Here is an 84730-nt window from a genome sequence, read left to right on the forward strand (position 1 = left end):
GGCTTGATTGGTTTGGACTGGCATAAGGTTTTTGGTTGGAGGCATGGCCCGCCAGTTTGAGAAACTGACGCAGGCGGAGGCGATCTCCTCGTGCTTACGCCGTCCGCGTCGACTTGGATGCAATCCGCCGAAAAAATAGTCATGGCTGCTCTTGCGAGAGCGCCTTGAGCCTGGGAATTGCTTTGGCCCAAGTCGCTCAGGCTAGAAGACTGAGGTTCAGGCTGCGCTCCAACAGCCACAGCAAGGCCAGGCTGCCGATCAGCGCCGAACCGGGGCGTACCAAGACTTGGCCATACAGCGGCTTCTTGCGCAGCGCAATGGCCAGCGGCAAGATCAGCACGACCAGCAGCAGCTGCGCCAATTCAACGCCCAGATTGAATCCCAGCAGGGGCAGCGCCAGATTGCCGCGCTGCAGGCCCAAAGCTTGCAGCGGCCCGGCAAAACCGAAGCCATGAACCAGGCCGAACACGGCCACCATCAGCCAACGCGGTCCACGCACAAAGGGGCGCAGATTGTCGAGGGCGGCGACCAGCACGCTGGCCGCAATCAAGGACTCGACCCAGCGCGAGGGCGGAGCCAAGACGCCGGCTGCTGCGAAGCCCAAGGTCAGGGAATGCGCCAAGGTGAAGGCGGTCACCAGCTTGAAGGCCTCGCGCCACGCCGAGCTGCTGCTGGACCTGGCCACCCAGGCAGCCCCGTCACGGCGCCAAACGGCCACCATCAGCAGACTGACCAGGAACAAGATGTGGTCCATCCCGACCGAGATGTGGTGCATGCCTTCGATCACGAAGCCGCCCAGCCGGCGCAGCTCATCTTGCGCATCGGTATGGAACTCGAAGGTCTTGAGGCCTAGGGCCGGCACCAGCACGGCGCTTTGCTCGTTCGAGGGCGACAAGACCCGCGCAATACCGCGATGCTTGGCATCACTGCCGGCAAACAGCCGGTAGTCCACGCCCAAGTTCTGTACCGGAGCCGCGCATTGCAGGGTCTGTTGCAAGACCGCATAGCTGCCATCGCTGTGTTGATCGAGTTGCGGTGCTGAGCTTTTGGCGATCTTGCAGATGTGGCCGTCGGCACTCACCTTGATGCTGTCGGCCACCAGGCGCTCTAACTCCGGCCAGCGCTTGCGCAATTCGCCCCAGCTGAGGCGTTTGTCGTCGTCGGTATCCAGGTCGAGGTCGCGATCCAGATCTTGCAGGGCGATGTCAACGCGCTGCGAAATCGTGTGGCCGCTCACCTGAAATGTCAGGTAGGCGTCGCTTGACTTGTGCGCTTGTGCGGGCCCGGCCAGGGCCAAGCCCAGGGCAAGCGAGATCGAGATGATGCGCATCATGGTTGTCTGCCTGTTAGGTTGGCTGCCCAACGCACATCCACCCAGCCCGCTCGAGCGAGCCCTTGGAGCTCCTGCGCGGCGACAGCGGGCTGACCGGCGGCCAGCGCGGCGCGTTGCAGCAGCAAGGCGTCGGCGGGCTCTTTCTGGTGCGCCCAGTTGCGCAGTGCCAGCTGCAAGGCAGGCTGGGCTTGCCCCATCACTTCAAGCGCCAAGCGCGCCTCTTCGCGGGCATGGTAGTTCTCGCCGCGCAGGCGAGCGGCTTCGAAGCGGGCCGTCAGGCTCGCCACGATCGCGGGCAGCAAAGGGCTTTCCAGGCGTTTCAAGGCAATCGCGCGGCGCAAGAGCAGGGCATCCGACTCGGCGTCGGCGCCTTCAACCACGCGCAGCGCTTCGGCGGGGCGGCCCTGCTCGAGCAGGTAGTCGGCATAGGCGCCGCGGGTGTAGATGTCGCCGCCTGAGCTGGCCGCCAGGGCCTCGCGGTAGCGTGAGCCGGCGCTGACGCTGTCGCCCATGCGCTGAGCGAGTTCAGCTCTCAACAAGGACAGCCAGGCATCATCCGGCGACTGCTTGGCCAGTGCGGCAAGTTCAGCAGCCGCTTGCTTGGGTTCACCCGACAGGCTGCGCAGCTCGGCCAGGCAGGCCTGCGCCGGCAGAGCCAAGGCGGCCCCGAGGCTGGCGAAGCGGGCTTCAGTCAAACTCTCACAAGCCTGCCGAGCCATGGCCAATTGGCCGGTCACCTGCAAGACCGAGGCGCGGATCAAGCCGGCCTGTGCCTGTACTTGCAGCGGCAGCTGGCTGGCTTGGGCAAGCAGTCGGTCGAGGTCGCGCAGCGAGCCGGCAAAGTCATGCTGGCTCTGGCGCACGCTGGCGCGCAGCAAGCGCACCTGCGGCGGCGCGTTTTCCTGCCCCCACCAAGGCGCAAGCGCGGCTTCGGCCACACCCAGCTCGCGTGGGTCGCCATGGCTGCGGGCTCGGCCGATGGCCGCTTGCGCTGTGGCCAGAGCCAAACTCAGCTGCTGCGGGCGGCGCGCCAATTCTTGGCGCTGAGCACGAGCGCTGGCAGGGAGCCGATTGGGCAGCTCCTGCACGATTTCTTGATCATGGGCCGGCGTGTAGAGGGCGGCCTTAGCGGGCTGCTGCAGGAGCAGGGCGCTCAACAGGCCCAAGAGGCTCAACAGACGCGGCATGAGTTGGGTCTTCAACTTGAATCCTTGATGGGGCCGCCGCTGCGCAGATGCACAAGGGCGGCCCCTGGGTCAGACTTGCTTCAGATGTCGGCCGGCTCACTCGTCTCGGACAGCGGCGCCTCGGTGACTTTGTCCAAGCCCAGCGGCTCGGCGACTTCGCTCAGGGCCAGGCCGGCGACGTAGCTTCGATACGCTTCGACCGAGACGATGGCCGAGCTCGGCACGTCCGTCGCCGGCTCCGGCGGCTGAACGACGGGAGGCGGGGTGGTGGGCGGGGCGTCGTCGTCCCCACCACTGCCGCAGGCCGTGAGGCCCATGGCAGCGAGCAGAACGCTGCACAGCAAGAGTTGCTTGTTCATGGTGTGTGGTCTCGCTGTTTACTTGGTGCCAGGAACCGGCGTGTTCAGGTAGGGGAAGCCGCTCAGCAAGGGCACGGTCGCCTGGTCAACGGCGTCATGCAGCTTGAATGAGGTGGCGCCCAGCGGCACAGCGGAAGGCTTGCAAGTGGCGCCGAAACCGAGCTTGTCGGTGTCGCCATTGGCCATGCACAGGCCGCCCATCACGGCCACCAGAGAGATGTCGACCACATCGTCCTTGGGCCGGCGGCCGTTCGGGTAGCCGGCGTTGTCATTGCCTCCGGCGAGGATGTTGCCGACGATGCCGAGACGGTTCTGCTGTGCAAACGCGACCGGCGGGATGGCGGTGTTGAGTCGCAGCATCTCGGATGCGACCACGTTCTTGGGTTGGTTGACGCCCTTGATCCCGGTCAGGAAGGTGGTGACCAGATCGCCACGCGGGAAATTGGTCGGTGCCGTGTTGGGCAGGGCCAGGGCAATTTCCAGCAGCGCCGGCAAGGTCGGGTGGGTCACGTAATCGGCAAACTGAGCGTCTGCACTGGGCTTGGACGCGTTGAACTTGTCCTTGTCCTTGAGGCCGATGACGACCTCATTGACCAGAGGCATGCCCAGGCGCGAGACCTGGACCCAGGCACCGCCGGCTTTCTCGCTGGCCTGATGGCCGGAGCCCGGCTTGCCGTTCAGCAGGCGTGCTTGGCGCATGCTGGCCGTGGTCCAGCCGCCGATCACGTCGTCGCTGCCATTGGTCAAGCAGCTCTTGTGCACTTCCAGGCCCAGGGTGGTGACGTTCTTGTCGTCGATGGTGTTGGGCGCAGCGCCGATCAGGCTGGGGTCGGTAATGACGCCGACGGGTGCGTTCACCAGGTCAAAGATCGTGCCCAGGTTGACTGCGAAAGCATCCTTGCGCTGGCCGACGAACAGCTTGGCCGGCATATTGCAGCCAGGGATATTGACCGTGTAGATGTGCTTGGCCGCATAGCCGGCGTAGTCGGCAATCGTCTTCTTGCCGATGTTGTCGACCGGCTTGTCGAAGGTTGCGCTGCCGCTGCTGGCATTGGTGACTGCCTGCGCGGTGCCGCTGCGGCGGTCACCGCGCACCACGGTGACGCTGTAGGTCTCGGCCAATTGCAGATTGGTGTCCTTGACATTGCCGACGCCGCCGAACTGCACCAGCGGGATGTTCACCATCTTGCCGCCCACATTGAGCGCTTGGCCGCTGCCGCCGTTCGACAGGGTGTTCTTGAAGCGGAACTGGAAGGTCAGGTCTTCTTTGGCGTCGCCGTTGTTGTCGATATGAATTTCGTACAGGGCGTTCGGGTCGAGGGCGAAGTAGTTCGGGCCGCCGTAGCCGTCTTGCAGCGGCAAGTAGTTGGCCAGCAGGGTCACATAGTCGCTGCGATTGGCCTCGTAGCTGCGAAACATATAGAAATCGGAACCGTCGACCTTGGGCACGGTGGTGATGAACGGTGCTTCACGATGGCTGGAGGCAAAGGCGGGCGCTGCGGTCAAGCTGGCCAAGGCCAATGAAACGGCCAGGGTCAGGGCACTGAATTTGACTGGGGAGATTGAATGCTTCACGCGAGGACTCCTTGGGGCGATGTGGGGATGGGGCGGCACAGGGATTTGTGTCGTCGTGCCCATCCATACGGCGGACCCGGAGGCCTGGATGCACAAGGCCGCAAAAAATATCGCCTCGCTTCTACGGCGACCGGCGCTGCGCGTGAGCTCAGGGAGCGACAGGCCCTCCATTGCTGATGCTCAGCGCTGGTTTTCTCGTCTAAGCGGCTGCTGTCCTTTCGTCCTCGACCGGCAGGAACTGCAGGATGCCGAACAGCAGCTCAATGGCCGTGAAGGCAAGCACGATCGCGCCGGCGCCGTTCAGGACCGCGTTGATTTGCCAAGTGGCGAACAGCAAGCGCGCCACGCCGTCCAGGCGGCCCAGGCGCACCGCCGGCGACAGGATGCGAGCCAGGGACCAGACGAGCACGACCGAGCCCATGAGGTTGCCGAACAGCACACTGGTGGCATTCAAAGGGGGCAGGGTGCCGGGCAGCCCGAGCGCTTCTGAGAGCGCGCTCAAGCCGCTGTAGAGAAGGGCCAAGGTCCAAGGGGTGGCGAAGGGCCAGGTGACGACGAGGTCGTACCAGGCGCTGGTCTTCATGAGTCTGAGATATCGGGCTTGTTTCACTGGGGTCATCTGAAAAGTTGCTGTGAATGTCAGTGTCAAGCTTGGGCTTAGCTCCAAGGTCAAGCACAATTTCAAGCACCATGCGAATAGGCCAACTTGCAAGCGCCACCGGCGTCAGCCGCGACACCCTGAGGTTTTACGAAGAGCAGGGGCTCATCCGTTCGCGCCGCTTGGACAACGGCTACCGTGACTATCCTGATGAGGTTCAAGCGCTCGTCAGCTACATCAAGACCGCGCAAAAGCTCGGCTTCACCTTGGCCGAAGTCGGCAACAAGCTGCCCGCCATCTGGAACGCCCCAGAGCCTGGTCCGGCGATCACCCAGCTGCTCGCGGAGAAGCTTCAGGACATCGACGAACGCATCGAGGGTCTGCGCGCCCTGCGAGAGCAGTTGGCCGCTCGCATCGCTCTGACCTGCCCCTTGGTGGCCGGAACACCGGCTCAAGTCTGAGGCGCTTGCGGCTTGAGCCTGCTCATGGCTCGCCGCGTCTCACCGGTGTCGGCTCGAGCTGCGCCTGCAACAGGATCTGCTCGCTGCAGAACGCTGTGACGGCCTCCAGCCACTGCTGCGTGGCGGCTTGCGCTGCGACAGCGCCGGCCACCGGGTCGTCGCGGGCGGCTGGCACCACGATGTCGAATTCACGCTGGGCCAGGGCTTGGCGCGTGGTGCCGTCCAGCAGCAGCACGCGCACGCTCAGGCGGACCCGGCTGGGCCGCTGGGTGAAATCCTGATGCAAGCGCAGCAGTTCGGTCTGCAGCCGCCAGCGGGTCGGCGCGGCCGCCGCGGCGGCCAGCACGATGCGAAAGCTGCCGCCTTGCTGCAAGGTGCGCAGCAGCAAAGGGCTCAGCATCTGAGCGGGCGGCGCCACCCATTCATGGAAGGAGAACGCCTCCAGCTCCAGCGGTCGGCGCAGATAGAGCATGCGCGTGCTGTCGTAGCCAGGTGCGGCGCGCGGCAGGTCGACCGTGAGGTCCGCGGCGCCCGGGGCGGCTCTGTGGGCGGTGGCCGCCGCTGAACCGCCGTCCAGGCTGAAGCGTGCCGGCAGTGGATCGGGCTTGGGCAGCAGGCTGCCGGAGCAGGCTGGCAAGAGGAGGGATGCGGTGGCGAGCAAGGCCCATAGGCCGCAGCGAGGCCGCCACAGACTCCCTGCCGTCTCGACCGCGGCCAAGCTGTTCTCGAACTTGCGCTGCTGTGTATTCACGGTGCCTGTTCTCCCGGGCCCGGCTGTGGTTTGGGCTTGCCCATCAGCAGGCTGTTGGGGCTGACGGCGGTCTGCTCGCTGAGCTGGCGCAGGGCGCCGGCCAGCTGCTGCAGCTCCGCCATCAGCCGGGCCAGCTCGGGCAAGGTCTGCCCGTCGATCTGGCGTAAACCTAGGGTGGCGGCCTCGGCCGTCTCGCCGGCGCGGGCGCTGGCCGAAGCGGCCAGATCGGCCATGCGTTCGACGGCTTGCGCGCTGCTGGCGATGCGGTCCAGCACCGGCTGCAGCTGCTCGCCAGCGCGGGCCGTCAGCGCCGCCGTGCGCGCGGCATCGGCCAGCGCCGCCTTGATCACCGCCTGCTGGCTGGCCAGCGTGTGCGCCAGCGCGGCGACATCGACCAGGGTCGACTTCAGTGCCGCCCGGTTCTCGGCATCGAACAGTGCGTTGAGATTGTTCGACACGCGGTCGACATTGTTCAGCACCGAGCTCAGCACATTCTCCAAGCGCGCGCTCAGCGAGGGCTTGAAAGGGATCATGGGCGCCAGGCCGTCGGCGCCGGCGCGCAATGCCGGTGAAGCGGCGCTGCCGCCGCTGAGTTCGACGTAGGCGATGCCGGTCAGGCCCTGGGTCTTCAGCACGGCCACGCTGTCGCGCTTGACCGGCGTGCCATGGTGGACCAGGAAGTGCAGGCGCACCAGCTCCGAGTTGTGCGGATCGATGCCGATGCGATCGACCTTGCCCACGTCCACGCCCAGATATTTGACCGGCGCGTCGATGCTCAGGCCGGCCACAGATTCCGCGATCACCGCCTGGTAGGGGTCCATCTTCTCGCGTGTGCCCAGGCCCGAGGCCAGCCACAGCACGGCGGCCACCAGCAGCGCGCCCAGCAGCAGCACAAAGGCACCGACGCGTGCGTAGTTGAGCTTGTCATCCATGGCGGCGCTTCATGGGGCCTCCTCGGACGTGGCCGAGTTCTTCTGCGCGGCCGCGTTTTGAGCGTCTGAGCGCCGGTCGTCGAAATAGGCCGCGACGATGGGTAAGGGGCTCCGCGAAAGCTCGTCCATGCTGCCCAGGGCCAGCACCCGGCCCTCGCCGAGCACGGCCACCCGGTCGCAGACCTGCCAGAGCAGGTCCAGATCGTGGCTGACGATGACCACGGTCGGGCCGAACAAGGCCTGGGTGCGCAGGATCAAGTCGTTCACGCCGCTGGTGCTTTCCGGGTCCAGGCCGGAGGTGGGCTCGTCGAGGAAGAGCAGTTCGGGGTCCAGGGCGATGGCGCGGGCCAGCGCGGCGCGCTTGAGCATGCCGCCGCTGAGCTCGCTCGGCCGCTTCGCTCCGGCGTCGTCCGGCAGGCCGGTCAGTGCAAGTTTCCAATTGGCGATGCGGGCTATCAGCGCGGGATCGAGCGCCGAGTGCTCCCGCAAGGGCAGGGCCACGTTCTCATGCACTGTCAGCGCGCCGAAGAGCCCACCGCGCTGGAACATCATGCCCCAGCGTTTGCGCAAGGCCAGGCCTTGCGCCGCATCGAGGCCGGCGAGCTCCTGGCCGAACACCCGCACCTGTCCTGCGCTGGGCTGCTGCAGGCCGATCATCTCGCGCAAGAGCACGGACTTGCCGGAGCCGCTGCCCCCGGCCAGACCGAGGACCTCGCCGCGCCGCACGCTCAGGTCCAGGCCCTGGTGCACGCTGTGGCTGCCGAAGCGGGTGCTGATCTGCTTGAGTTCGATCACGGGGGCGTCAGCGGCGGCCGTCGTCATCATCACAGCTCCAGCATATTGAAGAGCACCGAGAACAAGGCATCGGCGACGATGACCAGAAAGATCGCCTGGACCACGGCCAGCGTGGTTTGCCGCCCCACACTGTCGGCGCTGCCCTGGGTGCGAAAGCCTTGGAAGCAGCCGATCGCGGCAATGATCAGGGCAAAGACCAGGGACTTGCCCAGGCCCAGCAGCAGGGCTGAGCCCTGCATCACTCGGCTGAACCGTTCAGCAAACTCGCCGTAGCCGATGTCCAGGCGCCAACGCGCCATGACCATGCCGCCGAACACGCCGGTGAAATCTGCAAACACGGTCAGCAAGGGCAGGGCCAGGCTCAGGGCGAGGATCTTGGGCAGCACCAGGCGCTGCAGGGGGTCGATGCCCAGGGTGCGCAGGGCATCGACCTCTTCGGCCACCACCATGGTGCCGATCTGCGCGGCATAGGCGGAGCCGGAGCGTCCGGCAATGATGATGGCGCTGATCAGCGGTGCGAATTCGCGCAGCATGGCGTAGCCGACCAGCTCGACGACAAAGACGCTGGCGCCGTAATGCCGCAGCTGATCGGCGCCCTGGTAGGCCACGACCACGCCGAGCAGAAAGGAGGTCAGGCCGATGATGGGCAGGGCGTCGTAGCCGCCAATCTCGACCTCATGGCCGATGGCGCGCAGGCGCCAGAGCCGCCGGTGGGGCAGGGCGCGGCAGGCCGCGTGACTGAGCTCGCCAACAAAGTGCAGGAAGGCCTGTGCCTGCCGGCCCATGGCGACCGCGGCCTTGCCCACGCGCTGCAGCCGGCTGCCGTCCGGTGGGCTGGCGAGCTGCGCTTGCTCGCGCGCCAGGACTTCCTTCATCAAGGCCAAGGCTTGTGGCTGCCAGCCCTGCAAGGCGGGCTTTGCGCTGCCCAACCAAGCGCGTAGTACCCAGGCACCGGCCGAGTCCAGGGCACGCAGGGCGGTGGCATCGAGCACTCGCGCCGGGCCGCTGGCTTCGGGCAGGGCCTGGGTCGGCAAGCGCAGGCCCAGGCCGGCCAGGGTCCAGTGGCCGCTCAGCGCCCAGCTGTCGGCCGAGCCTGCCACCAGCGCCAGATCGGGTCGCAGCAGCGCCGGGTCCGTGTCGCTGACGCTCGGCTGGGTCTCCGCCGGGGCGGGCGGTTTGCTTGCATCCATATCAGGTGGGCATGACGCGGCAGCCCGTCGCTCGCAGTGGCCGGAGAGTTCGCCTTGTCGCGCTGGGGCAGGCCGGGCGCAGCGGCGCAGTCGTGTTCATGCAGAGCCCTGAAGTTTGAGGTTCCGCCTCACGGTAGAGCCGGCGCGCTGCCGGGTCTGTGCGCTATCGGACCGATCCGGCAGGCCGCTGTGCTGCGGCTAGACTGAGCGCCGCCACGATCGATCACCTGGGAGGGTGGGGAATGACGAAGAACGCAAGCGCGTCCACGCAGCGCAGGTTTGCCACACATCAACTCGGCTTCGGGCTGGCCCTCGGCCTGGCGCTGTGGACGCCGCTGGCGCAGGCAGCCACGGTCACGGTGTCGCCGAGCGGCGAGGTGCCGGAGTTTCGGCAGTTGCGCCTGAGCTTTTCCGAGGCCGTCGTGCCGGCCGGCGACCCACGCTTGCCTGCGCCCGTGAGCCTGAGCTGTGGCGGCAAGACCCTCAGCACCGAAGACGGCCGCTGGAACAACGCGCGGGAATGGGTCTGGCAGGCCAGCGGTCCGGCCTTGGGGCCCAAGCAGCGCTGCGAGGTTCAACTGCTGGAAAGCTTCAAACCCTTGGGCGGGCCCATCGTCGGGCCGCAGAGTTTCAGCTTCCAGACCGGGCCGGTGCGCTTGCAGCAGGTGCAGCCCTGGCCGGGCAGCGAGATCGAGGAAGACCAGCATTTCCTGCTGCGCTTCAACGGCGCCCTCAGCGAGGCGCAGCTGCGTCAGCGGGCCTGGTGCGAGGTCGATGGCCTCGGAGAACGCATTCCTGTGCAGCTCGTGCAGGGCGAAGCGCTGGCCGCGGTGCTCAAGTCGCACGGCCGCAGCCAGGCCGCGGCCAAGCTGCCGGGCAGCCACTGGCTGCTGCACTGCCAACGGCCCCTGCCGCAAGACGCCAAGATGCGCCTGATCTGGTCCAAGGCCGAGGGTGACAAACCCGTCCAGGCGCGGCGCGACACCGAAACGCACGCCTATCACGTGCGCCGCCCCTTCAGCGCCGAGTTTTCCTGCGAGCGCGAGCGCGCCAACGTGCCCTGCATGCCGGTGCGGCCGATGCGGGTCTTGTTCAGTGCGCCCGTGGCCCGCGAACAGGCGCTGCAACTGACTTTGAAATCCGCCTCGGGCCAGCTTCTCAAACCGCTCAAGCCCAAGGGCGAGGACACGGCCGAGCTCTCCATGCTGGAGTTTCCTTATCCCCTGGCCGAGAACGCGCAGTTCACCCTGCAGATGCCGGCCGGGCTCAAGGACAACAGCGGCCGCGCCTTGGCCAACGCTGCGAGCTTTCCTCTCAAGGTGGCCACGGGCGCCTCGCCGCCGCTGGCCAAGTTTGCCGCCGCGCCCTTTGGCGTGATCGAGCGTGAGGCGGGCGGCAAGGAGCCGTCCCTGCTGCCCATCACCATGCGCCATGTGCAGAGCGACTGGGGCGCTCCAGGTGCCACAGCAAACGCTGCGGCCGCGCCGGCGGCCCCTGGCGAGATCCGCGTCAAGCGCCTGAGCAGCGCGGCCGATGTGCTGGCCTGGTACGCGCGGGTACGGCGTTATCACGAGAGCGTGTTCAATGCCCGAGAGGCCGGCCTGCCGGAGAGCCAGTGGTACGAATCGGTCGCCGACACCGATTCGCGGGGTCAGGCGATCTTTCGCAAGCAGATGCGCCAGGTCGGCACGCGAGAGCTGTCTTTGCTGGACAAAGACCCGGAAGCCCGCAGCCTCAAGCTGCCGCCGCCGGCCACCCCGCCTCAGGGCGCTGAGCCACGGCCTTTTGAGGTCATCGGCCTGCCCTTGGCCGAGCCGGGTTATCACGTGGTGGAACTGCGCTCGCCGCGTCTGGGCCAGGCATTGCTGGACAAGACCGCGCCGATGTTTGTGCGCACCGGCGTGTTGGTCACCAACCTCGGTGTGCATTTCAAATGGTCGCGTGAGAACAGCCTGGTCTGGGTGACCAGCCTGGACCGCGGCCTGCCTGTGGCCGATGCTGAGGTGGTGGTGCATGACTGCGCCGGCAAGCCGCTCTGGGGCGGCCGCACCGATGCCCAGGGTCGCGCCCTGGTGCAGCAGGCCCTGGAGCCCCCGAGCTGGGACGACAGGCGCTGTGTCGCCGAGCGCGGCTTCTTCGTCACCGCTCACAAGGCCGATGCGGCCAGCGGCGCCACCGACATGGCTTTTGTCTTCAGCAACTGGAACCGCGGCATCGAGCCCTGGCGCTTCAATCTGCCGACGCTGTACGGCGCCGGCGGCGCCGAGGTGCGCGCCCACACGGTGCTGGACCGCAGCCTGCTGCGCGCCGGCGAGACCGTGTCCATGAAGCATTTCTTCCGCCTGGAAACCCGCCAAGGCCTGAAGCTGGCGGCGCCCGAGCAGCTGCCCACCAAGCTCAAGCTGACCCATCAGGGCAGCGGCAGCGAAGTGGAGATACCGATCTCTTGGCCCAGCCCGCGCAGCGCCAGCTCGCAGTGGCAGATTCCAGCGGGCGCCAAATTGGGCAGCTACAGCATCGAACTGGTTCGCGAGGGCCAGGCCGCCAGCTGGACGACGGGCAGCTTCCATGTCGAAGAGTTCCGCGTGCCCCTGATCAGCGCCACCTTGAGCGCGCCCAAGGCGGTGCAGGTGGCGCCCAAGGAACTGCGCCTGGGCGCGCAGCTTAATTACCAGGCCGGTGGCCCCATGGCCCAGGCGCCGCTCAAGTTCAGCGCCTTGCTGCGCCCGCGCAGCCTGCGTTTTCCGGGCTATGAGGAGTTCAGCTTCGAGCCGCCGCGCGGCCTCGGTGAGGCCGAACGCTTCCAGGATGAAGGCGAGGGCGAGGAGGGCGCCGGCCCGGCGCGTGACACCCGTCTGGTGCTGGACAAACAGCCCGCCGTCACCGACCGCCAGGGCGCGGCCGAAACCGTCATCAAGAACCTGCCCGCCCTGAGCCGGCCCAGCGAACTGCTGGCCGAACTCAGCTACAGCGACCCGAATGGCGAGGTGCGCAGCGTCAACCAGACCGTGGCGCTGTGGCCTTCCAAGCTGGTGTTGGGGCTGCGCACGCGCAGCTGGTCCAACAACCGCGGCAGCCTGGCCTTCAGCGCCCTGGCCCTGGACACGGCCGGCAAACCGGTGGCCGGCCAGCGCCTGGAGGTCAAGGCGCAGCTGCGCCAGACCCTCAGCAGCCGCAAGCGCATGGTGGGTGGCTTTTATGCCTACGACAACCGCACCGAACTCAAGGACCTGGGCACGGTCTGCAGCGGCAGCAGCGATGCTCAGGGCTTGCTGACTTGCGAGGCCAAGCTCGATGTGTCGGGCGAGGTGGAGCTGGTGGTCAGTGCCAAGGACAGCGAAGGTCGGCCCAGCCAAGCCGCGGCCAGCGCCTGGATGAGCCAGGAGGGTGAACTCTGGTTTGCGCAGGACAACGACGACCGCATCGATGTGCTCGCCGAAAAGAAGCGTTATGAACCGGGCCAGACTGCACGCTTCCAGGTGCGCATGCCGTTTCGTGAGGCCACGGCCCTGGTGGCGATCGAGCGCGAGGGCGTGATCGACACCCGCGTCGTCAAACTGACCGGCCGCGACCCCAGCTTCGAGCTCAAGATCGAGCGCGCCTGGGCGCCCAATGTCTACGTCAGTGTGCTGGCCTTGCGTGGGCGCATCCAGCAGGTGCCTTGGTACTCCTTCTTCAGCTGGGGCTGGCGCGAGCCGCTCAATTGGTGGGCCGCCTGGCGCGAGGGGCGCAACACCCCGGCGCCCACGGCCATGGTGGACCTGGCCAAGCCCTCCTTCAAACTCGGCGTGGCCGCCGTGCAAGTGGGCCTGGCCGAGCATCAGCTGCAAGTCAAGGTCAGCCCGGAGCGGAGCCAGTACGGCGTGCGCGAGACCGTACGCACCCGTGTGCAGGTGACGCAGGATGGCCGCCCGGTGCCCGGGGCCGAGCTGGCATTTGCCGCCGTGGACGAAGGCCTGCTGGCCCTGCGTGGCAACAGCAGCTGGGAGCTGCTGCCGGCCATGATCCAGCAGCGCAGCTGGGGTGTGGACACGGCCACGGCGCAGAGCGAAATCATCGGCCGGCGCCACTACGGCCGCAAGGCGGTGGCGGCCGGCGGCGGCGGGGGGCGCGCTCCCACCCGTGAGCTCTTCGACACGCTTTTGCTCTGGCGCAGCACGGTCAAGCTCGATGCGCGCGGCGAAGCGCTGATCGAGGTGCCGCTCAACGATTCGCTGACCAGCTTCCGCCTGGTCGCCGTAGCCGATGCCGGCAGCCACCAGTTCGGCACGGGTCAGGCCACGGTGCGGGTGACGCAGGATCTGCAAGTGCTGTCCGGCCTGCCGCCGCTGGTGCGCGAGGGCGATGAGTTCCAGGCCAATCTGACCCTGCGCAACAGCAGCGGCAGGGCGATGAATCTGCGGGCCGAGTTGCAGGCGCAGCCGCAAGCGGCGGATGGTGCCGCTCCTGCTCTGCCGGTGCTGCAGCTGCCAGCCCAGAGCTTGAAACTGGCGGCCGGCGAAGCGCGTGAGCTGAGCTGGACGCTCAAGGTGCCCGAGGGCGCGCAGGCCTTGCAGTGGCAAGCCACGGCGACGGAGCAGGGCGCGGCCAGCCCCGGCCCTGCTCTGGCGCGCGACCAGCTGCGCGTCAGCCAGCGGGTGCTGCCCGCCGTGCCGGTGCAGGTCTGGCAGGCCAGCCTGAGCCAGCTCGATGGCCGCATGAGTCTGCCCGTGGCGCCGCCTGCCGGCGCCTGGCCTGAAGCTGGTGCCAAGCGCGGCGGTGTGCAGCTGGTGCTGCAGCGCCGCCTGGCCGGCGATCTGCCGGGGCCGCGGCGCTTCTTCGAGACCTACCCCTACAGCTGCCTGGAGCAGCAAACCTCCAAGGCCCTGGGCCTGCATGATGCGGCGCTGTGGCAGTCGGTGCTGGCGGCCATGCCGTCCTACCTGGATCGCGATGGTCTGGCCCACTACTTCCCGCCGCGGCCGGATGAGGCCTCGCGTGGCAGCGAGCGCCTGACCGCCTACCTGCTGGCCGCCGCACACGAGGCCGGGCGCGACATCCCGGTGGCCCTGCGCGAGAAGATGCTGCAAGGCCTGACGGCCTATATCGACGGACGCATCAGCCGCCCCAGCTGGTCGCCGCGCAGCGTCGAGCTGGACGCCGATGTGCGCCGCCTGGCGGTGCTGGAGGCCTTGTCGCGCTACGGCCGAGCCACGCCCGCGGGGCTCAGCACCGTCAACGCCAAGGCCCTGGGGGCATGGCCGACGGCCGCCGTGATCGACTGGCTCAACATCCACAAGCGCATGGCGCAGGCGCCGCAGCGAGCCCAGCGCCTGGCCGAGGCCCAGGCCTTGCTGCGCAGCCGCCTGAGCTACCAGGGCACGGTGCTGCGTTTCAGCACCGAGGAGAGCGATGCCTGGTGGTGGCTGATGGACAACGCCGATGCCAACGCCTCGCGCCTGATGCTGGCCGTGCTGGATGAAGCCGGCTGGGCCGAGGAACTGCCGCGTCTGCTGCAGGGCAGCTTGGGCCGCCAGCAGCGCGGCGCCTGGAGCAGCACCACGGCCAATCTCTGGGGCGTGCTGGCGCTGGACAAGTTCGCGGCCCGTTTCGAAGGCGTCAAGCCCGCAGGCAAGACCGAGGCAACGCTGAGCCCGGCGCCGCAGCAAACCCTGGATTGGACGCGCCAGCCCGAAGGCGGCAAGCTCTTGCTGCCCTGGAGCAGCGGCACCCTGAGCGTGGAGCACAAGGGCGCGGGCAAGCCCTGGCTGACTGTGCAATCGCTGGCGGCCGTGCCGCTCAAGCAAGCGGCCAGCGCGGGCTACCGCCTGCAACGCACCGTGCAGGCCGTGGAGCAGAAGGTCGCTGGGCGCTGGAGTCGTGGCGATGTGCTGCGCGTGCGTTTGGAGCTGGAGGCGGGCAGCGATATGGCCTGGGTGGTGCTGGCCGATCCGCTGCCGGCGGGTGGCGCCATCCTGGGCGCGGAGCGCGTGGCCGAGCTCAGTCGTAGCAATGATGCGGCCGACGATGCACGCGTGCGCCCCAGCTTTGAGGAGCGCAGCCACGAGGCCTGGCGCGCCTACTTCGAGCGCCTGCCGCGCGGCAAACATGTGCTGGAGTACACCGTGCGCCTGAACAACGCCGGTCGCTTCCAGCTGCCCGGCACCCGGGTCGAGGCCATGTACGCGCCCGAGAACTTTGCCGAGCTGCCGCAGGCGGCGCTGGAGGTGGCGCCTTGAGGAGAGGCACTCGCGGGGCATGGCTGCTGGCCGGCCTGCTCGCCGCGAGTGCGCCGTCCTGGGCCCAGCCCAGCTTCCAGGAGCTGAAGGCCGCGCACCGCGTGTCGGACTACACCTTGCTGGACCGCCGTGGCGAGCCGCTGCAGACCCTGCGCCTCGATCCTCAGCGGCGCGCGCTGGACTGGCTGCCTTTGAGCCAGCTCTCGCCGGCCTTGCTGCAGGCGATTTTGCTGGGCGAGGACCGGCGCTTCTACGAGCACAGCGGCGTCGATTGGGGCGCCGTGGCCAGCAGCGCCTGGGCCAATCTCTGGAACCAGCGCACGCGCGGTGCGTCAACGGTGACCATGCAGCTGGCCGGCTTGATCGACGCCGGCCTGGCCCGCCCGGCCGGCGGCCGCAGCGCGGGGCAGAAGCTGGGCCAGGTCTGGCTGGCGGCCCAGCTGGAGCGGCGCTGGACCAAGGCGCAGATCCTGGAGGCCTATGTCAACAGCGTGCCATTTCGCGGCGAGCTGGTCGGCATCCATGCGCTCTCGCAAGTGCTGTTCGGCAAGCATCCGGCTGGCTTGACGGCGGTGGAGGGCGCCCTGGCCGCCGCTTTGCTGCGCGCGCCCAATGCCAGCGCGGCCGCCTGGAGCCAGCGCGCCTGCGGCCTGCTCAAGCTGCAAGGCCTGGGCTGCGAGGCCGTGGCCGGCCAGGCTGAAGCGGCCTTGCTGCGCCCGGCCAGCATGCCGCTGGGCGAGCAACTGGCGCCGCATATCGCCCGCCAGCTGCTGCGCCCTGAGGGCCCGGCGCGCCAGCGCAGCAGTCTGGACGCTCATCTGCAGCGTTATGCCGCCCAGCTGCTCAAGAACCAGCTGGCCGAGCTGAACGGCCGCAATGTCGAGGACGGTGCGGTGATCGTGCTCGACAACGCCAGCGGCCAAGTGCGCGCCTGGGTGGGCAGCAGCGGCGCGTTCTCGGCCGCCGCCCAGGTGGACGGCGTGCTGGCGCGGCGCCAGCCGGGCTCCACGCTCAAACCCTTCATTTACCAGCTGGCGCTGGAGCGGCGCCTGATCACGGCCGCCAGCCTGCTGGAGGATTCACCGGCGCAGATCAACACCCCTGCGGGTCTGTACGTGCCGCAGAACTACGACCGCCAGTTCAAGGGTTTCGTCTCCGCGCGCAGCGCCCTGGGCAGCAGCCTCAATGTGCCGGCCGTGCGCCTGATGGCCATGCTGGGCAGCGATGCGGTGTTCGAGCGCCTGAACCAGCTCGGACTGCTGCTGGGCGAGACGGCGGGCTTTTACGGCCTCTCGCTGGCCCTGGGCAGCGCCGATGTGTCTTTGCTGAACCTGACCAATGCCTACCGCAGCCTGGCCAATGGGGGTGTGCTGGGGCCGGTGCAGTTTCTGGCGCAGGTGCCCCAAGCGCAGTCGGGCCGCCGCCGTGTGGCCGACGCCGGTGCCAGCTTCATCGTCGCGGACATGCTGGCCGACAACAACGCCCGCGCCATCGGTTTCGGCCTGGACAGCCCGCTGGCCCTGGCCAGCTATGCGGCTGTCAAGACAGGCACCAGCAAGGACATGCGCGACAACTGGTGCCTGGGTTTCAGTGATCGTTACACCGTGGGCGTCTGGGTCGGCAATGCCAGCGGCGCGCCCATGCACGGGGTCAGTGGCATCAGCGGCGCGGCGCCAGTCTGGGCCGGGCTGATGCGCTATCTCCACCAAGGCCGGCCTTCGCGTGCACCGGCGGCGCCGGCCACGGTCCAGCCGCTGACGGTTCAGTTCGACGGCGTGGCCGAACCGGCGCGGCGCGAGTGGTTTGTGCGCGGCACCGAGCAGGCGCGCTGGGGCGCGGGCAGCCAGTTGCAGGGCCAGGCTTCAGCCCTGGGCATCGTCAGCCCGGTGGACGGCAGCCTGTTTGCGCTCGACCCCGACATGCCCCCGCAGGCGCAGAAGATCCGCTTCGAGGGGCAGGACGGCCAATGGGAGCTGGACGGCAAGATCCTCGGCCGCGGGCGCCAGCTGAACTGGGCGCCCTGGCCGGGGCGGCACCAGCTGCGCCTGCTGGACGGCCGCGGCCGCGAGCTGCAGCGCATCAGTTTCGAGGTGCGCGGCGCCCGCCTGAAGCCTGGCGCGCCGCCGTCTTCTCGCGCAGCGCTTGTGCCTTCGCCGGCAGGCCCTCGTTGATCCAGGCCTCCAGCAAGGTGTAGGTCACGGCCAGCACCACCGGGCCAATGAACAGGCCCACCAGGCCGAAGGCCAACAAGCCGCCGATCACACCGGCGAAGATCAGCAGCAAGGGCAGGTCGGCGCCTTTCTTGATCAGCCAGGGGCGCAGGAAGTTGTCCAGCGTGGTCACCAACAGGGTCCAGATCAGCAGCACCGTGGCCCAACCGTTGTCGCCACTCCAGTACAGCCAGGCCACGGCCGGCGCCAGCACCAGGGCCGGGCCGATCTGGGCCAGGCAGGCCATCAGCATCACGGCGCTGAGCAGGCCGGCGAAGGGCACGCCGCTGATCCACAGGCCCAGGCCGCCGAGCGCGGTCTGCACCAGGGCGGTGACCACAATGCCCAGGGCCACGCCGCGGATGGCCTGGCCGGCCAGGGTGACGACGGCGTCGCCTTGCTCCCCGGCCAAGCGGCGGACGAAACGGCGCACATGCTGGACGGCGTTCTCGCCCTCGCTGTAGAGGATGGCCGCGATGGCCACGGTCAGCAGGAACTGCAGGCCGACCATGCCCAGATTGCCCGCTTGCGCAGCCGTCCATTTGAGACTGCTGCCAACATAGGGCTTGATCATGGCCAGCAGCGAGCTCAAGCCCTCTTGCGCCACCTTGTGCCAGAAAGCTGCCAGGTTTTCACCGATCACGGGCAGGCTGGCCAACCAAGCGGGCGGCTCGGGGATCTCCGCATCGAGCAGCTTGGGCGCCCAACTCATCACCTGGTCGGCATGCGACACAACGGTGGACAGCGCAATCGACAGCGGCACAAAAAGCAGCAGCAGCAGACCCAGCACCATCACGCCCGTGGCCAGACCACGCCGGCCCCAGAGCCGAGCTTGCAAGCTTTCCATCAAGGGCCAGGTGGCCACCACCACCATGGTGGCCCAGACGGTGGCGCCCAGAAAGGGTTGCAGGACCCAAAGCGAGGCAAAGATCAGCAGGGCCACGGCCAGCACGGCCAGCAGGATGCGGGTGATGTCCTGGCGCGGTGCGTCAGGCTGGGGCAGGTCAGGCTTCATGAACCATGGCGGCGCGCGGGCCGGTTGCAAGATTGGCCCCGATTCTCGGGCCAGAACCGAGAGATTCAGCAGAGCGGCATGTTGCAGGGGCGAAAACGCGAACAGGCCTGCTGCGCGGGAAGCGCATGCAGGCCCGCAAGGGAAGTTCAGAAGCGCCACCGTCCCAGCTGTCGCTGTCACTCTTGGTGCTTGTCCATGCGGTGCTGTTGTTGGGGCGCCAGTCGATCATGTGCGAGGCGGTCAACAGGTGGCGCGTGAGCACCATCACGCCGCTGCCTGAGCCCAAGGCGTTGTCGACGCGGCCGTTGCAGCGCCAAGGATTGGCGGTGCTGTAGAACGCGCGCCAGCGATTGTCACCAGATCAGCAGCTTTTCGGCCAGGCCTGCCGGTAGCTTGGTGCAGGCCTTGCGGGGTTTGCGCTTGTGGACATCGTCATACAGGCTGGGACTGGGGAATTCAGGACTCAGTTCCAGCTCTGTTTCCATGGGATGCTCCTCGAGTGGCTTGACCGGGGCGGTCGAACCATGGGGTTGATGCGGGTGTTGGATGCGCGCATGACGCTGAATACAGGCGGCATGGGCTGCCAGTCCTGAGTGACGCATTGCTTCGTTCGTATGCCTGTGCCCGCCTGCCCGCAGCCTGGTCACCCTTGTACGGTGAAGGCGCAGCCGGCGCCGTTTGTGCTTCAGCGAGGGCATCGTGCAGCGCGACCTTGGCTTGGCTCCTCTGCCTGCTATTGATGTCAACTGGCCCTAGCTTGTGGCTTGCGAGCCCGTCCTTGCTGGTGGGTGCCGGTCTTGGGTGAAAATTACCCGCATGACCAAGAAGAATGCCCACGTCAGCGAGACGCCCGCGACCCAGTTCCTGAAACAGCAGGAGATCCCGTTCAGCGAGCATGTGTACGACTATGTTGAACACGGCGGTACCGCTGAGAGTTCACGTCAGCTTGGCGTGCCCGAGCATCAGGTGGTCAAGACTCTGGTCATGCAGGACGAGCGCGCCCAGCCTTTGATCGTGCTGATGCATGGCGACCAGAAGGTCAGCCTCAAGGAGTTGGCACGTCAGATCCCCTGCAAAAAGGTCGAGCCCTGCAAGCCCGAAGTGGCTCAGCGTCACAGCGGCTATCTGGTCGGCGGTACCTCGCCTTTCGGCACGCGCAAGGCCATGCCGGTGTACGTCGAGGCCAGTATCCTGGCGCTGGAGCGCATCTGCATCAACGGTGGTCGGCGTGGCTATCTGGTCGGCCTGGACCCGCGGGTTCTGCCGGAGCTGCTGCAAGCGCGGGCGGTGCAGTGCGCCAGTGCAGAATAGCGCCCCATGCAAGATACTCTTTTTCCACTTCTGGCCGCGTTCGTCGGCTACCTGATCGGTTCGCTGTCCTTTGCCGTGATCGTCAGCCGTGTCATGGGCTTATCCGACCCGCGCAGCTACGGCTCGGGCAACCCCGGTGCCACCAATGTGCTGCGCTCAGGGAACAAGGCTGCAGCCATCCTGACCCTGGTTTTCGATGCTCTGAAAGGCTATGTACCAGTCTTGCTGGTGCTGCACCTCGGCGCTCGCTTTGGTCTGGGCGAGGGCACGGCGGCCCTGGTCGGCCTGGCCGCTTTCCTCGGCCATCTGTGGCCTGTGTTCTTCCGCTTCGAAGGTGGCAAGGGCGTGGCCACCGCTGCCGGTGTGATCTTGGCGCTGAACCCGGTGCTGGGTGCCGCCACGCTGCTGACCTGGGCGGCGATCGCTTACTTCACCCGCTATTCTTCGCTGGCCGCCATCGTTTCGGCCGCCTTTGCGCCCATCTACGAGATGTTCGGTTGGGGCACCGGCCCCAATGTCGGCGTGCTGGTTCTCATGGGTTTGCTGCTGGTCTGGCGCCACAGCGCCAACATCAAGAAGCTGATGAACGGCACCGAGAGTCGCTTGGGCCAGAAGGCCGCCGCAACGCCGCCGGCCGGCAGCAGCAAGAAACACCCGCATGACCCCGAAGCAGCACAGGCTCACGGTCATTCGCACAAGCATCCCAAGAAGAAGGAAAGGCAAGGAACGAAATGACGATCCAACGTTTTGATGTCGGCGCCCGCATGTCCGAGATGGCCGTGCACAACGATGTGGTGTATCTGGCCGGCCAGGTTCCCGAAGACTCCAGCCAGGACATCACCGGCCAAACGGCCCAGGTGCTGGCCATGATCGACGCCTTGCTGGCCCGCGCCGGCAGCGACAAGAGCAAGATCTTGCGCGCCCAGATCTATATCGCCGATCTGGCCGACTTTCCCGGCATGAACATCGCCTGGGATGCTTGGGTGGTGCCGGGCCACACGCCGCCGCGCGCTACGGTCGAGGCCAAGCTGGCCCGGCCGGAGTGGAAGGTCGAAATCGTCGTGACGGCTGCGGTCTGAGCCGCGGATTTCGAGACATACCAAGGGCGGCGCCGAGATGAATCATCGACGCCGCCCTTTTCTTTGTTTCGGAGCCATCTCTTGGCGAGAGCTGGGTTCCTTGGCGTTGATTGTGGCCGTGGTCTGGGGTCTGAGTACTTGGGCACGCCAAGGATCTCACGAGACTCAGGCGCACAGCCTTCGGGAGACGGCCAAACCGGGCGATATCGTGATGCTGTCCAGCCTCAGCTGTGTCTACTGCACGCAGGCGCGCCAGTGGTTTGAAGCGGAGCGCATTCCCTACGCCGAGTGCTTCATCGAGAGCAATGCGCAGTGCGCGCAGCGTTACCGCGAGACCCTGGCGCAGGGCACGCCCACGTTTCTAGTCCGGGGTCAGGTCATATTGGGCCTGGACCGGGCGCGGATGGTGGTGTTGTTGGAGCAGACGAAGGCGGTGCAACCCTAGGAGCGCGGGCCGTGCGCGGGTGCAGCTTTCAGCCCACCTCTCAGGTTCATGTGCGCGAACTCAGTGTGCCCGCAAGCATGCGTGCCGTCCTGAGCGTGGATGAGCAAAGCCGCGCAGGCGGCTTTGCTCATCCACGCTCAGCCCCCGCGCTTGCAAGCGCGGGGGCCTGAATGAGGCACAAAAGGCCGCGCAGGCGGCCTTTTGTGTCCACATTCAGTCCTCGCTGCTGAAGACGAGTTTGACTTCGTGGGTCTGCTTTTCGCCGTTGCCTTCGAAGCGCCATTCCATCAAGGCGTCCGTCACGGCACGATCGAAGATGCGCGGCGGTTCGGCTTCGAGGATTTGCACATCAATCACCTTGCCGTCCGGTCCAATATTCATGCGGGCTTTGACCGAACCGGTCTTGATGTTCTTCTTGGTTGCTGCCGCCGGGAACTCGGGCGGGACCTTCTTCAGGACCTTGGGCGAAGCCATGGCGCTGGTCGCGATCAGCAGGGCACCGAGAAGGCCTACCGAGGCGCGCAGCATGTTGGCGCGCATTGAGGGTCGTTTGGAAGGGGTCATGTCTGTCCTCTGTCGGGGTTTGTCAGCGAAAAGGGCTGGGAGTTGGAAATTCAGGCTTGGGTGCGGAAGAAGCCCACGGCTTGCAACAGGCGTGAAGAACTGCTGGTCAGCGCCTCGGTGGAATGGCTGAGCTCACTGACCAGGCTGGCGTTCTGCTGCGTGCTGCGATCCAGCTCGTTCATGGCATTGTTGACGATGCCGACACCGGTCGCCTGCTCCTGCGCGGAGTGCGAGATCTCTTCGATCAGCTGACCCATGTCATTGACTTCGTTGACCACGCTGCTGATGGTCACGCCGGCGTTGTTGACCAGGTCGGTGCCGGTTTCCACTTTGACCGTGGATTCCTGAATCAGCACCTTGATTTCCTTGGCGGCCGAGGCGGCCCGAGAGGCCAGGGCGCGCACTTCCGAGGCCACCACCGCAAAGCCGCGGCCGTGTTCACCGGCGCGCGCAGCTTCCACGGCGGCATTCAGCGCCAGGATGTTGGTTTGGAAAGCGATGCCGTCGATGACGCCGATGATGTCGCCGATCTTGCGCGAGCTGGCGCTGATCTCTTCCATCGTCGCCACCACCTGGGCCACGGCCTTGCCGCCAGCACTGGCCGAGTTGCGGGCCTTGCTGGCGATGCCGGCGGCCTTGCGGGTCAGCTCGCTGGCACCGCTGAGGTTGGCAGCGATCTGTTCCACCGAGGCGGCTGTTGTTTGCAGGCTGGACGCCGAGCGTGCCGTCCGGTCGGACAGGTCGTTGTTGCCGCTGGCAATCTGGCTGGAACTCTGCGCCACATCCGCAGCGGCTGCGCTGACGCTGCTGACGACGCCAGACAGCGCTTCCTGCATGCCTTGCATGACGTCGAGCATCTGGCCCAGCTCGTCACTGCCCGATACGCCGAAGGTGTGGGTCAGGTCACCATTGCGGATCGCATCGGCCGCGGCTTGCGCCTGCTTGACCGGGTTGACGATGGAGCGCGAAATGGCCAGGCCGCCAGCCCCGCCGATCACCACGGCGACGATCACCAGGACCACGGTGACCAGCACCGAGTTGCGGGCCAGTTCACCGCCGGCCACCGCCAGGTCGTGGGCGTTCTCGAACTGCATATCGACCAAGCCTTTGAGACCGTCCTGGTAGGCCTGCTGGGCCGGGCGCACGTCGGTGATCAGGCTCTCGCGGGCCTCGTCTGGGCTGCCGTCCTGCTGCACCTTGCGGAACTTTTCCACCGAGGCGAAGAACTTGGCCTGGGCTTCCTTGACCTTGCCGACCAGCTCATTCTCGGCGCTGCTGTCCAGCGTAGCGACCAAGCTGCTCAGTTGCTTGTCACTTTCCTGCACAGCGCCGTCGATAGCCGCCTTTTGCTTCTTGATCTGGCGCGCTTCATCGAGCAGCAGCAGATCCCGAGATGCGCGGGCAATGACATTGACATTGCCCTCCAGTGAATTGGCGGCGGCGATCTTGACCAGGCTTTGGTTGGCCGTGCGGTCAAGGTCCTTGGCCAGGCGGTTGGCGCTGTACGCCCCGTAGCTGCCAATGATGATCAACAGCACGATCAGCACGGCATAGCTCAAGCCCAAGCGCTGGCTGATACGCAATTTTGAGAGAAGACTCATGGCGGGCGCTTTCTTCCTAATGACAACAAACATCCACGGCTGACGCTGCCACCCTGTTTTATTGTGTGTGCAGCCTACCCGTGGATCATCGGCAAGCTGCTTGAAGACTTGAGGATCATCGCAAAGCGGTTCCGGTGGTCAAGTTAAAAAAGCCCCAGACTGGCTGCATTTCCGCGACCCTGGCGAATCAGTTCCGGTGTTTCATGGCTCAGGTCGATGATGGTCGTCGGTTCGCGTGCGCAAGCCCCGGCGTCCAGAATGGCTTGCAGTTGCTTGTCCAAGCGTGCGGAAATTTCCTGGGCATCGTTCAGAGGCTCGCTGTCGCCGGGTGCAATCAAGGTGGTCGCCAGCAGGGGCTGGCCGAACACGGCGAGCAAATCCTGGGTGACCCGGTGGTCGGGCACCCGCAGGCCTATGGTGCGCCGCGATGGGTGAGACAGGCGCCGCGGCACTTCCTTGGTCGCCTCCAAGATGAAGGTGAAGGGGCCGGGCGTGGCCATTTTGAGCAGGCGGTACTGGCGGTTGTCCACGCGGGCATAACTGGCCAGTTCACTGAGGTCGCGGCAGAGCAGGGTCAGGTGGTGCTTGTCATCGACGCCGCGGATGCGTCGCAGCGCTTCGGCCGCGGCCTTGTCGTCCAGATGGCAGACCAAGGCGTAGCTGGAGTCGGTCGGGATGGCCGCGATGCCACCGCCATGAAGGATCTGCGCCACCTGCTTCAGGAAGCGCGGCTGGGGGTTGTCCGGGTGGACTTCGAAGAACTGAGCCATGGGCCATTGTGGCGCTGGCTTTTGTGCGCGTGCGCGCGGCGGTGCGAAAAAGACACGCGCGCCGCCGCGGCAACTTCACTGGGGCGGATGAACGCGATCGGCCAGTGCCATCCAGACCGGCTGCAAACGCCCGGACAGAGCGTCCAGACGGCCCAGGTCGATGCGGCTTTCATCCGGTGAGTGAAAGTCGGAGCCGCGCGAAGCCAGCAAGCCAAACTCCAGCGCGGTTTCGGTGTACTTGACAGCCTCGGCGGCGCTGTGACTGCCAGTCACGACCTCGACGCCACGGCCGCCGTGGGCGATGAACTCGGTGAACAGGGCGTATTCCTCGGTCGGCGTGAAGGCGTAGCGCGCCGGGTGGGCGATCACGGCCAAGCCACCGGCTTCGCGCAGCCATCGCACGGCGTCGCCCAGGCTCGCCCAGCGGTGCTCGACATAACCGGGCTTGCCCTCGGTGAGGAAACGGCGGAACACCTCGCTGATGTCGCTGCAATGGCCGGCCTCGACCAGGAAGCGAGCGAAATGGGTGCGCGAGATCAGTTCCGGGTTGCCCACGTACTGCAGTGCGCCTTCGAAGGCGCCCTGGATGCCCACCGCCGCCAGGCCTGCTGCCATTTCGCGGGCGCGCGGCTCGCGGCCGCCGCGGGTGGCGCGCAGGCCCTGGATCAAGGCCTCGTTGCGGTGGTCAAAACCCAGGCCGACGATGTGCACCACGCGGCCTGCGAAGCTGACCGAGATTTCCACCCCAGTCAGGTAAGCCAAGCCTTGGGCCTGGGCGGCCTCCAGGGCGCGCTGCTGGCCGCCCACCTCATCATGGTCCGTCAGGGCCCAGAGTTCGACGCCATTGGCCTTGGCGCGTGCGGCCAGTTCCTCGGGCTGCAAAGTGCCGTCGGACACCCGCGAATGGCAATGCAGATCGGCATTGCTGAGGTGGTGGAGGGCGAAGGGGCTGGTGGCGTTTGGATTCACCGGGCCATTTTAGGCGCCGGCCTCCTCCGCCATCGCCTCGACGATCATCTGCACCCGTTGCTGACCCTGGTATTCGTCCAAGCTCAGTCGGTAAGCGAGCAAGCCGCGTTCGGGCACCGGTTCGATGTGGCCGAACCAGATTGCGTCGCGTAAAGTGCCACCCTGGCGCAGGCGCAGCTTGAGATGGCGCTCACCGACGATGCGCTGGGAGACGATTTCCACCCGGTCGCAGAACAGCGGCGCTTCGAAGGCCTGACCCCAGACCTGGGCGTCCAGGCTGCGCACGGTCTCGGCGGTGAACAGCTCCGGGGCGAGCGGCCCGTCCGTGCGCAGGGTGCGGGTCAGGGCCGCGGCGTCCAGCCATTCGGCCGCCACGGCTTGCAAAGCCTGGTCGAATCGCTCAAAGCCATCGTCGGCCAAGGTGCAACCCGCCGCCATGGCGTGGCCGCCGAACTTTTTGAGGAGCTCGGGGTGGCGCTTGCTGACCAGGTCCAGGGCATCGCGCAGATGAAAGCCGGGGATGGAGCGGCCCGAGCCCTTGAGCTGGCCGTCGGCGCCGCGGGCGAAGACAAAGGTGGGCCGGTGTATGCGGTCCTTGAGGCGCGAGGCAATGATGCCGACCACGCCTTCGTGGAACTCGGGCTCGAACAGAGCCAGGGCGGCCGGTGGCTCACCCTTGAGGCGCGGGTCCTGCATCAGTTCGTCGAGTTTGAACTCGGCTTGCTCGCGCATATCGGCCTCGATTTCGCGCCGCTCCCGGTTGATGGCGTCGAGCTGGCGCGCCAGCTCCAGGGCGCGCGCCGGGTCATCGCTGAGCAAGCATTCAATGCCCAGAGTCATGTCCGAGAGCCTGCCCGCGGCATTGATGCGAGGGCCCAGTGCAAAGCCCAGGTCGAAAGCGTTGGCACGGCTGCAGTCGCGGCCGGCGGCAGTGAACAGGGCGGCGATGCCCGGCTGCACCCGGCCGGCGCGCATGCGCTTGAGCCCCTGCGCCACCAAGCGGCGGTTGTTGGCGTCCAGCTTGACCACATCGGCCACCGTGCCCAAGGCCACCAGGTCCAGCAGGCCGTCGAGCTTGGGCTGTGGCGTGTTTTCGTAGCGGCCGCGTTGGCGCAACTCGCTGCGCAGGGCCAGCAGCACGTAAAAGGCCACGCCCACGCCGGCCAGGTTCTTGCTCGCAAAGGCGCAGCCGGGCTGGCTGGGGTTGACCAGGGCGTCGGCCGCGGGCAGCTCGACCTGGCCATCGACGAGCGCCGGCAGGTGGTGATCGGTCACCAGCACCTTCAGGCCCAGGGCTTTGGCATGGGCCACGCCGGCCATGCTGGCGATGCCGTTGTCCACCGTCATCAAAAGCTGCGGCCGCAGCGGCAGGGCCAGCTCGACGATGGCCGGGGTCAGGCCATAACCATGGATGGCGCGGTCGGGCACGACGTAACAAAGCTGCTCGGGGCCTGCGCCCAACAAGGCCAGGCCGCGCAAGGCCACGCTGCAGGCGGTGGCGCCGTCACAGTCGTAGTCGGCCACCAGGCAGATGCGCTCGCGCTGCTCGATGCAGTCGGCCAGCAAGCGTGCAGCCTCTTGGATGCCTTTCAGGTCTTCGGGCGGCAGCAAGCGGGCCAGGCCGTCATCCAACTCCTCGGCCGAGCTGACACCACGCGCTGCGAACAATCGCGCCAACAGCGGCTCGACACCGGCTTGCTCCAGGGCCCAGGCGGTCCGTGGCGGCACTTCACGGCTCAGCAGGCGGGGCGCGTTCACAGTGCCCCCAGCACGGCGGCGGTGTTGGCGCGCGGCGGGCGTATACGCTGCCACAGGTTTTGCATTGCGCTGCTGGGGACCGAGGCATAGCTTTGCGCCAATCGTTCGCCGCACAGGGTCAGGCAGACCGGGCGTCCAGCGCGAGCCAGGTCCAGGCCGCGCGCCACCGGGCCGGCGTCCAGCGCCACCCAGGCCTCGGCCCAGGCGGCCCAGTCGCCAGTCAGCAGCGGCGCGCGCAGGCGCTCGTCCACTTGCAGCGCTGCCGGCAGCGCGCCACCGTCATGGCGGCCGCAGCCGCTGATCCAGACGGAATTGACCGGCAGCAAGCCGCGTTGTTCGCGAGCTTCGTTCAGGGGGTGCTCGTGCAGCAGCATCTGGATCTCGTTTTGCAGGCGTCGCAGCAGGCGGGCCTCGGGCATCCAGGCCGCGACATTGCGGGCCAATACCCGGTCCAGGCTGGCGCAGGCCAGGCCTTGCAGGCTGGCGTGGCCGATCAGCCAGCACTGTGCGTCCACCCAGTGGGCGGCCCAGCTTTCGCTGCTGGGCCAGAGCTCGGCCAAGGCCTCGAACAGCGCACGCGAGTCGAACTCGCTCAGTTGCAGCTCTTCCGGGTTGCGGGCGGTGATGTGGTCGCTGCCCACGGCCAGGTGCAGCGGTGTCAGGCGCGCCCAGGCCAGGCTGGCATCCAGGCCCAGGCTGTCGGCCAACCAGGCGGCGGTGGGCAACGCTCCCGGGGCTGCTGTGTTGCCGCGCAGCTGGGCCAGGGCCAGCTCCTGCGGGGTGTTGAGGCTGTACTCGTCGCCGCCGATGGCCGCGCCATCTGAACTCAGTCGGCCCAGCAGCTCACTCAAATGGGGCAGGTTCAGTTCGCCAAGACTGTGCTGGCAGGCGTCGCCCAGGGCGCTGGCGTGGGGAATCATCAGATGCATGGGGCGATTATCGAGGCCAGCCTTGATGGCTGCTTGCGTCACACAAGCGTCACAGCCTTGCCATGGCAGCGACACGGCTGCGGTCGAGACTGCCGGTCATGCAGCACGACCCCGCCATCACACGCGCCGCCTTGGCCAGCGCTGTCAGCGCCGCAGCAAGTGACGAGAGCGTGAACGAGATCCCCAGCCGCAGCTATCGCACGGTCTGGATCTCGGACCTGCACCTCGGCACGCCGGGTTGCCAGGCTGCGGCTTTGCTGGAATTCCTGCGCGAAGTGGAATGCGAGCAGCTGTTCTTGGTCGGCGACATCATCGACGGTTGGCAGCTGCGCCGTAGCTGGTACTGGCCGCAGGCCCACAACGATGTGGTGCAGAAACTGCTGCGCAAGGCGCGCAAGGGCTGCCGGGTGATTTTCATTCCCGGCAACCACGACGAATTCGCACGCAAATACCTGGGCCACAACTTCGGCGGCATTGAAGTCGCCAAGGAGTGGGTGCACGAGACGGCCGACGGCCGCAAGCTCTGGATCACCCATGGGGATCTGTTCGACGGGGTGATTCAGTGCGCCAAGTGGTTGGCCCATGTCGGCGACACCTTGTACGAGCTGACGCTCAAGCTCAACCGCCATCTCAACAGCCTGCGCGCCCGCCTGGGTCTTCCGTACTGGAGCTTGTCCAAGTACCTGAAGCTCAAGGTCAAGCGGGCGGTCAGTTTCATTTCCGATTTCGAGGTGGCGGTGGCGCGCGAGGCGCGCAAGCGCGGCGTGCATGGGGTCGTCTGCGGTCATATCCACCATGCCGAGCTGCGTGAAATCGACGGCATCCTCTACGCCAATGACGGCGACTGGGTGGAGAGCCTGACCGCCCTGGTCGAGCACGCCGACGGTCAGTTGGAAATCTTGGACTGGAGTGCCCACAGCAGCCTGCTGGCCGGGCGCACGCTGGCGCTGCCGCGGCCGGCCATGGCGTCGGAGGCGGGGCGTACGCTGGCATGAGCCGAATGGCTTTTGTGATTGTCATATTTGGTCCATAGAATGACCCGATGACCGTATCTCAAGCGCCCGTGGTGCTGCTCAACCGTGAGCAGGCAATTCTCGAATTCAATCGGCGTGTGCTGGCTCAGGCTCAGCGCCCTGACGTGCCGCTGCTCGAACGGCTGCGCTACATCTGCATCGTGTCCTCCAACCTCGATGAGTTCTTCGAGGTTCGCTTTGCCGACATGCTGGATGCCGCGCGCGATCCGGAGAGCCTGGTCAATAACCGCGATGTCGAACGGGTCGGGCGCGCCGCCCATGCATTGATCGACGAGCAGTACTCGATCTTCAACGACCATGTGATGCCGGCCCTGCGTGCCGAGCGCATCGTCGTGCTCAACCATGCTGACCGCAACGAGGCGCAGCGCCAATGGGTGGCCAAGTTCTTCGAGCGCGAGGTGAGGCCTTTGCTGGTGCCGGTGGGGCTGGATCCGGCTCATCCTTTCCCTCAGGTGGCGAACAAGTCCCTGCATTTCATCGCACGGCTGTCGGGCAAGGACGCCTTCGGCCGCGACAACCGCATTGCCATCGTCAAGGTGCCGCGTGTCTTGCCTCGCGTGATCAAGCTGCCGGCCTCGGTCAGCGACGGACAGCAGGTGTTTGTCTTGCTGACCAGCGTGATCCGCGCCCATCTGGAGGATTTGTTCTCCGGCCGCAAGGTCGAGGCCTTCTCGCAGTTCCGCGTCACCCGCGATTCCGACCTGGAGGTCGATGAGGAGGAGGTCGCCAATCTGCGCCATGCTCTGCGCTCGGGTCTGACCACCCGTCACTTCGGCCGTGCCGTGCGCCTGGAGGTGGTCAACACCTGCCCGGCCGAGTTGTCTCAGTTCCTGCTGGAGCAGTTCGCGCTGCCGGTGGCGGCCTTGTACCGGGTCAACGGCCCGGTCAATCTGGTGCGTTTGAACGAGCTGATCGACCAGACCGAAGCGCCGCAACTGCGCTTTCCTGACCATGAGCCGGTCTGGCCGCAAGGCCGGCTGCCGCGCCAGAAGTCCATGTTTGACCGTCTGCGCAAGGGCGATGTGCTGCTGCACCACCCCTTCGAGAGCTTTGATCCGGTGGTGGAGTTCCTGCGCCAGGCGGTCGAAGACCCCGATGTGCTGGCCATCAAGCAGACCATTTACCGCACCGGCGCCAAGTCGGCGCTGATGGACTTGCTGATCGAGGCGGCGCGGCGCGGCAAGGAAGTGATGGCCGTGGTGGAACTGAAGGCGCGCTTCGACGAGGAGGCGAATATCAACTGGGCCGAGCGTCTGGAAGCCGTGGGCGCGCAGGTGGTGTACGGCATCGTCGGCTACAAGACGCACGCCAAGCTGCTTCTGGTGACGCGCCGGGAGGGCGCCAAGTTCCGGCGTTATGCCCATCTGTCCACCGGCAACTACAACCCGCGCACGGCCCGCTTCTACACCGATCTCGGTTACCTGACAGCCGATCCGGAACTGACCTCGGATGCCGACGCGGTGTTTCGCCAGCTGGCTTCGTTGGGCAAGATCAAGCCGCCCAAGCGCCTGCTGCTGGCGCCCTTCAATATGCACAGCCGCATGATGGAGTACCTGGCTCAGGTCGAACAGGCGGCGCTGGCCGGGCGGCCGGCGCGCGTGGTGTTGAAGATCAATGCCTTGACCGATCTGGAACTGATCCAGGCCTTGTTGCGGGTTTCGCAGGCCGGCGTGAAGATCGATCTGATCGTGCGCGGCGCCTGCATGCTGCCTCCGGGCCTGCCTGGCATCAGCGACAACATCGTCGTGCGTTCGGTGGTGGGGCGTTTTCTCGAACACACCCGCATTTGTTACTTCCGCTGGGGACCCGGCGAGGGCGACGAGGCGCTCTACCTGTCCAGCGCGGACTGGATGAGTCGCAATATGTTCCGCCGCATCGAGGTAGCTTGGCCGGTGCTGGACGAGCGCTTGCGCCAACGCGTCATCGATGAAGCCTTGCTGCCCTATCTGCATGACAGCCTGGATGCCTGGCAGCTGGGTCCGGACGGGCGCTCCAGCCGAGTTTCTGACCAGGGTCGCAGTGCCCAGCAGGCCTTGATGCGCCGCTATCAAGCCGACCATTGAGCCGCCGGATATGGACCTGATCCTGTGGCGCCATGCCGAAGCCGAACTCTTGGCAGAGGGCGGCACTGACATGGCGCGTCGCTTGACAGTCAAAGGCGAGCGCCAGGCACAGCGCATGGCCGCCTGGTTGAATGAACGATTGCCCGACGATTGTCTGGTGCTCAGCAGCCCGGCTGCGCGCACCCATGCCACCGCCTTGGCACTCGGTCGGGACCTGCACTTGCTGCCGGCCTTGGTGCCCGATGCCGAGCCGCAGGCCTTGTTGGATGCGGCAGGCTGGCCAGAGTCGACCCAGCAAACCGTGCTGCTGGTGGGGCATCAGCCGACGCTGGGGCGTTTGGCTGCGCGCTTGCTGGCCGGTCAGGACCAGGCCTGGGCGGTGAAAAAAGGCGCAGTCTGGTGGCTGCGAGCGCGCGAGCGCGCCGGTCGACGTGAACTGACCCTGGTGGCGGTGCAGGGGCCGGATCAGCTCTGAGCTGCACTCGCTGCGCTCAAGCGCTCAATTGCAGCGCCAGCACCTCGGAGCGAGCCCAGGCCTGGGCTTCTTCCTGTAGCAGATAGAGCGCGCGCGGCTGTGTGTCGGGCAGGGCCTTGGGCAGGTTCAACACGATCTGACGGCCGTTGCGGCGCAAGGTCAGGGCCTTGGGTTCGGTCACGCCGCGTGCATGGCAGGCGATCACGGCCAGGCGCAGACTCAGCAACTGCCAGAGCAGGCTTTCGTCGCTCATCTGGGTTTCCAGCTTGCGCAGGCCGCCGCGTTGACCCAGAGCCAGATCGGCCAGACGACGCAGCTGGTCTTGCGAGAAGCCGGCCGCGTCGACATGCGAGAGCAGGTAGGCGCTGTGGCGATGGTGGTCGTGGTGCGAGACCATCATGCCGATTTCATGCAAGGCGGCGGCCCAGGCCAGCTCGCGCTGCAAGGCCCGGCTGGCACGCGGCGCCAGCTGCTTGTACAGGCGTAGAGCCAACTCTTGCACGCGCGCGGCCTGCGCCAGGTCGACGCTGAAGCGTTTCTGCAGCGCGGCCACCGAAGCTTCGCGCATGTCCAGCACGGTGGCGCCATCGCCGGCGCGCTCGGTTTCCAGACGTTCCACCAGATCGAAGATCACGCCCTGGCGCAAAGCGCCTTTGGCGGGCAGCAGCTCAGGGATGCCGAACTGGGTCAGCAAGGTGTAGAGGATGCAGAGGCCGCCGCCGACCACGGCACGGCGGTCTTCCTTCAAGCCGGGCAGGCTGAGCTGCTCCATGCTGCCGGCTTCCAGGGCGCGTTCGATGCACCAGCGCAGCGCCTCCGGTGTGATACGGCCATCGGTCTGGCCGCTGGCGGCAAGAATCTGCGCGACCGCGCCGACCGTTCCGGAGGAACCCAGGGCTTCCTGCCACATCGAGGGTTTGAACAAGGCAAAGGCCTCTTCCAGTTCAGCGCCCGCCGCCACTTGTGCGGCACGGAAGGCCTCGGCGGTGAACTGGCCGTCGGGGAAAAAGCGCAGTGACAGGCTGACGCTGCCGACCTGGAAGGATTCGGCCGTGATCGGCTTGCGGCCGCGGCCCAGAATCATCTCGGTCGAGCGGCCGCCGATGTCGATCACCAGGCGCGGCAAGGCTGAGGGCTGCAGACGGGCGACACCGGCGAAGATCAGGCGTGCTTCTTCGCGGCCGGAGATGACCTCGATCGGGTAGCCCAGCGCTTCTTTGGCGCGGGCCAGAAAGGCATTGCGGTTGCGCGCTTCGCGCAGGGTCTGGGTGGCCACGGCGCGCACGCGTGCGGCCGGGAAGCCTTCCAGGCGGCTGGCAAAGCGGCGCAGGCAGTCCAGACCGCGCTGCATGGCGGCTTCGGTCAGCATGCCTTCACCGTCCAGTCCGGCGCCCAGGCGCACGGTTTCTTTCAGGTATTCCAGGCGCTTGTACTGGCCGCGTGGCAGGTGGGCGATCTCCAGTCTGAAGCTGTTGGAGCCCATGTCGATGGCGGCAAGCGGGGCGGTGGCCGGCACGGAGAGCTCGGCGGCGCGGGAGGCGGCAGGCAAATTCATGGCGGCATTGTCGTGGCAAACCGATGGCATCTCTGTGTCGGAGTCGCGCGGTCGCTCGCTTGACAGGCTTGCTAAGATGAAGAAGAAAGTCAATGCTGGGTGCCAGATGCACCGCCGCTTGGCTGCAGGGAGGCTGGTTCAGCCTCCCCTTGTTTTTGTGACCGGCACTTTTGGGGCCGGTGTGGGCGCCACGAGGCGCTCGCCACCTGGAATGACATGACTCTGTTTTATATCGTGCTGGCCACCTTCAGCGGCGGCCTGCTCTCGGTGCTGATTGCCGCCAGCGTCACCGTCAGCCTGCTCGGGCGGGTGGTCAAGCACCTGGTTGGCCTGTCCACCGGGGTGCTGCTGGGCACGGCCTTGCTCCATGTGCTGCCCGAGGCCTTTGAAAGCCAGGCCAGCCCGCATGCCCTGTTCATGACCTTGCTGGGCGGCCTGATGTTCTTCTTCCTGCTGGAGAAGGCCGAGCTCTACCGTCACACCCACCACCACGAAGGTGATGGCCATCACCATCACCACCATTTCGATGTCGAGCAGGCGGGCCGGGGCGGCTTGAGCGTGCTGGTCGGTGACAGCATCCACAATTTCTGCGACGGCATCATCATCGCGGCCGCTTTTTTGGCCGATCCGCATCTGGGCTTGGTCACCTCGCTGGCCATCATTGCCCATGAGATTCCGCAAGAGGTCGGTGACTACATCGTGCTGCTCAATGCCGGCTTCTCGCGTGGCAAGGCCTTGCTCTTCAACGCCATTTCGGGTTTGGCCGCGGTGGTCGGTGGGGTGCTTGGTTACTTCGTGGTCGGCCCCTGGGAGAGCCTGTTCCCGTTTCTGTTGGTGGCTGCCAGCAGCAGCTTCATTTATGTGGCCGTGGCCGACTTGATCCCACAGTTGCAGCGCCGTTTGCCCCTGCGCGAGACCTGGCTGCAACTGCTCTGGCTGACCGCTGGCCTGGCCATTCCCCTGGTCGTGGTGGCGCTGTCAGGCAAGCATTGAGCTGAGTCGAGCCAGCGAGCTCGTAAAAAAGGGCCGGCGCTGCGTTCTTGCAGCCCGGCCCTTTGTCTTGTGTGCGCTGAGTTTCAGCGCACGACGAGCACCGGCACCTTGCAGTGGGTCAGCACCTTCTGGGTCTCGCTGCCCAGCAAGAGGGCTTGCACGCCGCGTCGGCCGTGCGAGGCCATGACGACCAGGTCGCAGTCGTTCTTGGCGGCGTACTCGATGATGGCTTCCCAGGCATGGAGGGCTTCGAGCGTGTGGCCTTCATGGGGCACTTCGGCCGCTTCGCACAAGGCGAGCACGGCCTTGACGCGCGCGCTGGCAATGCGCTCCTGCGCGTCGAAGAATTCCTGCGGTGGGGTCGGCTGCATTTCCGACACGGCGCTGTAGGGAAAGGGCTCCTTGACGCTCAGGGCATAGACCTTGGCGCCATGGAGCTTGGCCATGGCGATGGCGGTGTGGATGGCCTTGGTGGAAATGTCTGAACCGTCAGTGGGCACCAGAATGCGCTTGAACATGGCGAACCTCCGTTGTTGTGGACTTCAGTTTCGTAGCGGCAGAGCTCGCCCATCTTGCGCTAGGTCAAGTGAAATGCCCAGCAAATGCTTTCAGCCCTTGGCCACTGGCCGGCTCGGGTCGGACGACCACTCGCTCCAGGAGCCGGGGTAGAGGCGAGAACCGGGGAGCCCTGCGTGCTCCATGGCCAGCAGGTTGTGGCAGGCCGTGACTCCTGAGCCGCACTGATGCACCACGTCCTCGGGGCGGTAGGGGGCGAGCAATGCGCTGAACTCACGGTGTAGCTGCTCGGACGACTTGAAGCGGCCATCCTCTTGCAGATTGTTCTTGAACAAGCGATTGCTGGCACCGGGAATATGGCCGGCCTGTGCGTCCAGGGGCTCGACCTCGCCGCGGAAGCGCTCGGGCGCACGCGCGTCGATCAGGCGCACGCGCCCCAGCTCCGCTCGCAACTGTTCGGCGTCGAGGCTGCGGACCTGGCTGTCTTGCAAGACCGGACGGGCGGCCTGGCCCAGGGCCGGGGCATGGCTGAGCGCGCCGCCGCTGGCCAGCCAAGCTGCGTGGCCGCCATCCAGCACCGCCACTTCGGCGTGGCCGATCCAACGCAGCATCCACCAGAGCCGCGCTGCATACATGCCGCCTTGGCCGTCGTAGACCACGGCTTGCAAGCCCGGGCGCAGGCCGATGGCCGCCATGCGTGCGGCGAAGTCAGCGCGGTCCGGCAAGGGGTGGCGGCCACGGAACACGCCGTCCGGTCCGGTCTGCGCTGCGCTGAGGTCGCGGTCCAGATGCAGATAGTGAGCGCCGGGGATGTGGCCCAGGGCATGGTCACGCTCACCGGCTCCGGGGTCTGCCAGGTCGAAGCTGGTGTTGACCAGGAGCAAGGGCTGGCCGGCGGCCAGGGCTTGCTGCAACTGGGCGGCGGAAATCAAGGTTTGATAGTGGCTGTGACTCATGGGCGGCTTTGGTCTTGGGGTGGCGACGCCGGCGATTGTCTACCGGCTTGCGCCCAGCTGGCGCCGACGCCGGCCGCCACAATCAGGGCCATGCCGGCCAGGGTGCCGGCATCCACGGCCTCGCCGAAAAACAGCAGGGCGTAGCCGACCGAGAAGACGATGCCGAGGTACTGCAATGCGGCGTTGACCAGAGCTTTGCCGCGGCCATAGGCGCGCGTCATCATCAGCTGGGCTGCGGTGGCCAGCAGGCCCACGGCCAGCAGCAGCGCCAGGCCTTCCGGGCTGTGTCCGTGCAGCCCTTGCGTCAGGCCCAGTTGCAGCAGGCCTGCGGTGATCAATGCGCCGGCCAGCACGCCGCCCAGCGAGAAGTAGAAGACCACACGGTATTCGGGCTCGCCGGCCCGGCCCAGGCCGGCCACTTGCAAATAGGCCAGGGCCGAGAGCATGCCGGCGACCAGGCCGATCAGGCCGGCGCTGATTTGGTCTTGCGCCAGGGTTGGGCGCAGCACCAGGGCCACGCCGACAAAGCCCAGCAGCACGGCCGCCACCAGGCGTGGCCGCACCGGCGCCGTCTTGAACAGCAGGGCGCCCAGAATCATGAACACTGCCATCCAGACCGAGGACATGTAACTCAGCGTCATGGCCGTGCTCAAAGGCAGCTGGCCGATCGAGTAGAACCACAGCGACAGGGCCAGCACCCCGGCCAGGCTGCGACCGAAATGCTTGAGCGGCACTTGGGTGCGCAGGCTCTTGCCCTGGAAGGCTGCCATGCCGGCCACGATCAGCACGCCGATCAGGCTGCGGTACATGACGATTTCGCTGGCGTCGTAGTGGCGCGAGGCCAGCTTGACGCAGACGCCCATGCTGGCGAACAAGAAGGTGGCGGCGACGATCAGCAGGGAAGCGGACATGGAGGGCAGGGCAAGCTTGGGCGTGGACTCAGAAAAGACAACGCCCCGGCAGGCTTGCTGCGCAGGGCGTCGAAGGAGGTTTTGTCGGGCTGGGCGCTCAGCGGTCCAGCTTCATCTCACGCCGGTACCACTGGTGGAAGTGGCGCATGCCGTCTTCCATTGGGCTTTGGTAGGGGCCGACTTCGTTGTCGCCGCGTTCCATCAGCGCGCGTCGGCCTTGGTCCATGCGCAGGGCGATCTCATCGTCCTCCACACAGGTTTCCATATAGGCGGCTTGATGAGCTTCGACGAAGTCGCGCTCGAAGGCGGCGATTTCCTCTGGGTAGTAGAACTCGACGATGTTGGCGGTCTTCTGTGGGCCCTGGGGGAACAGGGTGGACACCACCAGCACATGCGGGTACCACTCGACCATGATGTGCGGGTAGTAGGTCAGCCAGATCGCACCGGACTCGGGCGGGCGGCCTTCGCGGTACTTGAGCAATTGCGCGTGCCAGCGCTGGTAGACGGGCGAGCCGGGCTTGGCCAGATCCTTGTGGATTCCGACCGTCTGCACCGAATGGTGTTCACCAAATTCCCAGGACAGGTCGTCGCAGGTGACGAACTGCCCCAAGCCAGGGTGGAAGGGGCCGACGTGGTAGTCCTCGAGGTAGACCTCGATGAAGGTCTTCCAGTTGTAGGCGCACTCGTGCACATGGACCTTGTCCAGCACATAGCCCGAAAAATCGAGTTGGGCAGCTGCCCCTAGATTTTTCAGCGAGGCGGCGACGTCGTGACCGTTGTCCTCGAACAGCAGGCCATTCCACTCGCGCAGCGGGTAGTTGTTCAGGTTCAGGCAGGGATCGTGGTCGAAATGCGGCGCACCGATCAGCTCGCCCTGGAGGCTGTAGGTCCAGCGGTGCAAAGGGCAGACGATGTTGCTGCGGGTGTTGCCGCGGCCGCGCAGCATCACGGCTTGGCGGTGGCGGCAGACATTGGAGATCAGCTCCAGACCCTGCGGCGTGCGCACCAGGGCGCGCCCTTCGTTTTCCTGTGGCAGGGCGTAGTGATCACCCACCTCCGGCACGGCCAGGGCGTGGCCGATATAACGCGGGCCGGCCTTGAAGATCAGCTCTTGCTCGCGCTGGTACAGCTCCGGGTCGAAATAGGCGGGGACAGGCAGCTGGCTGGCTGCACTGGGTGCTGCGGTCGATGCTGCATGGGCAGCCGTGCCGGAGCTTTGTGGTGTTTCAATCAATGAGAGGTCGATGCTCAGGTCGGACATGATCCAAGTGGGTCTCCTAGAAACCGGGGTGTCGGCCTGTGCCGATGTAGCCCTTGGCGGGGCTCGATGGGAAAATTGGGTGAGGCGACGGGCGCCTGGGCCCCAGCCCCAGCAGGGGGCGAGCCGTATGCGCTCTGCCCGGCACGTGACCATCGGGCCGCGAGCAGGCAAAGAGGCGGGATTGTACCCAGGCCAGGCGAAATGCGCTGTCTCATGGCGTGACAGATGGCCGGCGCTGCGTGGCAAGCTTGTTACAGATCAAAAAAGTCGTGCTGAGCGGACTGACTACAATCGAGGTTTGCTTGAACGAACAATGACCCGATCCAGCAGTGCCTCCAAGGCCTCGACGAAGTCTGTCTCGACCGAGGCAGCTGCGTCCGAGGTTTCTCACCTCAGCTACGAGCAGGCGCTCGTTGAGTTGGAGCGCTTGCTTTCCGATATGGAGGGCGGCCAATTGCCTCTGGATCAATTGCTGGAAAGCTACCGGCGGGGCGCAGGCCTGTTGGGGCTGTGCCGTTCGCGCCTGCAGGCCGTAGAACAACAAGTCAAGGTGCTGGAGGTCGAAGGGTTGAAACAATGGGGAGAGTCCTGAGCGTGGATGCCGGTGTGTTTGAACAATGGATGCAGCGATCGCTCGCTGCTTGTGAAGTCGCGCTGGACGGTTTTGTCCCTGCCGATGCCCCGGTCGGCCTCGGCGAAGCGATGCGTTACGCCGTACTCGACGGCGGCAAACGCTTGCGCCCGCTGCTGGTGCTGGCCACTTGCGAAGCGGTGGTGGGGAACGGCGCAGCCGCCATGCGCGCGGCCTGTGCCGTGGAGCTGATTCATGCCTATTCCCTGGTGCATGACGACATGCCCTGCATGGATGACGATGTGCTGCGCCGCGGCAAGCCCACTGTGCATGTCAAGTTCGGCGAGGCTCAGGCCATGTTGGCCGGCGATGCGATGCAAGCCCTGGCTTTCGAGGTGTTGACGCCGGACCCGTCCGAATCGAGCGTGACTCCAGAGTTGCAGGCCCGTTTGTGCGGCTTGCTCGCCCGCTCGGCCGGTCATGCCGGCATGGCCGGTGGTCAGGCCATTGATTTGGCCAGTGTGGGCAAACAACTGGACGAATGCACCCTGCGTGATATGCACCGCCGCAAGACCGGCGTGCTCCTGCAAGCCAGTGTGATGATGGGGGCGGCTTGTGGCGACATCAGCCCGATGGCCCGTCAATGCCTGTCGGACTACGGCGCGGCCCTGGGCCTGGCCTTCCAAGTGGTCGATGACATCCTTGATGTGACCCAGGATTCTGCGGTGCTGGGCAAGACCGCCGGCAAGGACCAGGATGCCAACAAACCGACCTACGTGTCGGTGCTGGGCCTGGAGCCGGCTCGCAATCTGGCGCGCCAGCTGCGCGATGACGCACACCGCGCCCTGGCGGCCAGCGGCCTGAGCAACACCGCTTGGCTTGGCCTGTTGGCCGATATGGTCGTGGAACGAGACAACTGAGAAGCCGCGGCACCATCCATGAGTGACTCCCTGCTGCATACGATCAACAGCCCGGCCGATCTGCGCCGGCTGCCGCGCACCGACCTGCCCAAGCTGGCCGGCGAGTTGCGTGCCTATGTGCTGGACACCCTGTCCAATTCGCGCATCGGCGGCCATCTGGGCTCCAACCTGGGTACGGTCGAGCTGACCGTGGCTCTGCACTATGTGTTCAACACCCCGCATGACCGCCTGGTCTGGGATGTCGGCCACCAGACCTACCCGCACAAGGTCCTGACCGGCCGCCGCGAGGCGCTCAGCACCATCCGCCATATGGGTGGCATCAGCGGCTTTCCGCGGCGCGACGAAAGCGAGTACGACACCTTCGGTACCGGCCACTCGAGCACCTCCATCTCGGCGGCCCACGGCATGGCCATGGCCGCCAAGATCAAGGGTGAGGACCGCAAGGCCGTGGCCATCATCGGCGACGGCGCGATGACGGCCGGCATGGCTTTCGAAGCGCTGAACAACGCCGGCGTCGCCCATGGCGGCGTGCTCGGCGATGTGCTGGTCATCCTGAACGACAACGACATGTCGATTAGCCCGCCGGTGGGTGCGCTGAACAAATACCTGGCCCGGTTGATGAGCGGCAGTTTCTACACCACGGCCCGTGAAGGCGCCAAGTCGGTGCTCAAGAACACGCCGCTGTATGAATTCGCCAAACGCTTCGAGGAGCACACCAAGGGCATGGTCGTGCCCGGCACCATCTTCGAGGAGTTCGGTTTCAACTATGTCGGCCCGATCGATGGCCACGACCTCGATTCCCTGATTCCGACGCTGGAGAATCTGCGCAGCAAGAAGGGCCCGCAGTTCCTCCATGTGGTCACCAAAAAAGGCCAGGGCTACAAGCTGGCCGAGGCGGACCCGGTCAAGTACCACGCGGCGCCGGGCAAGTTCGACCCTTCGGTCGGCTTCGTCAAGTCGGCCACACCGGCCAAGACCAGCTTCACCCAAGTCTTCGGCGACTGGCTCTGCGATATGGCCGAGGTCGACAGCCGCCTGATCGGCATCACGCCGGCCATGCGCGAGGGCTCGGGCATGGTCGAGTTCCACAAGCGTTTCCCGACCCGGTATCACGATGTCGGCATTGCCGAGCAGCATGCGGTGACGGTGGCCGGCGGCATGGCCTGCGAGGGCATGAAGCCGGTGGTGGCGATCTATTCCACCTTCCTGCAGCGTGCGTATGACCAATTGATCCACGACGTGGCCCTGCAGAACCTGCCGGTGCTGTTCGCGCTGGACCGCGCAGGACTGGTTGGTGCCGATGGCGCCACCCACGCCGGCAATTACGACATCGCCTTCACCCGCTGCATCCCAAACATGGCGGTGCTGACTCCGGCCGATGAAAACGAGTGCCGCCAAGCGCTCTACACCGGCTACCAACACAGCGGCCCGGTGACGGTGCGCTACCCGCGCGGCGCCGGTGTCGGCACCGAGATCCAGAAGACCATGAGCCTCTTGCCCTGGGGCAAGGGTGAGTTGCGCCGGCAATCGAGCAAGCCGCAGCTTTCGGGCGCTGCCGGTGCGCCGCGCATCGCCATCCTGGCTTTCGGTACCTTGCTCTACCCGGCCCTGGAAGCGGCTGAGCAACTCGATGCAACCGTGGCCAATATGCGGTTTGTGAAGCCGCTCGATGTCGAGCTGGTCACCGAACTGGCGCGCAGTCATGACGCCCTGGTCACCGTGGAAGACGGTTGCCTGATGGGCGGTGCCGGTTCGGCGGTGATGGAGGCTTTGCAGGCGGCTGGCCTCAATCCGCCGGTGCTGGTGCTGGGCCTGCCCGATGAATTCATCGAGCATGGCGAGGTGCCCAAGCTGATGGCAGCTTGCGGCCTGGACGCCAGCGGCATCGAACAAGCCATCCTCAAGCGCTTCGGCGCTCGGCCCAGCTTGCTGCGTCCCGCGGCCAATCAGTGAGCGTTTTGCGAAGACCTTGCCTCGGCAAGGTCGGTCGCTTGCTGGCAAGCTGAGGCTCTCAGGGTTATCCCGATATTTCAGCGGCCGCATTGCCGGGCTGCGCACCAGATTGCATGAACCAAGTCACCAGCGCCCTCCACATTCCCGACACCCAGAGCGAGCGCGATGAGCGCCACCTCGTCATCCAGCGCGTCGGCGTCAAGGATGTGCGCTACCCGCTGCAGATCCAGATCGGCACGCAGGCGCAGCCCACCGTGGGCACCTGGACGCTGGACGTCAGCCTGCCCGCCGAGAAGAAGGGCACGCACATGTCCCGCTTCGTCGCCTGGCTCGACGCCTTGCAAGCGCCGCTGGATGCAGGCTCCTTGCGTGAACTGCATGGCCAGATGCTGGCCAAGTTGGAGGCGGTCGAAGGGCGCATCGAAGTGGCGTTCAGCTTCTTCATCCGCAAGCGCGCGCCGGTCTCGGGCATCGAAAGCCTGTTGGACTACCAAGGCCGCCTGATTTCAGAAACCCGTGCTGGCCAGACGACGGTCTGGGCCGAGGTGGCCGTGCCGGTCAAGAGCCTGTGCCCTTGCTCCAAAGAGATCTCCGACTACGGCGCCCACAACCAGCGCTCGCTGGTGACCGTGCGTGCCGAAATCGGCGCTCAGCCGGTCAGCTGGCAAGAGCTGGTGCGTTTCGCCGAAGAAAGCGCCTCCAGCGAAATCTGGCCTCTGCTCAAGCGCAGCGACGAGAAGTGGATCACCGAGCACGCCTACGAGAACCCCAAGTTCGTCGAGGACTTGGTGCGTGATGTGGCTCTGCGTTTGAACGCTGATCCGCGCATCGGCCGCTACACCGTCGACGTGGAGAACTTCGAGTCCATCCACAACCATTCGGCTTACGCGCGCATCGAGCGGCTCTGACAGATTCAGCGGAGCGCTTGCTCCAAGGCGCGGCTCATGCGCTCAGCCTGAGCCTGCAGCGACTGCAAAAAGCTCTGTGCCAGCGGCTGCGCCGGCCGGTACAGCGGCAGCAGGGCCGAGACCTGAAAAGGCACGGATACGCTGAATCGGCGTAGCTGCAGCCCAGAGCCGGCCAGGGCCAGCGCCGTCAAGGGATTGACGATGGCCAGGCCTAAGCCTTGCTGCACCATCGCGCACACGGCCACGGCGCTGTGGGTTTCCACGCGCAGACGGCGCTGTACGCCGGCATCAGTGAACAAGGCATCCAGCTGAAGCCGGTAGGGGTCCTCGGCCGAGAGGCTGATGAAGTCCTGGCCTTCAAAGTCGGCCGGCTGCAGGACCTTTCGCTCCAGGAGCGGGTGGCCCGCGGGCAACACACACACCTCATCCAGGGTCAGCACCGGCACTCGCTGTGTGCCCTCGGCGCTGTGCGCCTGCTGCTCGCTCAGGCCCAGGTCGAAGCGCTGGGCGGCCATCCATTCCTCCAGCAGTGGAGATTCCTGCGGCGTGATGGACAGCTGGGCCGCCGGGTGGGCGGACAGAAAGTCGGCGCAGGCGGCGGGTAGCAGGGCATGGCTGAGCGCCGGCAGGCAGAGCACGGCCAGCTGCACCTGTTCGTCTCGACCCAGCTGAGCCGCGCGGCTGCGGATGCGGTCCAGTCCCTGGTAGCTGCGCTGCACTTCCTCGAACAGGGCCAGGCCCCGCGCCGTGGCGCGCAGGCGGCCGCGTTGACGCTCGAACAAGGCATAGCCCAGCAGTTGTTCCAAGCGGGCCAGCTCGCGACTCAGCGTCGGCTGCGAGCTCCGCAGCAGCAAGGCCGCCTCGGTGACGCTGCCGGCCGTCATGACGGCGCGGAACACTTCGATGTGGCGCAGGCTGATGTCAGGGCTCATGCCGACAGCATATCCAAAGTGAATGAGCTGTAGACAATTCAATATTTGAATGAATGACGTGGCGCTGGCATTCTTCGCTCATTCCCTGAACCCCGCCCGCGAGAGACTGCCCATGCCTGCTGCCACCCTGACCCCCACCCGCTTGCAAAACCTGGCTCAGACCTTAGGCACGCCTTTATGGGTCTACGACGCCGGCACCATCCGTGAGCGCATCGCCGCGCTGCGGGCGTTCGATGCCATCCGCTTTGCGCAAAAAGCCTGTTCCAACACCCACATCCTGCGGCTGATGCGCGAGCAGGGCGTCAAGGTCGATGCCGTTTCGCGCGGCGAGGTGCTGCGTGCCTTGGCGGCCGGTTACCGCGCCGATGGCTCGGTGCATTCGGACATCGTCTTCACGGCCGACCTGCTGGACCGCGAGACCCTGGCGACCGTGATCGAGCACCAGGTGCCGGTCAATGCCGGCTCCATCGACATGCTGCACCAGCTGGGCGCGGCCTCACCGGGCCACGGCGTCTGGCTGCGCATCAACCCCGGCTTTGGCCACGGCCACAGCAACAAGACCAACACCGGTGGCGAGCACAGCAAGCATGGCATCTGGCACGCCGACCTGCCGGCCGCCCTGGAGGCGGTGCAGGCGCACGGCTTGCGCCTGATCGGCCTGCACATGCACATCGGCTCGGGCGTGGACTACCGCCATCTGTCCGAAGTCTGCGGCGCCATGGTGGACTTGGTGCGCCAGGTGCAGGCCGCGGACATGGACCTGCAGGCAATCTCGGCCGGCGGCGGCTTGTCCATTCCTTACCGTGAAGGTGAGCCGGTCATCGACACGGCGCACTACTTCGGCCTCTGGGACCAAGCTCGCCAGCAGGCGCAAACCCTGCTGGGCCACGCGCTGCAGCTGGAGATCGAGCCGGGCCGCTACCTGGTGGCCGAGAGCGGCGTGCTGCTGGCCGAGGTGCGCGCCAGCAAGGACGTGGGCCGCAACCATTTCGTGCTGGTCGACGCCGGCTTCAACGAGCTGATGCGCCCGGCCATGTACGGTGCCTTCCATGCCATGAGCCTGCTGCCCGTCGATGGCAAAGAGGCGCGCGCCGAGCGGCCCACGGTGGTCGCCGGCCCGCTCTGCGAGTCGGGTGATGTGTTCACGCAAGTGGACGGTGGCGTGGTCGAGCCGCGCCTGCTGCCGGCTGCCCAGGTCGGTGATGTGCTGGTCATTCACGACACTGGGGCCTACGGCGCCTCCATGTCCAGCAACTACAACAGCCGGCCGCTGGCGGCCGAAGTGCTGGTCGACGGAGAACAGCAGCGCTTGATCCGCCGCCGGCAGACCGTGGAAGAGCTGCTGACGCTGGAATCCTTCTGAGAGCTTGAGAGTTTTCTACTGCGCGGCCGCCATGCGTCGTTGGTCCGGTGTTGGCTCCGACATCACATTCGCTTCGCGAATATGAGTCTCGCCGCAACTGCGTTGTCGGAATCCTCACGTACAGGAAGTACGTTCCGGTTCCTGTGCTCCGTCCGCCTAGCCTGACGGCCGCTCACTACGAAAACTCACAAGCTTTGCGCGCATGACGGTGGCATGACGTTCCGACATGGTCCCCGATAGTCCGGCTCAATAGGCACAAGCAATGACAGTGATTTGATTAATCAAACCAGCAAGCCGGGGCTTGCTTTTATGATTCGTCCATCGCAGGTTTTCGAGCTTGTCCTGTTCTTTCTGCTCTGTTCCGTTCTGTCTTTCAACCCAAAGGAAACGTCATGTCCCTGATCAACACCCAAGTCCAGCCCTTCAAGACTGAAGCCTTCCACAACGGCAAGTTCATCACCGTCAGCGATGAAAGCCTGAAGGGCAAGTGGTCTGTGCTGATCTTCATGCCGGCTGCCTTCACCTTCAACTGCCCGACCGAAGTGGAAGACGCGGCCGACAGCTACGCTGAGTTCCAAAAGGCTGGTGCCGAGGTCTATATCGTCACCACCGACACCCACTTCTCGCACAAGGTCTGGCACGAAACTTCGCCGGCCGTGGGCAAGGCCAAGTTCCCCCTGGTCGGCGACCCGACCCACAAGCTGACCCGCGCTTTCGGCGTGCACATTGAAGAAGAAGGCCTGGCTCTGCGCGGCACCTTCGTGATCAACCCGGACGGCATCATCAAGACCGCCGAAGTGCACTCCAACGAAATCGCCCGCGACGTGTCGGAAACCCTGCGCAAGCTGAAGGCCGCCCAGTACACCGCCGCCAACCCCGGCCAAGTGTGCCCGGCCAAGTGGAAGGAAGGCGCCAAGACCATCGCTCCTTCGCTGGACCTGGTCGGCAAGATCTAAGTAGTCGTCTGACCTTGATCTGATCGAATGAAGATTGAATTCGCAGGCCCGGGAGGGCTTGCGAATCCCCCAGCGCAAGGCTTGATGTCAAAGCAACGCTGAAAGCGTCCCGGCCTCCGCCAGGGTGTTTTCAGAGTGGCTTTGTAGCGCCACGCCTGAACAACACCTAGGAGAGTCACCATGTTGGACGCCGCCCTGAAGTCCCAGCTCAAGTCTTACCTTGAGCGCGTCACCCAGCCTTTCGAGATCATTGCCAGCCTGGACCAGCGCGAGGCCTCGAGCGAATTGCTCGGCCTGCTGCAGGACATCGCGGCCATGTCCGACAAGATCATCCTCAAGACCGACGGCCAAGCCGAACGCCGCCCGTCCTTCGCGCTGAACCGCGTCGGTTCGGACATGAAGCTGAGCTTCGCCGCCATTCCGCTCGGCCATGAGTTCACCTCCCTGGTGCTGGCCCTGCTGTGGGTGGGCGGCCACCCGCCCAAGGTCGAGCCGGAAGTGCTGGAGCAGATCCGCGGCCTGGACGGCGACTACAGCTTCGAGGTGTACATGTCCCTGAGCTGCCACAACTGCCCGGACGTGGTGCAGGCGCTCAGCCTGATGGCCGTGCAGAACCCGCGCATCCAAACCGTCATCATCGACGGCGGCCTGTTCCAGGACGAGGTCAATGCCCGTGAGGTCATGGCCGTGCCCAGCATCTACCTGAACGGCCAGGTCTTCGGCTCCGGCCGCATGACGGTGGAAGAAATCGTCGCCAAGCTCGACAGCAGCACCGCTGGCAAGGATGCGGCCAAGCTCTCGGCCAAAGAGGCGTTCGATGTGCTGGTGGTCGGCGGTGGCCCGGCCGGCGCGGCCGCCGCGGTTTATGCGGCGCGAAAGGGCATTCGCACCGGCATCGCCGCCGAGCGCTTCGGTGGGCAGGTCAACGACACCTTGGCGATCGAGAACTACATCTCGGTGCTGGAAACCGATGGTCCCAAGTTCGCCATGGGCTTGGAAGCCCATGTCAAAGCCTATGGCGTCGATGTGATGAATCTGCAGCGCGGGGACAGCTTGATCCCGGCCGCTGAACCCGGCGGTCTGGTCGAGATCAAGATGGCCAATGGCGGCTCGCTGAAATCCAAGACCGTGATCCTGAGCACCGGCGCGCGCTGGCGCAATGTCAATGTGCCCGGCGAGCAGCAGTACAAGAACAAGGGCGTGGCCTACTGCCCCCATTGCGACGGCCCGCTGTTCAAGGGCAAGCGCGTGGCGGTGATCGGCGGCGGCAACTCCGGCGTCGAAGCCGCGATCGACCTGGCCGGCCTGGTCGCTCATGTCACCTTGATCGAATTCGGTGAGGCCTTGCGGGCCGACGCGGTGCTGGTCAGCAAGCTCAAGAGCCTGCCCAACGTCAGCATCCACACCCAGGCGCAGACCACCGAGCTGACCGGCGACGGCCACAAGCTCAACGGCCTCAGCTACACCGACCGTGCCACGGGCGAGGCGCGGCACATCGAGCTGGACGGCGTGTTCGTGCAGATCGGCCTGGTGCCCAACACCGAGTGGCTCAAGGGCGTGGTCGAGCTGAGCAAGCATGGCGAGATCGTTGTCGACGCCAAGGGCCAGACCTCGGTGCCGGGCGTGTTCGCGGCCGGTGACGCCACCACCGTGCCTTACAAGCAGATCATCATCGCTGCCGGTGATGGCGCCAAGTCGGCCTTGAGCGCCTTCGATTACCTGATGCGGCAGCCGGCGCTCTGAGCGTGGCGCTGCTGCGGCGCTGGATTGGCGCCTGGGCTCCTCTTTCAGTTCAGCCGGCTCCTAGGCTGCGCCAAACCGGGCTCAGGCCCCAGGCCCAGGCCGCTGCAGCCAGCGCTGCGGTGTAGAGGCAGGCCAGCAGGCCGGCGCCCAGCGCGTACAGCACCAAGAGGCCGTCGCGCAAGGCCAGAGCCAGGCCCAGCAGCGCCAAGCAGAGGGCCGGCAGCACATTGCCCAAGGGCAAGGGCAGGAAGATCAGCGCGCCCATCAAGGCCACCAGCGCCGCCATCCCTGGCTGCGGGCCGGGCTGCGGCAGCAGGCCCGGCAGGCGCTGCGGGCGCGCGAAACGGCCCGCTTGGCCGTAGAGCCAGGCCATCAGCAGCAAGGCCCGGCGTGCCCAGCGGGCCGGCATCTGAAAACCTGCCACCCGCTGCGGCAATGCGCCCAGGCGCTCTCCTCGCCACAAGGGCAGGGCCAACATCATGAGCGCCAGGCCCATGACATTGCCCACCCCCGGCACAGGCAGCACGCAAGGTGCCGCGAGGAGCAGCAAGAGCGAGCCCAAGGCAGCAGAGCCCTGCCAGGCGGCCAGCTGAGCCAGGGTGACAGGTGCTGTCGTCAGACCCTCGGCCGCAGCGCGCAGGCGCTGTTGCGGTGAATGTGGCGGCGGCTCCTCCGTCGCTGGCAGTGGGTGAGCTGCTGGGTCGGTCGACATAGGGATCCAAGTGTCCCTGGCGCATGTGACGGCCGTGTGCGGCGCTGCTGTGACAGCGCAGGCGCGGCTTCATGACAGCGTCACGGCTTCTTCATCAAGCCTGCCTAGACTCGCCAGCCATTGGTCGACCCGGCCGCTTCTTCGACCACACCCATGATGGCCCGACTCCTCGGTCTGCTCTTGCTGGCCAGCCTGCTCAGCGCTTGTTCACCACGCCTGCTCCTGGTGCGCGGCGTGGCCGATGAGTTGGCCGGTCAGGGGCAGGCGGAGGAGGAAGACCTGGGCCTGGCGCGCGAGTCCGGCGCCTTTTACCTGAAGCTGTCGGAATCGTTGCTGCGCCAGACCCCGGACCATCTCGCCCTGGCCGAATCGGTGGCCGGCGGCTTCACGCAGTACAGCTATGCCTTTGTGGCTTTCGAGGCTGAGCGCCTGGACGGCCGCGATGCCCGCGCCGCGCAGCTGCTGCGCCAGCGCGCCGCACGCCTGTACCAACGCGCCCAGCGCCACGCCATGACGGCGCTGGAGCTGCATCACGGCGGCACCCTGCTCAAGGCCTTGCAGGGCGGGCAGTCACTGCCGGCGCTGCCGCCCGAACAAGTGGGCCTGGCCTACTGGGCCGCGGCTTCTTGGGGCGCCGCCATTTCTCTGTCCAAGGACCGCCCCGAAGCCGTGGCTGATCTGCCCATGGTGCAGCGCCTGGCCGAGCTGGCCTGGGCGACCCGGCCCGAGCATGGCGATGGCGCGCTGGCCGGCTTGCTGGGCACGCTGGAGTCGGCCCGTCCGGGCGGCAGCAGCGCTCGCGCCGAAGCCCTGTTCGCGCAGGCCATCGCCGCCGGCGGCGGCCGCAATGCCGGTGTCTACGTCGGCAAGGCCGAGTCCCTGGCCCAGCCGGCCGGCGACCGCGCGGCCTTCGAAGCCTTGCTGCGCCAGGCCTTGGCCGTGCCCGGCAACAGCCTGGGCAACCAGGTGATGCGCGTGCGCGCGCAATGGCTGCTCGACAGCGCCGACGATTTGTTCTGAGGCCGGCGCGGCCTCTTGAGCCCCTTCCTCTCACACCGCCGAACTGCGAATCCACCATGACACGATTGAACCGCCGCCACGCCGCCGCCCTCTTGGCGGCCCTGTTCACCGCTGCCACCTCCTGGGCGCAAGCGCCGGTGCAGCTGCGCATCGGCAGCCTGGTGCCCAAGAATTCGCAGTACCACCAGCAGCTGATGGAGATGGGCGAGGGCTGGCGGGCGGCCCAGGGCGGCAATGCTCGCTTTGTGGTGTTCACCGATGGCAGCCAGGGCGGCGAGGCCGAGCTGGCGCGGCGCATGCGCATTGGCCAGTTGCAAGGCGCGCTGATGTCGGTGGTGGGCTTGCGCGAGATCGAGCCGACGGTGGCCGCCTTGCAGAACCTGCCCCTGCTGTTCCGCAGCTGGGAGGAGGTCGACCATGTGCGCGAGAAGATGCGCCCGGCCATGGAGCAGCGCTTTCTCGAGCGCGGCTTTGTGGTGGTGGCCTGGGGCGATGCCGGCTGGGTGCGCTTCTTCTCCAAGGAGCCGGCGTCGCGGCCCGATGACTTCAAGCGCATGAAGTTCTTTGCCTGGGGTTCAGAGCCCGAGCAACAGGCCATCATGAAGAACCTCGGCTACACGCCGGTGCCGCTGGAAACGGCCGACATCCTGCCGGCCATGCAGACCGGCATGATCAGCGTGGTGCCATCGACGCCGTATTTCGCCCTGGCCAGCCAGATCTACAACACCGCCTCGAACATGCTGGACATCAACTGGGCGCCCATCGTCGGCGCCCTGGTGGTCACCAAGAAAGCCTGGGACGCCATGACCCCGGCGGCCCAGCAGGCGCTCAAGAGTGGCGGCGAGAAGGCCGGCTTGGCGATGCGCCAGCAGGCGCGCCGCGAGGTGGACGAAGCGGTGGAGGCCATGAAGAAGCGCGGCCTCAAGGTCAACAAACCTTCGCCCGAGCAGATGCGTGAATGGAACGAGCTGGCCGAGCGCCTCTACCCGCGCATCCGCGGCAGCATGGTGCCGGCCGAGACCTTTGACGAGGTGTTCCTGCACCTGAAGGCTTACCGCGCCGGCAAGGGGCAGTGAGCATGCTCTTGGAAACGACGTCGGACCCCTCCAGCACATCAGCGCCCAGCAGCTTGGCTCAGAAGCTAGGCCGGTTTGACGAAGGCCTGGCTTCACTGGCCCTGGCCCTGATGGTGCTGCTGCCTCTGGCCGAGATCGCGCTGCGCCCGCTGATGGGCCGAGGTATCGAGAACGCCTCCGTGCTGGTCCAGCATCTGGGCCTGCTGCTGGCCATGTTCGGTGCCGTCGCGGCCGAGCGTCATGGCCATCTCAGCACCTTGGGCAGCGGCTTGGGGCAGCGTGGCAGTGAGCGCAGCCGGGCCCTGGTGCAGGCGGCGGCCAAGGGCAGCGCCGCGCTGCTCTGCGGCATGCTGGCCTGGGCCAGTTGGAGTTTTGTCGCCAGCGAGCTGGAGACGGCGCATCCGCTCGCCTACGGCCTGCCGACCTGGTGGGTTCAGGCGGCCATGCCGCTTGGTTTTGCCCTGCTGGGGCTGAGGCTTGCCAGCCGTTGCGCTCAGGGCTTGTGGCTTCGCTTGGCCCTGTGTTTGGCCCTGCCGCTGGCCGGCTGGCTGTTGGCCGCAGCCGCTGATGGTCAAGGTGGCCCGCTCTGGCCGGCGCTGACCCTGCTCCTGCTGGCGCTGCTGGCCGGTGCGCCGGTGTTCGCGGTGCTGGGCGGCTTGGCGCTGGCCTTGTTCTGGAGCGATGGCCTGCCGCTGGCCTCCATCGCGCTGTCGCATTACCAGATCACGGTCAACCCTTCGCTGCCGGCCTTGCCGCTCTTCACCCTGGCCGGCCTGGTGATGGCGCGCACCGGCGCGGCGCAGCGCCTGGGAGCCTTGTTTGTGGCCTTGTTTGGCGGCGGCGCGCGCGGCACAGTGTTGGCGGCGGCGGTGCTGTGTTCGGCCTTCACCGCCTTCACCGGCGGCAGCGGCGTGACGATTCTGGCGCTTGGCGGCCTGCTGCTGCCCTTGCTGCGCAATGCCGGCTACCCGGAGCAGCGCGGCATCGGCCTGGTCACCAGTGCCAGCGCCCTGGGTGTGCTGCTGGCGCCCTCGGTGCCGCTGATCATGTATGCCGTGATCGCCCGCGTGCCCATCATGGACATGTTCCTGGCGGGCCTGCTGCCGGCCCTGGTGATGGTGGCGTGTCTGCTGCTGTTCGGTGGCTTCTTGCGCGGCAGCGCGCCAGCTGCATCAGAAGCGGGTGTGCGCCCCAATCTGCGCCAGGCCCTGGCGGCAGCCTGGACGGCCAAGTGGGAGCTGCTGGCGCCTGTGGTGGCGATCGGCTCGCTGGCCAGCGGCCTGGCCACACCGACCGAGAGTGCGGCGCTGACGGCGGCCTACGCGCTGCTGACTCAGGCGCTGGCCCACCGCGAACTCAGCTGGCGCCTGCTCGGGCGCTGCCTCTCGGAATGCGCGCAGCTGATCGGTGGCGTGATGCTGATCTTGGGCATGGCCCTGGCGCTGACCAATTTCCTCGTCGATGCGGGCATCCCCGATCTGGCGGTGGAATGGGTGCAGGGCGCGATCCCCAACAAATACCTGTTCCTGCTGGCGCTGTGCGCGTTTCTGTTCCTGGCCGCCGCCTTGATGGAGATCTTCGCCGCCATCGCGGTGCTGGTGCCCCTGTTGCTGCCATTGGCCCAGAGCTACGGCATAGACCCGGTCCACTTCGGCATCATTTTCCTGGCGGCCATGGAGGTCGGCTTCCTGTGCCCGCCCGCCGGCATGAACATTTACTTTGCTGCCGCGATGTTCGACAAGTCCATCCGCTATGTGGCCCGCGCGGTGCTGCCGGCCATGCTGGCCATCTTCGTGGGCACGCTCTTGGTGGCGGTACTGCCGGTGCTCAGCACCGGGCTGGCGGCGCTGTTGGCACGAGCACCCGCCGGCTGAGAGCTTGTGAATTTTCTACTGCGCGACTGCCATGCGTCGTTGGTCCGGTGCTCGGAATCCTCCCGTACAGGAAGTACGTTCCGGTTCCTGCGCTCCGTCCGCCTCGGCCAGAGGCCGAGTCCTTCGCTAGGCAGATCCAGTCCTCAGGACTGGATCAGTCCGAGCTCAGCCTAGCCTGACAGCCGCTCGCTACGAAAATTCTCAAGCTCTAAGCTGCGCTGCGGGGGGGGGGCTGTGTCCCGCCGCTTTGGTTTCAGTTCGTGGTGGCGGAAACCTGACGGCTTCGCAGCAGGCCTTCAATGCTGTAGATCGCCAGCGCCGCCCAGATCAGGCCAAAGCCGACCAGGCGGGTGGCAGCAAATGGCTCGTGATACAGCCAGACGCCCAGCATGAACTGGATGCTGGGCGAGATGTACTGCAGCAGGCCCAGCGTGGCCATGGGAATGCGGCGCGCGCCGGCGGCAAATAGCAGCAAGGGCGCGGCCGTCAGGGGGCCGGCGAACAGCAGCCAGAGCAGGGTGGAGGGCGCTTCGGCGCCTTGCGCCAGGGCGCTCTGGCCCTGCCAGGTCCACCAAGCCATGGCGGCAGCGGCCAGAGGGGCGAGCAGCAGGGTTTCCAGGGTCAGGCCTTCCAGCGCACCGAGCGGGGCAATCTTGCGCAGCAGGCCGTAGACGCCGAAGCTGGCCGCCAGCACCAGTGCCACCCAGGGCAGGCGCCCGGTCTGCAGCGTCAGCCAGAGCACGCCGGCCGCGGCCAGGCCCACGGCCAGCCACTGCAGCGGCCGCGGCCGTTCGTGCAGCACCGCGAATCCCAGGGCCACATTGACCAGGGGGTTGATGAAATAGCCCAGGCTGGCGTCCAGCACATGGTCGTTCTGCACCGCCCAGACGTAGGTCAGCCAGTTCACCGACAAGAGCAGGGCCGAGAGCAGAAAGGCCGCCAGCACCTTGGGCTGGCGCAGCACCTGGCCCAGCCAGGCCCAGCGCTTGAGCACCGCCAGCACGCCGAGCAGAAACACCATGCACCAGAGCGTGCGGTGGGCCACCACCTCCAGCGAGGGCACTTGAGCGATCTGCTTGAAGTAGAGCGGGAACAGGCCCCAGAGCGTGTAGGACAGGGCGGCGAAGAGCACGCCGCGGCTGAGACTGTTGGAAGGGCTGCCGCTGCTGTTCATGCCCCATTGTCGGCCCGAAGTTTGGGTCTCTGGCTGCCGTCGATCGGGAAACTCTGCTCGGGCAAACACGGGGTGCGCAGCTTGGAGGTCACGTGGCCCAATCGCGGCAGCCGTGGCGCGCCGCCCGCGGGGGTCAGGTCTTGCGACAGCTCGCCTTGACGCCCGCAATTGAGCGCGCTGGCGCCTCTTTTTGTCATTCAAGGCCAGACCATGCTCCCTCGTTCACTTGCCGCTGCACTGATCCTCGGGCCCATCCTGCTGAGCACGGGGGCCGTTCAGTCCCAGACCCCGGCGCCGACCTCCGCCGGCGCCGCCGCGCCCTACGACTTCAAAGCCAACTACACCAAGTACGAATACCGCATCCCGGTGCGCGACGGCGTGCGCCTGGCCACCACGGTCTACGTGCCCAAGGACAGCAGCAAGAAATACCCCATCCTGATGACGCGCACGCCCTACAGCTGCGCGCCTTATGGCTCCGACCGCTACAGCGGCCGCCTGGCGCCCAGCGAGGATTTCCTCAAGGCCGGCTACATCCTTGTCTGCCAGGACGTGCGCGGCCGCAATATGTCTGAGGGGCGCTTTGTCGAGATGACGCCCCATGTGCCGAACAAGAAGAGCAAGAACGATGTCGACGAGAGCAGCGATATGCACGACAGCGTGCAGTGGCTGCTCGACCATGTGGCGGGCCACAACGGCCGGGTCGGCATCTGGGGCAATTCCTACCCCGGCTTCTACAGCGCCGCGTCCATCATCGATTCGCACCCAGCCATCAAGGCTGCCTCGCCGCAAGCGCCCATTGCCGACTACTACAAGGGCGACGACGGCTACCACGGCGGCGCCTTCATGCTGGCCCACAACTACGGCTTCTTCACCAGCTTCAAGCCCCAGCCCAACCCCACCTCCGAGCCCTCGCGCTGGGGTGATTTCCGCTACAGCAGCGGCGACGCCTACAACTACTTTCTCAAGCTGGGCAATCTCAGCACTATCGCCAAGAGCCTGGGCACGCCGGGCAACCCCTATTTCAACGACCTGATCGAGCACGACAGCTACGACGAGCACTGGAAGCCGCGTTCCATCACCCCGCACCTGAACGGCATCCGCGCCGCCGTGCTGACCGTGGGCGGCTGGTTCGACGCCGAGGACCTGCCCGGCCCCTTGGCCATTTACCGCAGCATCGAAAGCCGCAACCCGGGCATCAGCAACCAGATCGTCATGGGCCCCTGGCGCCACGGCGGCTGGTTCCGCACCGCGGGCAAGTCCCTCGGTTCGGTGGGCTTCGGTGGCAACAACAGCGAGTACTTCATGAAGCAGGTGATGCTGCCGTTCTTCGAGCAGCATCTGCGCGGCCAGGGAGAGGCAAAGATCGCTGAAGCCACCATGTTCGAAACCGGCAGCAATGTCTGGCGCCACTACCCGGCCTGGCCGCCGGCCGAGGCGAAATCGCGTCGCCTCTATTTCCAGGCCGGCGGCAAGCTGGATTGGCAGTCGCCGGCTGCAGCTGCAGGCACCGAGGCGATGGACCGTTACGTCAGCGACCCCAGCAAGCCCGTGCCCTTCACCAGCTATGCCGCCCAGGGCATGCCCGCCGAGTACATGGTGGGCGATCAGCGCTTCGCCGCCACTCGGCCCGATGTGCTGGTCTACCAGACCGAGGTGCTGGATCGTGACCTGACCGTGGCCGGCCCGATCAAGGCCCGGCTGTATGTGTCCTCCACCGGCAGCGACAGCGATTTCATCGTCAAGCTGATCGACGTCTACCCGCATGACATGGAAGACGAAAGCCCCTCCGGCCCACCGCCCAGCGACGTGCCGCCGCCGCGCCAGACCCTCAACAGCTACCAGCAGCTGGTGCGCGGCGAGCCGCTGCGCGCCCGCTTCCGCAAAGGCCTGGACAAGCCCGAGGCCGTCGTGCCCGGCGAGGTCATGGCCCTGGACATCGAGCTGCCCGACGTCAACCACAACTTCCGCCGCGGCCACCGCCTGATGGTGCAGGTGCAAAGCAGCTGGTTCCCCTTGTTGGACCGAAACCCCCAGCGCTTTGTGCGCATCAAGGACGCTGCACCCGAGGATTTCCAGCCGGCCACCCAGACCCTATTCCGCTCGGGCGAGCGGGCGTCTCAGCTGGAGATGCGGGTGATTGAGGGGCCATGAGCCTGCTCAAGCAGAGCGCTGCAGGGTGAAGATCGGCCATTCTGAAGTTCTTGCGACTGATGAAGGCTGAGTCTGGAGTTGCCGCTTCGGCACTCCGCCATGTGCTGTTTCGCCAGTCCAAGGGCCTCTGACTTGCGAGTTGGCGTGCATCAGCGCGGGTCGGGGCAATCTGGCGTCGAACTCACGGTTTGGCCGCAGCCGCAGGCTTCGCCGGCACCATGGCCACGCGCACGGCTTGAACTTCGACACCTTGTGCGGTCGGGCGCAAGACCCAGAATGCAGAGAACTCGACCATGGCGTTCATGCTGCCATCGGCCTTGATGCGCCCGATGACCGCTCGGCTGTCCATACTGCAGAACTCGCCCATTCTCTTGACACGGCTGACGCTCATCTTGTGCTTCAAGTCTGCCGGCAAGGTCTGGAAGGAATGGTTGAAGTAGGCTTGCACTTGTTCCCGGTCGCTCAGTTGCACGTTGTCGGCGGCGACGGCAAAACTGGCATCGCTGGCATACAGGGCGGCCAGCGCGCCGGCGTCGCGAGCATTCCAAAAGGCGTCAACTTTTTCGGCAAAGGCTTGCAAGGCTGCCTTGGGAGCGTTGGCAGCACAGCCCGCGAAGGTATCCACCGGCGGCGTATCGTCGGCCAAAACTGGGCTGTTGAGCGCGCTTGAAAGCAGGGTCAAGAGTAAGACGGTGCGAGTGAGTGACATGCGTAGGCCTTTGATGAGTCGCCGTGGCGAAGTGGAAGAGGCCTAACGGTACTTTTTCAGTGGATTGACCGGCAAACACCTTGTGACGAAGCAAGGCATTGGCGATCCGAAGGACGGCGGAGCGGTATCAACGGCCCTGACCTGTGTCTTCGTTGGATGTACGCATGCACCAAGCCATTGCGAGAACTATATGTTGACAGGCTGCTCTGCGCACAGCGCGGTCAGATTCCGGGTCGAAAGAGGCCAAACCTTAGTTGTCGAGTTCAGCCACTGGCTGCCTCCAGGCGCAAATGGCCATGGGTCCTGCGCCCTTCGTTCAGTCAAGACTCAGCGCAGCGCTTAGGCGCGTACCGGGCCAAGCCGTCCCCTCGAGCGTGCGCCACTCCCCGCGCCCCAACATCGCCCCCCACTCTGGCCCCGGCGTCGCATGCAGCTGCAGCGTCTCGCCAGTCCACGGGTGCCGAATGCTCAGCTCCAGTGCGTGGAGCCACAGCCGCTGCTCGCCCAGAAATGCCGCCACGGCGCGGTTGTGCGCACCTTTGCCGTGGGTGGCGTCGCCGATGATGGGGTGGGCGATGTGCTTGAGGTGGCGGCGGATCTGGTGGCGGCGGCCGGTCAGCGGTCGGGCTTCGAGCAGGCTGTAGCGGCTGGTGGCAAAGCGCGGGTCCAGGGCCAGCGGCCATTCCACCCGTGCCAGGGCGCGCCAGTCGGTGCGTGATTCCAGCAGGGGCTGGCCGGCCGAGGGCAGCTCGGGGTCGCGGGCCAGCGGGTGCTCGATGGTGCCCTCCGTTGCTGCCGGCCAGCCGCGCACCAGAGCCAGGTAGCGCTTGCGTGCCTGGCCCTGCTCAAAGGTCTGGCCCAGCAGCGAGGCGGTATCGGCATCGAGTGCGAACAAGAGCAGGCCCGAAGTGCCACGGTCCAGCCGATGCGCCGGCCAAACCTGGCGGCCCAGTTGGTCGCGCAGCATCTGCAGAGCAAAGACCTGCTCCTGTGCGGCCAGCTGGCTTCGGTGCACCAGCAAGCCGGCGGGTTTGGCGATGGCGACGAGGTGCTCGTCGATGTGGATGATCTGCAACATGGAGGGGGTGAGTATTACCGGCTCCGAGGAGGCCAGGCACGGGCCTATGGCGTTTTCTTCACTCTGACAGCAGCGGCAGGCGTGGAACCCCACTTCGGGGGGTGTGGTGTTGGCGCGCCGCGGTCGAAACAATGCTGTCACACGCCGAATTCATCATCCCTCTCAGTGCCAACCCTAGGTACCAAGGAGACCAAGACCATGCCCCAAATCTTCCATGTCGGATACCGCTCACCCTGGGTCAGCGCCGTGGCCTGGGTCTTGATGTCGCTGGGCTTGGCCGGCTTGGCTTTGCTGGGCTATTGGTTGGGAATTGGTGTGGGTTCGGGCCTGCCCAGCTTGCGCAGCTGGCTGGGCCTGAGCCTGCTGCTGGCGCTGTCCGCCAGTTCGGCCCTGGCGATTGCTGGCGGCCAGGGCTTGTTGCGCCGCTATGAGTGGGCGCGTCGTCTGTGCCAGGGTCTGCTGTTCAGCTTTTTGTTGGCGTCGCCGCTGTTGCTCTGGGTGACCGGATCGCATCTGGTGCTGGCCGCCCTGTGCTTGATCTGGAGTGCCGCCATGCTGTGGTCGGTGCACACGCTCAACACCCGCAGCGTGCGACAGGAATTTGCTTGATCGGCCGCTTCAGCTGAGCTCGCCGTCCAGGTAGAACCACACCCCGTTCTCGCGCACAAAGCGGCTGCGCTCCTGCAGGCGCTGGGCCCGTCCGCCGAGCTTGCAGCGGGCCACGAACTCCACCCAAGCATGGTCAGCGTCGAGCTCACCATGCTTTTTTACGTTCAGGCCCAGCCACTTCAGCCCGGGCTCATTGGCTGACAGCTCGGCGGGCCGCGTGCTGGCGTGCCAAGTCGCTTGCAGATAAGCCAGCTCGTCGCGCACGAAGGCGCTGTAGCGCGAGCGCATGAGGGCCTCGGCGCTGTCTGCGATCAGCTCGCCGCTGGCAGCAAAGTGGGCATGGAGGCGGCCGCAGCAAGCGGCGTAAGTGGCGGCGTGACGGGCGGCATGGCCGCAAGGGCAGGGCAGGTCTTCTGGCGCATTCATCGGCCGCATGATGCCGCAAACCTAAAATGCCGCGATGAACATGCCCCACGACCCGCGCCCCGAAGCCCCGCCCGAAGAACTGAACGAGGATTTGTTTGCCGAGGCCGAGGCCGAGTTCGCGGCAGAGGTCGTGCCTGAGCCCCTGGTCCAGCCTCAAGCCAGCGGCCTGCTCAAGAACCTCAACCCCGAGCAGTACGCCGCGGTGACCCTGGGGCAAGAGCCGGCCCTGATCCTGGCCGGCGCCGGCTCGGGCAAGACCCGGGTGCTGACCACCCGCATCGCCTGGCTGATGCAGACCGGCCAGCTGACGCCGGGCAGCGTCATGGCCGTGACCTTCACCAACAAAGCCTCCAAGGAAATGCAAACGCGCTTGGGCGCCATGTTGCCGGTGCAGGTGCGTGGCATGTGGATCGGCACCTTCCACGGCCTGTGCAACCGCTTCCTGCGCGCGCACTGGAAGCTGGCCGGCCTGCCGCAAGGCTTCCAGATCCTCGATGCCTCCGATTCGGTCTCGGCCATCAAGCGCGTCATCAAGGCCATGAAGCTCGATGAAGAGCGCTTCGTGCCCAAGCAGGTCAGCTGGTTCATCGCCGGTGCCAAGGAAGACGCGCAGCGCCCCGGTGACATCGAGCCGCGCGACGAGCAGACCAAGACCCTGATCGAGATCTACAAGGCCTACGAGGACCAATGCCAGCGCGAAGGCGTGATCGACTTCGCCGAGCTGATGCTGCGCTCTTACGAGCTGATGCGCGACAACCCGGCCGTGCGCGACCATTACCAGCGCCGCTTCAGCCACATCCTGGTCGATGAATTCCAGGACACCAACAAGCTGCAATATGCATGGCTCAAGATGTTCGCGCCCCCGGGCCGTGGCCAGGGGGTGATGGCGGTGGGCGACGACGACCAGAGCATCTACGCCTTCCGCGGCGCGCGGGTCGGCAATATGGCCGATTTCGAGCGCGAGTACCGCGTCAAAAAGGTCATCAAGCTGGAGCAGAACTACCGCAGCTTCTCCAACATCCTCGATTCCGCCAACGAGCTGATCAGCCGCAACAGCCGCCGCCTGGGCAAGACCTTGCGCACCGATGCTGGCGCCGGCGAGCTGGTGCGGGTGTTCGAGGCGGCCAGTGATTTCGCGGAAGCCCAGTGGCTGATCGAGGAGGCGCAAGCCCTCCATCGTTCGGGCATCGATCGCAAGGAAATCGCCGTGCTCTACCGCAGCAATGCGCAGTCACGGGTGATCGAATCGGCGCTCTTCAATGCCGGCATTCCTTATCGCGTCTACGGCGGCCTGCGCTTCTTCGAGCGGGCGGAAGTGAAGCACGCGCTCTCCTACCTGCGCCTGCTCGAGAACCCCAACGACGACACCAGCTTTTTGCGCGTGGTCAATTTTCCGACCCGCGGCATCGGCGCGCGCGCCATCGAGCTGTTGCAGGACGCCGCCCGCATGTCCGGCCGCAGCCTGTACCAGAGCGTGGGTGCGGTGGCCGGCAAGGCGGGCAGCAATCTGCAGGCCTTCACCGGCCTGATCGACTCGACCCGCAATCTGACCCAGGGCCATACCCTGCGCGAGATCATCGAGCAGATCCTGGAAATCTCCGGCCTCAACGAGTTCTACCGCAAGGACAAGGACGGCGCCGAGCGCCTGGAGAACTTGGGCGAACTGATCAACGCTGCCGAAGCCTTTGTCACTCAAGAGGGCTTCGGCAAGGACGCCGTGGCCCTGCCGGTCGATGAGTTGTCGCCCGGCGCCATCTCGGAGGGCTTCCCCGCCGCCGTGGCGCCCGCCAACTTCACGCCCGATGCCGAAACCGGCGAGATCATGTCGCCCCTGGCCGCCTTCCTGACCCATGCCTCGCTGGAAGCCGGTGACAACCAGGCGCAGGCCGGCCAGGACGCCGTGCAGCTGATGACGGTGCATTCGAGCAAGGGCCTGGAGTTCGACGCGGTCTTCATCACCGGCCTGGAAGAAGGCTTGTTCCCGCACGAGAACTCCATGTCCGACAGCGACGGCCTGGAGGAAGAGCGCCGCCTGATGTATGTGGCCATCACCCGCGCCCGCCAGCGCCTCTACCTGGCCTTCAGCCAGACCCGCATGCTGCACGGCCAGACCCGCTACAACGTCAAGAGCCGCTTCTTCGATGAGCTGCCGGAGCACGCGCTCAAGTGGCTGACCCCGCGCAACCATGGCTTCGGCTCCGGCTTCGCCAAGGAGTATCAGAGCGCCTGGGAACGCGGTTCGGGCCTCAAGTCGGTGGTCGGCGCCGGCCGGGTCGAGAAGCCCGCCTACGACACCACGCCGGTGCCCAAGAGCATGAAGCAGGCCGCCGCCCAGAAGGTGGCCGAAGAGCATGGCGGCCTCAAGGTCGGCAAGGGCGTGTTCCACACCAAATTCGGCGAGGGCGTCTTGCTAACGCTGGAAGGCAGCGGTGCCGATGCCCGCGCGCAAGTCAACTTCGGCCGCCACGGCATGAAGTGGCTGGCGCTGTCGGTGGCCAAGCTGACGCCGATCGACTGAGCGAGTGGGGCGCGCGTCACGGTGCAAGGTCTGCGCGCCCAGCCTGCCGGGCGCGGGGCCTTTCATGCCACGCTTGAACTGGCCGCCGATGCGGCGCCATCGCCGTCGCGTCGCATCTCCAGTTCGACCGCCTCACCGGACAGGCGCACGCCGTCCAGCAGTCGCGCAAAGACCTTGACCTCCTCCAGACTGGGCGGCCAGACCGTTCTGAACTCGGCCTCATGCCGCTCGATCAGCGCTTGCGCCGTGCTGCCCAGCGGGCGGCCTTGCACCGGCGACGCGCCATAACCGCGCGACAGGTCGCGGCCGAGTTCGTCCAGCCAGGCGGGGCCAAACGCGTCAGTGAGGGCGCCCAGCGCGACCAGCTGCGGTGTGGCGATCTGACGATTCGGGGCCTTGGCTGCGGCATCGCTACCGGCCTCGCTCTCCCCTGCGCCCGCCACAGCCTGGCTGGTGCTGCCGCCGCGCCAGGCCCGCCATTGCTGTTGGGCAGCCTCCAGCAAGCTCCGATCGCTGGCCTCGCCCTGTTGCAACATTTCAAAGTAGCGCAGCTTGTTGCCAAAGCGTTTGACCGCCCGCGGCGTGCCGCCATGGGCCCGAACGAGTTCGCTCCAGAGCTTGAGCGCGTGGCGGAAGTCTTCCGAGTCGCGCACCTGCTGATGGCGACGGGACATCTGCCGCAGCATCAGCAAGGCTGCGAGGCCGGTACCGGCCAGCAGCCCGCCCAGGCTTAGCCAGACATGCGCTTGGCTGTCCGCTCCTTCCTCCACCATGGCGGCGTACTCGCGTTCAGGCTCTGGCCTGCGCAGCGCTGCGCTGGCGGGTTTGGCGGGGCTGTTGGCCTTGTCAAGCGTGGGCGGGCTGGCGCTTGGACTTGCTGCTGCCGCCGCGGTCGAGACGGCGGCAGGCGGTTCGCCCGCGGGGGCGGCGGGCGACAGCCAAGTGCTGGCCAGCATGCCGGCCCAGATGCCCAGGCCCACCGACGCCGCCAAGGCGCCCACGGGCCAATGTCGGCGCAGCGGCCGCAGGGCTGAGCGCCAGGAGCGCGCAGGCCTGCCTTCGCTGGCTGCGTCGTCGTCGCTGAGCAGCTTCCAGGCTTCGAAGTCCTTTGCGGTGGGCACCTTGATTTCAAGGTTGATCAGCTTTTGCAGATAGTTGGCGGCATAGGCGCTGCGTTGCTGGCGTGCGGCTTCATCCTTGTCGCTTGCGCCCGCCTGGGGAGGGGCGATGTCGGCCATCTCCTTGGCGATGCGCTCGAAGGCCACGGCCAGTGCGGCCTGCACCTTGTCGGTGGCCATGCCGAAGATCACGAAGCACTCGCCCGAGGAGGTGAGGAAGTTGACCGCTTCCATGATCTCCAGCACCGCCTCGGGGCGGCAGCGGTCCAGGTCGTCGATCACGATCACCAGCCGTTCGGGCAGGGCGGCCGTCACTTCGGCGAACTGCTCGGCAAAGCGGGTTCGAAAGCTGTTCTGCTCCGCGGCCAGGCCGACGCTCAGCGCCTTGGCGCCGCCGGCGAGTAGGGCGGCGGGGTCGGCACCGAAGGCGGTCAAGGCGCGGCGCAGGGCAGTCAGGCTGGCGGCCAGGATGGTGGTCAGGCCCAGCCAGTGCGCCAGGCCAGTGGGTGCGTCCGAGGGTGTCGGTTGGCTGGCAACCGAGGCGCTGGCTGCTGCGGTCGGTGCCTCGGCCTTGCTGGCTTTGTCGGGCTTGTCGCCCTTGTCAGCCCCCGCGAGGCTGCCGAGCGTGCCGCTGAACTGCTGCAGCCAGCGCAGCTGAGTGACGGTGTCTGGGGCCTGCGCGTGCAGGGTGGCCGCGGCGGCCAGCGCGGCGCACAGCACCAGGCTGAGGAGTGCGTGCTTGCGCGAGCGCAGCCACAGCAGGCGCAGCCGGAAGCTCAGCCCGTCGACGCTGAACCAGGGCGGTATGGCCTTGCTGCGCAGTGCTCCCAGCAGAGCCGCGAACAGATGCTCTTCCTTCTGGTGATGCCAGGCATTGAACCAGACCGAACGGATGCCGTGCTGGCGCAGATCGGCGCACAGCAGGCCCATCAGCGAGCTCTTGCCCGAGCCCCAGTCGCCGGTGATGGCCAGCGTCAGCGGCGGTTCGGTGGCGGGGTTGCGCAGAAAGCGCGAGATGCCCGCGGCCAGCGGCGCGAAGTTCAGCCGGTCCTGCTCTGGGCGGGTCAGTGCGGCATCGGTCGCGTTCATGTCGGCCATGCGTGCGGCCGCCTGGCCGGCGGCAATCCAGCGCCGCTGGGCCAGCAGCAGCATCGGTACGCACAACAGCAGGGCCACCCAGTACCAAGGCGCCGGGTAGCGGCGGTAGGGGCGCGGGTCTGCCCAGGTCTGGCCGCCGTCCTTTGTGGCGATCAATGTGCCGGCATGACCCACGGCCCAGCCGCGCTGGCCATCCTCGGCGAACTGGATGTCCCATAGCGTTTGCCGCGTGTCGGAATCGAGGCTGCGCCAGTGCGTGCCGTCGTCGTCCGTCACTTGCAGCAATCCCAGCGCGTCAACGGCCCAGGCTTTCGAGCCTTTGCTGCTCAGGTACATCGCTTTCACGAATGTCATGTCCTCGGGCAAGGCTCTCTCCGTCCAACTTGCACCCGCATCCTGGCTTTGCAACAGACTGTCTTCACTTCGGGCTGCCCAAATACGCCGTCCGTCGGCGCTGCAAGCCAGCCTGGTCATCCACTCTGTTCGGTATGCCCTCGCAAGCTCACTGAACTTGCGCCTTGGCTGCGGGATCGTCTGGCGAACCCAGCGCTTGCCAAAGTCGGTCGAGGCGAAGACTTGGTGTTCGGTGATGGCCCAGACGCGTTGCCCCCCGCTGGTGAGGCAGATGCTTATCACGTCATCTTGGCCTGCTGGGGATTGATCGCGCCAAGTCGCTCCGGCGTCGGCGCTGTGGAGTAGGCGGCGTGCATCTGTCAGCACCCAGGCCTGGCGTGCATCCGCTGCCAACTCAAGGGTATGCAGGTCCTCGGTCAAGCCCGTGCGTGAGGCCAGCCAAGAGCGCCCTCCATCGCGGCTGAGCAGCACGCTGCCGGCGTCGCCCACGGCCCAGCCGATCTGGCCGTCGGCCTGCAATTGCAAGGCATTCAGCGCAGCGCGGGTCTCGACGGCCTCGGCACGCCAGCGCTGCCCGCCGTCCTCGGTGCTCAGCAGGGTGCCAGCCTCACCGACGGTCCAGCCGCGCCGCCCGTCCGCCGTGAAGCGCACACTGTTGAGCGCCAGCATGGCCCCGCGCGTTTGCAGCGCCCAGTGCCCCCCGCCATCCAGGCTGCGCAGCACGGCGCCATCGCGCCCCACCGCCCAACCCTGCTTGCCGTCCGCTTGGAACTGCAACTGGCGGAGGTCTTTGCGCGTGCCGCTGTCTGCCTGGAACCAGAGCTTGCCCCCGTCCGTGGTGTTCAGCAAGGTGCCGGCGTCGCCCACGATCCAGCCGACGCGGCCATCTGGGCGGAACTGCACCTGTTTCAAGGCTGCCTTCGTCTGCGAGGCTTGCACCACCCAATGCTGGCCGCCGTCCTCGCTGGCAATGATGAGGCCGCCGCTGCCGACCACCCAGACTCGCTGCCCATCCGCCCCGACGTGTACGCTGCGCCATTCGTTGCCAAGCTGCGTGACGGGGGTGGCTTGCCCGGTCCAGGTCTGGCCCCCATCGCGCGTGGCGATCACGGCCGAGCCCTGGCCGACTGCCCAGCCGTGCAGGCCGTCAGGGCTGAAGTGGATGCTGTTCAGGACGGCCTGTTGGCCGAGTCCATGCCTTTGCCTCGCCCAGCGCTTGCCGCCATCCTGGGTGGACAGCAGGGCGCCTTCGATGCCGACCACCCAGCCGCGCTGGCCGTCCTGGTTGAAGTGCACGCCCTTCAACATGCCAGTGGAATGCGGCTCTTGCAGGGCCCAGCTCTTGCCGGCATCTTGGCTGGCCATGACATGCCCGTTGGTGTCGACCACCCAGGCGCGGCGCCCGTCGTGGTGGAGGGAGGCGCCGGTCAGCAGCGGGTCTTTGATCGGCATCTGGGTGGGCACGCCGGACCAATGCTCGCCCCCATCGCTGCTGCTGAACACCGTGCCTCTGGCGCCTACAGCCCAGCCATGCCGGCCATCGGCCTCGAAGTGCATGGCGAGGAGGGTGTCCGGTATGTCGGGCAGGCGGCGCCAGGGGTTGAGCTCCAGCGGCGAACGCCACCAGTCGAGGCCGGTTCGCACTTCGCTGCTGGTGGGCTGGCCGGACCGCAGCGCGCCGGGCGACTGCCAGATGGCCAGGCCGGTGGCCAGCAGGCCGCAGGCCAACGCGGCCAATGCCCAACGCAGGGCCGCGCGTCGCAATCGCGGGCCAGCGGCGATGCCACTGCTCTGGCTAGTCTTCAAGGTCGCGCTCCCGCTCCACATTGCCGATGCGGGCAAGTATCCACAGGCCGCAGGCCTCTGTGACCTGCTGAAAGCCCCTGCATCGTTGCGAGTGGGCACGACGCCGATGATGATGGTGTCGCCCGCCAGAATGCAAAAAAAGGGCACCCCTATCCAGGGGCGCCCTTTTGCATTGGAAACTCTTGGTACTGGAGGCTCAGAGTTTGTTCAGCTTGATGCTGGTGGCTTTGGCCGTCACGGCATGAAGTAGCCGGCGCTGTCGGTGGCCAAGCTGACGCCGATTGATTGAGGAGCTTCGACTGCGTTGACGGGTGCTGTGGCGGCTGCGTTGGCGGCCGATTTTTGAGGCCGTGCCACAGCCGCCCGTCGACGGCAGGCCATGGTCCGAATGGCGTCATGAAACTGTCATCGCACGTTCATGGACGTTTCACTGCTGGTTTTTAAGCTGCGCACATCTTTCAACGCGAGCTGCTGCCAGCCGGAATTTCATGACCAAGCGTACCGATGTGACCATCGTCGACTTCAACGACGAAAACTCCAACACCTCTGCCAACCCGAGCTTCGACAGCGTGCTCGCAGCGCGTCTGAGCCGTCGCAACATCCTGCGCGGTTCGATTGGCAGCGTGGCCACGGCCGTGCTGGGCGGCGCCTCCTTGAGCGCCTGCGGTGGTGGTGATGATCCGGCGCCTGCTCCGGCTCCGGCTCCTGCGCCCGCTCCGGCACCTGCCCCGGCCCCCGCACCCCTGGACAAGCTCGGCTTTGGTGCAGTGGCCAAGTCCCTGGCTGACGCTGTGGTTGTGCCTGCTGGCTACACCGCCACAGTGCTGTTCGCCTTGGGTGATCCGCTGACCGCCACGGCTACCGCCTTCAAGAACGACGGCACCGACGCCGACTTCGACAACCGTGCGGGCGACCACCACGACGGCATGGAGTACCTCGGCCTGTCGGCTGACGGCAAACCAAGCCGTACCAGCAGCGACCGCGCGCTGCTGGTGATGAACCACGAAGCCACGAGCCATGCTGGCAATGAGCGGGCCTCGGCCTTTGTGCACGCCAATGGCGGCACCAACGCGCTGCCGCGTCCTGCCGCTGAAGTGGACCGTGAAGTGCCCCTGCACGGCCTGTCTGTGGTCGAAATCAAGAAGTCTGGCGCCACCTTCGCCTACGTCAAGGAATCGGCCTTCAACCGCCGCATCACGCCGCTGACCCCTGTGGTGCTGTCGGGTCCTGCCGCTGGCAATGCGCTGATGAAGACCAAGTACGCCGCCGATGGCAAGACCGCCCGTGGCACGCTGAACAACTGCGGCACCGGTTACACCCCCTGGGGCACCGTGCTGACCGGTGAAGAAAACTGGGCCGGCTACTTCACTCGCGGCGCGGCTGACGATGCCGCACGCGGCAACGACAAGAGTGTGGCTTCGCTCAAGCGCTACGGCCGCGCCCAAGGCGGTGCCAGCCGTCACGGTTGGGAGACTGGCGGTGCAGACGACAAGTACGCCCGCTGGGACATCAGCAAGAAGGGCGCTTCTGCAGATGGCTCGGATGACTATCGCAACGAGTTGAACACCTTTGGCTACCTGGTCGAAGTGGACGGCTACGACAAAGCCACCCCGATCAAGAAGCGCACCGGTCTGGGCCGCTTCGCGCACGAGAGTGCAGCCTTCAGCGCATTGGTCGTCGGCAAGCCCCTGGCCGTTTACATGGGCGATGACTCGCGCGGCGAGTACATCTACAAGTGGGTGTCCGAAGCCACCTGGGTGGCCGCGGATGCCAACCCGGCCGACCGCATTGCCACCGGCGACAAGTACCTGGACAAGGGCAAGCTCTACGTTGCCAAGTTCAACGCCGATGGCGCTGGTCAGTGGATTGAGCTGTCCATCGACAACCCCACCATCAAGGCTGCCACCAACTACGCCTTTGCGGACCAGGCCGATGTGGTCGTGAATGCCCGCTTGGCTGCTGACGCCGTGGGCGCCACCAAGATGGATCGCCCCGAGTGGTGCGCCACTCACCCGACGACGGGTGAGGTCTACTTCACGCTGACCAACAACAGCAATCGCAAGGTTGAGCCGGTCTCGGGTGAGTTCACCGTCGATCCGGCCAACCCGCGTTCGTACATCGACAGCCGTGCCGGTGTGGCCAGCAAGCCTGGCAACATCAACGGTCACATCTTGCGCCTGGCTGAAACAGGTGGCGATTCGGCAGCCGCCGGCTTCAAGTGGGACGTCTATCTGTTCGCGGCTGAGTCCGATGCCGATGCGTCGAGCGTCAACCTTTCGGCACTGACCGCCGACCAGGACATGTCCAGCCCGGACGGCCTGTGGTTCAGCAAGTCCACCGGCCTGTGCTGGATCCAGACCGATGATGGCTCGTACACCGACAAGACCAACTGCATGATGCTGGCTGGCATCCCCGGCAAGGTGGGCGACGGCAGCAAGAAGACGCTGAGCTACACCAAGAAGGACGGCAGCGTCATGACCGTGGACACCTACGCAGGCAAGACGCCCACGGCCGATACGCTCAAGCGCTTCCTGGTTGGCCCGGTGGATTGCGAGCTGACCGGTTGCTGCGAGACGCCTGATGGCAAGGCGCTGTTCGTCAACATCCAGCACCCGGGCGAAACCATCAAGTCGGCCGACGCTGCAGATCCGACCAAGTATCTGAGCCAGTGGCCCAGCAATGCTGGCTACGGCGCTGGCAAGCGTCCGCGCTCGGCCACCATCGTCATCACCAAGACCGACGGCGGCCGCATCGGTTCCTGATGATGAGCAGCTCCGCTTGCGGCACCCTCGGGTGTCGCAGGTGAAGGCCTAAGCAAGTAAAAAAGCCCCGGCATGCCGGGGCTTTTTCTTTGTGGGGCCGGCGATGCTGGCGCGGCAGGTTCAACGCTCGGCCGCCTGCCAGGCTTGCACCAACTCTCTCGCCCGTTCGCCCACCATGCTCGCGCTGTCACCCGCGCGGTAGATCGCCGAGCCCAGGCCGGCGCCCGTGGCACCGGCGCGGCGGTAGGCCGCCAGGTTGTGCAGGCCCATGCCGCCGACCGGGTAGATCAGGGCCTCGGGCAAGACCGTGCGCCAGGCCCGCAAGGCCTCGGGCGGCAAAGGCCTCGCTGACCGTGGCCACGCCGGGCATGGTCCAAAGGCCCAGGGCCACGCTGTGGCGCACCAGATCCGGGTCCAGATGGGGCGAGATGGCCAGGCGGCCGCCGGCTTCGCGCAGTGTCTCCGCTTGCTCGGGGCTTAGCACCGTGCCGGCGCCCAGGTGCGTATCGGCCGGCAATGCCTAGCGCATCAGGCTCAGGGCCTGCAGGGCACCGGGGCGCTTCTGTGGCATCTCGATCAGGTGCATGCCTGACAACAGGCCCGCCGCGGTTTGCAGGCGGACCACGTCCACCTTGCTGTCGGGCCGAAGCTTTCAGCTCAGCCAATGCCTTCGTCAAAGCTCGACCGGCTCAGCGGACGGCAGCGCTCACGGGTCAATAAGGATTGGCAGCTCACGATTTGAGCTTGCCATCGATGAGCCTGTTGATGAGGTCGCTTGCTGTGTGAGCCTGGAAAGACGAACCAAGTTTCGTCATGATCACGTCGCACAGACCCCGCTGTGCTCGTTCATCAAAGCCTTCGGGTTCCCAACCAATGAGCCTCCTTGAAACGACCGCGTCCGACGGTTTCGCCAGGCCCGTTGAAGCCGGCGGATCACGTCGGATGACTCGCCGGCAGATCCTTGGGCGCGCCGAACATGAAGCAGTCGATGAAGCTGAAGTAGAGCGATGCGTAGAACACCGTCGTCAGCAGCAGGCCTGCCGGCATGGCCAGCAGGGCCACGTACTGGCCCAGACCCAGGATGCCGAGCAAGACGCTCAACACACCCGACAAACCCAGGACCGCGCTGGCCCAGAGCAAGGCGTTGTAGGCAAAAGCGCCCTTGTTGCGCCAGACGCCCAGGGTGCTGGAGAACAGCGCCTGCAGCAGACCTTGGCCGCCCCAGTGCACCAGAGCCGGCGCGTGCCAGAAGGGCACCGACACCAGGCCGGCCAGGCCCAGGCGGGTGACGGCGCCCCAGAACAGGCGCGGGTCGGACGTGACGGCTTCGATCTCGGCGGCCGGTGCCCCCTTGCTCATCAGCACTTGCAACTGCTCCAGCGTGCCGCCGTCCACCCATTCGGACAGCAGGCTGATGCCGACGGTGGCCAGGGCATAGAGGGCGCCCAACATCAGCTGGGTGTTGCGCCGCTCCCGGGTCAGGCGCAGCGGCGCCAGGAAGACCGCGGCCGTTGGTGTTTTCTCCTGCAGGACCAGGTGGGTGGCCAACATGAAGCCCAGGGACAGCAAGGGCACGGCCATCAGCACAATGACGATGCCGACGCCCGGCAGCAGCAGCAAGGCGAAGGCCAGGAACACAAAGGTGGCGAACAGGCTGGCCAGGGCCATGGGGCGGCGCTGGAAGACCTTCATGCCATGGCGTATCCACAGCTGGCCATTGCGGGCAGGCACGGTCTGCAGATGCAGGACCATGGGGTTGGTGGGGCGACTGGCTTCGCTCATTCCGTCAGATCACTCGATGTTGGGTGGGGGAGGCGGCCTCAGGCCGGCAGCGCATGCCAGGCACGCGCGATGCGCTCGCGCAGCACGCGCTCGAAATGGGCGGGGTCGTGGGGCTTGAGCATGCTGGCTTGGCGCGGCAGGTACACATCCCAGAGCCGCGAGATCCAAAAGCGCAGGGCCGCGGCACGCAGCAGGCCCGGCAGCAGGCGGTGCTCGGTGCCGCTCAAGGGGCGCACGGTTTCATAGGCCTGCACAAAGGCCTGGGCGCGGGCTTCGTCGAGGCGGCCGCTGGCCAGGTCAATGCACCAGTCGTTCAGGCACACGGCCAGGTCGAAGAGCCAGGTGTCGACGCCGGCAAAGTAGAAATCGAAGAAGCCGCTCAAGCGCTCGCGCCCGGGCAGGGTTTGGACGCCGGCCTCTTGCGGCACCGGCTCGAACATCACGTTGTCGCGGAACAGATCGGCATGGATGGGGCCGCGCGGCAAATCCGCATAGCCGGCCGAGGCGGCCAGCTGCTGCTGGTAGGCCAGCTCGCTGCTGAGCAGCTCCGCTTGTTCCGGCGCCAGAAAGGGCAGGATCACGGGCACGGTTTCATTCCACCAGGCGAGGCCGCGCAGATTGGCTTGCTGCAGGGGGAAATCCTGGCCGGCCAGGTGCATGCGGGCCAGCTCGGCACCGACTTGCTGGCAGTGGTGCAGGTCTGGCGCCAGCTGGTGGCCACCGCGCAGCTTGTTGACCACGGCGGCCGGCTTGCCTTGCAGCTCGAAGAGGATGGTGCCATTGGCATCGGCTTGCGGGTCTGGCACGGCCAGGCCGCGCGTGGCCAGGTGTTTCATCAGCTGCAGGTAAAAGGGCAGCTGCTCGAAGCTCAGGCGCTCGAACAGGGTCAGCACAAACTCGCCGCGCTCGGTGCTCAGGAAATAGTTGGTGTTCTCGATGCCGGCACCGATGCCGCGCAAGCCCAGCACCGCACCCAGGTTCAGGCGCGTGCTCAGGGCTTGGGCCTGATCCAGCGTCACTTCAGTAAATACAGCCATGTCAGCACTGCCGGAGCAGGAAGGGTGAAGCCGCAGCGCCGGGCCGGTGCCTCGGAGGCCGGCCGGCGCGCAGTCTTCAGAAGTTGAAGAGGTTCCAGACGCGCTTGCCGCCGCCGCCGCGGGTCGAGCCCGGGCCGGCCGACAGGTCGCGGCCGCCATCGACCATGAGGATTTCGTAGCCGGGCAGTTTGCTGTTCTTGGGCTGGACCGTGACCTTTTGGGTCTGGCCGCGCACGCGCGTCTCTTCGATGCGGGTGCTGTCGTCTTCGATCACCGCCTCTTCCACCAGGGCCTCGGCCACGGCGGCGCGGCGGATCTCCTGGCGTGACTCCTCCCGTGGGCTGGCGCTTTGGGCCTGGCTGGCCGGGCAGCAGATGCCGAGCGCCAGAGCCAGCAAGGTGGCGGCCAGGGCCCGGTTTTGCGGGCGGCTCGGGGAGGTGGCGAAGGCGGTGTGGGTCATGGGCGGATTCTATGTCGCGCCCGCTCTTCAGCCCGGCGGAGGCCCGGGGCTTGTGCACGACAATGCCGCGCATGAGCGAAGAATCGAAAAAGCCCGTCCTGCTGCTGGTTGATGGCTCCAGCTACCTCTACCGCGCCTACCACGCCATGCCCGATCTGCGCGGCCCCGAAGGCGTGGCCACCGGCGCCATCCATGGCATGGTGGCCATGATGAAGCGCTTGCGCGAGCAGGTGGCGGCCGAACATGCGGTGTGCGTCTTTGACGCCAAGGGCCCGACCTTCCGCGACGAGTGGTACCCCGAGTACAAGGCGCAGCGCGCGCCCATGCCCGACGCGCTGCGTGAGCAGATCACGCCCATCCACGAGGTGGTGCGCCTGCTCGGCTGGCCCATTCTGGAAGTGCCGGGCATCGAGGCGGATGACGCCATCGGCACCCTGGCCCGGGTGGCGGCCGAGGCCGGCCATGCGGTGGTGGTGTCCACCGGCGACAAGGACCTGGCCCAGCTGGTGACGAACGACACCACCTTGATCAACACCATGAACAAGGCCGCCGCGGCGCCCGGCACCCTGGCGCCCTGGGGCGGGCCGGCGATCGACTGCGAAGTGCTGGACCCGGCTGCGGTGGGCCTCAAGTTCGGCGTGCCGCCCGATCGCATCATTGACTACCTGACCTTGATGGGCGACACCGTGGACAACGTGCCCGGGGTCGAGAAGGTCGGCCCCAAGACGGCGGCCAAGTGGATTGCCGAGTATGGCTCGCTGGACGGCGTGATCGCCAGCGCCGACAAGATCAAGGGCGTGGCCGGCGAGAACCTGCGCAAGGCCCTGGACTGGCTGCCCATGGGTCGCAAGCTGGTGACTGTCAAGCTGGACTGCGACCTCAGCGGCCATGTGCCGGACTGGCCGGCGCTGGAAGCTCTGGCTTTGCGCGAGGTGGACCGCGTCGGCCTGCAGGACTTCTACACCCGCTATGGTTTCAAGACCTGGCTGAAGGAGATCAGCGGCGGCACGGCCACGGCGGCCCGCGCCGCGGCCCCGGTCAGCGGTGATTTGTTTGCCGAGGCGCCTGTTTCGGCGCTTGAGGTGGAACGTCGCTACGAGACGGTGCTGGAGACGGCACAGCTGCAGGCTTGGATCGCCCGCATCGCCGCCGCGCCTCTGGTGGCCCTGGACACCGAGACCGATTCCCTGGACCCGATGCAGGCCCGCATCGTCGGCATCTCCTTCGCGGTGGCGCCGGGCGAGGCGGCCTATGTGCCGCTCGCCCATGAGGGCCCCGATGCGCCCGCCCAGCTGGACCTGGCCGAGGTGCTGGCCGCGTTGCAGCCCTGGCTGGAGGATGCGGCCGCGCCCAAGCTGGGCCAGAACCTCAAGTACGACACCCATGTGCTGGCCAATCACGGCATCGCCCTGCGCGGCGTGCAGCACGACACCATGCTGCAAAGCTATGTGCTGGAAGCGCACAAGACCCATGGTCTGGGCGCTCTGGGCGAGCGCTACCTGGGCCGCGCCGGCGTGAGCTATGAAGAGCTCTGCGGCAAGGGCGTGCACCAGATTCCTTTCGCTCAGGTCGATGTGGCCAAGGCCTCCGAGTACTCCTGCGAGGACTCGGACATGTGCTTGCAGCTGCACCAGATCCTCTGGCCGCAGATCGAGGCCGAGCCCGGCCTGCTCAAGGTCTACCGCGACATCGAGATGCCGACCAGCGCCTTGCTGGCGCGGATCGAGCGCACCGGCGTGCTGATCGACCCGGAGCTGCTGCAGGCGCAAAGCCATGAGTTGGGCCAGCGCTTGCTGGCCCTGGAGCAGGAGGCCTACGACATTGCTGGCCAGCCTTTCAATCTGGGCTCGCCCAAGCAGATCGGCGAGATCCTGTTCACCAAGCTGGGCCTACCGGTCGTGAAGAAGACGGCCACGGGCGCGCCGTCCACCGACGAAGAGGTGCTGGAAAAACTGTCCCTGGATTACCCGCTGCCGGCCAAGCTGCTGGAATACCGTGGCCTGGCCAAGCTCAAGAGCACCTACACCGACAAGCTGCCCTTGATGGTCAACGCCCGCACGCACCGGGTGCACACCAACTACGCGCAGGCGGTGGCGGTGACCGGGCGTCTGTCCAGCAACGAGCCCAATCTGCAGAACATTCCTGTGCGCACCGCGGAAGGACGGCGGGTGCGCGAGGCCTTTGTGGCGCCACCGGGCTGCTGCCTGGTCAGCGCTGACTATTCGCAGATCGAGCTGCGCATCATGGCGCACATCAGCGAAGACCCGGGCCTGCTGCGCGCCTTCGGCGAGGGCCTCGACGTGCACCGCGCCACGGCCTCCGAGGTGTTCTCCACCCCGCTGGCCGATGTCACCAGCGAGCAGCGCCGTTATGCCAAGACCATCAACTTCGGCCTGATCTACGGTATGGGCGCTTTTGGCCTGGCCCAGTCTCTGGGCATCGAGCAAAAAGCCGCGCGCGATTACATCGAGCTCTACTTCCACCGCTTCGCCGGCGTGAAGCACTATATGGACAGCACCAAGGCGAGTGCTGGCAAGCTGGGCTATGTCGAGACCTTGTTCGGCCGGCGCATCTATCTGCCCGAGATCAAGGGCGGCAACGGCCCGCGCAAGGCCGGCGCCGAGCGCCAGTCCATCAACGCGCCCATGCAGGGCACGGCGGCCGACCTGATCAAGCTGGCCATGATCGCCGTGCAAGCCGAGCTGGACGCCCAGGGCAAGTCCACCCGCATCGTCATGCAGGTCCACGATGAACTGGTGTTTGAAGTGCCCGAGGCCGAGCTGGACTGGGTGCGCCGTGAGGTGCCGCGTCTGATGGCTGGAGTGGCCCAGCTCAAGGTGCCGCTGCTGGCCGAGGTGGGTGTGGGGCCGAATTGGGAACAGGCGCACTGAAGCGCTCTCCTGCGCCAAATGGCGCAGGCCCTGGTGAAAACCCTTGTCATCTTTTGCTGCTAAGGCAGGGGCTCTCAGGGTGCGCCCTCTAGGTCGAGTGGATTCGATATGAGAAATTGTTCACAGCCCCTGGGAGTTGTGGGCACGATTTTTACGATTCATTTCTCATCCAAGGAATCCAAGATGACAACGATGCAAACCGCACGCAAGTTGGTGCTCGGAGCTGTGGCTGCCGCCGCCCTGGCCATGACCGGCGCCGCTCAAGCTGATGTCAAGGCCACCAGCTCGGCCCTGGGCCAATTCGCCAATCGTGCGATCCCAATCAGCGGCGCAGCTTTTGAGTCCAACGTCAATGCCCTGTCCTCCCAAGTGGTGGACGTCGCCGGCATCAAAAGCTTCGGCGAGTACGGCGCCGCTGGCAATGTGGTGCTGAATTTCTTCGTTGGCGCGAATGCCACCATCACCACCGTGGACTGGAACGTCAACCTGACGGCCAACGACCCCAGCTGGTTGTCGGAACTGACCGTAGCCTTCGGCAGCTCGGCCGGCGGTGATGGCGTGGTCTTCAGTCCCGGTTATGGTGATGACGATTTCGGCACCAGCACCTACAGCGGCTCGGCCAGCTTGGTCGATCTGGGCCTTTCCTTCCAGGTCGGTGCCGACGGCATCCTGCGTCTGGAGTTCCACGAAGTTTATAACGACCCCAGCGTCAACCCGGACGGCGTCTGGAATTCGGGTAACCTCACCTTCGGTGTCGCCGCCCCCGTTCCAGAACCCAGCACCTACGGCATGATGGCCCTGGGCCTGTTGGGCGTGGCCGCCGTGGCCCGCCGCCGCAAGAGCGCCTGATCGCACGCGGTTTTGATCGAGAGACCCGCCCGGCTCGAAAGCCCGGCGGGTTTTTCTTTGTCCGCGCCGGAGCGGCACAGGCCCTCGGTTAGCATCGCGGCCATGAATTGGCCTTATGAATTGCAGATCGGCTGGCGTTACACGCGGGCCGGGCGGGGAGGGCGGCGCAACCGCTTCATTTCCTTCATCTCCGGGGTGTCCATGCTGGGCATTGCCCTCGGCGTGGCGGCGCTGATCATCGTGCTCTCGGTGATGAACGGCTTCCAGAAGGAAGTGCGCGACCGCATGCTTTCGGTGATCGCCCATATCGAGCTGCAGTCCTACCAGGGTCAGGCCTTGCCCGACTGGCAGGCCACCGCCGCGCAGGCGAAACAGAACCCGGCCGTGATCGGCGCGGCTCCCTTCATTGCCGCCCAGGCCTTGATCGCCCGCGGCGCGGACATGCGCGGTGCCATGGTGCGCGGCATCTCGCCGGCCGAGGAGGCCACGGTCACGCCGCTGGCGGCCGAGCTGAAGGAGGGGCCGTTGGCGCGCCTGCGCTCGGGCGAGTGGGGCATCTTGCTGGGCTCCGAGCTGGCGCGGGCCCTTGGCGTGCGCGAGGGCGACAAGATCACCTTGGTGGCGCCCAACGGCCAGGTCACGCCGGCCGGCGTGGTGCCGCGACTCAAGCAGTTCACCTTGGTCGGCACCTTTCATGCCGGGCATTACGAGTACGACACCGGCATGGCGCTGATCCATGTCGACGATGCGGCGCGGCTGTTTCAGGTCGAGGGGCCGACCGGTGTGCAGCTCAAGCTCAAGCAGGCCTTGAGTGCGCGCCAGGTGGCAGCTGAACTGGCTCCGATCATGGGTCCGGAGATCATGGTGCGCGACTGGACGCGGACCAATGCCACTTGGTTCGATGCTGTGCAGGTTGAAAAGCGCCTGATGAGCATCATCCTCACCCTGATCGTCGCCGTGGCCGCCTTCAATCTGGTCTCGACCCTGGTGATGACGGTGACCGACAAGCAGGCCGACATCGCCATCCTGCGCACCCTGGGTGCCAGCCCGCGCTCCATCATGGGCATCTTCATGGTGCAGGGCGCCGCATCGGGCGTGATCGGCACCCTGTCCGGTGTTGGCCTGGGCCTGCTGGTGGCCTTCAATATCGATGTGATCGTGCCGGCCATCGAGCGACTGCTCAACGTCAGCTTCCTGCCCGGCAGCATCTATCTGATCAGCCGCATGCCCAGCGACCCGCAGTGGGGCGACATCGTGCCCATTGGCGTGACGTCCCTGATCCTGGCCTTCCTGGCCACCTTGTATCCGAGCTGGCGCGCCAGCCGCGTTCAACCCGCTGAGGCGCTGCGCTATGAGTGATCCTTCATCGTCCTTGATTCTGGAAGGGCGGGGCTTGAGCCGCCGCTTCAGCGAAGGCGATCTCGATGTGCAGGTGCTTTCAGGCGTGGACCTGCAGGTGCGCCGCGGCCAGACCCTGGCCATCGTTGGCGCCTCGGGTTCGGGCAAATCCACCTTGCTGCATCTGCTCGGCGGCCTGGACAAACCCAGCGCCGGCCGCGTCAGCCTGATGGGCCGCAACCTCGCCGAGATGGGCGAGCCCGAGCTGGGCCGCTGGCGCAACCAGCACCTGGGTTTTGTCTACCAGTTCCACCATCTGTTGCCCGAGTTCAGTGCCCTGGACAATGTGGCCATGCCCCTTCGCATCCGCCGCCAGACCCAGGAGCAGGCGCGGGCCCGTGCCGCGGCCATGCTGCAGCGTGTGGGCCTGGGCGCGCGCCTGGCGCACCGGCCGGCTGAGCTGTCGGGCGGCGAGCGCCAGCGTGTGGCGATTGCCCGCGCCCTGGTGACTGAGCCAGCCTGTGTGCTGGCCGACGAGCCCACCGGCAACCTCGACCGCAGCACCGCACAAGCGGTGTTCGAGCTGATGTTGACCACAGCCCGCGAGCTGGGCACGGCCTTTGTGCTGGTGACCCACGACCAGACCCTGGCGGCGCAATGCCAGCAGCAGCTGAGCCTGGTCGGCGGCACCATGCAGCCGGCCCTGGCTTGACTGAACCCTCCCATTCCCCTGATTTCCCTGCTTCCACGAGTGACCATGAGCCAAGACACCCGCTTCATCCTCAAGCTCAGCTGCCCGGACCGCGCCGGCATCGTCCATGCCGTGACCGGTTTTCTGCTGGAGCAGGGCGGCAACATCCTGACCTCGGCCCAGCATGGCGACGCCGACCACCAGCGCTTCTTCATGCGCATCGAGTTCGAGTGCGCGGCGCTGACCGAGGTCGCTGCGCTGCAAGCGGCCTTCCAGCCCCTGGCCGAAGGCCTGCAGATGGACTGGGAGCTGGTGGCGCGCTCGGCCAAGACCCGGGTGCTGCTGCTGGTGTCCAAGCTGGGCCACTGCCTGAACGACCTGCTGTTCCGCGTGCAGACCGGGCATCTGCCGATCGAGATTCCGGCCATCGTGTCCAACCACCGCGATTTCTACCAACTCGCGGCCTCGCACAACATCCCTTTCCATCACTTCCCGCTGCTGAATTCGAGTGCGGAGCAGAAGCAGGCCCAGGAGCGCAAGATCCGCGAGGTGATGGCCGAGAACCAGATCGATCTGGTCGTGCTGGCTCGCTATATGCAGATACTCTCGCCCGAGCTCTGCCGCGACTTGTCGGGCCGGGCCATCAATATCCATCACAGTTTCCTGCCCAGCTTCAAGGGCGCCAAGCCTTACCACCAGGCCTATGAGCGCGGCGTCAAGCTGATCGGCGCGACCGCGCACTATGTGACCTCGGACCTGGACGAAGGCCCCATCATCGAGCAGGAGGTGGCCCGCATCGACCACAGCCTGCCGCCCGAGCAGCTGGTGGCCATCGGCCGCGACACCGAGTGCGTGACCCTGGCCCGCGCCATCCAGTGGCATGCAGAGCACCGCATCCTGCTGAACGGCCGCCGCACGGTGGTGTTCCGCTGAGGTCAGCATCGATGCGTTCTAACGCTGTCGCGGCAGGAGTTGACGGCTGTGCTGCTGGCTGGCTTGCAGTAGTGCGATGCGCAGGCGGCGAGATCGATGCAGCCTCCTTCAGCGATGTTGCGGAATTGTTCGCCAATCTTGGTGGGGCGAGGGTCGCTATCGACGTCCCTGTCGGCCTGAGCGAAGAATCGCCTCGAACATGTGAAGTTGAGGCGAGACGCTTGTTGGGCAAACGCGCTAGCAGTGTTTTCAATTGTCCGCCACGGTCATGCTTGGCGTTTTGCGATTCTTATGCCGAGGCAAGTGCTCAGTCGTTTGCGAGTGTCGGTAAGAAACTGAGCAAGCAATCTTTTGCCATCCTTCCGAAGATTGCCGAAGTGGATCGTTGCCTTCAGCGAGATAGGGACTTGGCGTCGCGTGTGCTTGAGGTTCACCCGGAGGTCTGTTTCTCAGTTTGGGTCGGCGAGGCGGGGATTCGGCATTCCAAGACTTCCGGGTTCGGTTTCTTGGAGCGCTACAGATTGGTGTCTCAGGCCTTTCCAGGATTGCCAGAAGAGATTCGGACAAAATTCAATTCGGCGGATGTCGCCGACGACGACATCTTGGACGCATGTTCTGCGCTGTGGACTGCAGAGCGCTACTTGCGGGGCGAAGCTAGAGCATTCGGAGACCAGTCAGTATTGGATGCGACAGGTTTGAGAATGTTGATGTGGGCTTGAGCGTCAAGCCATCTTTGCCTATATGTGGACCGACACCCACTGCCACTTGGATGCGCCCGAGTTCGAGCCCGACCGCGCTGCGGTGGTGGCGCGTGCGCGCGCCGCCGGCGTGCATCAAATCGTGTTGCCGGCCGTGGCGGCCTTTGACTTCGACACGGTGCGCGAGCTTGCCCATGCGCATGGTTACGTCTACGCCCTGGGCATCCACCCACTGTACGTGATGCAGGCCAGCGAGCAAGACCTGACCCTGCTGGCCGAGCAACTGGAGCGTCACCACGGCGACCCGCGCCTGGTGGCCATCGGCGAGATCGGCCTTGATTTCTTTGTGCCCGGCCTCGATGCCGAGCGGCAGCGTTTTTTCTATCTGGAGCAGCTCAAGCTGGCGCGGCGTTTTGAGCTGCCGGTGCTGCTGCATGTGCGGCGCAGTGCCGACCAATTGCTCGCCGGGCTGCGGCGCTTGCCGGTTTCTGGTGGTATCGCCCATGCCTTCAACGGCAGCGCGCAGCAGGCCCAGGCGTTCGTGGATCTGGGCTTCAAGCTGGGCTTTGGCGGCACCTTGACCTTCGAGCGCTCACAGCAGATCCGCCGCCTGGCGGCCGAGCTGCCGGCCGACAGCCTGGTGCTGGAGACCGACGCGCCCGACATCCCGCCACACTGGCTCTACAAGACGGCGGAGCAGCGCGCGGCCGGCGAGGCCACGGGTCGCAACGAGCCGGCCGAGCTGCCACGTATCGCCGAGAGCTTGGCCGCGCTGCGCGGCTGGAGCCTGGCCGAGACGGCGGCCATGACCAGCGCCAATGTGCGCGCAGCCTTGCCGCGCTTGGCTGTGCCCGCGCATGGCTGAGATGGACCGCAAGTCAGTGCCGCGCCTGCAAGGCCTGGCACCCCATGTGTTCGTCGACACCCGGCTGCTGGTGCTGGGCAGTTTCCCCGGCGTGGCCTCGCTGCAGGCGCAGGCCTATTACGGCCACCCGCAGAACCAATTCTGGCGCCTGCTCGGCGAATCGCTGGGCCTGGCCCTGGCGTCGGCCGGCTATACCGAGCGGCTGGCGCTCTTGCAGCAGGCCGGCGTGGGGCTGTGGGATGTGATCCAGACGACGCAGCGGCGCGGCAGCCTGGACAGCGACATCCGCAAGCCCGAGGCCAGCGATCTGCTGGGCCTGATCGAGGCGCGCCTGCCGCGCCTGCGTGCCATCGCCTTCAACGGCGGCACGGCCGCGCGCCTGGGCCTGCGCCAGCTGGGCGATCAAGCCGGGCGCTGGCGCATCCATGCCCTGCCGTCCTCCAGCCCGGCCTACACCCTGAGCTATGCGAAGAAGCTGGCCGCCTGGGCCCAGCTCGGGCCTTCGCTGCAGGCGGCCATGGGCGACACTTGAGGCATGAGCCTTTCCAATAAGCCCAAGAGTCCATCCAAATCCAAGACCGGCGCCATGCCCTGGGCGCCGGCCACCATGTCGGAGTTCGACGGCGTGCGTTTTCTGCACCTCGATTCCATCTGGGTGCAGGGCGCCATGCGCATCCGCAAGCCTCAGCATCTGGAGCTGGAATACATCCAGCGCATGATGGCCTGGATGCTGTGGCGACCGAGCGCCGAGCTGCGCAGCGGCCACGCCCTGCAGCTGGGCCTGGGGGCGGGGGCCATCACCCGCTTTTGCCACAAGGTGCTGCGCATGAAGACCACGGCTGTGGAGCTGAACCCCACGGTGATCCAGGCCTGCCGCATGTGGTTCCACCTGCCCGAGGACGACAAGCGCCTCACGGTGATCAACGAGGATGCCGGTCAGTGGGTAGCGAACCCGGAGCATCTGCAAACGGTCGATGTGCTCAACATCGACCTCTACGACCACGAGGCCGCCGGCCCGGTGCTGGACGATGAAGACTTCTACCGCCATTGCCACGGCCTGCTGGTCGACGGCGGCCTGATGTCGGTGAATCTCTTCGGCCGCGACGCCAGCTTTGCCGCCAGCGCGCGGCGTGTGGCGGCCATCTTCGGCTCGGACCAGGTCTGGAGCCTGACGCCGACCAAGGAGGGCAACACTGTGCTGGTGGCGGCGCGCGGCGTGGTGGTGCCGGATCGTGAGGAATTGGAGCGCCGAGCGGCTAATATCGAGTCGCTGTTCGAGCTGCCTGCGCGCAAATGGCTGCGCATGGTGCGGCCCCTGCCTTTGAGCATTCTCAACCCCCAATGAGCGCGGAGCGACCCATCGCCATGAGTGCCAAGTCCAAGACCAGCGCATCCCCTGCTTCTGCCGCCGCTGCCTCGGCCGCTGTTCCTGCCGAAGGACGGCTCGAGTGGCGAGCCTTGCTGCATTGGCTGCGCGACGATGGCTTGATCGATGACGAACAGGTGCTGCGCACGGAGGCCCGTTTCGCAGCCGGGGACAGCTCCCTGCACCCGCTGGTGCGCTTGGGGCATGGCGGTTTGAGTCGGCTCAGCAATGGCAAGCCGCTCGATGTCGACGCGCTGTCCGAGTGGCTGGCCGAGCGTGCCAAGCTGCCTTACCTGCGCATCGACCCGCTCAAGGTCGATGTGGGCCGGGTGTCCGATGTCATGTCGGTCGGCTATGCCGAGGCCAAGCGCTGTCTGCCTTTGTTGGTGGGCATCAATGATGTGACCATCGCGACCTCGGAGCCTTTCGACACCAGTTGGGTGGCGCAGATCGAGGCCCATGTGCGCAAGCCCATCAAGCTGGTGGTGGCCAACCCCTTGGAGATTGCGCGCTACACGACCGAGTTCTTCACGCTGGCCCGCTCGGTGCGCGCCGCGGCCAAGGCCGGCGAGTCCAGCCAGGTGGCCAGCTTCGAGCAGCTGGTAGAACTGGGCCGCAGCAACAAGCAGCTCGATGCCAACGACCAGGGCGTTGTGCAGGTGGTGGACTGGCTCTGGCAGTACGCCTTCGACCAGCGCGCCAGTGACATCCATCTGGAGCCGCGCCGCGAGATGGGCGTGATTCGTTTCCGCATCGATGGGGTGCTGCACACCGTTTACCAGCTACCGCCCACGGTGATGAGCGCGATGACCTCGCGCATCAAGCTGCTCGGTCGCATGGACGTGGTGGAGCGCCGCCGGCCGCTGGACGGCCGCATCAAGACGCGCAACCCGGCGGGCGATGAGGTGGAAATGCGTCTGTCGACGCTGCCCACGGCCTTTGGCGAAAAGATGGTGATGCGGATCTTCGACCCGGACACCGCGGTCAAGGACCTGTCCATGCTGGGGTTTTCCAGCCATGACAACGAGCGCTGGGAAAAGCTAGTGACCCAGCCTCACGGCATCATCTTGGTGACCGGCCCGACCGGCAGCGGCAAGACCACGACCCTGTACTCCACACTCAAGCGCCTGGCGACGGAAGAGGTGAATGTCTGCACGATTGAGGACCCGATCGAAATGATCGAGCCCGCCTTCAATCAGACCCAGGTGCAAAGCGCGCTGGACTTCGGTTTTTCCGAGGGCTTGCGGGCCTTGATGCGCCAGGACCCGGACATCATCATGGTCGGCGAAATCCGCGATCTGGCCACGGCCGAGATGGCGATTCAGGCGGCGCTGACGGGGCACTTGGTGTTCAGCACTTTGCACACCAACGACGCCGCCGCGGCCATCACGCGCTTGACGGATCTGGGCGTGCCGTCCTATTTGATCAGCGCTACGGTGATCGGCGTGCTGGCCCAGCGCCTGGTGCGCACCTTGTGCAATCACTGCAAAGTGCCCGACCCCAGTGTCACCCGCGACACCTTGAATGACATGCTCAAGCACTGGCGCATGAATGGCGGCGTCAAGCCCTACAAGCCGGTCGGTTGCCTGGAGTGCCGGAACACGGGCTACCGAGGCCGGGCGGGTCTGTACGAGCTCTTGACGGTGGGTGAAGCGGTCAAGGCCCATCTTCACCCGACCCCCGATATCTCGGCGCTGCGGCGCCAGGCCATGCAAGAGGGCCTGCGACCGCTGCGCTTGGCGGGGGCGATGAAGGTGGCGGAAGGTGTGACCACGCTGGAAGAAATCCTGCGCAGCACGCCGCAGTGGCAGACCTGAGTCCACCGCGCGCGTGATGCGCGCGGTGGGAGTCTGTCGAGATTACGTGTAACCCACAGGCCGAGCCGGGATGGTGCTGCCTAGAATCGCCCGTCATCGACAGAATCAATAGAGGGCGCACCCATGAAGATCAAGAGTCAAAGAGACTTCTTCTCCGGCTTGATGTTCGTGTTGCTCGGGCTGACGTTCGCCTGGGCCTCCACCGAATACAGCTTTGGCTCCTCCGCGCGGCCTGGGCCGGGCTACTTCCCGTTTGGGCTCGGCGTGCTGCTTGCCTTGCTGGGCGCCTTGGTCCTGTTCAAGGCTTTGACGATTGAATCCGATGGGGGCGACCCGATCGGCGCGATCGCGTGGCGCCCCCTGCTGGTCATCACGGCGGCGATTGTCTTGTTCGGCCTGTGCTTGCCGAGACTGGGTCTGGCCATGACCTTGCCCATGGTCGTGACCCTCGCTGCCGCAGCCGGTGATGAGTTTCGTTGGCGCGATGCCCTGCTGAATAGCGTGGTGCTGACCCTGGGAAGCTGGGTGATTTTTGTCTGGGGCTTGAAGCTGGTGATTCCGGTGTGGCCCGTCATTTTCGGCAACTGAGGGCTGACGCATGGACTTGCTCAACAATCTCGCGCTCGGCTTTCACACGGCCCTGACTCTGCAGAATCTGCTCTACGCCTTTGGTGGCGCCTTGCTGGGCACCTTGATTGGCGTCTTGCCCGGCCTCGGCCCGGTGGCCACCATTGCCATGTTGCTGCCCTCCATCTATGCCTTGGACGCGACACCGGCTCTGATCATGCTGGCCGGTATCTACTACGGCGCTCAGTACGGTGGCTCGACCACAGCGATTTTGATCAATGTGCCCGGTGAGTCCAGCTCGGTGGTCACCGCCATCGACGGCTACCAAATGGCCCGGCAGGGCAGGGCGGGTGCGGCCTTGGCGGCAGCTGGCCTTGGTTCATTCTTCGCCGGCTGCGTTGGCACCGTCATCATTGCTGCCTTCGCTCCGCCATTGACCGAACTGGCGTTCAAGTTCGGGCCGGCAGAGTACTTCTCGCTGATGGTGCTCGGCTTGATCGGTGCGGTGGTGCTGGCGTCGGGTTCGCTGCTGAAAGCAATCGCCATGATCTTGCTGGGCCTGCTGCTTGGCCAGATCAACACCGACGTGATTTCGGGTACGCCCCGGTTCTCATTCGATATTCCGGAGCTGACCGACGGGCTGGGCTTCGTGGTCATCGCCATGGGCATCTTCGGCTTCGGAGAAATCATCTCCAACCTCGGCAAACCGGCCGAGCACCGTGAAGTGTTCACCAAGGACGTGAAAGGCCTGTGGCCCACCAAGCAAGACTTCCAGGAAGCTTGGCCTTCGGTGATCCGCGGCACTGCGCTCGGTTCAATTCTTGGTGTGCTGCCGGGCGGCGGTGCTTTGCTGGCATCCTTTGCCGCCTACACCCTTGAAAAGAAGGTCGTTCGCAACCCCCGGGTTCCGTTTGGCCGTGGAGCCATTCAAGGCGTGGCCGGCCCTGAGGCTGCCAACAATGCCGGCGCTCAGACCAGTTTCATTCCCATGCTGACCTTGGGCATTCCTCCGAATGCCGTGATGGCCTTGATGGTCGGTGCCATGACCATCAAGGGCATTCAGCCAGGCCCACAAGTGATGAGCAGCAATCCGGAGCTTTTCTGGGGTTTGATTGCCTCCATGTGGGTCGGCAATCTGATGCTGATCATCTTGAACTTGCCCCTGATCGGCATCTGGATCAAGTTGCTGACCGTGCCTTATCGATTCCTGTTTCCGGCCATCGTAACCTTCTGCTGCATCGGCTCCTACACGCTGAACAACAACAGCTTTGACGTCTTTGTGACCGCAGGATTCGCCGTCGTGGGCTATCTCTTCTACAAGCTCAGCTGTGAACCGGCGCCTCTGCTGCTGGGTTTCATCTTGGGTCCCATGATGGAAGAGAACCTGCGCCGGGCCTTGCTCCTTTCACGAGGGGACTGGACCACCTTCATGTCCCGCCCCCTGTCAGCGGGGCTGTTGATTGCAGCACTGTTGATGGTGGTCGTGGTGATGCTGCCATCGATCAAGAGCAAGCGGGAAGAGGCCTTTCAGGAAGACTGACTGAATGAAGAGAGCTCAGGAGCGCTGCGCCCGACTGAGGCCAGCCTGAGCTGGAGGCCGCCGAGTTCAGGTGGCCTCACTTCTGCTTCAGAATTTCTTTGCAGAGTCGAAAATTCCTGTGCTACAGTAGAGGGCTTCGCTGCTCGCAAAGACTGCTTTTAGTGGTTGCGCAGTAGGATTCGCAAGAGTCTTGTTGTGGTGTGTAGTGAGGATCGAAGCGATTCGATTGGAATTGAGATTCAAAACAAATC

General features: G+C 66.0%; 71 protein-coding genes and 1 pseudogene. 38 read left to right on the forward strand and 34 right to left on the reverse strand.

Going from position 1 to position 84730, the window contains the following annotated elements:
* Positions 1–196: 196 nt before the first annotated feature.
* From LNV23_RS08450 to LNV23_RS08470, 5 genes are all read right to left on the reverse strand, one after another.
* Positions 197–1333, reverse strand: coding sequence for a HupE/UreJ family protein (locus tag LNV23_RS08450; RefSeq protein ID WP_263562571.1), 1137 nt, complete (start codon positions 1331–1333; stop codon positions 197–199).
* Entirely contained in the window at positions 1330–2535 is a 1206-nt protein-coding gene (locus LNV23_RS08455; protein ID WP_263562572.1) for a hypothetical protein, read from the reverse strand. Before LNV23_RS08455 ends, LNV23_RS08450 begins: the two co-directional genes overlap by 4 nt.
* Positions 2536–2600: 65 nt before the next feature.
* Positions 2601–2879 carry a hypothetical protein gene (locus LNV23_RS08460; RefSeq protein WP_263562573.1) on the reverse strand — a complete coding sequence of 93 codons (279 nt, stop codon included), beginning with the start codon at positions 2877–2879 and terminating at the stop codon, positions 2601–2603.
* 18 nt (positions 2880–2897) lie between these two features.
* The gene (locus tag LNV23_RS08465) at positions 2898–4454 is read right to left on the reverse strand and encodes a DUF4331 domain-containing protein (RefSeq protein WP_263562574.1); all 1557 of its coding nucleotides are present in this window, start codon (positions 4452–4454) and stop codon (positions 2898–2900) included.
* A gap of 199 nt (positions 4455–4653) precedes the next feature.
* Positions 4654–5073, reverse strand: a complete 420-nt coding sequence (locus LNV23_RS08470) for a hypothetical protein (RefSeq protein ID WP_263562575.1) — start codon at positions 5071–5073, stop codon at positions 4654–4656.
* A gap of 71 nt (positions 5074–5144) precedes the next feature.
* On the opposite strand from LNV23_RS08470, the gene LNV23_RS08475 reads away from it, so the two are divergent.
* Positions 5145–5513 carry a MerR family transcriptional regulator gene (locus LNV23_RS08475; RefSeq protein WP_263562576.1) on the forward strand — a complete coding sequence of 123 codons (369 nt, stop codon included), beginning with the start codon at positions 5145–5147 and terminating at the stop codon, positions 5511–5513.
* Positions 5514–5535: 22 nt separating this feature from the next.
* On the opposite strand, the gene LNV23_RS08480 is transcribed toward LNV23_RS08475, so the two are convergent.
* From LNV23_RS08480 to LNV23_RS08495, 4 genes are read right to left on the reverse strand one after another with little or no spacing between them, the layout of a single operon-like run.
* Positions 5536–6264, reverse strand: coding sequence for an ABC-type transport auxiliary lipoprotein family protein (locus tag LNV23_RS08480; protein ID WP_263562577.1), 729 nt, complete (start codon positions 6262–6264; stop codon positions 5536–5538).
* Positions 6261–7196, reverse strand: a complete 936-nt coding sequence (locus LNV23_RS08485) for an MlaD family protein (RefSeq protein WP_263562578.1) — start codon at positions 7194–7196, stop codon at positions 6261–6263. Before LNV23_RS08485 ends, LNV23_RS08480 begins: the two co-directional genes overlap by 4 nt.
* 9 nt (positions 7197–7205) lie before the next feature.
* A complete protein-coding gene (locus LNV23_RS08490; protein WP_263562579.1) occupies positions 7206–8021 on the reverse strand; it encodes an ABC transporter ATP-binding protein in 816 nt (271 codons plus the stop codon).
* Positions 8021–9181 carry an MlaE family ABC transporter permease gene (locus LNV23_RS08495; protein WP_263562580.1) on the reverse strand — a complete coding sequence of 387 codons (1161 nt, stop codon included), beginning with the start codon at positions 9179–9181 and terminating at the stop codon, positions 8021–8023. Before LNV23_RS08495 ends, LNV23_RS08490 begins: the two co-directional genes overlap by 1 nt.
* 242 nt (positions 9182–9423) lie before the next feature.
* Between LNV23_RS08495 and LNV23_RS08500 the strand changes: the two genes are divergently transcribed.
* Both LNV23_RS08500 and pbpC read left to right on the forward strand, forming a co-directional pair.
* Positions 9424–15399, forward strand: coding sequence for an alpha-2-macroglobulin family protein (locus LNV23_RS08500; protein WP_263562581.1), 5976 nt, complete (start codon positions 9424–9426; stop codon positions 15397–15399).
* On the forward strand, positions 15396–17570 hold the full coding sequence (gene pbpC / locus LNV23_RS08505; RefSeq protein ID WP_263562582.1) for a penicillin-binding protein 1C: 2175 nt from the start codon (positions 15396–15398) through the stop codon (positions 17568–17570). The genes LNV23_RS08500 and pbpC overlap by 4 nt, the downstream gene beginning before the upstream one ends.
* On the opposite strand, the gene ydiK is transcribed toward pbpC, so the two are convergent.
* Positions 17479–18624 carry an AI-2E family transporter YdiK gene (ydiK, locus tag LNV23_RS08510; protein WP_263562583.1) on the reverse strand — a complete coding sequence of 382 codons (1146 nt, stop codon included), beginning with the start codon at positions 18622–18624 and terminating at the stop codon, positions 17479–17481. The genes pbpC and ydiK overlap by 92 nt on opposite strands.
* Positions 18625–18749: 125 nt before the next feature.
* On the opposite strand from ydiK, the gene LNV23_RS08515 reads away from it, so the two are divergent.
* Positions 18750–18959, forward strand: coding sequence for a hypothetical protein (locus LNV23_RS08515; protein WP_263562584.1), 210 nt, complete (start codon positions 18750–18752; stop codon positions 18957–18959).
* A gap of 18 nt (positions 18960–18977) precedes the next feature.
* On the opposite strand, the gene LNV23_RS08520 is transcribed toward LNV23_RS08515, so the two are convergent.
* Positions 18978–19109: a hypothetical protein gene (locus LNV23_RS08520; protein ID WP_263562585.1), complete on the reverse strand. Its 132-nt coding sequence runs from the start codon at positions 19107–19109 to the stop codon at positions 18978–18980.
* A gap of 331 nt (positions 19110–19440) precedes the next feature.
* Between LNV23_RS08520 and ybaK the strand changes: the two genes are divergently transcribed.
* The 4 genes from ybaK to LNV23_RS08540 all read left to right on the forward strand — a co-directional run bounded on the left by ybaK (position 19441) and on the right by LNV23_RS08540 (position 21459).
* The gene (ybaK, locus tag LNV23_RS08525) at positions 19441–19935 is read left to right on the forward strand and encodes a Cys-tRNA(Pro) deacylase (RefSeq protein WP_263562586.1); all 495 of its coding nucleotides are present in this window, start codon (positions 19441–19443) and stop codon (positions 19933–19935) included.
* A 6-nt stretch (positions 19936–19941) separates the two neighbouring features.
* The gene (plsY, locus tag LNV23_RS08530) at positions 19942–20670 is read left to right on the forward strand and encodes a glycerol-3-phosphate 1-O-acyltransferase PlsY (RefSeq protein ID WP_263562587.1); all 729 of its coding nucleotides are present in this window, start codon (positions 19942–19944) and stop codon (positions 20668–20670) included.
* The gene (locus tag LNV23_RS08535; RefSeq protein WP_263562588.1) at positions 20667–21014 is read left to right on the forward strand and encodes a RidA family protein; all 348 of its coding nucleotides are present in this window, start codon (positions 20667–20669) and stop codon (positions 21012–21014) included. The genes plsY and LNV23_RS08535 overlap by 4 nt, the downstream gene beginning before the upstream one ends.
* Positions 21015–21114: 100 nt before the next feature.
* The gene (locus tag LNV23_RS08540) at positions 21115–21459 is read left to right on the forward strand and encodes a glutaredoxin family protein (RefSeq protein WP_263562589.1); all 345 of its coding nucleotides are present in this window, start codon (positions 21115–21117) and stop codon (positions 21457–21459) included.
* 213 nt (positions 21460–21672) lie between these two features.
* On the opposite strand, the gene LNV23_RS08545 is transcribed toward LNV23_RS08540, so the two are convergent.
* The 6 genes from LNV23_RS08545 to LNV23_RS08570 form a co-directional block, all read right to left on the reverse strand.
* Positions 21673–22023, reverse strand: coding sequence for an energy transducer TonB (locus LNV23_RS08545; RefSeq protein ID WP_263562590.1), 351 nt, complete (start codon positions 22021–22023; stop codon positions 21673–21675).
* A gap of 50 nt (positions 22024–22073) precedes the next feature.
* A complete protein-coding gene (locus tag LNV23_RS08550; RefSeq protein WP_263562591.1) occupies positions 22074–23624 on the reverse strand; it encodes a methyl-accepting chemotaxis protein in 1551 nt (516 codons plus the stop codon).
* A gap of 143 nt (positions 23625–23767) precedes the next feature.
* Positions 23768–24394 (reverse strand): L-threonylcarbamoyladenylate synthase, encoded by a 627-nt coding sequence (locus tag LNV23_RS08555; protein WP_263562592.1) that lies wholly within the window; start codon positions 24392–24394, stop codon positions 23768–23770.
* A gap of 75 nt (positions 24395–24469) precedes the next feature.
* Positions 24470–25363, reverse strand: a complete 894-nt coding sequence (locus tag LNV23_RS08560) for a 3',5'-nucleoside bisphosphate phosphatase (RefSeq protein ID WP_263562593.1) — start codon at positions 25361–25363, stop codon at positions 24470–24472.
* A 9-nt stretch (positions 25364–25372) separates the two neighbouring features.
* Positions 25373–27121 (reverse strand): single-stranded-DNA-specific exonuclease RecJ, encoded by a 1749-nt coding sequence (recJ, locus tag LNV23_RS08565; RefSeq protein ID WP_263562594.1) that lies wholly within the window; start codon positions 27119–27121, stop codon positions 25373–25375.
* Entirely contained in the window at positions 27118–28050 is a 933-nt protein-coding gene (locus LNV23_RS08570; protein ID WP_263562595.1) for a hypothetical protein, read from the reverse strand. The genes recJ and LNV23_RS08570 overlap by 4 nt, the downstream gene beginning before the upstream one ends.
* 98 nt (positions 28051–28148) lie before the next feature.
* Here LNV23_RS08570 and LNV23_RS08575 point away from each other — a divergent pair, with 98 nt between their 5' ends.
* The 3 genes from LNV23_RS08575 to LNV23_RS08585 are packed head-to-tail and all read left to right on the forward strand — an operon-like array spanning position 28149 to position 31622.
* Positions 28149–29045, forward strand: coding sequence for a UDP-2,3-diacylglucosamine diphosphatase (locus LNV23_RS08575; protein WP_263562596.1), 897 nt, complete (start codon positions 28149–28151; stop codon positions 29043–29045).
* 47 nt (positions 29046–29092) lie between these two features.
* Complete coding sequence (ppk1, locus tag LNV23_RS08580) at positions 29093–31147, forward strand: polyphosphate kinase 1 (RefSeq protein WP_263562597.1); 2055 nt, start codon at positions 29093–29095, stop codon at positions 31145–31147.
* A gap of 10 nt (positions 31148–31157) precedes the next feature.
* Positions 31158–31622, forward strand: coding sequence for a SixA phosphatase family protein (locus LNV23_RS08585; protein ID WP_263562598.1), 465 nt, complete (start codon positions 31158–31160; stop codon positions 31620–31622).
* 16 nt (positions 31623–31638) lie between these two features.
* Here the strand turns inward: LNV23_RS08585 and LNV23_RS08590 are convergent, their stop codons facing one another.
* Complete coding sequence (locus LNV23_RS08590) at positions 31639–33177, reverse strand: Ppx/GppA phosphatase family protein (RefSeq protein ID WP_263562599.1); 1539 nt, start codon at positions 33175–33177, stop codon at positions 31639–31641.
* A gap of 216 nt (positions 33178–33393) precedes the next feature.
* Here LNV23_RS08590 and LNV23_RS08595 point away from each other — a divergent pair, with 216 nt between their 5' ends.
* Positions 33394–34170, forward strand: coding sequence for a ZIP family metal transporter (locus LNV23_RS08595; RefSeq protein ID WP_263562600.1), 777 nt, complete (start codon positions 33394–33396; stop codon positions 34168–34170).
* 83 nt (positions 34171–34253) lie between these two features.
* Here the strand turns inward: LNV23_RS08595 and LNV23_RS08600 are convergent, their stop codons facing one another.
* The 4 genes from LNV23_RS08600 to LNV23_RS08615 all read right to left on the reverse strand — a co-directional run bounded on the left by LNV23_RS08600 (position 34254) and on the right by LNV23_RS08615 (position 37814).
* Positions 34254–34688 (reverse strand): universal stress protein, encoded by a 435-nt coding sequence (locus LNV23_RS08600; protein WP_263562601.1) that lies wholly within the window; start codon positions 34686–34688, stop codon positions 34254–34256.
* Between the two features lie 90 nt (positions 34689–34778).
* On the reverse strand, positions 34779–35642 hold the full coding sequence (locus tag LNV23_RS08605) for a sulfurtransferase (RefSeq protein ID WP_263562602.1): 864 nt from the start codon (positions 35640–35642) through the stop codon (positions 34779–34781).
* On the reverse strand, positions 35639–36553 hold the full coding sequence (locus tag LNV23_RS08610) for a DMT family transporter (RefSeq protein WP_263562603.1): 915 nt from the start codon (positions 36551–36553) through the stop codon (positions 35639–35641). Before LNV23_RS08610 ends, LNV23_RS08605 begins: the two co-directional genes overlap by 4 nt.
* Before the next feature lie 97 nt (positions 36554–36650).
* Positions 36651–37814, reverse strand: coding sequence for an aromatic ring-hydroxylating oxygenase subunit alpha (locus LNV23_RS08615; protein ID WP_263562604.1), 1164 nt, complete (start codon positions 37812–37814; stop codon positions 36651–36653).
* A 313-nt stretch (positions 37815–38127) separates the two neighbouring features.
* On the opposite strand from LNV23_RS08615, the gene xseB reads away from it, so the two are divergent.
* From xseB to folE2, 4 genes are all read left to right on the forward strand, one after another.
* Positions 38128–38406 (forward strand): exodeoxyribonuclease VII small subunit, encoded by a 279-nt coding sequence (gene xseB / locus LNV23_RS08620; RefSeq protein WP_263562605.1) that lies wholly within the window; start codon positions 38128–38130, stop codon positions 38404–38406.
* Between the two features lie 29 nt (positions 38407–38435).
* On the forward strand, positions 38436–39305 hold the full coding sequence (locus LNV23_RS08625) for a polyprenyl synthetase family protein (protein ID WP_263562606.1): 870 nt from the start codon (positions 38436–38438) through the stop codon (positions 39303–39305).
* Positions 39306–39323: 18 nt separating this feature from the next.
* A complete protein-coding gene (gene dxs / locus LNV23_RS08630) occupies positions 39324–41258 on the forward strand; it encodes a 1-deoxy-D-xylulose-5-phosphate synthase (protein ID WP_263562607.1) in 1935 nt (644 codons plus the stop codon).
* 113 nt (positions 41259–41371) lie between these two features.
* On the forward strand, positions 41372–42166 hold the full coding sequence (folE2, locus tag LNV23_RS08635) for a GTP cyclohydrolase FolE2 (RefSeq protein ID WP_263518222.1): 795 nt from the start codon (positions 41372–41374) through the stop codon (positions 42164–42166).
* 5 nt (positions 42167–42171) lie between these two features.
* On the opposite strand, the gene LNV23_RS08640 is transcribed toward folE2, so the two are convergent.
* Positions 42172–43098 (reverse strand): LysR family transcriptional regulator, encoded by a 927-nt coding sequence (locus LNV23_RS08640; RefSeq protein ID WP_263518220.1) that lies wholly within the window; start codon positions 43096–43098, stop codon positions 42172–42174.
* Positions 43099–43210: 112 nt separating this feature from the next.
* Here LNV23_RS08640 and lysA point away from each other — a divergent pair, with 112 nt between their 5' ends.
* From lysA to ahpF, 3 genes are all read left to right on the forward strand, one after another.
* Positions 43211–44461, forward strand: a complete 1251-nt coding sequence (gene lysA, locus LNV23_RS08645) for a diaminopimelate decarboxylase (RefSeq protein WP_263562608.1) — start codon at positions 43211–43213, stop codon at positions 44459–44461.
* Between the two features lie 392 nt (positions 44462–44853).
* The gene (gene ahpC / locus LNV23_RS08650) at positions 44854–45417 is read left to right on the forward strand and encodes an alkyl hydroperoxide reductase subunit C (RefSeq protein WP_263518217.1); all 564 of its coding nucleotides are present in this window, start codon (positions 44854–44856) and stop codon (positions 45415–45417) included.
* Between the two features lie 180 nt (positions 45418–45597).
* The gene (gene ahpF, locus LNV23_RS08655; protein ID WP_263562609.1) at positions 45598–47160 is read left to right on the forward strand and encodes an alkyl hydroperoxide reductase subunit F; all 1563 of its coding nucleotides are present in this window, start codon (positions 45598–45600) and stop codon (positions 47158–47160) included.
* A 49-nt stretch (positions 47161–47209) separates the two neighbouring features.
* Here the strand turns inward: ahpF and LNV23_RS08660 are convergent, their stop codons facing one another.
* Positions 47210–47872 carry an exopolysaccharide biosynthesis protein gene (locus LNV23_RS08660; RefSeq protein ID WP_263562610.1) on the reverse strand — a complete coding sequence of 221 codons (663 nt, stop codon included), beginning with the start codon at positions 47870–47872 and terminating at the stop codon, positions 47210–47212.
* 153 nt (positions 47873–48025) lie between these two features.
* Between LNV23_RS08660 and LNV23_RS08665 the strand changes: the two genes are divergently transcribed.
* Genes LNV23_RS08665 through LNV23_RS08675 form a run of 3 tightly spaced genes read left to right on the forward strand, consistent with a single transcriptional unit; the run spans position 48026 to position 51842 of the window.
* On the forward strand, positions 48026–48892 hold the full coding sequence (locus LNV23_RS08665; protein WP_263562611.1) for a TRAP transporter TatT component family protein: 867 nt from the start codon (positions 48026–48028) through the stop codon (positions 48890–48892).
* Between the two features lie 56 nt (positions 48893–48948).
* Positions 48949–49968, forward strand: coding sequence for a TRAP transporter substrate-binding protein (locus LNV23_RS08670; RefSeq protein ID WP_263562612.1), 1020 nt, complete (start codon positions 48949–48951; stop codon positions 49966–49968).
* Between the two features lie 8 nt (positions 49969–49976).
* Entirely contained in the window at positions 49977–51842 is a 1866-nt protein-coding gene (locus LNV23_RS08675; RefSeq protein ID WP_263562613.1) for a TRAP transporter large permease subunit, read from the forward strand.
* Between the two features lie 253 nt (positions 51843–52095).
* Here the strand turns inward: LNV23_RS08675 and rarD are convergent, their stop codons facing one another.
* Positions 52096–53016, reverse strand: coding sequence for an EamA family transporter RarD (gene rarD / locus LNV23_RS08680; protein ID WP_263562614.1), 921 nt, complete (start codon positions 53014–53016; stop codon positions 52096–52098).
* A 210-nt stretch (positions 53017–53226) separates the two neighbouring features.
* Here rarD and LNV23_RS08685 point away from each other — a divergent pair, with 210 nt between their 5' ends.
* On the forward strand, positions 53227–55167 hold the full coding sequence (locus tag LNV23_RS08685) for a CocE/NonD family hydrolase (RefSeq protein WP_263562615.1): 1941 nt from the start codon (positions 53227–53229) through the stop codon (positions 55165–55167).
* Positions 55168–55348: 181 nt separating this feature from the next.
* Here the strand turns inward: LNV23_RS08685 and LNV23_RS08690 are convergent, their stop codons facing one another.
* Together LNV23_RS08690 and LNV23_RS08695 are read right to left on the reverse strand one after the other, a co-directional pair.
* The gene (locus tag LNV23_RS08690) at positions 55349–55876 is read right to left on the reverse strand and encodes a Cif family virulence factor (protein ID WP_263562616.1); all 528 of its coding nucleotides are present in this window, start codon (positions 55874–55876) and stop codon (positions 55349–55351) included.
* Between the two features lie 316 nt (positions 55877–56192).
* Positions 56193–56954 carry a pseudouridine synthase gene (locus tag LNV23_RS08695; protein ID WP_263562617.1) on the reverse strand — a complete coding sequence of 254 codons (762 nt, stop codon included), beginning with the start codon at positions 56952–56954 and terminating at the stop codon, positions 56193–56195.
* A gap of 198 nt (positions 56955–57152) precedes the next feature.
* Between LNV23_RS08695 and LNV23_RS08700 the strand changes: the two genes are divergently transcribed.
* Positions 57153–57563, forward strand: coding sequence for a hypothetical protein (locus LNV23_RS08700; RefSeq protein WP_263562618.1), 411 nt, complete (start codon positions 57153–57155; stop codon positions 57561–57563).
* 9 nt (positions 57564–57572) lie between these two features.
* Here LNV23_RS08700 and LNV23_RS08705 read toward each other — a convergent pair whose 3' ends face one another.
* Positions 57573–57989 carry a YchJ family protein gene (locus LNV23_RS08705; protein ID WP_263562619.1) on the reverse strand — a complete coding sequence of 139 codons (417 nt, stop codon included), beginning with the start codon at positions 57987–57989 and terminating at the stop codon, positions 57573–57575.
* Between the two features lie 34 nt (positions 57990–58023).
* On the opposite strand from LNV23_RS08705, the gene LNV23_RS08710 reads away from it, so the two are divergent.
* Positions 58024–60507 (forward strand): UvrD-helicase domain-containing protein, encoded by a 2484-nt coding sequence (locus LNV23_RS08710; RefSeq protein ID WP_263562620.1) that lies wholly within the window; start codon positions 58024–58026, stop codon positions 60505–60507.
* 62 nt (positions 60508–60569) lie between these two features.
* On the opposite strand, the gene LNV23_RS08715 is transcribed toward LNV23_RS08710, so the two are convergent.
* Entirely contained in the window at positions 60570–64883 is a 4314-nt protein-coding gene (locus LNV23_RS08715; protein WP_263562621.1) for a YCF48-related protein, read from the reverse strand.
* A 488-nt stretch (positions 64884–65371) separates the two neighbouring features.
* Here LNV23_RS08715 and LNV23_RS08720 point away from each other — a divergent pair, with 488 nt between their 5' ends.
* Positions 65372–67645, forward strand: a complete 2274-nt coding sequence (locus LNV23_RS08720; RefSeq protein ID WP_263562622.1) for a PhoX family protein — start codon at positions 65372–65374, stop codon at positions 67643–67645.
* 120 nt (positions 67646–67765) lie between these two features.
* Here LNV23_RS08720 and LNV23_RS08725 read toward each other — a convergent pair whose 3' ends face one another.
* From LNV23_RS08725 to LNV23_RS08740, 5 genes and pseudogenes are all read right to left on the reverse strand, one after another.
* Positions 67766–67984 (reverse strand): beta/alpha barrel domain-containing protein, encoded by a 219-nt coding sequence (locus LNV23_RS08725; RefSeq protein ID WP_263562623.1) that lies wholly within the window; start codon positions 67982–67984, stop codon positions 67766–67768.
* A gap of 52 nt (positions 67985–68036) precedes the next feature.
* Positions 68037–68129: pseudogene (locus LNV23_RS24085) on the reverse strand (hypothetical protein); the annotation flags it as partial.
* A gap of 449 nt (positions 68130–68578) precedes the next feature.
* Positions 68579–69427 carry a BPSS1780 family membrane protein gene (locus LNV23_RS08730; RefSeq protein ID WP_263562624.1) on the reverse strand — a complete coding sequence of 283 codons (849 nt, stop codon included), beginning with the start codon at positions 69425–69427 and terminating at the stop codon, positions 68579–68581.
* A 38-nt stretch (positions 69428–69465) separates the two neighbouring features.
* Entirely contained in the window at positions 69466–70464 is a 999-nt protein-coding gene (locus LNV23_RS08735; RefSeq protein ID WP_263562625.1) for a homoserine kinase, read from the reverse strand.
* 76 nt (positions 70465–70540) lie between these two features.
* A complete protein-coding gene (locus LNV23_RS08740) occupies positions 70541–70924 on the reverse strand; it encodes a hypothetical protein (protein WP_263562626.1) in 384 nt (127 codons plus the stop codon).
* Positions 70925–70986: 62 nt separating this feature from the next.
* On the opposite strand from LNV23_RS08740, the gene polA reads away from it, so the two are divergent.
* The 12 genes from polA to LNV23_RS08795 all read left to right on the forward strand — a co-directional run bounded on the left by polA (position 70987) and on the right by LNV23_RS08795 (position 84479).
* Complete coding sequence (gene polA / locus LNV23_RS08745) at positions 70987–73815, forward strand: DNA polymerase I (RefSeq protein WP_263562654.1); 2829 nt, start codon at positions 70987–70989, stop codon at positions 73813–73815.
* 183 nt (positions 73816–73998) lie between these two features.
* Positions 73999–74664, forward strand: a complete 666-nt coding sequence (locus LNV23_RS08750; RefSeq protein WP_263562627.1) for a PEP-CTERM sorting domain-containing protein — start codon at positions 73999–74001, stop codon at positions 74662–74664.
* 102 nt (positions 74665–74766) lie between these two features.
* Positions 74767–76023 (forward strand): lipoprotein-releasing ABC transporter permease subunit, encoded by a 1257-nt coding sequence (locus LNV23_RS08755; protein WP_263562628.1) that lies wholly within the window; start codon positions 74767–74769, stop codon positions 76021–76023.
* Entirely contained in the window at positions 76016–76714 is a 699-nt protein-coding gene (gene lolD, locus LNV23_RS08760) for a lipoprotein-releasing ABC transporter ATP-binding protein LolD (protein WP_263562629.1), read from the forward strand. Before LNV23_RS08755 ends, lolD begins: the two co-directional genes overlap by 8 nt.
* A 45-nt stretch (positions 76715–76759) precedes the next feature.
* The gene (gene purU, locus LNV23_RS08765; protein ID WP_263562630.1) at positions 76760–77626 is read left to right on the forward strand and encodes a formyltetrahydrofolate deformylase; all 867 of its coding nucleotides are present in this window, start codon (positions 76760–76762) and stop codon (positions 77624–77626) included.
* Positions 77627–77637: 11 nt separating this feature from the next.
* A complete protein-coding gene (locus LNV23_RS24090) occupies positions 77638–78345 on the forward strand; it encodes a DUF429 domain-containing protein (protein WP_411910556.1) in 708 nt (235 codons plus the stop codon).
* Positions 78346–78367: 22 nt separating this feature from the next.
* Complete coding sequence (locus tag LNV23_RS08770) at positions 78368–79189, forward strand: TatD family hydrolase (RefSeq protein WP_263562631.1); 822 nt, start codon at positions 78368–78370, stop codon at positions 79187–79189.
* Between the two features lies 1 nt (position 79190).
* Positions 79191–79721: a DNA-deoxyinosine glycosylase gene (locus tag LNV23_RS08775; RefSeq protein WP_263562632.1), complete on the forward strand. Its 531-nt coding sequence runs from the start codon at positions 79191–79193 to the stop codon at positions 79719–79721.
* 3 nt (positions 79722–79724) lie between these two features.
* Positions 79725–80534 (forward strand): spermidine synthase, encoded by an 810-nt coding sequence (locus LNV23_RS08780; protein ID WP_263562633.1) that lies wholly within the window; start codon positions 79725–79727, stop codon positions 80532–80534.
* A gap of 20 nt (positions 80535–80554) precedes the next feature.
* The gene (tfpB, locus tag LNV23_RS08785; protein ID WP_263562634.1) at positions 80555–82372 is read left to right on the forward strand and encodes a type IV pilus assembly ATPase TfpB; all 1818 of its coding nucleotides are present in this window, start codon (positions 80555–80557) and stop codon (positions 82370–82372) included.
* A 123-nt stretch (positions 82373–82495) separates the two neighbouring features.
* On the forward strand, positions 82496–82960 hold the full coding sequence (locus tag LNV23_RS08790; protein WP_263562635.1) for a tripartite tricarboxylate transporter TctB family protein: 465 nt from the start codon (positions 82496–82498) through the stop codon (positions 82958–82960).
* Between the two features lie 10 nt (positions 82961–82970).
* A complete protein-coding gene (locus LNV23_RS08795) occupies positions 82971–84479 on the forward strand; it encodes a tripartite tricarboxylate transporter permease (RefSeq protein ID WP_263562636.1) in 1509 nt (502 codons plus the stop codon).
* The last annotated feature ends 251 nt before the right edge of the window (positions 84480–84730 follow it).

Origin of the sequence: Kinneretia sp. DJ1R-11 (assembly GCF_025717595.1) — a bacterium.
In the GTDB taxonomy this organism is placed as follows: domain Bacteria; phylum Pseudomonadota; class Gammaproteobacteria; order Burkholderiales; family Burkholderiaceae_C; genus Paucibacter_A.

Excerpts from the sequence above, each read along its gene's own strand:
- LNV23_RS08450 (WP_263562571.1), bottom strand. The coding sequence starts at position 1,333 with ATGATGCGCATCATCTCGATCTCGCTTGCCCTGGGCTTGGCCCTGGCC.
- LNV23_RS08460 (WP_263562573.1), bottom strand. The coding sequence starts at position 2,879 with ATGAACAAGCAACTCTTGCTGTGCAGCGTTCTGCTCGCTGCCATGGGC.
- LNV23_RS08470 (WP_263562575.1), bottom strand. The coding sequence starts at position 5,073 with ATGACCCCAGTGAAACAAGCCCGATATCTCAGACTCATGAAGACCAGC.
- LNV23_RS08475 (WP_263562576.1), top strand. The coding sequence starts at position 5,145 with ATGCGAATAGGCCAACTTGCAAGCGCCACCGGCGTCAGCCGCGACACC.
- LNV23_RS08485 (WP_263562578.1), bottom strand. The coding sequence starts at position 7,196 with ATGGATGACAAGCTCAACTACGCACGCGTCGGTGCCTTTGTGCTGCTG.
- LNV23_RS08490 (WP_263562579.1), bottom strand. The coding sequence starts at position 8,021 with ATGATGACGACGGCCGCCGCTGACGCCCCCGTGATCGAACTCAAGCAG.
- LNV23_RS08495 (WP_263562580.1), bottom strand. The coding sequence starts at position 9,181 with ATGGATGCAAGCAAACCGCCCGCCCCGGCGGAGACCCAGCCGAGCGTC.
- LNV23_RS08500 (WP_263562581.1), top strand. The coding sequence starts at position 9,424 with ATGACGAAGAACGCAAGCGCGTCCACGCAGCGCAGGTTTGCCACACAT.
- ydiK (WP_263562583.1), bottom strand. The coding sequence starts at position 18,624 with ATGAAGCCTGACCTGCCCCAGCCTGACGCACCGCGCCAGGACATCACC.
- LNV23_RS08515 (WP_263562584.1), top strand. The coding sequence starts at position 18,750 with ATGCAGGCCCGCAAGGGAAGTTCAGAAGCGCCACCGTCCCAGCTGTCG.
- LNV23_RS08520 (WP_263562585.1), bottom strand. The coding sequence starts at position 19,109 with ATGGAAACAGAGCTGGAACTGAGTCCTGAATTCCCCAGTCCCAGCCTG.
- ybaK (WP_263562586.1), top strand. The coding sequence starts at position 19,441 with ATGACCAAGAAGAATGCCCACGTCAGCGAGACGCCCGCGACCCAGTTC.
- plsY (WP_263562587.1), top strand. The coding sequence starts at position 19,942 with ATGCAAGATACTCTTTTTCCACTTCTGGCCGCGTTCGTCGGCTACCTG.
- LNV23_RS08535 (WP_263562588.1), top strand. The coding sequence starts at position 20,667 with ATGACGATCCAACGTTTTGATGTCGGCGCCCGCATGTCCGAGATGGCC.
- LNV23_RS08545 (WP_263562590.1), bottom strand. The coding sequence starts at position 22,023 with ATGACCCCTTCCAAACGACCCTCAATGCGCGCCAACATGCTGCGCGCC.
- LNV23_RS08550 (WP_263562591.1), bottom strand. The coding sequence starts at position 23,624 with ATGAGTCTTCTCTCAAAATTGCGTATCAGCCAGCGCTTGGGCTTGAGC.
- LNV23_RS08555 (WP_263562592.1), bottom strand. The coding sequence starts at position 24,394 with ATGGCTCAGTTCTTCGAAGTCCACCCGGACAACCCCCAGCCGCGCTTC.
- LNV23_RS08570 (WP_263562595.1), bottom strand. The coding sequence starts at position 28,050 with ATGCATCTGATGATTCCCCACGCCAGCGCCCTGGGCGACGCCTGCCAG.
- LNV23_RS08575 (WP_263562596.1), top strand. The coding sequence starts at position 28,149 with ATGCAGCACGACCCCGCCATCACACGCGCCGCCTTGGCCAGCGCTGTC.
- ppk1 (WP_263562597.1), top strand. The coding sequence starts at position 29,093 with ATGACCGTATCTCAAGCGCCCGTGGTGCTGCTCAACCGTGAGCAGGCA.
- LNV23_RS08585 (WP_263562598.1), top strand. The coding sequence starts at position 31,158 with ATGGACCTGATCCTGTGGCGCCATGCCGAAGCCGAACTCTTGGCAGAG.
- LNV23_RS08590 (WP_263562599.1), bottom strand. The coding sequence starts at position 33,177 with ATGAATTTGCCTGCCGCCTCCCGCGCCGCCGAGCTCTCCGTGCCGGCC.
- LNV23_RS08595 (WP_263562600.1), top strand. The coding sequence starts at position 33,394 with ATGACTCTGTTTTATATCGTGCTGGCCACCTTCAGCGGCGGCCTGCTC.
- LNV23_RS08600 (WP_263562601.1), bottom strand. The coding sequence starts at position 34,688 with ATGTTCAAGCGCATTCTGGTGCCCACTGACGGTTCAGACATTTCCACC.
- LNV23_RS08605 (WP_263562602.1), bottom strand. The coding sequence starts at position 35,642 with ATGAGTCACAGCCACTATCAAACCTTGATTTCCGCCGCCCAGTTGCAG.
- LNV23_RS08610 (WP_263562603.1), bottom strand. The coding sequence starts at position 36,553 with ATGTCCGCTTCCCTGCTGATCGTCGCCGCCACCTTCTTGTTCGCCAGC.
- LNV23_RS08615 (WP_263562604.1), bottom strand. The coding sequence starts at position 37,814 with ATGTCCGACCTGAGCATCGACCTCTCATTGATTGAAACACCACAAAGC.
- xseB (WP_263562605.1), top strand. The coding sequence starts at position 38,128 with ATGACCCGATCCAGCAGTGCCTCCAAGGCCTCGACGAAGTCTGTCTCG.
- LNV23_RS08625 (WP_263562606.1), top strand. The coding sequence starts at position 38,436 with ATGCAGCGATCGCTCGCTGCTTGTGAAGTCGCGCTGGACGGTTTTGTC.
- dxs (WP_263562607.1), top strand. The coding sequence starts at position 39,324 with ATGAGTGACTCCCTGCTGCATACGATCAACAGCCCGGCCGATCTGCGC.
- folE2 (WP_263518222.1), top strand. The coding sequence starts at position 41,372 with ATGAACCAAGTCACCAGCGCCCTCCACATTCCCGACACCCAGAGCGAG.
- LNV23_RS08640 (WP_263518220.1), bottom strand. The coding sequence starts at position 43,098 with ATGAGCCCTGACATCAGCCTGCGCCACATCGAAGTGTTCCGCGCCGTC.
- lysA (WP_263562608.1), top strand. The coding sequence starts at position 43,211 with ATGCCTGCTGCCACCCTGACCCCCACCCGCTTGCAAAACCTGGCTCAG.
- ahpC (WP_263518217.1), top strand. The coding sequence starts at position 44,854 with ATGTCCCTGATCAACACCCAAGTCCAGCCCTTCAAGACTGAAGCCTTC.
- ahpF (WP_263562609.1), top strand. The coding sequence starts at position 45,598 with ATGTTGGACGCCGCCCTGAAGTCCCAGCTCAAGTCTTACCTTGAGCGC.
- LNV23_RS08660 (WP_263562610.1), bottom strand. The coding sequence starts at position 47,872 with ATGTCGACCGACCCAGCAGCTCACCCACTGCCAGCGACGGAGGAGCCG.
- LNV23_RS08665 (WP_263562611.1), top strand. The coding sequence starts at position 48,026 with ATGATGGCCCGACTCCTCGGTCTGCTCTTGCTGGCCAGCCTGCTCAGC.
- LNV23_RS08670 (WP_263562612.1), top strand. The coding sequence starts at position 48,949 with ATGACACGATTGAACCGCCGCCACGCCGCCGCCCTCTTGGCGGCCCTG.
- rarD (WP_263562614.1), bottom strand. The coding sequence starts at position 53,016 with ATGAACAGCAGCGGCAGCCCTTCCAACAGTCTCAGCCGCGGCGTGCTC.
- LNV23_RS08685 (WP_263562615.1), top strand. The coding sequence starts at position 53,227 with ATGCTCCCTCGTTCACTTGCCGCTGCACTGATCCTCGGGCCCATCCTG.
- LNV23_RS08690 (WP_263562616.1), bottom strand. The coding sequence starts at position 55,876 with ATGTCACTCACTCGCACCGTCTTACTCTTGACCCTGCTTTCAAGCGCG.
- LNV23_RS08695 (WP_263562617.1), bottom strand. The coding sequence starts at position 56,954 with ATGTTGCAGATCATCCACATCGACGAGCACCTCGTCGCCATCGCCAAA.
- LNV23_RS08700 (WP_263562618.1), top strand. The coding sequence starts at position 57,153 with ATGCCCCAAATCTTCCATGTCGGATACCGCTCACCCTGGGTCAGCGCC.
- LNV23_RS08705 (WP_263562619.1), bottom strand. The coding sequence starts at position 57,989 with ATGAATGCGCCAGAAGACCTGCCCTGCCCTTGCGGCCATGCCGCCCGT.
- LNV23_RS08710 (WP_263562620.1), top strand. The coding sequence starts at position 58,024 with ATGAACATGCCCCACGACCCGCGCCCCGAAGCCCCGCCCGAAGAACTG.
- LNV23_RS08720 (WP_263562622.1), top strand. The coding sequence starts at position 65,372 with ATGACCAAGCGTACCGATGTGACCATCGTCGACTTCAACGACGAAAAC.
- LNV23_RS08730 (WP_263562624.1), bottom strand. The coding sequence starts at position 69,427 with ATGAGCGAAGCCAGTCGCCCCACCAACCCCATGGTCCTGCATCTGCAG.
- LNV23_RS08735 (WP_263562625.1), bottom strand. The coding sequence starts at position 70,464 with ATGGCTGTATTTACTGAAGTGACGCTGGATCAGGCCCAAGCCCTGAGC.
- LNV23_RS08740 (WP_263562626.1), bottom strand. The coding sequence starts at position 70,924 with ATGACCCACACCGCCTTCGCCACCTCCCCGAGCCGCCCGCAAAACCGG.
- polA (WP_263562654.1), top strand. The coding sequence starts at position 70,987 with ATGCCGCGCATGAGCGAAGAATCGAAAAAGCCCGTCCTGCTGCTGGTT.
- LNV23_RS08750 (WP_263562627.1), top strand. The coding sequence starts at position 73,999 with ATGACAACGATGCAAACCGCACGCAAGTTGGTGCTCGGAGCTGTGGCT.
- LNV23_RS08755 (WP_263562628.1), top strand. The coding sequence starts at position 74,767 with ATGAATTGGCCTTATGAATTGCAGATCGGCTGGCGTTACACGCGGGCC.
- lolD (WP_263562629.1), top strand. The coding sequence starts at position 76,016 with ATGAGTGATCCTTCATCGTCCTTGATTCTGGAAGGGCGGGGCTTGAGC.
- purU (WP_263562630.1), top strand. The coding sequence starts at position 76,760 with ATGAGCCAAGACACCCGCTTCATCCTCAAGCTCAGCTGCCCGGACCGC.
- LNV23_RS24090 (WP_411910556.1), top strand. The coding sequence starts at position 77,638 with ATGCGTTCTAACGCTGTCGCGGCAGGAGTTGACGGCTGTGCTGCTGGC.
- LNV23_RS08770 (WP_263562631.1), top strand. The coding sequence starts at position 78,368 with ATGTGGACCGACACCCACTGCCACTTGGATGCGCCCGAGTTCGAGCCC.
- LNV23_RS08775 (WP_263562632.1), top strand. The coding sequence starts at position 79,191 with ATGGACCGCAAGTCAGTGCCGCGCCTGCAAGGCCTGGCACCCCATGTG.
- LNV23_RS08780 (WP_263562633.1), top strand. The coding sequence starts at position 79,725 with ATGAGCCTTTCCAATAAGCCCAAGAGTCCATCCAAATCCAAGACCGGC.
- tfpB (WP_263562634.1), top strand. The coding sequence starts at position 80,555 with ATGAGTGCCAAGTCCAAGACCAGCGCATCCCCTGCTTCTGCCGCCGCT.
- LNV23_RS08790 (WP_263562635.1), top strand. The coding sequence starts at position 82,496 with ATGAAGATCAAGAGTCAAAGAGACTTCTTCTCCGGCTTGATGTTCGTG.
- LNV23_RS08795 (WP_263562636.1), top strand. The coding sequence starts at position 82,971 with ATGGACTTGCTCAACAATCTCGCGCTCGGCTTTCACACGGCCCTGACT.